We start from the raw sequence: 110,078 nt of genomic DNA on the forward strand, positions 1-110,078 counted from the left end.
AGATGATGCCCGCTCTCACCCGCGACCTCAAGCGCGTGGCCCGCACCGAACATGACGTCGCCATCTACATCGCCAACGGCCATGGCACGTGGGAGGCCGCGCTGTCCAACGTGATCGCCCCCGGCGAAACCGTGCTCGCCCCGGCTTCGGGCCGTTTCACCCATGGCTGGGCCGAGATGGCCGAAGGTATCGGTGCAACGGTTGAGGTGATCGATTTCGGCATGTCCTCAGCCTGGGATATCAACCGCATCGCCGAAGCTCTGCGTGCTGATACCGGCCACAAAATCAAAGCCGTGCTCGCGGTCCATGTCGACACCTCAACGTCGATCCGCAACAACATTCCGGCCTTGCGCGCCTTGCTCGACGACCTCGATCACCCGGCGTTGCTGATGGCGGATTGTATCGCCTCAATGGGTTGCGACCGGTTCGAGATGGATGCCTGGGGGATCGACGTCACCGTCACCGCTTGCCAGAAGGGTCTGATGACCCCGCCCGGCATGGGCTTCGTCTTCTTTAACGAAAAGGCACAGGCCAAACGCGCCCAAATGCCCCGGGTCTCGCAATATTGGGACTGGCAGCCGCGCGCCAATCCCGAGCTGTTCTACCAGTATTTCAACGGCACCGCGCCAACGCACCACCTCTACGGCCTGCGCGCCGCGCTCGACCTGATCCACGCCGAAGGGATCGAGGCCGTCTGGGCCCGGCACGCTCACCTTGCCAAAGCAATTTGGACCGCGTGCGAAGTCTGGGCGCAGGGTGGCGCATTGCATCTGAACGTCACCGATCCGGTCCACCGCAGCCACGCGGTTACCGCCCTCCGCCTGACCGAAGGGCGCGGCACGCCGTTACGCAGCTATACCGAAAACCAACTCGGCCTGACCCTGGGCATCGGTCTGGGGATGGAGGACTGGGACGGTTGCTTCCGCCTCGGCCACATGGGGCACGTAAATGCCCAGATGGTCATGGCCACACTGGGCAGCATGGAAACCGCTATGGCCGCGTTCGACATCCCGCGCGGTCAGGGCGCGCTCGAGGCTGCCGCCGCCACTTTGGCCGCCTAAGCCCTGATCCGCCTCTTCATCTGGCCAAAAATATCCTCGGGGGGAATCGCGCCCCGGCGCGATGGGGGGCAGACAGCCCCCCTTCACCGCTCACCCAAGCGCCTCCGCTGCGGCAAGGGCCTTCGGCAACGCCGCCGCAAACGCCTCCATGTCCGACGCCGCGCCGCAACTCACCCGAATACACCTGTTCTGAGGCGCCGCGAACGGCATCCGCACAAATATGCCCTGCGCAACCAGCGTCTCCAATACAGCCTTGGCAAACGCCCCATCACGCCCGCAATCGATCGCCACGAAATTAGTGGCCGAGGGCAGGGGCTCCAGCCCACACGCGCGGGCAATCTGCCCGATCTGGTCGCGTGCTGCGGCGATTTTGGCCTGAACCTCTGTCAGCCACGCCTGATCCCGCAGCGCCGCCAACGCCCCGGCCTGCGCGGCTCGGTTCATGCCGAAATGGTTGCGCACCTTGTTGAATGCCGCAATCAGATCGGGCGCACCGATGGCATAGCCCACCCGCGCGCCGGCCATGCCATAGACCTTGGAAAACGTCCGCATCCGGATCACACGCGGATCATCCGCCGCAACCGGTGCTGCCGTGCCCTCGGGCGCGCATTCCACATAAGCCTCATCCAGAACCAGCAGACAGCCCTCTGGCAAAGCCTCCATCGCCGCGACGATATCCGCCCCGGAATGCCAACTGCCCATCGGATTGTCGGGATTGGCCAGATAAACCAGCTTCGCATCCACCTCTGCCGCTTTGGCGAACAAAGCGACCGGGTCCTCATGATCATTGCGATAGGGAACTTTGTGCAGAACCCCGCCAAACCCGGCCACATGATAGTTGAAGGTCGGATAGGCCCCGTCCGAGGTCACCACCGCATCACCGGGTCCAACCAGCAGCCGCACCAGATAGCCCAGCAACCCGTCAATGCCTTCGCCCGCCACGATATTTGCAGGCGCAACCCCATGATGCGCCGCCAGCGCATGGCGCAGGTCGTGATTTTCGGGATCGCCATACATCCAGACCTCGCCCGCCGTCCGCTGCATCGCCTCGACGGCACGGGGCGAGGGGCCAAACACACTCTCATTCGCCCCCAGCCGTGCGACAAAAGGCGTGCCGCGCTGACGCTCCTGTGTCTCGGGGCCAACAAAGGGCACGGTTGCAGGCAGGGATTGCGCAAGCGGGGTGTAACGAGGACCAGTCATGGTCGCAGATAAACGCAACCTTCCAAGCGGGGCAAGCCTTGCACCCCGCCGCATTCATCGTCAGTTTGCGCGCAACTGAAATTCGGAGGTGTCATGCGTTATCTACTGGGCCTTGCCCTAATCGGTCTTGCCTATCTGCTGTTCTGGCCGGTCCCGGTTGATCCGGTCTCGCATGAAATGCCGGAACCCCCCGGTTTCACCGGAGATTTTGCCGAGAACAGGCATCTCGACAAGGCGCAGCTGACCTCCCTCCCGAAGGACGAGATCGGCCCCGAGGATATCGCCGTGCTGCCGGGCGGTGCGGTCTATACCACCAGCCTGTCGGGCTTTCTCTATCGCATCGACGGGGATCAGCCGGTTGAGGTCGACCAGCTTGGCGGACGCCCCCTCGGGCTGCGGGCGGGGCCGGATGGCGCGCTTTATATTGCCGACAGCTTTCGCGGGTTGATGCGCTGGACCGGGCCGGGGTCACTGGAAACGCTGGTCTCGGAAATCGACGGCGCACCGGTGATCTATGCCAACAATCTCGACGTGGCGCAGGACGGCACCGTCTATTTCTCGAACTCCTCGGATCGCTTCGACCCTGAGACGATGGGCGGTACCAAACCGACCTCGGTTCTGACCATCTGGGAGCAATCGCCGACAGGATATGTTGCGCGCTACGCACCCGATGGAACCGCGCAGAAGATCGCCGAGGGGGTCGTCTATACCAACGGCATCGCCCTTTCACCCGACGAAGACTTCCTGCTGATTGCCGAAACGGGGCGCGCGCGGGTGCACAAGCTCTGGCTGACCGGCCCCAAGGCAGGTGAGCAGGAGGTGCTGCTCGACAACCTGCCGGGCTATCCCGACAACATCAAGGCGCAGGGGGACGGTACCTATTGGATGGCCTTCGCCAGCCCGCGCGTGCCCGCGGAAAAGCTGATGCCCTATCCCTTCCTGCGCAAAGTGATCTGGCGATTGGGTCCAAAGATGCGCCCCGCGCCGATCCATCGCGGAATGCTGGTGCAGTTCGATGGCGACGGCACCATCCTGCGTACGTTGCAGGACCCCGACGGTCGGCTGGGCATCACCACAGCGGGCCAGATCGTTGGTGACCAGTTTTATGTGATGACGCTGGATTCGCCTTGGTTTGGCCGGATACCGGTTGCCGATCTGCCCTGACGTCGCGGTGGCGCTCCGGGCCGTGTGCTGGCAAGGTTGGCGCAACACTAAACGCTTCGGAGGTCCCATGTCCCGCGTATCCGTCGAATACAAAGACCACATCGCCCACGTCACTCTGACCCGTGGCGATAAGATGAACGCTTTGGACGACGCGATGATCAAGGCGATCCTGTCTGCGGGTCAGGAGGTCGCCGCCGCCGATATCCGCGCCGTGGTGCTGTCGGGTGAGGGCAAGAGCTTCTGCGCCGGGCTCGACATGGCCAGCTTCGCCAGCATGGTCCAAACAGACCCGACCGAATGGCTGATGACCCGCAGCCACGAGGACGCCAATGAGTTGCAGGAGATCGCCCTGATCTGGCGGCGCGTCCCGGTCCCGGTGATCTGCGCCATTCAGGGTGTGGCTTATGGCGGCGGTCTGCAGATCGCGTTGGGCGCGGATGTTCGCATCGCGCACCCCGACGCCAAACTGTCTGTGATGGAGATGAAATGGGGCCTAATCCCCGACATGGGCGGCATGGTTCTGCTGCCTGAACTGGTACGCTCGGACGTGCTGCGCCTGCTGACCTACACCGCCCGCCCCATCGGCGCACCGCAGGCGGCGGATTGGGGGCTGGTGACGAAACTGTCTGATGACCCCCTGACCGAAGCGCTGGCACTGGCCGAAGATATCGCCGGCAAAAGCCCCTCGGCTATCCGCGCCGCCAAACGCCTGATCGACGTGGCCGAAACCCGCGACCGTGCCGAAGTGTTGCAGGCCGAATCCTCGGAACAGGTCGACCTGATCGGCAAACCGGATCAGATGGAGATCGTCATGGCGCACATGCAGGGCCGTAAGCCCGAGTTCAAATGATCACCGCATGAAAGCCCGCCGCGCATCGCGGGCCATGTTGTACCGCATCTCCAGTTCGGCGATGCGGGCCATGGCGGCCTTACGCGCCTCGGGGTCGGTCAGCACGGCATAATCCTTGCGCGCCGTGTCCAGCTGTTTCTTGATATCGAATTCCTCGGGCAGCACTCCGGCCTGCGCCATGATCCGGTGACCGGCAGCAATGGCGGGGTCGCTTTGTGCCTCGCCCGAACGGTCGGGCAGGGGCGCGCCTTCGCCCTCAAGCCCTTGCAACTGGCCCTCGGCCTGCGCCTTTTTGATCTGGCGTTCCACCAGTTTTCCAAGCGATCCGAACATGAGTATATCATACCGTTTGTGAGCGGTAGGCGAAAGGAATTACCGCAGCATGTTGGTCACAAGATAGGCGATGCCACCGGCCAGAAGCCCCCAAACCGCCGCGCCCAGTCCAAAGACCGTGATGCCCGACGCAGTGATGGCCAGCGTCAGAATCGCCGCCTCTCGCTCGGCCGGGACGTCCAGCGCGGCATGCATGGAATTGGCCAGGACCCCGATCAGGGCAACCCCGGCCAATGTGCCCATCAGCAACGGGTCGGCATGGGCTGCGAAACCGGTGATCGCCACGGCGAAGATACCGAACAGGCAATAGAACACGCCGCCCATGATGGCGGACCAGTAGCGTTGTGCCGGGTCGGGGTGGCTGTCTTCGTTCGAACACATCGCGGCGGTGATGGCGGCCAGACAGGTGGCGGGCGCCCCGAACGGGGCCGAGAGCAGGCTCGCGCCGCCGACAGATGAAAACAACCGGCCCGGAACCGGCGCGAACCCAAAGCTGCGCATCACCGCGACGCCGGGGATGTTCTGCGTCGCCATGGTGACGATGAACAGCGGCACGCCGATACCGATGGCCGAGGCGACCGAAAAGCTGGGCATGGTCCAGACCGGGGCCGCGATCACGCGATCCGGCATCAATGGCGCATCGCCAGCGTTCAGGGACACCACGATGGCTGCCGCGATGACCGCTGCCGGAACGGCGAACAGCCGGTTAAAACGCCCGGCAATGAACCATGTCAGGATCACCGGCAGCGCCTGCCACGGAATCTCGACCACCGCCGTGAAGGGCACTAGGCAGAGCGGCAGCAGCACCCCCGCCAGCATCGCCTGCGCCAATGTCGTGGGGATCGCCGCCGCCAATCGCCCCAGCGGCTTCCACAGCCCGGCCAGAACGGTCAGCGCCCCGGCGCACAGGAAGGCTCCGACTGCGCCCGAAAACCCCTCGGTCGGGGTCGCGGACACTGCCAGCAACGCGGCCCCCGGGGTAGACCAGGCGACGCTGATCGGCAGTTTGTAGCGCAGGCTGAGAATGATCGCGGCAAGCCCCATGGCAATCGCCGCGCTCATCAGCCCCGAGGCCGCCTGCGCCGGCGACGCCCCCATCGCACCCAGCCCTTGCAGGACGATGGGAAACGAGCTGAAGAACCCGACAATGGCCACCACCAACCCGGTTGAGACGGTCTGCATCGGAGGGAGAAGTCGTGCCATCAGGGCCTCGGCGGATTGCGTTGCCGAAGTGCTAACAAGCGCAGGGTGGCGCGAACAAGAGGGAAAGCTTTGCGGGCAAAGAAAAACCCCTCCGCCGGGTTTGGCGGAGGGGGCGGGATTTGAGTATTTGTGAAAAGGTGAAGATCAGGCGATTTCGGCCAGACGGGCGAGGGCCTCGTTCAGCTTGGCCTCTTCTTCCTCGCGGGCGGCGAGGTTGGCTTTGGCTTCCTCAACCACCTCTTCCGGGGCCGAAGCCACGAATTTAGGGTTGTTCAGACGCCCGCGCAGGCCGCCCAGTTCTTTGGCCAACTTGCCCTTGGCTTTTTCCAGCCGTTCCTTTTCCGCGCCGATGTCGATGATATCCGCCAGCGGCAGACCGAAGGACGCGCCGGGGGCGGCGATCGAGATGGTGCCCTTGGGCAGTTCATCCGCCTTGGTCAGGCTGTCGATCCGCGCCAGACGTTTGATCAGCGCCTCATTGCGGTCCCACGCGGCCTGGCCGTTGGCGTCGATCCCGGTCACCAGCATCGGCACATAGAGGCCAGCCGGGACCCGCATCTGCGCGCGCGCCGAACGGGTGTTTTCGATCACCGAGATCACCCAGTTCATCTCACGATCCGCATCGGCGTCGATCAGGTCGGCGGCGGCGTAGGTCGGCCAGTCGGCGTGGACGACCATATTCGCGCGGTCGCCGGTCAGGCCCCACAGCTCTTCGGTGATGAATGGCATGATCGGGTGCAGCAGGACCATGCACTGATCCAGAACCCAGCGCATGGTGGCGCGGGTCTCGGCCTGTGCCTCGGCGTCATCGCCTTGTAGCAGCGGTTTCGACAACTCCACGTACCAATCGCAGACCTTGCCCCAGACAAAGGCGTAAAGCCCGTTAGCCGCATCGTTAAAGCGATAACTTTCCAGCGCCGCGTCGACCTCTTCCCGCACGCGGGCAGTTTCGCCGATGATCCAGCGGTTTACAGCCGCTTTGGGCTTCAGGTCGGCGATGTCCAGTTGCGGCACGGCGTCGGTGAAGACCTCGTTCATCTCGGCAAAGCGGACGGCGTTCCACAGCTTGGTACCGAAGTTGCGATAACCGGTGATGCGTTCACGGGACAGTTTCAACACGCCGCCGATTGCCGCCATCGAAGCGTTGGTGAAGCGCAGCGCGTCGGCACCGAATTCGTCCACGATCTCCAGCGGGTCGATGACGTTGCCGGTGGTTTTGGACATCTTCTTGCCCTTCTCGTCGCGGACGAGCTGGTGCAGGTAGACAGTGTGGAACGGGATCTGATCGACCACGGCCAGTTGCATCATCATCATCCGGGCGACCCAGAAGAACAGGATGTCGAAGCCGGTGATCAGAACGTCCGTGGGGAAGTAGCGTTCCAGTTCCTCGGTCCGCTCGGGCCAGCCCAGCGTGCCGATGGGCCAGAGGCCGGACGAGAACCAGGTGTCGAGGACGTCGGGGTCGCGCCAGACCGGATAAACCAGCTTGGTCGGGTCCTGTTCGACCGCATACTGAGCAAGGCTTTCGGCGAATTGATGGATCGCTTCCTGCTTGTCGGCGACTTCGATGACCGTCGCGTGGCTCAGCGGACTGGGAATGTTTGCGTTGTCGTCCAGGAATTTTTCCGTGACGGCCTCAAGGTTCGCGGCGCATTCCATGACATTGCCACGATGCAGCATGCCGCCTTCGTTGAGCAAACGACCCAATTCGACCAGATCAAGGTCACCGTCGTTTTCGTCATCCTTGAAGTTCTCAGCCGATAGATCGAGACCATACCAAACCGGAATCTGATGTCCCCACCACAGCTGGCGCGAGATGCACCATGGCTCGATGTTTTCCAGCCAGTGGTAATAGGTTTTCTCGCCCGACTCGGGGATGATCTTGACCGTGCCGTCCTTGACCGCATCCAGCGCGGGGCCGACGACTTTGGCAGCGTCGACGAACCATTGGTCGGTGAACATCGGCTCGATGACCACTTTTGAGCGGTCGCCGAAGGGCTGCATGATCGGTTTGCTCTCGACCAGCGGGACCAGCTTGTCCGCGCCTTCGTGATCGGGTTTCAGAGCGGTCGAACCCAGACGCGGATCATCCGCGCGGGTCATCACGGCCAGACCGTCAGCAGTGATCTCCTCGACCACCTTCGCACGCGCCTCGAACCGGTCGAGGCCGCGCAGGTGGTCAGGGATCAAGTTGATCGCGTCGATCTCGTTCCCGGTGAACTCACGCCCGCGCGCATATTCCTGCGCCTTGTCGGCCTCTTCGGCGTAAGGCGCACCATCGGCCCGCATCGCGCCTTTGGTGTCCATCAGGCGGTACATCGGGATTCCGCCACGCTTGGCGACCATGTTGTCGTTGAAGTCATGCGCGCCGGTGATCTTCACCGCACCAGAGCCGAATTCGGGATCGGGGTAGTCATCGGTGATGATCGGAATCTGACGGCGATGCTCTTTCGGGCCAACCGGGATTTCGCAGAGTTTCCCGACGATTGGCGCATACCGTTCATCTGACGGATGAACCGCAACCGCGCCGTCGCCCAGCATGGTTTCGGGGCGGGTTGTGGCGATCGAGATATAATCGCGCTCTTCCTCCAGCACGATATTCCCATCCTCGTCCTTCTCGACGTAAGTATAGGTCTCGCCGCCCGCCAACGGGTATTTGAAGTGCCACATGTGGCCCGCGACTTCGATATTCTCGACCTCCAGATCCGAGATCGCGGTTTCGAAATGCGGGTCCCAATTGACCAGCCGCTTGCCGCGATAGATCAGGCCCTTTTCGTACATGTCGACAAAGACCTTGATCACCGCGTCGTGAAAATTCGCAGAATTTTCGTGGCCCGTGCGCGGGTCACGCGGCGCACCCGCCATGGTGAAGGCGTTGCGCGACCAATCACAGGACGAGCCCAGGCGCTTGAGCTGCTCGATGATCGTGCCGCCGTATTCGCCTTTCCACTCCCAGACCTTGTCCAGAAACGCCTCGCGCCCCAGCTCACGACGTCCCGGCTGCTGGGTGGCGGCCAGCATCTTTTCCACCTGCATCTGCGTGGCGATGCCGGCGTGGTCCTGACCGGGCTGCCACAACGTGTCGAAGCCGCGCATCCGGTGCCAGCGGGTCAGGATGTCTTGCAGCGTGTTGTTGAACGCATGGCCCACGTGCAAAGCGCCCGTCACGTTGGGCGGCGGGATCATGATGGTAAAGCTTTCGTCACGCGATTTGTTCGCGCCTGCCTTGAAGGCTCCGGCCTGTTCCCAGGCCTCGTAGATGCGGGCCTCGGCCTCGGCCGCGTTGAATGTCTTTTCCATCGCCATGGGGTGCGTCCTGCGTCATCAATCTTGGGTCAGGGCCTGCAATAACGAATGCGTGCAGGAAGGGGAAGGGTCTGCGCGCGGCACTGGACAACGAACCGCTGCAGCCTAATCTCGCCTCTGACGCAGCCCAAAGGATCGCCCCATGGAAAAGTTCGGCAAAAGCCAGCCTGTCAAACGGACCGAGGACCTGCGGTTTCTGACCGGGCATGGCCAATACATGGATGACCGCGTACCCGAAAACGCGCTGCACGTTGCGTTTTTTCGCAGCCCGGTGGCGCATGGCCGGATCACGGCGCTGGATCTCGATGCGGCGCGTGCCGCTGACGGCGTGCGGCTGGTGATGGCGCTGGAGGATTTGCAGGCGACGGGCATCGACACGGTGATGAACGGGGCCACTGTGCCCAACCGCGACGGGACGCAGGCGGCGGCCCCGGAACGGCACATGCTGGCCAACAAGCGGGTGCGCTTCGTGGGTGAGCCGGTGGCAATCGTGGTGGCCGAGACGCTGATGCAGGCACGCGACGCGGCTGAGTTGATCTGGATGGAGACCGAAGACCTGCCCGTAAAGATGGACGTGCGCGCGGGCGGTGAAACCCTGCACCCCGAGGCCCCCGACAACCGCGCCTTTGACTGGGGGCTGGGCGATGAGGCCGCGACCGAGGCCGCTTTTGCCAACGCCGCCCATACCGTCTCGCTGGACGTGCAGGATAACCGGGTCATCATCGCCTCGCTCGAGCCGCGCGGCTGTCAGGCCGACTGGGCCGATGGGCGCCTGCATTTTTCCTACGGCGGGCAGGGTGTCTGGGCGATGCGGGCGCAACTGGCGCAGAAGCTGAAGCTTGAGGCGGAAGATATCCGCGTCACCACCCCGGATGTGGGCGGCGGTTTCGGCATGAAAGTGATGCCTTACCCCGAATATTTCTGCACCGCTGTTGCCGCCATGAAACTGGGCCAGCCGGTCCACTGGATGTCGGACCGGTCCGAGGCGATGCTGTCCGATCACCATGGCCGCGATCTGACCTCGCTGGGGGAACTGGCCTTTGATGCCGATCACCGGATCACCGCCTATCGCGTCCACAGCAGGGTCAATCTGGGCGCCTATAACAGCCATTTCGGGCAGGCGATCCAGACCAGCCTGTTCAGCAAGGTGCTGATGGGGGTCTATGACGTGCAGACCACCTATCTGCGAGTCGAAGGGTTCTATACCAACACGACGCAGGTCGATGCCTATCGCGGCGCAGGACGGCCCGAGGCGATCTATGTGCTGGAGCGCGTCATGGACCGGGCGGCGCGGGAACTGGGCGTCGATCCGTGGGAGTTGCGGCGCAGGAACTTCATCCGGCCTGCACAGTTTCCCTATACCTCCGCCACGGGCGAGACCTATGACGTCGGCGATTTTGACAGGGTTCTCAGCCGCGCGGCAAGCCAGACCAGCGGCTTTGTGGCCCGCAAGGCAACAGACGCCGAACGGGGCCTGATCCGGGGGCAGGGGCTCTGTTACTATATCGAAAGTATTTTGGGTGATCCTTCCGAGAACTCGAAGGTCGAGTTTTGCGAGGATGGCACGGTGAACCTTTACGTCGGCACCCAATCGAACGGGCAGGGGCATGAGACGGTCTATGCCCATTTCCTGTCGGACCAGACCGGGATTCCGATGGACCGGATCACCGTCGTTCAGGGCGACACGGACAGGCTCGCCCATGGTGGCGGCACGGGTGGGTCACGCTCGGTCACGGTGCAAAGCACGGCGACGCTGGCCACCATCGACACCATGATTGCCGCATTCACGCCTTATCTCGCCGATAAGATGGGGGTCGAGGATACCGACGTGCATTTTGATCATGAGACTTTCCGGGCCCCCGGCTCGAACCTGACACCCACACTGACCGAGGCGGCAGAGTTGGCGCGCGCAGACGGGCGCATGGACCTGCTGCAGCACGAAGCCCGCGCCAATCTGGATGCCCGCAGTTATCCCAACGGCGCGCATGTTGCCGAGATCGTTATCGATTCTTACACCGGCGAGACATGGGTCGACCGCTATACGGTCGTCGATGATTTCGGCAATCTTATCAACCCGATGCTCGCCGAAGGGCAGGTGCATGGCGGGGTGGGTCAGGGCATCGGTCAGGCGCTGACCGAGCATGTCGTGCACGATGCACATGGGCAACTGCTCACGGCATCGTTGATGGATTACGCCTTGCCGCGCGCGGCTGAGATACCCATGATTAAGTTTACCTCGGTTCCGGTTCCGTCAACGTCCAACCCGATGGGGATGAAAGGATGTGGCGAGGCCGGCACGGTGGGCGCGCTGGCCGCAGTGGCAAACGCGGTTCAGGACGCGCTCTGGGATCATGGGGTGCGGCAGGCGGATATGCCTTTCACACCTCACAGAGTATGGGAATTGCTGAACGATGGTTCTGTCGCGGCTGAGTAGAAAGGTACTGGGATGGCTCGGACGGCCCTTACGGTCCGAGCACTCGGCTGAGACGCGCCACCGCGAACCGATCAGCCATGTCATCATTCTGGACGGCACCATGTCGACGCTGGAGCCGGGGCGGGAAACCCATGCGGGTCAGACCCTGCGCCTGTGTTGCGAGATGGGCAGCAAGGTCTCGGTCTTCTACGAATCCGGCGTGCAGTGGGAAAGCTGGAAATCCTCGCTGGACGTGATGATGGGGCGCGGCATCAACCGCCAGATCCGTCGCGCCTATGGCTACCTCGCCTCGCGCTACAAGCCCGGCGACAAGATCTTTTTCATCGGCTATTCACGCGGTGCCTACGGGGTGCGCAGTCTGGCCGGGGTGATCGACGCCATCGGTCTGCTCAAGGCCGAACACGCCACTGTCCGAAACATCAAGCAGGCCTATCGCCATTACGAATGCGCCGCCAACGGCAAGGCGGCGGCTGAATTCCGGCAGGCCTTCTGTCATGAGGATGTGGCGATCGAGATGGTGGGCGTCTGGGATACGGTCAAGGCGCTGGGCCTGCGCCTGCCGCTGCTCTGGCGCTGGGCCGAGGAACGCCACGCCTTCCACAGCCACCAGCTTGGCCCGGCTACCCGCCACGGCTATCACGCCATGGCGCTGGACGAGACCCGCGAAGTGTTCGAGCCGGTCTTGTGGAAATGTACCCCCGATTTCAAAGGCCACGTCGAACAGGTCTGGTTCCGCGGCACCCACGGCGATGTCGGCGGGCAACTCAACGGGTTCGAAGAGGCCCGCCCCCTCAGCAACATCTCCCTGATCTGGATGCTGGACAAGGCCGAGTTGCACGGCCTGCCATTGCCCGAGGGCTGGCGCGACCGCTTCCCCACCGACACCCACGCGCCATCGGTCGGCACATGGCGCGGCTGGGGCAAGATTTTCCTGCTGCGCAAGCATCGGAAAGTCGGGAAGGACCGGTCCGAGCGGCTGCATGTCTCGGTCTCACCAGACGAGTTGCCCGGCTGGGTGCCGATGCCGGATTTGCCGTCACATCCGGCGCAGTGAAAGGCTGATCATGTGCCAGCGGCTCCAAGATCACCGACACATCAATGTCAGGTTCGAGCCCATACCTCCCAAGTTTCTGCGTTGTGGCGAATGACCGCTTCAGAGAAAACGCCGAACGCGGGAGGCGTATTCCTCGAAGTCCGCGCCGTAGCGCGCGCGCAGCCATGGCTCTTCCGCGAATGGTGCAGCCAACAGCACGAGGACCGCGGCACTTCCGACCGGAAAGACCAGCGGTGCCGCCGTCAGCAGCATCCATCCGATGACCATGAAGATATCTGCGACATACTGGGGATTGCGGGAGTAGCGATAAAGACCGTCGGTTCGCAGATGCCCAACGGCACCGCCGGTTTGGGCGATGCCAAAGCGTACAACTTCAAACCAGACGGCTGCGTTTCCGGTGAGGATTAAAGGCACCCCGATCCAGAACCGCATCCAGTCTGGAAATGGCAGGGTCGCCCATCCAAGAATGCCAAGCAGAACAAGCACGCCGAACAAAGTGAATGTTGGAACCCAGACAAGGAAAGGCGTTCTGATCGTGTATTCTTCCGGGGGCCAGAGCCGCCGCGATGGACGCGCAAACGACCAAACGAGCGCGGCCAAGGTTCCTGCGGCAATCCCCAAGCCAAGAAGAGCAAGAAAGGCCTCCATCAGACTTCGGCATGATTGTGTGAATTGAACTCACGGCGTTCAGCGAGCGCCTGGCGCACGATCTGGAACGCTGAGGACAGAAACAAGCTGGCCATGATCGCAGCGACGATCAGGTCGGGCCAGCCGGTGGCCGTGCCCCATACGCCCAAAGCTGCTAACATCACGGCGACGTTGCCGATGGCGTCGTTTCGCGAGCAGAGCCAGACAGAGCGCACATTGGCATCCCCGTCCTTGTAGCTGACCAGCAGCAGGACGCTTGCAAGGTTTGTCGCCAGAGCCAGAGCGCCGACAACGCCCATGATTTCCGCTTCCGGTACGCCGACATAGAAAACCCGGTAGACTGTCGAGCCGAAGACCCACAGGCCCATCAGAAGAAGACTGATGCCCTTGGCGAGCGCTGCATTCGTCCGCGCGCGGATCGAAGCACCGATGACAGCAAGTGAGATGCCATAGGTCAGAGCATCGCCCAAGAAGTCGAGGGCGTCAGCCTTCAGAGCTTGCGACTGTGCGACCTGGCCTGCTGTCATCTCGACGGCAAACATCGTCGCGTTCAGCGCGATGACGATCCACAGCCGCCGTTTGTAGTCGTCCGATACGCCATCGAACTTAGCGTCATGTCCACAACACCCTGACATCACACGGCCTCCTTTAGAATGATTGGTGCCTGTTTAGGAAGAAGGTTCTCTGCGCCGCCGGGGATGATTGGCACATAGCCTTGCCTGATCCGCGCCACGCGCCGGTTCATCCAGTGCCGTATGACAAGACGATAGAGCAACCCGCGAAAACCGGACAGCTGGTGGTGGTCCTTGTAGAAATCATCCGGACTGTCAAAGACATCGAAGTCGTGGTTGATCCCGGTCTTCTGGATGTATGTGCTTTGGCCAGACCACTCGACGGGCGGGGCCTGAAGGCAATCTGTCCCCGCGCCATAGGCACAGAGCGACGTGCGATCCGGAAAGGTCTCCTGAAGCGCTCCCAGAACGCCTTGATCGAGGATAAACCCTTCGAGATTGATCCACTTGCCGTCGATCAGAACTTCCACCCAGGAATGGATGATGCTTCGGGGGGCCAGCGGGAAAACCAACTCTGGCACAACGCCACGCTGCAAGCCCTTGTCGATGGTGAAACCATGAAACCGGCAAGGGATATTCAACGCCCTGAGCAGTGCCATCAGAAGCGTGCCCTTGGTGTTGCACTGCCCATAGCCGTCCGCCAGCACTCGGGAGGCAGGCAGCGCATCGTCGCTGTTGTATCCGAACAGGATTTCGTTCCGCACGAAATCATAGGCCGTGCCGATGCGTGCGGTGGGGTCAAGAGAAGACCACCCGCGCTCGGCGATCAATGCCTGGATCGCATCGGATCGAAAATCGAGTATGGGGGTTTCGGCGAGGTATTTCTGGGACATGGTTCACTCTGGTTTCAGCGTCCCAACTGATATACGATCTCTAGTGACTAGAGGTTCAAGAGGTATTTTCATGTTTTCCATTGGCGAGCTATCGCGGCGCACGAACGTCAAGGTTCCAACAATCCGCTACTACGAAGAGTCTGGGCTTCTCGACGCACCGGAACGGACTGAAGGCAATCAGCGTCGGTATGATGCGGCGGGGCTGGAGCGCCTGAGCTTCATCAAGCACGCCCGCGACCTCGGCTTCTCGATTGAAGCTATTGCTGCCTTGATCGAGCTACAGGGCCACCCGGACCGGTCGTGTGCAGAGGCCAATGATATTGCGACGGCTCAGCTCTCGGACGTGCGCGCAAAGATCAAACGCCTCCGCGCGCTTGAGAAAGAACTGGTGCGGATTTCCAACGGCTGCGATGGCGGCGGAGTGACCGAAGACTGCTATGTCCTGGCTTCTTTGTCGGATCATGGCCTTTGCGAGCGCGATCACTGAAAAGGTAAAGCAGACTATCACATCGTATAGCCAAACGTCGGCAAAGTCCGCAAAGCTGACGCTCCGAACTAAAACACCCTCGCAGCATTCAGCGGGGGTGTTCTATTTGTAAGAGCTCGTTACGTCTTGCGCCGTTCTTGACTTTGCAACGCTTCCAGTAAGAGGCGTGGTGAAACGCCTGCGCCCTTTTCACGTTCTATATTAATGATTTAGGTTCTGGTGTTCCCAATTACCTGCGCCGATCCCTGCGCGAGCTCATCGGTTGGAACGCCACGCCCACATGCGCCTCGCAATAGGGTTTGCCTGCCTCAACTGGCAGGCCGCAGAACCAGAAATCCTCGGTCGCGGGGTCGCCGACGGGCCATTTGCAGGTTTTCTCGGTCAGTTCCATCAAGGTCAGCTTCTTGGCTTTCTTCTCAACCTCGTTGACCTTGGCCAGCGCCTCGGGGCTGATTTCGTTGGCCGAGGGCTGCGGCGGCAGCGGTTGACCGGCGGGGATGATCTGACGGCGGGCCGGGGCGGCCGGTTTTGCCTCGGGTGCAGGGGCCGGGCGGGCGGGTTCGGTTTTGGGCGCCGGTTTGGGCTTGGCTTCGGCCTTGGGCGCGGGTGCCGGTTTTTCCTTGGGCTCGGCCTTGGCCGGGCTTGCGCCGGTGGCGCGGTTCGACAGGCCCAGACGGTGCACCTTGCCGATCACCGCATTGCGGGTCACGCCGCCCAGTTCCTTGGCAATCTGGCTGGCCGACTGGCCTTCGCCCCACATCTTTTTCAGCAGCTCTACACGCTCGTCAGTCCAGGACATCATTTGCCTTTCAAAAGCGGAAAGCGGCCCCGGATTCGGGCCGCCTTGGGAAATCGTCTCAGCGCCCTATTCTAAACACTGCGGCCCGAGTTACAAGCGGTCTTCGAATCAGGTATGGGGCGGATCATGCAGAATCTCATGGATCAGGACGCGCGCCGCTTTGGTGCGGTGAATTGGATGGGCCTCTATACGCTGGCACAGCGCGAAACCCTGCGCTTTCTGGCCGTGTGGACGCAGACTCTGCTGGCCCCGTTGGTAACGGCGGGTTTATTCCTGCTGATCTTCAATATCGCCATCGGACCCAGCCGGTCGGACGTGATGGGCGTGCCGTTCCTGACCTTTCTGGCCCCCGGCATCATGATGATGACAGTGATCCAGAACGCCTTTGCCAACACCTCGTCTTCGATGGTGATCGCCAAGGTGCAGGGCAATATCGTCGACACGCTGATGCCGCCCTTGTCGCCGCTGGAAATCCTGTTGGGCTATCTTGCGGGGGGTATCGCCCGGGGCGTCCTGATTGCACTGGTTGTGGCCATAGCTCTGGCGCTGGTTCTGGGCATCGTCCCGCGGAACCCGGCTGTTGCACTGATCTTTGTGGTCCTGGGCGGCGCCTTCATGGGGGCGCTTGGCCTGTTTGCCGGGATTTTTGCCAACAAGTTTGACCAGATGGCGGCGATCACCAATTTCGTCGTCACCCCGCTGGCCTTCCTGTCGGGCACATTTTATTCGGTGCAGGCGCTGCCGCCGATGCTGAACCGGCTGAGCCATGTGAACCCGGTCTTTTATCTGATCGACGGCTTGCGTTTCGGGATGATCGGCGTTTCTGACAGCTCTCCGTGGCTGGGCATGGTGATCTGCTTGGGTGCGACGCTGCTGGTCGGCGCGCTGACCTGGCAGATGCTGCGCACCGGCTACCGGCTCAAGGCCTAAGTCGCCTCGGCCAGCGATCCGGGTTGCAGGGCCACGCGCGGGCGGCCGAGGCGCGGGTGCATCCGTCCCGCCACAGCCCAGGCACCAAACAGGGCCAGACCACCAGCCGCAAACACGCCCGCAACCGGCGTCAGCAACAGAACCAGCGACGCCACGCCGGGTGTCAGAATGCCCGACACGTCGCGATAGCTGGAATAGATTGCTGACATCTCGGTCCGTTCCGAAGGCTTCACTGCCATAAGAAAGGGCAGCCCCGCACAAATATCCAGCACGATCAGCCATACCGAACCCAGCACCAGCGCCGCAACCGATGCGACCGGCCAGCCAGCCATCGCTGCGGCGGCAACGAAACAGGCACCACCCGCAGCAAAACCTGTCCGTACAGCCGCCCGAAGCGACCGTCCCTGCACCCAGCGCAGGATCAATGGTGCGCCAAACAGCATGGCGTTGGTGCTCGACAGAAGGATACCGCCCAATTGGTCACCCAACCCGTTCTGAATGGCAAAGATCGGCAGATAAACGACATAGATCCACCATCCGCATGATCGGATCATGGCAAACAGATAGCCCGCCACCAGTCGCGGCTGCGAGAAAAAGCGCGGCAGAAAAGCCAGTGGATTGTTTGTCGGCCCTTGCGCCTTGGTGATCAGCTTGCCGTTGCCCAAACGCATACGCCAGAACAGAACCAGCATCGCAATCGCAGCCGCGGCGCTGATGACAAAGGGGGCGGGCCCCCAGTATTCCATCAACAGCACACCGATCACGGGACCTCCGGTCCAGCCCAGAGCGCTATAGAACATGCGGCTGGTCTCGCACCGGCCAAGTTCGATCTTGCTGATATAATCCAGCACATAGGCGTTGAAGCAGACAAATGTGATGACCGTGGCCACCGTGTTGAGGGCCAGTGCCGAGATGATGGCGCCGGGGCTTCCTTCGATCGCCAGGGCGGCGCTGATCACAAACAGGACGCACCCGGCCGTATAGGCCCAGCGCCGCGGGATGTACCGGATTACGAACGGAACCATCAGCCCGGAGACCAGCGAAGCGACTCCCACCAGAAAATACACGAACGACACCGAGGACGCATCGCCCAGCGCGCGATACATCACCAGTGGAAAAACTGATATCAGGATGCCCCGGACAATGGCTTCGAATCCTGCCAGGATGCCGAAATCGCGGACTGACGGAGCAGGGGCATGGCGCACCCATTCGGGAATTCGGCGTTCATGCATAGGGCAAACTCTCTAATCAACTGTGAACAGAATGCGCCCGTTGGATCCGATTTCATGAGGGTTTGCGACATGGGTGTCGCGCCCGGACACCGCTCCTGAGAAATTTACCGCCTAGACCCGGCGCAGCCGCGCCTCGCGCCAGACCAGGATCAGGCCGCCGGTCAGGATAATCGCTGATCCGATCAGGCTGATCCCATCCGGGATCGCGCCAAACACGACGAAATCGTAGAACGCGGCAAAGATCAGAGTGGCATAGCTGATCGGAGCCACAAAAGAGGCCTCCGCCCGTGCCATGCCGTTGACGAAACAGGCCTGCGCGCAGGCCATCAGCACGCCAATCCCCGCCAGTGCCGCCCATTGCTGCGGCGTCGGCATCTGGAACACGAAACTCACGGCGACCGAGGCGATGGTCAGGCCCATTGCATTGTTGATCAGCAAAATCTGAATCGGGATTTCGCGCCCCGAGAGTTTCTTGATGAAAATCAGCTCCATCCCGATGATCGCCGCCGCCGTCAGCGCCCGCAACGCGGCGGGTTGAAAGCTGGCGGGGGTCGGGCGCAACAGCACCAGCGCACCGATCAGCGCCACGATGGCGGCCAGCCAGCGCCACGGGCCGACGCCTTCCTTCAGCAATGGAATTGCCAGCACCATGGCAAAGACCGGGTTCAGGAAGGATATCGCCGTCGCATCCGCAATCGGTATGAACGCAACTGCGGAAAACATCAGGGTGACGCCCAGCCAGCCAAAGCTCGTCCGCCCGATATGCAGCCCCCAATGTGGTCGGCGCAATTGCGGGCGCAGAATGCCAACCGCGCTGACGATCACCAGAAAGGCAAACAGAAACCGCCCATGGCTGATCTGTATCGGATGCAGCGCCGGCCCCAGCGTATCTGTCCCCAGCGCCTTGGCCAGCAGCGTCGTCGCCGCGATAAAGGCGCTTGCCACGAGGATCAGCAGCGCCGCAAGGGCAGGGTTCTGACGGATCGGAGACATCGCCCACCCGTGCGCCAGCGCCGGACAAATGGCAAGCGGCAAATCCCGGTCTCAGAATGAAATGTACCAGTTCGACAAAAACAGGGTTTTCAGATCAGATACGCCCCGCTATACGGCCCGCATGATCAAAACCGCACATATCCTGCGCCTCCGACGCCGACGCCAAACCGCGTAACCGGCCCGTTTGATCTATTTGCGCTGTGCAAATCCGCGCAAACTCCACCAAATCAGTTGACGACCATGGCCCCGGTGTATCACTCACAGGGCTCAAGCTATTCGAAAAGGATGATCCGATGATCCCGTCCGTTCTGCCGACCTATAATCGCGCGCCCCTGACTTTCGTGAAGGGCGAAGGCGCCTGGCTGACCGAGGCGGATGGCCGACGTTTCCTTGACCTTGGCGCCGGTATCGCCGTGAACGCGCTGGGCCATGCCCATCCGGCGCTGGTGGCCGCGCTCACCGATCAGGCGCATGCGCTGTGGCATGTCTCGAACCTGTACAACATCCCGCAGCAACAGGCGCTGGCCGACAAGCTGGTCGAGCACACCTTCGCCGACACCGTGTTCTTCACCAACTCGGGCACCGAATCCTGCGAACTGGCCGTGAAAATGGCCCGCAAGTATTTCTATGACAAAGGTCAGCCTGAACGGGTCGAGATCATCACCTTCGACGGCTCTTTCCACGGCCGCTCGTCGGCTGGCATCGCCGCTGCCGGGTCCGAGAAAATGACCAAAGGCTTTGGCCCGTTGCTGCCCGGCTTCGTGCATCTGACCTTCGGCGACCTCGACGGCGTCACCAACGCCATCACAGACACCACGGCGGCGATCCTGATTGAGCCGGTGCAAGGCGAAGGCGGTATCCGTCCCGTCCCGGATGCCGAACTCAAAGCCCTGCGCCAGATCTGTGACGACAACGGCCTGCTTCTGATCTTGGACGAGGTTCAATGCGGCGTCGGGCGCACCGGCAAGCTGTTTGCCCATGAATGGGCGGGTATCAAGCCTGACATCATGATGGTCGCGAAAGGCATCGGTGGTGGCTTCCCGCTGGGCGCGGTTCTGGCCACGGAAGACGCGGCATCCGGCATGACCGCAGGCACCCACGGCTCGACCTATGGCGGCAATCCACTTGGCTGCGCGGTGGGCTGTGCGGTGATCGATCAGGTCGCTACCCCGGCCTTCCTTGAGGGCGTCAACCGCAAGGCAGGGCTGTTGCGCCAGAAACTCGAAGGTCTGATTGCCGACCACCCCGAAGTGTTTGAACAGGTGCGCGGCAGCGGCCTGATGCTGGGCCTGAAATGCAAGCCCACCAATATCGATGTGGTCAACGCAGGTTATGACAATCAGGTCATCACCGTCCCCGCTGCCGACAATGTGATCCGTTTGCTGCCGCCGCTGACCCTGACCGAGGATGATATCGCGCAGGCCCTCATCCGTCTCGACAAGGCTGCCACGCAAATTGAAAGCGCAATGGCTTCGGCCTGAATTTGCCTGATTGAAAAGTGAAATAAAATGAACCACTTCCTCGACATCCACAAAACCGACGCCACAGCCTTGCGGGGCATGATCGATCAGGCCAGCGCGATGAAGCAGGCCCGTCTGGGCCGCCCCAAAGCGGCGCCGGACGATGATCAGGCCCTCAAAGACCGCATGGTCGCGCTGATCTTCGAAAAACCCTCGACCCGGACCCGCGTGTCCTTTGACGTCGGCGTGCGCCAGATGGGCGGGCAGACCATGGTGCTGTCGGGCAAGGACATGCAGCTGGGCCACGGCGAAACCATCGCCGATACCGCCCGGGTACTGTCGCGCTATGTTGACATGATCATGATCCGCACCTTCGACGAAACCATCCTGACCGAGATGGCGGAATATTCGGACGTGCCGGTGATCAACGGCCTGACCGACCGCACCCATCCCTGCCAGATCATGGCCGACGTGCTGACCTTCGAGGAACATCGCGGCCCCATCGCGGGCAAAAAGGTGGTCTGGACCGGAGACGGCAACAATGTCTGCGCCTCGTTCCTGCACGCCGCCGGTCAGTTTGGCTTTGATCTAACCTTCACCGGCCCTGCGCAATTTGACCCAGAAGAAGAATTCATGGGCTTCGCCCGCCAGAAGGGTTCGAAAATCACGATCGAGCGGGACCCGTACAAAGCGGTCGAAGGCGCCGATCTGGTGGTCGCCGACACCTGGGTTTCGATGCATGACAGCCAATCCGCCAAGGAACGCCGCCACAACATGCTGCGCCCCTATCAGGTAAACACCGACCTCATGTCCCACGCCAAACCCGACGCGCTGTTCATGCACTGCCTGCCTGCGCATCGCGAGGAAGAGGCCACCTCCGAGGTCATGGACGGCCCCAACTCGGTCATCTTCGACGAGGCCGAGAACCGGTTGCACGCGCAAAAGGCGGTCATGCGCTGGTGTCTGGGCGTCTGAGACACACTGAAAATACCGAGAGAGCCAAATGGCTCTCTTGCATCTCGGAGCCTCCCATGCCGCACGTTACCCTTGAATTCTCTGCAGGTCTTGAGCAGTCTTATGATTTTCAAGACATCTGCGAACAGCTTTATACCGTTCTCGCCGGGCATGAAGAATTTGACCCGCCAACGCTCAAAATCCGCGCCGCCCCGGTTCCGTTTTCTCGCATCGGGACCGAACCGCAGACCTTCGTTCATGCCACGCTATTGCTGATGAAGGGCCGGGATGAGACGACACGCGCCGAGCTCAATACGATCATTCTGGACTTTCTGGCTAAGACAATGCCCGAGGTCGGCAGCATTACTGTGCGGGATGTTGAAATGACCCGCACAACCTATGCCAAACGTCTATCAGATTGATGTTGATCCGGTAGCGCGCATCGGGTGTCTAACGCCTGATCTCCCAAACCCTCATTTTGGCAAGCGTGGCGGCGCTCGCCAAAACCACCAGCGTGCAGAGCGCGGCTTTGGTCATGACCTCCATCGTGCCTTCGATCAGCAGCGCATGCACGACGCTGCCCAGAATGGTCACCACGGCCAAACTGGCATGACCCAACCGCCAGACCCGGAACCTCGGGTTCAGGCGTTGGCGCAATACCCCCATCAAAGCTGCGCCAAACCCCGCCCACATCGCGGTCACGCCCCACACCGAAAACGGTGTCGGAGAGCGGAACAACAGCGCATCCACCACATCCGGCGGGCTGGTGATCCACAATCCACCCACGTGGAGAACGATGGCGGCGGCAAGCGCCAGACCGCACCGCCTGTGCCATTGACGGCTGCGCATCGGCGACAGGCTGGGCAACCAGCGCCCGACCAGCAACGGCTGCATCAGCAGCAGGCACATCCCCACGATGCCCGCAAACCCGGCGAGGATATAAATCGGCGCGCGCCATGCCAGATAAGGGCTGAACGCCGCCGCGATGACCGGCACCAACAGGGCGGTGCTCAACGCCGCCCAGATCGCAACGCGCCTCAGCACCCGTCAGACAGGCTGTAAAACAAAATGCGCGGCAAGGGTCTTGTCACGCGCGCTCGACATCACCGGTCGCAGAAACACCGTCTCGAATTCGCCGCTGTCATAGGCCAGATGCCCATGCGGCTGACCAAAGGCGGGCACGATCTGTGGCATCTCCAGACGGAAGGCCCCATTGGAATCCGTCAGGGTCGCGCCATGACTCTGCGGGTCGCGCTCGTGCCCTTCGGTCGTATGCGCCCAGATCTGGATACGCTGGCCGGGCAGGGGGGCTCCGTCGCCCGCGCGCCGCACGGTGCCGGTCATCCAGAACCCGCCACGGCCGATGCGGTCGACGATCGGCGCGCCGGGGCGATAATTGTTCGATCCGCCGCGCATGGACGAGGTCGGCGCAAGTCCTGCTGCCCGCACGGGCATGTTCAGACCGGCTGCGCCGAGCGCAGCAAAACTGCCCGCCGTGATCAGCGCGTTGCGACGGGTAAGAAGAACGTGCGACATGGGCGGGTCTCCTTTCGATAACGGCTTGCTGTCAGTCTGATCTTCAACCTAGCACGTTTGTCGCAAAATCCGAGCTCGGGCGGCCTGAAGAACAGGTCATTCCATCACCGTCTCGTGAGCGCTGCCGCCGGTTACCCGTTGGTCTGCACCGTGTATGTGCACCTGTGCGCTATGTTCATCAGGAAATCGCCCTATACTCAACATTATCAAACACACAAATGCCTAAGCGAGATCCACGATGAGCTGGAACCCAACCCACACCCCCGATTGCCAGTCCGAGAACCCCGCGCTGGACGCGCTGATCATCCCCCGCGCCCGCGATCTGGGCGGGTTCGAGGTGCGCCGCGCACTGCCCTCCGTCAAACGGCAGCTGGTCGGCCCGTTCATCTTCTTCGATCAGATGGGCCCGGCTGAATTCATCACCGAAGGCGGCATCGACGTCCGCCCGCACCCTCATATCGGCCTCGGCACCGTGACTTACCTGTATCAGGGTGAATTCGAGCACCGCGACAGCCTTGGCACCCACCAGATGATCTATCCCGGCGAGGTCAACTGGATGGTCGCAGGCCGCGGCGTCACCCATTCCGAACGCACCAGCGATGCAACGCGCGGCAAGAAACACAGCCTGTTCGGCATCCAGACATGGATTGCCTTGCCCGAAGCGCATGAGGATATGACCCCTGATTTCGAGCACCACAAACAAGCCGCGCTGCCCCATATTCAGGACACCGGCGTCAGCGCCCGCCTGATCCTCGGCTCGGCCTATGGCGAATCCAGCCCGGTCACCATGCTGTCCGAGACCTTCTATCTCGACGTCCAACTCGATCCGGGTGCCTCCTTCCCGCTGCCCGACAACCATGAGGACCGGGGGGTTTATGTCACCGAAGGATCTGTCGAAATCGCAGGCGACAGTTTCGACACCGGCCGCATGATGGTGTTCCGCCCCGGCGACCCGCTCTCGGTCAAGGCCGGGCCATCGGGCGCGCGGTTGATGTTGCTGGGCGGCGCCACCCTGAACGAGGATCGCTATATCTGGTGGAATTTCGTTTCATCCTCGAAGGAAAAGATCGAAGCCGCCACCCGCGAATGGAAAACCGCCGACTGGGCCAACGGGGCATTCCAGCTGCCGTCCGGGGACGATCAGGACTTCATCGCGATATCAGAAGAACTCGAACGCACCCGCCCAAGACGGGCCCGTGTCTGACTTCACGCCGCATCACGCGACCCTGCAAACCATCCCTGAAACACCAATCGAGGGTTCAGGGGCGAAACGCCCTTGCTTCATCTGGCCATAAATATCCCGGAGCGCGAGGCAGAGCCTCGCAAAACCCCAGGGTTCAACCAAACGCCGTCAGTACCCAGAAAATCACCGCCGACATCAGCGCCGCCGCCGGAACGGTAATCACCCAGGCAGCCACGATGGTCATGAAGTGCGACCGCCGCACCAGCTTGCGCCGCCGATGCTCTTCCCGCGCCAGCCGCAGCTCGGCCGGACGCTGACGGTTCGAGTATTTCCACCGCCGGTCCGCATGCCATTCGCGATAGAAGCCCACACCAAACACCGCGCCCACTGCGATATGGGTCGAACTGACGGGCAGTCCCAGCCAGCTTGCCACGATCACGGTGATCGCCGCCGACAGCGCCACGCAGAAGGCGCGCATCGGATTCAGCTTGGTGATCTGGCTGCCGACCATGCGGATCAGCTTGGGCCCGAACAGGAACAGACCGAACGAGATGCCAAAGGCTCCGATCACCATGACCCAAGTCGGGATTGAAACTTTCGAGGCGAAATCACCGAACTCTGCCGCATGTACGATGGCGGCCAGCGGTCCCACCGCGTTGGCCACATCATTGGCCCCATGGGCAAAGCTCAAAAACGTGGCCGAGATCACCAGCGGCAGCCCGAACAGCGTTTTCAATGAACGGGTGCGGTTCTCCAACCCCTCGGATTTGCGCCGCACCCAGGGCACGGTTACGGCCCAGGCCAAACCGCCTGCGGCAAGACCGATCAGCAGCGCCATCTGCAGATCGATCTTGACGATCCGCTTCAGCCCCTTGACTGCAAGATAGGTTGCAAAGGCCCCGGCCATCACCGCGACCAGAATGGGCACCCAGCGGCGTGCCGCCGCGATCTTGTCTTCCTGATACTGGATTTTGGTCTTGATCAGCGCCAGAAACCCGGCCGCGATCACCCCGCCCAGAACCGGCGAGATCACCCAGCTGGCTGCAATCGCACCCATCGTGCCCCAGCTGACCGCGCTCAGCCCCGCTGCGGCGATGCCCGCGCCCATCACGCCGCCCACAACCGAATGCGTGGTCGATACCGGTGCGCCAACCCAGGTGGCCAGATTGACCCACAGCGCCGACGAAATCAGCGCCGCCATCATCGCCCAGATGAACACGTTGCTGTTCTGCACCGACATCGGGTCGATGATCCCCTTGGAGATGGTCGAGACCACATCGCCCCCCGCCAGCAGCGCGCCCGCGCTTTCGGCGATGGCGGCGATCAGGATCGCGCCGCCCATGGTCAGGGCATTTGCGCCCACTGCCGGGCCCATGTTGTTGGCCACGTCATTGGCGCCGATGTTGATCGCCATATAAGCCCCGAACGCGGCTGCCGCGGCAACGATCAGCCCGCCATCGGCTTGTCCGAACAGCACCGCCGCTGCCAACCCCGCCAAGGCGATGAAGGCCAGCGCGATGCCGGGGCCCAGCAATGGACGGGCCACATGGGCATTGGCGTGTTCAACGCGCGAGATACGGTGAAGATCGGTGTCCAGCGCGTGCCAGCGGGTTTCGGGAGTCGGATCAGACATCGGTTTGCAGTGCCTATGTGTTTCAGCACGTGCCGCTACCCCGTTCGTGACAGGTCAGCAACTGGAGTCATGAAGATTTTACAATATTGTTACATTCGGCGCAGCAAATCACGCAATTCGGGTTCCTGCACCCGCTCTGCCGCGACCTCAGGCGTTACCCAGCATCGTTTGCGCTGATCCGCTTCGGGATAGTCCTCGGCCAGTTCACTCACCTGAATGCGATAAACGCTGGTCAGCACCTGCTGCGCCGAACCATCTTTCAGAATCTTGTCATACGAGAACTGGCCAACCGGCTCTTTCCGCACGTCCGAGGCCCGGACACCGGCCTCTTCCCATGCTTCCTGCAGCGCGGTTTCGGCCCCGTCCAGCCCGTCAATGGGCCAGCCCTTGGGAATGATCCAGCGTCCGGTATCGCGGCTGGTGATCAGCAGAACATCCTCACCTGACCCCGCGTTTCGGGTGCACAGTGCCGCAACCTGTACCCGGCTGGGGCGCAGGAACAAGGGTCTAGCGACCTCTTCCCAGATATTACGCAACCATTTCGTCATCTATCGCCTGCTCGGACGTGTTTATTCTTATTTCGAGACCTTAAGTAATTATGTATAGCGCATTTATCAATAACACCGCCGAGATATGCGTGTTCATGACCGAATAGCCGGTTAATGTGATGAATTTGCGGCTATTTCATCGAATTTCCGGTGAAAACTGGTCAAATCCCGCAGCTACGAGAGCGATTATCAATCCTTGCGCCGTTTCGCCCGCAGGGTCGGGTCGGCCTGTGTCGGGTCCTCGGGCCAGGGGTGTTTGGGATATTGCGCCCGCATGTCCTTGCGCACATCCGCATAGGATCCCGCCCAGAAACCAGGCAGATCACGCGTGATCTGAATGGGGCGCTGCGCCGGGGACAGCAGGGTGATCTTCAACGGCTCGCGTCCCACCACCGGATGCTGCGTCACTCCGAACAGCTCCTGCAATCGGACCGAGATTTCCGGCACCGCGCCGCCATAGTCGATCGGCACCTTGCGGCCCAAAGGCGTCACGAATGATCCCGGCGCACGCCGGTCCAGTTCCTGCGTCTGTGTCCAATCAAGCCGGGCGCGCAGCGCGGGCAGCAGGTCAAAACGCTTCCAGTCTTCGGCGTTGCGCACGCCCGACAGCATCGGCAGCAGCCACTCCTCCACCCCGTCCAGCAATCCCTGTTCCGAGAAATCGGGCAGGTCGGCCCCGCCTGCGCGCACCAGCTCGACCCGCGCCGCCAACCGGGCCGAGGCGCCCTGCAGCCGTATCCCCAGATCGCGCACCCCGTCCAGCATCGCCTGTGCAATCCTGTCCTCGGGCACGTCCTTCCAGATGCGGTCGTCCAGCGTGATCGCCCCGAACCGCTCCTGCCGCCGGGCCACCACGCGGCGTTCGCGTTTGGACCAGTCACAGCTGTCGACCCATTCGATCTGATCGCCGAACAGATCGCGGATTTCACCCTCGGTGATCTGCGCCGCCATCCGCACCCGTGCCTCGCGCGGATTTCCATCCGTATCCGTCACCACCAGATAAGGCGCGGCTGCCAGCGTATCGTCGCCCTCCAGCACAACGCCCTTGCCGCCCGACAGCACATGGCGCGGAACATCGCCCTTGCGCCGCTGTCCGATCCGGTCGGGATATGCCAGCGCCGCCATCATGGCCGGGTTCAGATCGCCCCCAACTGTGGCCTGCGCCCGCAGCCGCTTGGCCTCGGCCTTGATCCGGTCCAATGCGCCCGGATTGACCTGCCAGACCCGGTTGCGCTGAAACGCCCGCAGGTCCCGCATCGCCTCCAGCCGCAGCGACAGATCGACCGGGGCCCCCCGGAGCGGGTCCCGTTCCGCCATCAGCGCCGCCAGCGGCGCGGCGTCCGGCCCGGCCTGCACCAGCATATGCCCCAAACGCGGATGCAGGGGCAGCGCCGCCAGCGCCCGTCCATGATCCGTGATCCGCCCGTTGCCATCCAAAGCGCCCAGCATCCGCAGCAAACCGCGTGCCTCGGCCATCGTTCCCTCGGGCGGCGACGTCAGGAACGCCAGATCCCCCGGCTCTGCGCCCCACAGCGCCAGTTCCAGCGCCAGCCCGGTCAGGTCGGCCGCCTCGATCTCGGCAGGCGGGTAGGTGGCCAATGCGCCTTCTTCGCCCTTGGCCCACAGGCGATAGCACACCCCTTCGGCCACACGGCCCGCACGACCCGCGCGCTGGGTGGCCTCGGCCCGCGTCACACGCTCGGTCACCAGCCGCGACATGCCCGAGCCCGGATCGAACCGCGCCCGCCGCGCCTGTCCCATATCCACCACCACGCGGATGTCGGGAATGGTCAGCGAGGTTTCGGCTATCGACGTGGCCAGCACCACCTTGCGCCCCCGTTCAACCGGCGCAATGGCTGCGCGCTGGGCGGCAAAGGGCAGGGCGCCGAACAGAGGCCGCAGGGCGCAGGTGTCGGGCAAGCGACGGCTCAGCGCCGCCTCGGCGCGGCGGATTTCACCCTCGCCGGGCAGAAAGACCAGCATCCCGCCGTCTGTTTCCCGTTCAGCCTGCACCACCAGATCGACCAGCGCATCCAGCCGCCGCGCCTGCACGCCCAAGGGCCGCTCCAGCCAGCGGGTCTCGACCGGATAGCTGCGCCCTTCGGACGTCACTAACGGCGCATCCATCAACCGGCCCACCGGTTCGGCGTCCAGCGTGGCGGACATGGCCAGCAGGATCAGGTCATCGCGCAGCGCGCCGGTCACCTCAAGACATAGCGCAAGCCCCAGATCGGCGTTCAGGGAGCGTTCGTGGAATTCATCGAAAATCACCGCGCCGACGCCGGGCAGATCGGGCTCGGACTGCAGCATCCGGGTCAGAATGCCCTCGGTCACCACCTCGATCCGCGTCGCCTTCGACAGCTTTACTTCACCGCGCACACGATAGCCGACGGTCCGTCCCACCGGCTCACCCAACGTCTCGGCCATGCGCTCGGCGGCGGCGCGTGCGGCCAGCCGCCGGGGTTCCAGCATCACGATCCGGCCTTCGCACAGCCCCGCCTGCAATATCTCCAGCGGCACCCGCGTGGTCTTGCCCGCACCCGGGGGCGCCTGCAGCACTGCGCGCCCATGGCCGCGCAGAGCGTTCAGAAGGTCAGGAATGGCGTCATCGATGGGCAAGCGGGTCATATCGCCTTATCGCCAAAGCCCCCGCCAAGGTCCAGCACCCCGGGATGCGTCAGAGTTGGGGCTGGACAAACCGGTGCATCGCCCCTCATCTAAGGCAAATTCCAGCCGGGGGCTTACCCATGAACACTGCCGAGCTTGGCGACAGGATCTTGAACGGAGACCGCAGGGCACTGGCCCGCGCGATCACCCTGGTCGAAAGCGGACGCGCCGACCATCGCGCGCAGGCCACCGCGCTGCTCGATCAATTGGCCAAGGCCGGGCGTCAGTCGCTGCGCATTGGCCTGTCGGGTACGCCTGGCGTGGGCAAATCCACCTTCATCGAAAGCTTCGGCATGATGCTGACGGGGCAGGGGCTGCGCGTTGCGGTGCTGGCGGTCGACCCCAGTTCGGCCCGGTCGGGCGGCTCGATCCTGGGCGACAAAACCCGGATGGAGCGTCTGAGCCGTGAGAGAAACGCCTTTATCCGTCCCTCTCCCAGTCAAAGCCACCTTGGCGGGGTCGCCCGCCGCACGCGCGAGGCCATCGCGCTGTGCGAAGCGGCGGGGTTCGATGTGGTGCTGATCGAGACCGTCGGTGTTGGACAGTCGGAAACCGTGGTGGCCGAGATGTCTGACCTGTTCCTGCTGCTGCTTGCGCCTGCGGGCGGGGATGAGTTGCAGGGCGTCAAGCGCGGGATCATGGAGATGGCGGATATCATCCTGATCAACAAGGCCGATGGCGACCTCAAGGCCACGGCCACCCGCACCTGCGCCGATTACGCAGGCGCGCTGCGCCTGCTGCGCAAACGTCCGCAAGACCCCGAAGGGTTTCCCAAGGCCATGACCGTCTCGGCGGTTGAAGAACACGGGCTGGATCAGGCATGGGCCGAGATGCAGGAGCTGACCGCATGGCGGCGCGAGGCCGGGCACTGGACCGGCAACCGCGCCGCACAGGCCCAGTATTGGTTCGAGCAGGAAGTCCGCACCGCCCTGCTGGCCCGCCTGTCGACCGCGCAATCCCGTGCCGAGATGCAGCGCCTCGGGGCCGAGGTCAGCGACGGGCATCTCAGCCCCTCAGCCGCCGCTGAACAGATGCTCAGCACGCTGATGCCGGAACGGGCCTGACCGGTCATCCGACGCGTTTTGTTGGGCGGGCTTTATTCCCAGGATGCGTATGGAATGTGCGTGCCTCGTTTGAAGAGCGGCAAACCTCTGTCGCTAGGCCCGGTGATGTAGGCGAAAAGGAAATCCATGCGCAGGTAAAGATTTCGCTGCAGCCGTCTTGACCCTAGTCGCGATTCCCACTACACGCATCCAACCAGTTTTCGGGCGCGACCACGGGTTGCGCCCCTTGTGATTTGGCCGCGGGTCTTGTACCCGGCCTCCAGAAACAAAGGAAGAAACCATGTCGCGCCGTTGCGAACTGACCGGAAAAGGCCCGATGACTGGCAACAATGTCAGCCACGCCAAAAACAGAACTCGTCGTCGTTTTCTGCCCAACCTGAACGACGTCACCCTGCAGTCGGAAACCCTGGGCCGTGGCGTCAAGCTGCGCATCTCGGCGGCTGCCCTGCGCTCGGTTGACCACCGCGGTGGTCTGGACGCGTTCCTGGCCAAAGCCAAGGACGATGAGCTGTCGGCGAACGCTCTGAAAGTGAAGAAAGAAATCGCCAAGGCACAAGCTACGGCCTAAGCGCTTTCTCACGCAAGAATTCAGCCCTGCACCCTGCGGTGCGGGGCTTTTCTTTTTGCGGTCGATACTTGCGCAGGCGATTGTTCCTGGGATAGCGATAAAATGACCTGTTTCGTGACGTTGTTCACAGAACGCCCGCTGAATATCGCATATGTTTATGCTTATTCATGTTGAGGGGGTCATCATGTCAATTAAAGCAAAGAAATTACTGTTGTTGTTGCCAAGGTCGCTTGCCAAGGCCGTAATCCGCTGCACCCGCATGCAGCGCCGAGTGAATCGTCTGCATACGGGGATGAATGCCGAGGCGATCAGGTCGCCGAAAGGCTAAGCCGGGCCATACTGTCTCAGCCATTGCTTTCCGCTTGAAGCGGGTTCAGCGCGAGGCGTATATATCAGGCTGACATGACAGGCTTTTTTCGCACATTTCTGCCTTATGCCTTGTCCCTGCTGGTGATCTTCACCGGACAGGGGCTGGCTGCGTCGCGCGGCATGGATCGCGCGGTGGGGCAGATGGTGCTGTGCACCGGGTCTGGGCCTGTCGTCGTCTATATGGATGACAAGGGTCAGCCGACCCGCGCACCGCATTACTGCCCGGACTATGCGCTGAACCTTCTGGGTGCGATCCACCAAGCTTCGGTCGCCATACCTCCGGCCCCGACGCGGGTGCTGCCGACACCATCTCCGCTGTCGCAGGACCTGATTGCAGCGCCGCTGCCGCGACACCCGGCCCGCGCGCCGCCGGTCTCTGCCTGATTCCAGTTTCCAAACTCTATCAGACAGTTACCAAGGAGAGGCACAATGACCCTCAAATCCACCCTGCTTGCCACCCTGACCACTCTGGCCTTTGCCACCGGCGCCATGGCTGCCGACCTGATTGTGGTTGACGATTCCTATGCCCGGTCGTCGGGCAAAACCGCGAAGGCGGGCGCGGCCTTCATGATGATCCAGAACCAGAGCGACGCAGACGACCGCCTGATCGGGGTGGAATCGGATGTGGCTGCCCGTGTGGAACTGCACACCCACAAGGTTGACGAAAACGGCGTCGCCAAGATGGTGCATGTCAAGGAAGGCTTTGCCATTCCGGCGGGCGAGACCCACATGCTGAAACGCGGCGGCGATCACGTCATGTTCATGGGTCTGAAAGCGCCTTTCGAACAGGGCGGAACCGTTCCCGTCACTCTGATCTTCGAAAATGCCGGAGAGGTCGAGGTCGAGATTCCTGTCGATCTGGAGCGTCAGGACAAAGGCGCCCACTCGAACTAACACCTGTCTTCAGGTTGTTCTACAGCCATCATCCATGTGTCAGGCCGGGCATTGCCCGGCCTGTTGCGTCAGCGGTTGACGGTTTTCATTCCCAACCGGTCGCCTGCCTTTTTGAACCGTGCGGCCAGAAAGAACATCACCACCGCCGAGGCCAGCGCGAAGAAGGCAATTGCCCAGCCCAGCGCCACCATGCCGCTGCCGGGCCAGAAGATCAGCACCAGCCCGATGATCAGCGCAAAGATGCCCGAATTGCGCACCGTCGCCCGCTCGGGGTCTTGCGGGTGCATCTGCGGCAGCGCCATCAGCGCGCCGATGGCCACGAACAGCGCCATCGCCCCCATCAGCGTAAAGGCCAGCCACGCCACCCCCTGCGGCCAGATCAGCAGCACCAGCCCGATCAGCGCGGCACCGATGCCGACACCGCCGACCAGCCCGCGCCGTCCGAATCCCAGCCAGGTCAGCGCGCCATCCAGAATCAGCAACGCCCCCACCAGTCGCAGCAGCAATGAGATGCTGCCGGTCGGCCAGAACAGCGCCGCAATCCCGATCAGACCGGCCAGAATACCGCGCAGCAGAAAGGTCCACCACAGGTTGGCCAGATTGGAACTCAGCGTATCGCGGGCGTCGATGCTGCTGTCGTCCAGGATTTCTCCGTCTTTTGGCGGTAGATCGGTCATGTCACTCACTCGGTTTTCGTTTTCGGCACCATAGACGCGAACGCGCGCTGCTGTCTGCCCTTATTACGTGCCCAGCAACCCGTCGACCCAGCGCGGTACCATCTCGGATGCAGGCCCCAGATGGACCTCATCAAAAATCCCGGCGGATGGCTCAAGGTTCAACTCGACCGTTCGCGCGCCCACGGCCCGCGCCTCCTGCACAAAGCCTGCCGCCGGATAGACCTGCCCCGAGGTTCCGATCGAGGCGAACAGAGTGGTCTCGGTCAGATGGTGGTAAATCTCATCCATGAAATAGGGCATCTCGCCGAACCAGACCACGTCGGGCCGGGCCGAGGGCTGGTGACAGGACGGGCAGGTTTCGCCGACCTCCATTTCGGGCGGCGAAGCCCAGCGATGCCCGCACGCCGCGCACAAAGCCCCGGCCAAGGTGCCATGCATATGGATCACGCGCGCGGCCCCTCCGGCCTCATGCAGGTTGTCGACATTTTGGGTGACGAGGATCACCTCTCCGGGCCAGCCGCCTTGCAGCCGGGCCAGCGCCCGATGCGCCGCATTGGGCTGCGCCTTGGCGGCCTGCACCCGGCGGGCGTTATAGAACTGATGCACCAGCGCCGGATTGCGGGCAAAGCCCTCGGGTGTGGCCACATCCTCGATCCGGTGCTGCGCCCACAGGCCACCTTCGTCGCGGAACGTGCCCAGCCCGCTTTCGGCGGAAATCCCGGCCCCGGTCAGAATGACAATCTTTTCCATACCCGCCCCACGCGCTAAACCATTCTTATGACACAGCGTATCCTATTCGTCTGCCTGGGCAATATCTGCCGGTCCCCCGCCGCCGAAGGCGCCTTTCGCGCCCGTGCCCCGCAGCACCGCACCGACAGCGCCGGAACCTCGGGCTGGCATATCGGCGATCCGCCTTACGGCCCGATGCAAAAGGCCGCCCGTGCCCGCGATATCGACCTCAGCGACCTGCGCGCCCGACAATTCGTGACCGAGGATTTCCACCGCTTCGATCTGATCATCGGCATGGACGCGGACAATATCGCCAATATCGAATCCCTGCGCCCCGACGGCAACGCCACCCCGGTCCGCCTGTTGACCGATTTCGCACCTGACAGCGGCGCGGACCACGTGCCCGACCCCTATTACACGCGCGATTTCGATGGTGCGCTGGATCTGATCGAGGTGGCGGTGAAGGGGCTTGAGACACATTTGCGGTCTTGGCGCTAGAAACTCGGGCAGGCTTGGATTGTCCAGGTTCTGTAAACACAGCGTTGCGTGAAATTTCATGTTTTTTTGCGTAATCCGCGAATTCAGACATCAATTCGCCACAATATTTCTAAAAATTGAATATGTAATGAGTAAGCAACGTCGTGTGTCTGGCGTTGGATAAGTAAACGGGTGTTGTGTCGTGAGTATTGAGTTTTTTGTGCCTACCAGTTTGGTGGCAAGTGCGTCGTACCAGCAGGGTCTGGACCGAGGGCACACCGGATTGAGTTCAGCTCTGAATCTCGTGCTGAAAAGTCTACCTTCCGATGTTCTGAAGCAACTGTCGCAAGAACTGGACGCTTGCGAACAAGCCGACGCTCCATCGTTGTTGGCCGAGAAAATATTCAAACGTGCAATCTGTGTCTATCAGGCCGGACAGCTTTTAGAGGCACGGCAGGACGCTGACGCATCGCAAGCCGGGTCGGAAATGGCCGACACATTTGCAACGTGCGCGTCAGACAATCTTACAAGACTGGTGAGTTGACCGGTTTGGCCCATCTGCACGCGCGCGTGCAGAGACTCGGTGTCCAGGTTTATAGGTATGAATGGTGTAACGATCATGAAAAATCTTCTTGTTTTGGCACTGACGGCTGTACCTGGAATGTGCTTTTCGATGACGGAAGATCAGGCTCTTGAAAACTGGAAAACAGCTTGCACCGAAGCTGGCGGCGCACACTCGGTAGACTTTGTTCGCGCGGTCGATGAGGAAAGAACGCCGCATGTGATTTACGTTTGCGAGCATGAAGGCGGGGCTCAGGTCAGGGTCGTCCCTGCAGTGCCTTTGCTGACAGCGTCGAACGACTAGATCACTCCGCCCGTTGGATTGTGGTGCGCAGTAAGCGTCTGTGCGGGCAATCAGGGTCCACATCAATACTGACCTTGCCTGCATTGCTTCAGCAGAAGTTTTGGATCGCACCGCTGGCCGAGGAACGGTCATGTTTGAAGGTCCATCCGAATTGCCCGATGTGCTGACGATTGGGATTGTCGAATACCGCAGATGCTCGCGCTAGCTCATCACCTTCAACTGCCCGCTTAGCCAGGGCAGCTGCGCAATCGCCGGGTCGATGATCTGGCTCTGCATCAGTCGCCGGATCATATCCGCCACCTCCTGCGGCACCTGATCCGACCAGTCGGCGCGGGTAAACAGCGAGATCGTGCGGGCAAACTCGCCGAACGGGGCCGGGTGCGCCTCAAGCCCGTCATGGAACCGGGCGGCGCGCATATAGCCCAGCGGCGTGGTGATCGCCCAGCCCAGCCCCCGCGCCACCATCGCCATCAGCGCCTGATGCGAGCCGATCTCGAACCGTTCCTCGAACTCCATCTGCTGCCGCGCCAGATGGCCTTCGATCTGGCGGCTGATCAACTGGTCGCGGGCATAGCGTAGGAAGGGCAGCGCCTGCATCGGCTGCTCGGCACCTTTGGGGGCCACCAGAATGAACGGGTCCTCGACCAGCGGGTATTCGATCACCCCTTCCAGCACCTCGCCGGAATGGGCCGACACGGCCATATGCAGGCGCTGCGCCTCCAACGCCTCGAACAGATCGAGGCTCGACAAGGTGATCAGCTTGAATTTCGACCGGGTCAGACTGTCGGCCAGCGAGGTCGCCAGCCGTGGCGTCAGATCGTTGTCGAAATCGTCGATCAGCCCGATGGAGAGCGTCGTCAGATGGCCCAGATCCATCACCGCCAGCTCGCTCTGGGCCACCTGCAGCTCGGACAACACCGCCTGCGCGCGCGCCAGAAAGCTGCGCCCGGCCTGTGTCAGCCGCATCGGCCGCCGCCCGTGATCGACCAGATCGGTGCCCAGGGCCTTTTCCAGGTTGCGCAACTGCTGAGAAACCGAGGGCTGGCTGAGCCCCGTGATCTCGGCCGCCTGCGCCACCGATCCGGTCCGTGCCAGCGCCTCGAACACCTCGAGGCCCCGCAGGGTCAGCCCTTTCATTACCATGCAATACACCTTTCGCTGCGCCATTTCTGAGGCGCAGCGGGCATCAGGTCAAGGATTGAGACAGGCTTAGCTGCAGATCGCCTGCGCCATCTGGCCAAAGTTCTGATACCGATCCCACAGCGCATCATCGCGCGCGGTCTGCGACATTTTCAACTCCTGTGCCTGATGGGGGTCTTCGAACCATTTCGCCACGGTCTTCTGATCGCCACGCGTCAACGCCTGATCCGCCACGCGCTGAATGCAACTGCACCGCGCCCGCGTCGCCGCCTCACGGTCTGATGCCAAACACGCCCGCTTGATCTGCGCTGCGTCCGCGACCGGAGCCACCGATGTCAGCGATGCCGCACAAAATGCGATTAGGAGGAACTGTTTCATACTCGAGCCTCGTTTTTGCCTGCCCGGACGGGTCTTATGCCCCTCTCGGTCTGCGGCGGAGTATGAATCAAAGTGGAGTTTGGATCAATTGGGTGGTTCGAAAAAGTGAATACATGAGTCAGAAACACGCCACCCCGTAGGCCGGGCTTCAGCCCGGCATCCGTCAGCGCAAGAATGGCAGAAACCGCTCGAGCACTTCGATCAGCGTTTGGATTTTCTCAGGGTGTTTTGCAATATAGGCATCCACGACAGCAGTCGTCACTTGCTTTGAGCCTATGACGACTACGGTACCAACCGCCAACTTGGTCGACAAAGCGCTCCATTTGAGCAGGCCCGCCAATCCCGATTTGAGTTTGTTCAAGATCGCTTTAATCCACTCTGAAGACGGTTCTTCGTCTTCAAGAGCGGTCGAAAGTTCTTGGGTAGCCTCCCAAATCAAAGTGATGGAACCAGACAAAAGCTCATCGTGAATATCCTCAGGAGGGTTGTTTCCTCCGATGCCATCACGAGGGGACGTCACAACTTCAAAGCTGTCTGTTAGTTCAGAAAGGGCGACTTCAACCTGCCAATGCGTTCGAATTCGCTCAATTTCGTCTGCAACCGCTTTAAGCCCGTTTTCCCAGATGGTGTCGTGAATCCCTGCTATTCGGCGTTGAAGTTCCATGTCAATTGGCGAGCCATCTACAAACCCTTGATACCAAGTCTGCCAAAACTCCCATTCAGCTTCATCATAGCTCCAGTAATTAATAAGAGGCAGTGTCCTTGGTTGGTTCGATAGAATCCAACCATTTGGTTCGTCTGCATCGGCATCATCATTGGCCCAGAGCGGGATATTGTAGTCGAGGTCTGCTGGCGGCACGAAATGGATAAGTGCATCATCGGCATAGCGGAGCGATCTCCATCCATCTGAACCAGGTAAAACTGAGGAGATTCCATCCGCGAGCACTGAAACAGCATCAGCTTGGTCGGAGGTGACGCTGAAGCTTGGTGCACATATGCCAACAAGGACTTCCTCAGCTACAGAGGCGATCGACTTCAAGTCATTTATTGCCTGAGTTTCCGATTTATGGTCGGTAGCTTTCCTATGTCTCCTCAAGTGTTCCAAAGCGAAGAACGCTGAATCTTCTTCTCCTGCGACGCAGGCTAAGAGTGTACGCAACACAATGAGAAGCCATTCATCAAGTTCAGGTTCGCCAAGTTCTGGTTTGCGAAGTAGACCGGAAACAACAGGAGCACTGAATAGCCCGAGCGCGCGTAGGGTTTCTCTGCTTGCGACAGTTCTAGCCTCGTGAAAGCTCAGATCATCAAATGCAATCATCGGACACTTTTTCTACGAATTCCTTGTCAGGTTGCCGCCAACATGACGCCTTGACCAACCCACGATTCCGCTACATATCCCCAACCCATGACAGACCTCGCTCATATCCGCAATTTCTCCATCGTCGCGCATATCGACCATGGCAAATCCACCCTTGCTGACCGGCTCATCCAAGAGACCGGAACGGTCAAGGATCGCGACATGAAGGAACAGCTGCTCGACAGCATGGATATCGAGCGCGAGCGCGGCATCACCATCAAGGCCAACACGGTTCGCATCGACTATACCGCCGACAATGGCGAGGCATACGTGCTGAACCTGATCGACACCCCCGGCCACGTGGACTTTGCCTATGAGGTCAGCCGGTCCATGCGCGCGGTCGAAGGCTCGCTGCTGGTGGTGGACTCGACCCAAGGGGTCGAGGCGCAGACGCTGGCGAACGTGTATCAGGCCATCGACGCCGACCACGAAATCGTGCCGGTGCTGAACAAGATCGACCTGCCGGCCTCCGATTGTGACCGCGTGGCCGAACAGATCGAGGATGTGATCGGCATCGACGCGACCGACGCCATTCAGGTCAGCGCCAAGACGGGGCAGGGCATCCACGAGACGCTGGAAGCCATCGTAAACCAACTGCCCGCCCCGCAGGGCAATCTGGATGCGCCGCTCAAGGCGATGCTGGTGGATTCGTGGTACGACGCCTATCTCGGCGTCATCGTTCTGGTCCGCATCATGGACGGCACGCTGAAAAAGGGGATGCGGGTCAAGTTCATGTCGAACAACACCCTGCATCATGTCGACCGCGTCGGCGTCTTCCGGCCAGAGATGGAGATGGTCGACAGCCTCGGCCCCGGTGAGATCGGCTTTCTCACCGCATCCATCAAACAGGTCCGCGACACCCGCGTCGGTGACACCATCACCAATGACCGCAACGGCACCGAAGAGGCGCTGACTGGCTTCAAACCCGCGCAGCCGGTGGTGTTCTGTGGCCTCTTCCCCGTCGACAGTTCCGAATTCGAAGACCTGCGCGATGCGATCGACAAACTGGCGCTGAACGACGCCAGCTTTAGCTTTGAAATGGAAACCTCGGCAGCGCTGGGCTTTGGCTTCCGTTGCGGCTTCCTGGGCCTTCTACACCTTGAGGTCATCCGCGACCGCATCGAACGCGAATATGATATCGAGCTCATCACCACCGCGCCGTCGGTGATCTATCACGTCTACATGAAAGACGGTGAGATGATCGAGCTGCACAACCCCGCCGACATGCCCGACCCCTCCAAGGTCGACCATATCGAAGAACCGCGCATCAAGGCGACAATCTTAGTTCCGGATGAATACCTCGGCGACGTGCTGAAACTCTGCCAGGACCGCCGCGGCATCCAGCTGGACCTGACCTATGCGGGCACCCGCGCCATGGTCGTCTATGACCTGCCGCTGAACGAGGTCGTCTTTGACTTCTACGACCGACTGAAATCGGTGACCAAGGGCTATGCCTCGTTCGACTACCAGATGACAGGCTATACCGAGGACAATCTGGTCAAGATGTCGGTGCTGGTGAACGATGAACCCGTTGACGCGCTGTCAACCATGGTTCACCGCGACCGCGCCGAGATGCGGGGCCGGGCGATGTGCGAAAAGCTCAAAGACCTGATCCCGCGCCACATGTTCAAAATCCCGATCCAGGCCGCCATCGGAGGCAAGGTCATCGCCCGCGAGACCCTCTCGGCGCTGCGCAAGGACGTGACCGCCAAATGCTACGGAGGCGACGCCACGCGGAAACGCAAACTGCTGGACAAGCAGAAGGCGGGTAAAAAGAAGATGCGCCAGTTCGGGAAGGTCGATATCCCGCAGGAAGCGTTTATTTCAGCGCTGAAGATGGACAGCTAACAGCTGGCCATTTTTACGGCGGGTGGGCGAAAGCAGTTGGCGCAGCCAACTGCGTGCCCACATGGTATGCGATAGCGCCGCGAGCGCTAAGCAGTCGTGAGTTGATCGCTAGATTTACTTCTTTTTTCTTCCAAAAAACTGTATTTTGGCATTCTTATAGGACATTGGAGCGCCGAGAACTTTCACATGCTGACGCCTAACGTATTCGGGTAGATCGTTGAAGTGCGCATACTTGGCAAAATGATTAGGCGCGGCTTTAAGCTCTTCAATGTCTATGAATATTTCGGTGTCATTGTTTTCCACGATCTTCCTGATGTAAGTTGATGGGAGACTGGCAGTAAAACCGAAGTAAACTTCAGGTGAAAGACTTAATGAAAACTTGCAGTCTTTAATCGGAATAATATTTCCGTCGCTGCCATTCAGCCATAGAGGTTCACCAAACGAAGTCGCTGTAATTTTCTCATGCAAGTTTTCTTCTTCGAAGAATTTCTCGAATGAGAATTGCGAAACTAGCTCTGCCAACCCCTTCCCGCACAATATGCTGTTCAGCGAAATTCTAGCGCCGGTTTGTCTCTCTCCGAGAATTGGGGAGAACTCCAGGACAAACTGCTCGATAGCAATGAGTTTTACTACGAATGGTAAGCTGGCAAGTGGGTCACAAACTTGGTTTTCCAACCGATCAACTGTGCACAGTGAAATGCCTAATCGCTCAGCCTTTTGTTTTGCGTTCCGGCTGAAACCTGATCTCGAGGCAATTATACCTTTGTTTGCTTTGACATCCTGCAATACGGAAAAGAACGCATCGACGACGGGGAGGTCAATTTTCCGTTTTTTGTCTTTGCATTCAACAACTGTGAGAATTTCATTTCCCGCGACGTTCGAACGGATGAGCAAGTCGATCTGCCTCTTGCCATCGGGCGACTCAAGAAAGACGTTCCGCTCGACCGAAGAAACCCCATCTCGAGATGCAATTGTCTTGAATACCAATTCGACTTCATCTTCGAATTTGCTTCCGTCGTTTGTGAGGTCGCTCAAGGACATCCTCCTGAACTGGTAACAATTTCCGTTGTATCTGGTTTGTCTAGCGATTGAACGAAGAAAGCTCTGGTACAATTACGTGCTAGTTTTGGCTGCTATCAACTTAAAAATGATCACTTTAGTCAACCCACCCGCCTGGCGGCACCGCCGGGCCGCGCAGACTCACCCCCGTCAAACTGAAGGTTTGCCTCCGGCAAAACGTGCGGCGCATTTGCGCCCCGGGGCTCCGCCCGTTCGGCCCTGAAACGGTCCACTGGACCGTTTCCGAGACGGGCCTCACCCCCTCAGGCCGGCGCTGCCCTCAGTTCTTTTGATCGAACGGGATTCATAAACCGTAGGGCGGGCTTCAGCCCGCCATTCGCCTGACCAATTCAACGCGCAAGGATTAGAGGGGGGCGGCGGGCTGAAGCCCTCCTTGCGGGTGTATTGGTGGGTTAAAACCCACCCTACGTAGGATGGGTTTTTAACCCATCACCCCCACTGTGACCCACCTCACAGCCCCAGCCCCTCACACCTGCTACACTTGACCCAACGGAACCCTCGGCAGGAGGCCCAGATGTCCACATCCATGATCCCCATCATCGCCCTCGGGTCGGCGGGTCTCTATTCCGTGGCCATGATCGCGATGAAGTTCTGGTGGAAAATCCCCGGCATCGGCCTCAGCCTGCTGATCGTCGCCACCCTGCTAGCCGCTGCAACGCTGGAACTCGCCGCGCTGCGCGAAGAGCGGCTGGGCATCATCTATACTGGCATTCTGGGGGCCGAGGTCATCCTGATCGCCATCGCCTCTTATTTTCTGTTCGGCGAGAACTTTACGCATCGCGAAGTCGCCGGGATCGGTCTGGTTCTGATCGGCACCGCGCTGGCATGGGCCTGAGGCGAACATTAAACGATTATGAACTTTCCCTTAGGTAAGTTGTAACCGGCCCACACCCTCCCAATCTGTAGCCCACAGCGGATGTTCGCTTTTGAACTCCAAAGGGTCGCATTCAGGAGGAAAGCCCATGACCAGATTTATGACTGCCGGAGCAGCCGCTCTGGCCACGAGCCTAACCCTTGCCACCTCTGCCATGGCCGACACGCCGGATCTGCGCGGCACATGGGTGGGCAGCTATACCACCGTCGGTCCGAACCGGACCACAACCGGTGATGCGCCGCGGTTCAACAACGCCGAATGGGTGCTGGACATCCAGAAACAACAGGACAACGTGTTCTGGGGGCCCAGCAAGTGGCGTCCGAACGCCGCCCAAGACTGGCGCGTCATGGATGCCGCCGGGACCATCAGCCTCGATGATCCGAACCGCATCAGCATCGTCGAAAGCTCGGCCAACCCCGAGATCGGCGTCAACGCCCTGATCGATGCCCGGTATCAGGACGGCAAGATATACGCTGATTTCCGTAGCCTGCGTCGAGGAACGACCTACAGCACCGTTCTGGAACGTCAGGTGAACTGAAGCGTCTTCGGCCTGACCGGATGTTAAAGGGGCTATATGCCGCTGCGTATTGTGAGTGCGGCAGGAGTAGTAGGTACCCCGGTCAGGTCGGAGCGCTTCTCAGGAACATGCGCCTCCACAGGGAGGAGCAGGGCCGGGCGGCGATTTCGCCGCCCGTGACAGGATCCAGCCCCCCCGCGTTTGAGGATGCGGCGTTCCTCGGCTCGGGTCATCTGGATCTCGCGGACCTTCAGCGCGGCGTCGCGCGCGGTGAGGTAAGAACCGTCCGGCCCAGGTTCCATCCCCGGAATACCGCGCCCTTTCGACCACCACCCGCGCAGTCCGCTGAGCGGGTGTTTGCGTCCGATCCGGCCATCATCCTGCAGCTGCCAGATCCGCTCGGCCTCGGCCATCGAGATCAGCGCGGCGAGCGGTTTGCCATAGCGGGTCAGCACGATCACCTGTCGGGGGTCTTGCGAGAGGGTCGCGAGTTCTCCCAGTCGGGCGCGGGCTTCTGAGATGGTCAGGCGCATGGGCGAATCTCCGGTTGTACGATTCGAAAGATTGGGGGTCTGAGTGTTGTACAACTCGGACAATTCGCCCCTAACGAGCCGCGCGGGGCCTTTGCAGGTGCAGAAAGTGGTGAAATTCGGGGTGGCTTTTAAAGTCTGGACTTATCCCCTCACAACCCTGCCGCGCTGCGCGATATTCCGAGTTGTCCACATGGCTCTCCCGCCGGATATCAACAGTTTATCCCCGTCTAATTTTCATGCTGCAGTGCTATTTTCTTGCCGGATCAGGGCGCTGATGCAAAAGTCTGATCACTGCTTCAGTTCTTCGGAACAGGGGCGGGACGCAAAGGCCAAGGGGGCCGCCGCGACGAAGACGGATTTTAGGATTTGTTCTTGGTTGCAATGGCTTACCGGTGGTGGATCAGGTGATCCGGGCTTCGGTTCGGGTCAGGTGATCAGCCTCTCAGAAGGTCCAAGCGGACTGCGACGCGACATTGCGCGTGTGGCAGTGGCCAATGTCCTTTCGGGGATTGCGGCAACTGGATCGAGATGCCCCTCGGGCGGATCGAACCGGCAAGGCGTCAGGAGTGTCCGCAAGGATGCATGCAAAGACCGCGTCTGAGCACCTGACGCCTTTTCCTTTTTCCGAACCACAGGTTCCTACAGGCTACTACGCACCACCACCCTTCAAATGAGAACGGGGATTTTTCGCATGAGCGAAAAATCCCCGTTTGATCGTCAGAAATGCAATGCCGCGTCTATGCACCTGTGCGAGTATAATAATCGCATTTTGATGCTGCGGCAACAGCATATTGCGGCGTGTTGCATCAATGCCGCAATATATTGGAATGGGTCAGATGTTCTCCTGAACGTCCTCAGCTGCGTTTTGAATGGCGTCGCCGGCCTTTTCGATGTCTTTGCCGGCCCCTTTTGCAGTTTCGCAGGCGGTCAGAGTGAACAGGGCCAGGCCGATCATGAATGCACGGATCATCGAGAACTCCATAAGTGTTTATTTCGCTTTGCCTAGCAGCTTTTCAAACATACGGCCACAGGTTTTACCGGGCTGAGAACGGGCGGACTAACACAAACATATTTGCCCAGCAATTGACCGGGATTAAGAGGTAAGTTCATCCCTAGACAGGAGAAATTTTGTGGGCGGTCAGGGCTGATCAGAACTGCAGAAAAGCTCATAAACCACCTCAAGCATGCGGGCAGGGCGGTCATCCGCCAGACGGTAGTAAATCGCTTTACCCTCGCGCCGGGGCACAACCAGTCCTTCAAGCCGGAGACGTGACAACTGTTGTGAGACGGCGGCCTGCCGGGCTGACAGAAGCCTTTCCAACTCGGTCACCGATTTCTCGCCCGAGACCAGGTGGCAGAGGATCATCAGACGCCCTTCATGACTGATTGCCTTGAGGAAATTCGACGCCCGCGTCGCGTTTTCGACCATCTGGTCCATATCCTCGGGCGACATATCCGTCGACAGCTGAGAAAGAGCCATATTCGTAATCCTTGCCAGAGTTCCGCACCATCTGCAGGCAGCCTGGGGCAATCTGTATGGTAATGAATGTAAGTACAGAATTCAGGCATGTTTTTCCATATGCATGGATCAAAATAACGTGATGTATAGAACACGAATACGCGTGTGCGCCGTGAACGCGATCGGACTGGTAGCCCGCTCTTAAAGCCTCAGGCGTTGATGAACGCGCGGCCCCCCTTGCAGCCCTCCGGTGGCGGCACTAAGACTCGGGTAACTCTTCTTCGGGTAATGTCCCGATCAACACCAAAGCAGGCAGGTTCCCTATGTTCGATCCAGTTGACACATACATGAACACACTCGTCCCCATGGTCGTCGAGCAGACCAGCCGGGGCGAACGCGCATATGACATCTTCTCGCGCCTTCTGAAAGAGCGGATCATCTTCATCAACGGCCCGATCCATGACGGCATGAGCCATCTGGTCGTCGCCCAACTGCTGCATCTTGAGGCGGAAAACCCGAGCAAAGAGATCTCGATCTACATCAATTCTCCCGGCGGTGTGGTGACCAGCGGCCTGTCGATTTACGACACAATGCAGTATATTAAGCCGAAATGTTCCACATTGGTGATCGGTCAGGCGGCCTCGATGGGGTCGGTTCTGCTGGCAGGTGGTGAGAAGGGGATGCGCTTTTCGCTGCCCAACAGCCGCATCATGGTACACCAGCCCAGCGGCGGATATCAGGGTCAGGCCAGCGATATCATGATCCACGCGGCCGAGACGCAAAAACTGAAGGATCGCCTGTATGATATCTATGTGCGCCATACCGGGCAGACCAAAAAGGCGGTTGAAAAAGCGCTGGATCGTGACAATTTCATGAGCCCGGAAGAGGCCAAGGAATGGGGTCACATCGACGAGATCGTCGAAAATCGGGCCAAGATGGACGGTGACGAAGACTGAGTTCAAAACCGCGCGCTTCCGGCGTGAGGGATGATTTTGAGATTGTAGCTGCCAGACCGCTGGCCTAAGCTGCAGGCATTGACGGCAAGCGCGGCCCTGCACAGGGCCGCTGAGACGGAGCCCGAGGGGTAAATCATGGCGACCAATTCAGGTGGTGACGGCAAAAATACGCTCTACTGCAGCTTCTGCGGCAAAAGCCAGCATGAGGTGCGGAAGCTGATCGCGGGCCCGACCGTGTTCATCTGCGATGAGTGTGTCGAGCTCTGCATGGATATCATCCGTGAAGAGACCAAGGCCAGCGGCCTGAAATCCTCGGACGGCGTGCCGACGCCCAAGGATATCTGTGAGGTGTTGGACGATTACGTGATCGGTCAGGCCACCGCCAAGCGCGTTCTGTCGGTGGCGGTGCACAACCATTACAAACGTCTGAATCACGCCCAGAAGGCGGGCAGCGATATCGAATTGGCCAAGTCCAACATCCTGCTGATCGGCCCCACCGGCTGCGGTAAGACTCTGCTGGCGCAGACGCTGGCCCGTATTCTGGATGTGCCGTTTACCATGGCGGATGCGACCACGCTGACCGAAGCCGGTTATGTGGGTGAGGACGTCGAGAACATCATTCTCAAGCTGCTGCAGGCCAGCGAATACAACGTTGAACGCGCGCAGCGCGGTATCGTCTATATCGACGAGGTCGACAAGATCACGCGCAAGTCCGAGAACCCTTCGATCACCCGCGACGTTTCGGGCGAAGGCGTACAGCAGGCTTTGCTGAAACTGATGGAAGGCACAGTCGCCAGCGTTCCGCCGCAGGGCGGGCGCAAACATCCGCAGCAGGAATTCCTGCAGGTGGATACCACAAATATCCTGTTCATCTGCGGCGGTGCCTTTGCGGGGCTGGACAAAATCATCGCGCAGCGTGGCAAGGGCTCGGCCATGGGTTTTGGTGCCGATGTGCGCGACAATGATGAACGCGGCGTGGGTGAGATTTTCAAGGATCTGGAGCCGGAAGACCTGCTGAAATTCGGGCTGATCCCGGAATTTGTCGGCCGCTTGCCGGTTCTGGCGACGCTGGAAGATCTGGACGAGGATGCACTGGTTACCATTCTGACCAGCCCGAAGAACGCTCTGGTCAAGCAATACCAGCGCCTGTTCGAGCTGGAAGATGCAGAACTGGCCTTTACCGATGATGCGTTGAAGGCGATTGCCAAGAAGGCGATCGAGCGCAAGACCGGTGCGCGCGGCCTGCGTTCGATCCTCGAAGACATCCTGCTGGACACGATGTTTGAACTTCCGGGCATGAAGAACGTGACCGAAGTGGTGGTCAATGAAGAGGCCGTGACATCCGAGTCCCAGCCGTTGATCATCTATGCGGATACAGCTGAATCAGCGTCGGCTGGCTGATCGGTTGCAGCATCCCATTGGATAGCCTTGAATAGTGCGGGTAGGGGGCTCTGCCCCCGCCGCGGCAAGCCGCGACTCCCCCGAGATATTTGGGGCCAGATGAAGCTGGGGATTCGTTCTTCATCTGGCTAAAAGTATTCCGGAGCGCGAGGCAGAGCCTCGCAATTGCAGCGCGCTTTCCACAATCACATGCGTTTATTGAGAGGTGCATCATGACAATCAGGCGCATATCTTCCGGCGGCGAGTTTGAGGCCAAGGTAGGGTATTGCCGGGCCGTTGTGGCGGGCGGCTGGGTGCATGTGGCCGGCACCGTGGGGCAGGGCGATACGGTTGTCGAACAGTGCCGTTCGGCGCTGGCGACTATCCAAGGCGCACTGGCCGAAGCAGGGGCTTCGTTCGCGGATGTGGTGCGTGTGACCTACATGTTGCCGGATCGTGCCGAGTTTGCACCTTGCTGGCCTTTGCTGGCCGAGACATTCGGAGAAAACCCGCCCGCAGCGACGATGATTGAGTGCGGTCTGATCGACCCCAAGTACCGTATCGAAATTGAAGTGACCGCTATTCTGCCGGAATGACGCAGACCCGCCCCGAGGCACTGGACCTTGGCGTGCCTTTGGTCCATATCTGCGGGAACAGAAATGCCGGAGGCAGCCGATGGGTATCCTGAACAGTCTTTTGCGGGCCGTGACCTGGTGGAACGGAGCCACCCTGAATACGCAGATCTTCACTGCGCGCAAGGGCGTGAAGGTCGGCGAAGACAATGAAGGTAATGTGTTTTATCGCACTGCCGACGACAGCAAGCGCTGGGTGATCTTCAATGGTGAGGCCGAGGCCAGCCGGATTGATCCTGACTGGCATGGCTGGCTGCACCGCACCTGGGACGAGCCACCCACCGACAAGCCCTTGGCGCACAAGTCCTGGGAAAAGCCGCATCAGGAAAACCTGACCGGAACTGCGCTTGCCTATGCACCGGCGGGGTCGCTGCGTCGTCCCGACCCGGTTGAGCGCAGCGATTACGAGGCGTGGAGCCCGGAATAAGCGATGTCTGCTCATACCAAGACCGAAGTTGTTGTCGGCGGGGTCGTGCTGGCCTGCGCCGTCGCGTTTGGCGTCTATGCCAGCCAGTCCACCGGCCTGTCCCAATCCAGTGCCGGATACGAGCTTGGCGCGTCCTTCCGCTCGCTTGAGGGCGTGGGGGTCGGTACAGATGTGCGGCTTGCGGGTGTCAAGATCGGGACGGTGACTGGTGTTACACTGAACGCTGATACCTATCGCGCGGATACACGGTTTTCCGTGGCCGATGGTATTCTGATCCCCGATGACAGCGCGATCGTGATCTCGTCCGAGGGGCTGCTGGGTGGCAATTTTGTCGAGGTAATGCCGGGCGGCTCTCCGTTCTATTTCGAGGCAGGTGACGAGATTACGGACACGCAAGGTGCGGTGAGCCTGATCTCGTTGCTGGTGAAGTTCGTGGCCGGGGACGGCAGCGAATGATCCGCACGGCTCTGATGGCTGTACTACTGTCGGCTGGTGTGGCCTCGGCCCAGCAGAAGGTCGAATCCGGACCAGGCGCGATGTTGCGCGGACTGGACAAAGTCAGCGGCCAGACGGTCGATGTCGAGGTGTTGAACGGGCAGACAGCGACTGTGTTCGGTCTGGATGTCGCCTTGGGTGATTGCCGCTTTCCGGCAGAGAACCCCACCGGCGACGCCTTTGCCTATCTGACCATTTGGGAGCAGGGCAAGGCGCAGCAACTGTTCGATGGCTGGATGATCGCCACTTCTCCGGCGCTGAACGCGCTGGATCATGCGCGTTACGATGTCTGGGTGATCCGCTGTATGACGCCCTGAGGTGTTTGCCGTAGTTCGGCGGTGAAATCCGCATCGACCTCAAGCGCCCGCTTCAATTCGCGGTGATAGGCTGCGCGCGGGATCTCGATAGCGCCCAGTGAGGCGAGATGAGCGGTCAGAAACTGTGTGTCAAACAGGACAAACCCGGCCTGACGCAGTCGGTCTACCAGATATGCCAGTGCGATTTTTGATGCGTCCGTGCGGCGCGAGAACATGCTTTCGCCGAAAAAAGCAGCGCCCAGAACCACGCCATAAACCCCGCCGATCAGGACACCCTGGTCCCAGACCTCCAGTGAGTGGGCATGGCTGCTCTTGTGCAGTTCCTGATAAAGCCGACGCAGTTCGGGGTTGATCCAAGTGTCCGCACGGTCGGCGCAGCCATCCACCACGCCCGCAAAGTCGTGATTGATGCTGATCGTGAACCCACATGTCCGAATGCGCCGCGCCAGACTGCGCGAGATATGGAAACCGTCCAGTGGGAACACGCCGCGAAACTTGGGATCGACCCAGAACAGTTCGGGGTCGTCACGGTGTTCGGCCATCGGAAATATTCCGATGGAATAGCCATGCAGCAGAAGTTCGGGGGAAAGGCTCATGCCGGATGCCCGGGGGCCGGAAGGCGGTCGCCCTCCAACCCCGTGTTCTTATTGGGCCATGTTCTCCGCAAGCCACTTCTCCAGCCAGTGGATGTTATAGTTTCCGCTGTGGATATCAGGCTCTTGCAGTAGCGCGTGGAACAGGGGAACGGTGGTGTCGATGCCGTCGACGATCAGCTCTCCCAACGCGCGATCCAGACGCGCCAGCGCCTCGGCCCGGTCGCGGCCCTGAACGATCAGTTTGGCGATTAGCGAGTCATAGTAGGGCGGGATCGAGTAGCCGTCATAAAGCGCTGAATCCATGCGCACACCCAGACCGCCGGGCGCGTGATAGGCGCTGATCTTGCCCGGGCAGGGCGAGAAGTTGGGCAGTTTTTCAGCGTTGATCCGAACCTCGATGGCGTGGCCGTTGATCTCAAGATCATCCTGCCCAAACGACATGTCTTCGCCAGCGGCGACGAGAATTTGCTCGCGCACCAGATCGACGCCGAAGATGCCTTCGGTGACGGGGTGCTCCACCTGCAGGCGGGTGTTCATTTCGATGAAATAGAACTCGCCATTTTCATACAGAAACTCGATGGTGCCCGCGCCGATATAATTGATCTTGGCCACGGCGTCGGCACAGATTTTACCGATCCTGGCGCGTTCTTCCGGGGTGATGCAGGGGCCGGGGGCCTCTTCGAATACCTTCTGGTGGCGGCGCTGCAACGAACAGTCGCGTTCGCCCAGATGTACCGCCTTGCCCTTGCCATCGCCAAAGACCTGAATCTCGATATGGCGCGGTGTGGTCAGGTATTTCTCGATATAGACCTCGTCATTGCCAAAGGCGGCTTTGCCCTCGGCGCGTGCGGTCATGAAGGCGCTTTCCATCTCATAGGCGTTCATCGCGACTTTCATGCCGCGACCGCCGCCACCGGCAGTGGCCTTGATGATAACGGGATAGCCGAATTCCTCACCGATGCGCCTGGCCTCGGCCAGATTGGGAACGCCACCGTCCGAGCCCGGAACGCAGGGCACACCCAGCGCCTTCATCGTGTCTTTCGCGGTGATCTTGTCGCCCATCACGCGGATATGTTCGGCGGTGGGGCCGATGAAGGTGATGCCGTGGTCCTCGACGATCTGCACGAACTCGGCATTCTCGGACAGAAAGCCATAGCCGGGGTGGATCGCCTGTGCGCCGGTGATTTCGCAGGCCGAGATGATCGCGGGCACCGACAGATAGCTTTGCGGGCTGGGCGGCGGGCCGATGCAGACCGATTCGTCGGCCATGCGCACATGCATCGCGTCGCTGTCGGCGGTCGAATGCACGGCAACCGTCTTGATCCCCATCTCGCGCGCGGCGCGGATCACGCGCAGGGCAATCTCGCCTCGGTTGGCAATCAGGATTTTGTCGAACATGGGCCCGCCTTACTCAACGATGACCAGAGGCGTGCCGAACTCCACAGCGTCGCCATCGCCGACCAGAATGCGCTTGATGGTGCCCGATTTGGGCGCGTGGATGTGGTTCATGGTCTTCATCGCCTCGACGATCAGCAGCGTGTCGCCTTCCGAGACTGAGGCCCCGACACTGATAAACGCGGGCGCGCCCGGTTCGGGCTGCATGTAGACGGTGCCGACCATGGGCGAAGTGACCGCGCCGGGGTGGCTGGCGGGATCATCCACCGCTGCGGGCGCCTCGGCGGCGGCCGGTGCAGGTGCTGCGGCAGGTGCTGCAGCCGGAACCGCAACCTGAACCGGGGCAGCGACGGTCTGCGACATGCGGCTGACGCGGACATTCAGGCTGTCTTCCTCGCCATATTCGCGTTTGACCTGCAACTCGGTCAGATCGTTCTCGCGCAGCAATTCGGCCAGTGCCTTGATGAACGCCACATCCGCTTCGTGTTTGGTATCTGTCATGAGTGTCCTCGAAGGTTCCCCTATGCCCGTCTGTTTTCGCGGGCTTGGTTTGATTACGCTGGGTTATATGCTAAGCGGACCGCCATGAAAAGCGTCGTTTCGACCTGAAAATCCGGGGGTTTCGCGGTCGGTTTCGAACGCGCTGGCGCTTACAAAGGCGTCCCTGACAGTTTGGCCACCAGTTCGGGCAGTTTCCGGGCACCGAATTTTTCCAGCAACCGGGCACGGTAGGCTTCGATCGTGCGATAGCTCAGACCCAGCTCAACGCCGATCTCCTTGGCCGACAGGCCCCGGCAGGACAGGATCGCTACTTCGCGCTCGCGCGCCGTCAGTTCGACCAGCGGGCGTTCTTCGGAGATGTCAGAGAAGCTCCAGATTCCGTGGCGGAAAGGGTCATCGGGTGTCAGCGACCGCCCGCGCGCGCGGCACCAGAACAGATCTCCATCGCGGCGGCGCATGACCCGTTCGTCGGTGTAATAGCCGGTATCGCGCATCACCTGCAAGCTGCGCGCACCGATCCGCTCCCAGTCGGCGACCGATGGGTAAAGGTGCAGCAGGGGCATGTTGCGATAGTCGGCCTCATCCCCGCCGAAGGTCCGCGCGAATTGCAGATTGCAACGGCGTATAATCCGATTTTCCAACTCGACAAGGCCGATGGGGGCATATTCGAAGGCGGGATCGCTCATATACCTATGGTGACGCGTATTTTGCAGAAAGAGAAGGGGAGGGACGCAGGTTTGGTCACCTCCGTTCATCGGCATTTGTCAAAGTTGTAAATCTGCTTTGAAAATACCGGGACAACTGTTAAAAATCATAAGCTAATTCTGAAAAACTATATGACAGTTTCAAAGGTCCAGCGGCGATGCGAGACACTCTGACCGGCAGCCGGATACGCGAAAGGCGGCAGATTTCGGGGTTGCGTCAGGCCGAACTGGCGCGGCAGGTGGGGATTTCGGCCTCATATCTGAACCTGATCGAGCACAATCGCCGCCGCATCGGGGGCAAGCTGCTGGTCGATATCGCCTCGGCGCTGTCGGTCGAGCCGTCGCTACTGACGCAAGGGATCGAGGCGACGCTGATCGCCGCGCTGCGCGAGGCGGCGGCGGATGCGGTGGGCCAGCAGGCCGAATTGGATGGGCTTGAGGAGTTTGCCGGACGGTTTCCCGGCTGGTCCGGTGTTCTGGCGCAGATGCACCGCCGCGTGGTTTCATTGGAGCGGACCGTCGAAACCCTGTCGGACCGGTTGACCCACGACCCGCACCTGGCGGCATCCATGCACGAAGTGCTGTCGACCGCCGCCGCGATCCGCTCCACCGCCGCCATTCTGGCCGAGCCCGGCGAGATCGAGGCCGCGTGGCGGGACCGCTTTCACAGCAATCTGCATCAGGATGCGGAACGGCTGGCCGAAAGCTCCAAGGCGTTGGTGACCTATCTGGACGACAGCGAGGGGCAGGGTGACCTGCGAGGCGTCCCGCTGGACGCGGTCGAGGCGTTTTTTGCCGAACAAGGGTTTCACTTCCCGGAAATCGAAGCCGGGTCGCAAAGCGCTGACGTGTCTCTGGAGCAGTTGGATTCGACCGCAGCCCGGACGGTTGCCACCGAGCTGCTGGATCTCTACGCCGCGGATGCGCGGGCCATGCCGCTGGAGCAGGTCGAGGCCGCATTGGATGCGTCCAGAACTGACCCGCTGGCCCTTGCCACGGCGTTTTCCGTCGATCTGGCGACGGTGCTGCGACGGTTGGCGTTTCTGCCCGAGGGGACATTGGCGCGCCCGGCGGGTCTGGTCATTTGTGACGCATCGGGCAGCGTGTTGCTCTACAAGCCGACGCCGGGATTTGCGCTGCCACGTCATGGCGAAGCCTGCCCGCTGTGGCCGTTGTTCACGGCCCTGAACCGCCCTCTGGTGCCGATCCGCAAACGTATGGTTCAGCTGGGGAGGACGGCGGCTGAGTTCGAGTGCTTTGCCATCGCCACGCCCCAACCGGTCACTGTTTTCGGGCAGGAGCCGGCGTATCGTTCGACCATGCTGGTGCTGCCAATCGAAGATACGATGCAACCGTCCGAGTCTTCGGCGCAGGCGGGGGCGAGTTGCCGCATCTGTCCGAAACGTGACTGCAACGTCCGCCGCGAGCCTTCGATCCTGAGCGAAGGGTTTTGACAGTTTCCAGACAGAGCGCTTAATCTGGGCAAGACAGGTGGCCGCGTGTGCGATCGGTCATGGGGAGGAATTGCAAATATGAGCCGTAAGGTTCTGTTGATCGAGGATGAGCCCAACATCACCGAGGCGATCCGGTTTCTGCTGACGCGCGAGGGCTGGCAGGTTGAAACCCATGCCGAGGGTACGGATGCGGTTCAGGTGGTGCTGGCAGCCCGGCCCGATCTGGTCATTCTGGATGTGATGCTGCCGGGTAAAAGCGGGATGGATATTTTGCGGGATCTGCGCGAGCACGATGAGATGCGGGGCCTGCCGGTTCTGATGCTCACCGCGCGCGGCCAGTCCCGCGATCGCGAGATGGCGGAACAGGCCGGGGTCAGTCGCTTCATGACCAAACCGTTCTCGAATACCGAGGTTCTGACGGCGGTGCGCGACCTGCACGCTCAGGCCTCGCGGTCATGAGCCTGCCAGACGAGGGCAAGGAGTCCGCCGCGCCGGTTCGGCCGTCGCTGTTTCTGGAACGCCAAAGCTATCGCCGGCGCAGGCTGGCCGATGCGGCACGGCTGCTGCCGTTTCTGGGCGCGGCGATGCTGGCGCTGCCATTGCTGTGGCCGGATAGCAGTCAGGAGGCCGAGGCGCTGCCGCTGTCGGCGGCGATGTTCTATATCTTCGCGTGCTGGGGTGTTCTGATCCTGATCAGCCTGATCTTCGGATTTGCCGCCAGACGTATGGCGGCGCGTGAAAATGCCGAACCCGAGGCAGAGCCATGGCAACGCTGAACGTTCTGATTCTGGTTTGTCTGGGCTATGTCGTGCTGCTTTTCGGTGTAGCCTTTGCCGCTGACCGGCTTGCCGCGCGCGGCGGCGGGAAGTGGCTGCGTTCACCGCTGATCTATACCCTGTCGCTGTCGATCTACTGCACCGCCTGGACCTTCTACGGCGCTGTCGGAAACGCCGCACGGTCGGGGCTGGAATTCGTAACCATCTATCTGGGGCCAACACTGGTGATGGTCAGCTGGTGGTGGGGTCTGCGCAAGCTGGTGCGGATTGGACGCAGCCAGCGTGTGACCTCAATCGCTGACCTGATCTCATCTCGTTACGGCAAGTCCAATACGCTGGCGGTCTGCGTGACCATTCTGGCCGTTCTGGGCGGTACGCCTTACATCGCGCTGCAGTTGCAGTCGATCACGCTGTCCTTCTCGATCTTTGCCGAGGCAGACCCAACCGGTCTGTATCGCGAAGGGTCCAGCGTGTTCTGGGTGGCCACGGGGCTGGCGGTGTTTGCCATCCTGTTCGGCACCCGGAATCTGGACGCGAATGAGCGGCACCATGGTGTTGTCACGGCCATCGCGCTGGAATCGGTGGTCAAGCTGTTTGCCCTGCTGGCGGTTGGTATCTTCGTGGTCTGGGGCGTTGCCGGTGGGATCGGGCCGATGATGGACCGGATCGATGCCTCGGAAATCGGTCAGTGGCATGTGAATGCGGGGCGCTGGACCACGTTCATATTCCTTTCGGCAGCTGCCTTCGTCTGCCTGCCGCGAATGTTTCAGGTGATGGTCGTTGAAAACGACGACGAGAGCCATCTGCGCACCGCAGCCTGGGCTTTTCCGCTGTATCTGCTGTTGATGAGCCTGTTTGTGGTGCCGATTGCCGTGGTTGGGCTGGACCTGTTGCCGGAAGGGTCGAACCCGGATTTGTTCGTGCTGACGGTGCCGCTGTCTCAGGGCAATGACTGGCTGGCGATGCTGTCCTTCATTGGTGGCTTTTCGTCGGCCACGTCGATGGTCATCGTGACGGCGATGGCGCTGTCGACCATGGTGTCAAATCACGTGGTCATGCCGATCTGGCTGAATACCCAAGAGGGCACGGGCTCGATCTCGGGGGATGTGCGGACAATCGTGTTGATGGCGCGGCGGGTGTCGATTGCCGTCATCATGGCGCTGGGCTTTTTCTACTATCGGCTATCCGGTGGCGGTGCGGCGTTGGCGTCAATCGGGTTGGTGGCTTTTGCTGGGATTTCACAGATTTTGCCTGCGCTCGTGGGTGGTCTGTTCTGGCGCGGGGCGACCCGCACCGGCGCGCTGGTCGGGCTGAGCGTCGGGTTCTTCCTGTGGATATACACCCTGCTGCTGCCCGGCATGGGCGGTGGGCTGATCCCCTTGTCGGTGATCGAGAACGGCCCCTTCGGCTGGGGCTGGCTGCGCCCGCAGGCCCTGTTCGGGATCGAAGGAATCGATCCGATGGTGCACACGGTCATGTGGTCTTTGTCGTTGAATACCATTGCCTTCTGCGTTGCTTCGATGCTCAGCTTCCCCAGCCCCCTTGAGCGTCTGCAGGGCGCGCAATTCGTCAATGTTTTCGATCACTCTGTTGCCCCGCGAGGCTGGAGCGGATCGGTGGCGCAGAGCGAAGACCTGATGATCATGACCCAGCGGATTCTGGGCACGCTGCCCGCGCAGGAGTTCTTTCAGGCCGAGGCCGAACGCCAGAATGGCCGCCCCGGACGCCTGCCGGAACCCACGCCGCAGTTTCTGGAACGCCTCGAGCGTGAGTTGAGCGGCTCGGTCGGTGCGGCAACCGCGCATGCGATGATCGGTCAGATCGTTGGCGGTGCCTCGGTCTCGGTCGAGGACCTGCTGGCGGTGGCCGACGAATCCGCCCAATTGCTTGAATATTCCGGCCAGCTTGAGGCGAAATCGACCGAGCTCAGCCGCACCGCCCGGCAATTGCGTGAAGCGAATGCGAAACTGACTCAGGTTTCGATGCAGAAGGATGCCTTTCTCAGTCAGGTCAGTCACGAATTGCGAACTCCGATGACCTCGATCCGCGCGTTCTCGGAAATCATGCGCGACAGCGATGGTCTGAGCGATGCGGAGCAGACCCGCTATGCCGCGATTATTCATGACGAGGCGCTGCGTCTGACCCGCCTTCTGGATGACCTTCTGGATCTGAGCGTGCTGGAAAGTGGTCAGGTCAGTCTGAACATGGGCGATGCGACTTTGAGCCAGGTTCTGGATCGTGCAGTATCGAGCGCGCTGGCGGGTGGCGAGCGGAAACTGGCGGTCAAACGCGTGCGACCGACCGAACGCATTCAGCTGCACACCGATCTGGATCGGCTGGGGCAGGTGTTCATCAATCTGATCTCGAACGCGCAGAAATACTGCAATGCGGCTGAACCGGTGCTGACCATTTCCGCGCATGATGTGGGCGGGCAGGTGGTGATCGATTTCATCGACAATGGCAGCGGCATCCCGCTTGAGGCGCAATCGATGGTGTTCGAGAAATTCGCCCGCGTCGGATCGGACAAGGCGGGCGGTGCAGGGCTGGGTCTGGCGATCTGTCGCGAGATCATGCAGCGCCTCGGGGGTGAGGTTACTTATCTGCCGGGGCAGGGCGGTGCGGGTTTCCGGGTCAGCCTGCCGCTGGCCTATCGGCAGGCAGCGCAATAACGACCGTATAAAGATATTCGTAACGCTCGGCGGTCTACACCTAGGGTGGAAGATCGACAGATGGCGGAATCGAACGATGACAGGTCAGGCCAACACAGCTTTGGCGCGGAAGCTTTCGGCAGGGCAGGAAGGTGTGGCCGAGCCGCCCCGATCGATTCTGCGTGCCCTGCGGCTGGGTCTGGCACGGGCTGCGGGTGAGGGGTTTGGGCTGCCCCTGTCGGTAATTGGTGCGAAGCAGTCCAGCCGTGCACAGGCGGATTTGGCCGATAAGGTGCCGGACGGCTGGTTGTTGTTGGTTTTTTCAACCACACAGGCGGGGCCGGCGGCGATATGTCTGGATCCGGGATGCGTTTCGGCAATCGTTCAGCAGCAGACTATTGGGATGGTGACTTCTGGTGCGCCCTCAGATCGCGCCTTTACCGATACGGATGCGGCGATGGCGGCACCGCTATTCGAAGATATGATGGGCCGTGCCTGCGCGCTTGTTGAGGCCCCGGTGGATGCGGAAATACTGACGGGTTTTGAATATAGTACCCGGGCTGAGACTGTACGTGCGTTGACGCTTGCCATGGCGGATGATCGATATCGCGTGGCGGAACTGACGGTTGAACTGGCCGGTGGGGCGCAGCAAGGCGAGATCTGCTTTGTGCTGCCTGACCCACCGCCATCTGACGACGGGCAGGCCGCGCAGGCGGATTCCGCTGGGCGAAATCTGGAGCAGGCGTCAGGGGTTATGCGGGCCGAATTGACGGCTGTGCTGTCCCGTATCTCTCTGCCATTGACCGACTTGTCCGCGCTGGCGGTTGGAGACGTTCTGCCGCTGACCGGCTCAAAGCTGGACAAGGTTCAGGTTCTGACCATCGAACGGGGCCGGCTGGCGGTTGGGCGGCTGGGGCAATGCGGCGGTATGCGGGCCGTTCGGATCAACGAACATCAGGCTGCGGCTCTGACCCATGTTGAGCCGCAGCCATTTATGGCCAGCCAGACCGGCGCGTTGCATGATACCGGAAGTGCGCAATCCGCATTGAACAGCGTCGAGACGGTGGATGGTCTGGATATTGCCCATCCATCCGATGCAGGGGACATGTTGGCGATGGGCTCAGATCAGTTGATTTCGGAGATTTCGCAACTCGCCCGTATTTCAGGCGAGGAAGGGGAGGGCTGAGGACCTCAGCCCTGACCTCTCATCTGATCCAGCGCCGGGCGCAGGCCATCCAGCGCGTAGCCCGCCTTGCTGGTCGCATCCAGGATATCGTCAGTGCTCAGCCGGTCGCATTGTCCCAATGCCCAGACCACCGAACACCTTGTGCCCGAGGCGCAATAGGCCAGCACAGGCCCGCTGCAATTCTCGGCCATGTCACGCTGCAGGGCGACGTTTTCCGGTGTCATCGTCTGGTGTGTCAGTTCCAGCACCTCATATTCCATCCCGGCGTCACGCACGGCCTGACCGATCGCATCGGATTGCTGATCTGGTGGTACCTCGACATTGGGACGGTTGCAGATCACCTTGACAAATCCTGCCTCGGCAATGGCTGGCACGTCCTCGACCGTGATCTGAGGCGAGACGGCATAGCGGGGGGTAATCGGTCGAATCTCCATGACAGTTGCTTAGGCCGCGTTTGCCATCCTGTCCAGTTGCGCCCCCACTTTCGGAGCAGCAAACATGCCCGCAATCATCGCACTCAGGAACACAATCCCGCCAACTCCGCCATAGCTGAGCGAGGCCATCGCCGGGCCGGGGCACAGACCGGCCAATCCCCAGCCGACGCCGAACAGCACCGAGCCGACGATCAACCGCCGATCAAGTTCGACCCGGGGCGGCGTTGGAAAGGCACCGCCCACCACTGGCGCACCCTTGCGGGTCAGGCGCCAGGCCACCAGCATCGGCAATATCGCACCGCCCATGACGAAGGCCAGGGTCGGGTCCCAGTTGCCGAAGACGTCCAGCCAGCCCTGAACTTTGGTGGTGTCGGTCATGCCCGAAATCAAAAGCCCGGTGCCGAACAGAGATCCGGCGAGAAATGCAAACAGACCGCGCATCAGATCACCCCCAAAGTATGGCGAAACAGAACGACCGTCAGCCCGCCTGCAAGAATATAGAACACGGTGGCGACAATACCCCGCAACGAGAACCGGGATATGCCGCAGACCCCATGCCCGGACGTGCAGCCATTGGCGATACGGGTCCCCACGCCCACCAGCAGCCCGGCCATGATCACAATGGCCAGATCGCCCGTCAGATGAGTCTGTGTCTGCGGTGCGATCAACGGACGCAGCAGAAACGGCATCCCGATCAGCCCGGCCAGAAACGCCAGTCGTTCGGCCATCACACTACGGTCGCTGCGTTCCAGCAGCCCGCCGAGAATGCCGCTGGCGCCCATGATGCGCCCATTACACAGCAGGTAGACGGCGGCACCCAGGCCGATCAGCAGCCCTCCTGCAACGCCCCAGAACCATTCGATCATCATAGTCGGTTCCTCTTTTCTTTGGGTCTTACAGCTTGTTGACCGGAATTTTCATGAAGACATCGCCCTTTTCATCAGCAGGCGGCATCTGACCGGCCCGCATATTGACCTGCAAGGAGGGCAGGATCAGGCGCGGCATCGACAGTGTGGCGTCGCGGGCATCGCGCATTTCAACGAATTCCTCGATGCTGCGGCCCTGACCGATATGGATGTTCAGCGCCTTTTGCTCGCCCACCGTTGTCTCCCACGCATATTCATCCCGACCGGGAGCTTTGTAATCGTGGCCGACATAGATGCGCGTCTCATCCGGCAGCGACAGGATCTTCTGGATCGAAGTATAGAGATCCGCAGACGACCCCCCGGGGAAGTCGCAGCGCGCGGTGCCGAAATCGGGCATGAACAGCGTGTCCCCCACAAATGCGGCATCGCCGATGACATAGGTCATACAGGCCGGAGTATGACCGGGCGTGTGCAGAACATCCCCACGCATCTGCCCGATGTGAAAGCTGGACCCTTCGGCAAACAGCGCGTCGAATTGGCTGCCATCGCGCTGGAACTCGGTCCCTTCGTTGAAGACTTTGCCGAACGTGTCCTGCACGACGACGATATTCTCGCCAATCCCGATTTTGCCGCCCAGCTTTTCCTGCAGATAGGGCGCGGCAGACAGGTGATCGGCGTGGACATGGCTTTCCAGTATCCACTCGACCTTGAGACCTTGCTCTTGCACATACTCAATGATCTGGTCCGCCGAATGCGTATCGGTGCGCCCAGAGGCATGATCGAAATCCAGAACGCTGTCGATAATGGCACAGGCCTGACCTTGGGGTTCTTGTACCACATATGACACGGTAAAAGTCTGTGGGTCGAAGAAGGCTTTCACAATGGGCGTCATGAGGATCTCCGTGGGGATGATTTCATATATTGATAGCCGAATGTGATGCGAGTTCCAAATCACGAATTGATGTCTGTCAAGGCAAACCGCTTTTTGTTTGCCTATCCTATAAGCGAGGCGCGATGCATCGCCGGTTTTCTGCCGTCTCTCAGCAAGAATTTGCGATGCTTCGATCGGGTCTCATGTTGATCTTATTTCTGTTACGTATATCAGTCAGAGTGGCATTAAGTGGGAGGACGCAAATGACTGCTCAAGATCTCTACACCGAAGCAAAGCAACTCGAACAAAAGCTGGACGGTGCATGTCTGGACACGCGGCTGGCACTGCAGCCCAGTGTCAGCAAGGTGCTGGACAAGATGCGGGCGCGGGGCGTTCAGATCCCGTCGCGGCTACGGCGGCTGGATGCTGCGCTGGCTGAGGATGCGCTGGAAGCGCGGTTCGACAATATGCCGGTTTGACCCGGTTGGTCATCCAAAGGAAATGCCAAGGATGACCAGCATCAATCCAATGACGGACAGGAACAAAGACGCAAGGTTCCAGGGCAGAACGGCCTGAACGGCGGCGCGTAATTCGTCATCGGACAGGCCGGATTTGCGCGCCTTCATCACGCGCAGAATGCACCAGACAAGACCAAGCAACCCGGCCAGAGACAGGGCGGCCCCGCCCCAGACGATCATGTCGAACATGGTTTCCATCACCATCTTTGTGAACTGTGACCGCGCTTAGCGGATCAGTGCGCGGCAGACAAGCCTGCCGTACCGAATGCACGCTTGCGGTCAGACGGGCAGCGATGTATCCGGCAAACTGCCCGGTGATCCGGCACCTCAATTTCAGCCCTTGGGAGAGACGTAGATGGAAGACATCACCGAAGATCAGGCCGCAGCCAACTACCGCGTGACAGCAGGCGAGCTGCGCCAGTTCATTGAGCGGTTCGAACGTCTGGAGGCTGAAAAGAAAGACATTGCCGATCAGCAAAAAGAGGTCATGGCCGAAGCCAAGGCGCGTGGCTACGACACCAAAGTGATGCGCAAAGTCATCGCGCTGCGCAAGCGAGACAAGGATGATATCGCCGAGGAAGAGGCGGTTCTGGAGATGTACAAAGAAGCGCTGGGCATGTAGCGCATCCCCTCAGGGCTTCAGAAAGCGAATGTCTGGCATGGTTTGCAGTCGTGCCAGATCCTGTTCGTAAAGCTCTGTGAAGGCGCTGACCACATCCTGATCCCAGCCGGGCAGGTCAACTTCTTCCTCAATTTCGTCCGGCAGCGCGTATTCCTGAAAGATCGCCGCCAGACCAGCCTTCATCTGAAGGTCATTCGGGGGCAGGTTCAGTTGTTCCAGCTGCCGGATTTCGTGCTGCCCCGCCTCGGAGACGAGCGACGACAACAGGCCGTGCTCTTGCGTCAAAAGCTCACTTTCCGGAAATCCGGCCAGAGCACGCGCGATATCGCCCCAGATCAGGGGTGAATCCTCGTTGCTCCACAATGTAATGTTCACTTCCGGCGCCAGATCGCGCAGGTCTTCGATCATGGTCAGCCAGCTCAGGCAGCTGAGATCCGTGGTCGTCATAACCCGTTTCCGCTCGGGCTCGGAGAGGGACATCAGGACTTTGGGGATATAGCTTCCGGGATTGCGCAGGCTTACAAACAGCTCGACAGATGCGTCCGCAAAAAGCTGATCCATCTGCGCGATCCGTTTGCCGGCATGCGGGTAATATTGCCCATCCATAATGGCAGTGGCGGGTTCACCGATATAATCGGCACAAGAGAGTATGCCGCGATCCAGTGACCGGCCTTTAGGGATCAGGTTTTGGAAACGTCCAATTGTGTCTTCCGCAGGAGGCCGGTCGCCAATTGGCCCCAGGGCGGGCCGGAAGGTATTCTTGTAGGCACGTGGCCCCCAGAAGGTTGCCCCGTTCTGGCCAATAGCCTGCGTGTTCGCTTTGAGCAGCCCGAGCACTCCGCCCTCGTCAGTGAAGTGCGCACCGGCGTGGATGGCCACCTGCATCGTTATATGTCCTTCCATCCGGCGGTCATGCTGATTGGGTTACAATCTGCGATCAATACAGTCAAATTGCTAATATGGCGAATATATAGGTCTAAAATTTGAATGCGGTCATGGCCTGATTCTTGGAGACAGGGACGGAAGAAGGCGCCCGGTGAAGCCTTTATGTCCGGGGGAGTGATCATCTAAGCCCTCAGACCATGTCTAAGGTCATGCGGCTCTGATCGAACCCAGTTGCTGGTGGTTTCCTGGCTACCTTCATACAAAGCGCAATTTGTTGATCGTGGGGATTGCCGCCCAAGGTTAACGCAGTCGTGCTTGTGTCCCTTCTGCATAGGCCAACAACGGATTTCTGGTTTTATATATAGGTTTGACGGGGATGATCCGCTTGCATCCCTGATGCCTGAAAGGTGGAAATCAGAGCTGGAGAACGGAGTTTCCGAGCCGGTGAATTAGCGGGTTGCGAGCTTGAAAATTTTGCCATATATGCCTGCTCATCCAGTCAGGCGCGGCCTAAGGTACATCAAGAATTGTATCCCGAGTTGCGCCTGAACTTCGTAACATAGCCGCGCGATTGGCTTGATCCGTAGACAAGAATGGATCTCGCCTGATCAGAAGGCAAAGTTATGAGTGCCCCTATAGCTCAGCTGGTAGAGCAACTGATTTGTAATCAGTAGGTCCGCGGTTCGAGTCCGTGTGGGGGCACCATTTTTCCCATTTAAAACAGAATCTTAAGTCCGCACAGGTAGAGCAACTTTTTTTAAGAATCTCAACTGTGCGAAAACTGTGCGAGATTTTGACCGATTGGTCAGCAATCCTTCATCTGAATCGTCTGTGAAATTGGCTGCAGACAACAAATATGCTCAATGATCGGTCATCTTTGTTCGATTTCCACACGTTCGGGTTGAATTTCGGTTAGATAAAGAAAGACATAATCAGTTGGACTAGAGACTATCAGCGAATTGTCGATCCCGTAGCGCTCGTGATGACGCTTTGTCGTTAAGATAAAGTTTTTAATTGATTTTCTTGACGATCCGGCTCGAAGAATCTGGTTGCCAACCGCTAAGTCAAGAGCCAGAGTGACCGTCGTATTTTGATGAATTACGCACAGTGTCCGAACAAAGATAAAAGAAGAGGTGAGCCATGTCGCTGGACGAAGAAATCAAACGGGCAAGAAAAATCGTGGTGACAGATGGCTACGACATGTCCATTGGCGAAGTTGTAAACCTTTATAAAAATGAAGAGCTTGTTATCGATCCGGTATTTCAACGACTCTTTAGATGGGGTGACGAGCGAAAAACTAGGTTTATTGAATCTCTCATCCTTGGAATCCCTATACCTCCGATTTTTGTCTACCAATCCGAGGATGGCGTTTGGGAGCTAGTTGATGGTTTGCAGAGAATTTCGACCGTTCTGCAGCTTACTGGCGATCTGAGAGGCGACCGGTTCGAAGAGTTGGGCCCGTTGGTTTTGAATGGAACCAGGTTTTTACCGAGCCTTGATGGACGGCGCTGGGAACCTTCAGAAGAAGGGGGCGAAGATGGACTGGGGCGGGCACTTCAGCTCGAAATCAAGCGCGCGCGTTTGCGTGTTGAGATTTTGAAATCTGACAGCGATGATACTGCCAAGTTTGAACTGTTCCAAAGGCTCAATACTGGGGGCGCAGGTCTGACCGAGCAAGAGGTGAGAAATAGCATGGCTGTTTCTCTTAACCGCGACTTCTACGACTGGCTCATAGCCAGATCAGAAGATCGTAATTTTATAACTTGCACAAACCAGACGGATAGAGCTTTGGAGAGTCAGCTTGGGGTTGAGCTAGCGCTACGCTTTTTTGCGTTTCGCGGTATCCCGTATCAATCTGGTTTGGATGTCCACGAGTACTTGGATGGGGCACTGCTCCAAATGGCAACAGGCGATGCGTTCGACTATGCATCTGAAGAGTCTGCCTTCAACAGGACGTTCCAATTTCTCGCGGAAGCTTTGGGCAGTGATGCTTTCAAAAGGTGGAACGGCAACGCGTTTTCTGGAAAGTTCCTTATGTCTGTATTCGAAGTCACCACGAAAGGCGTTTCTGAAAATATCGACGCAATAGAGGGACTTGGCGATCAGCGAAATGCGTTCATTGTCTCAAAGTGCCAGGCTCTTTGGGACAACGAGGTGTTCAGCCAAAACTCGGGCGGAGGCGTTCGGGGCACGACTAGGTTGTCAAGGCTGTTGCCAATGGCAGTCGATTTTTTCGCGCCCTGAGACCACGGCAATGGGTAAGATTCGAACCTTGGACCAGCTCCAAGAGGTTTTGGACGAAGAGATGGGGTGGCGTATCAAGGAAATTAGCGCATTCCGTGTGTCGTCCAAATCCGCCGGGGACAAAAGCAGGCACTTTGTGAGGGCCGGTATAGCGTTGCTGTACGCTCATTGGGAAGGTTTCATAAAAAACTCGTCCGAAAGATACCTTGAGTTCGTGGCCAGTCGTGGGCTGACCTATGGGCAACTGTCGAGCTGTTTTGCAGTTTTTGGATTGAAAGGGAAACTCAACAATCTGGTGGAATCGAAGAAATCACGTCTAAACGTTGAGGCATTCGAATTCATCACGCAAGAGCTTGGAAACAAAGCAAAACTTCAGTTGACTGACGCGATCAATACTGAATCCAATCTGACCTCTACAGTTTTCGCCAACATCGCTAGAAGCGTCGGCATACAGATCGACAAGTATGAAACCAAGTTTAACCTAATAGATGAGAGTTTGGTGAGCCGGCGAAACAAGGTTGCGCATGGCGAATTCCTAGACGTCAACAGTAGAGAATTTGAAGATTTGGTCGGCGAGATTTTGTTGTTGATGAGGTGGTACAAAACCGACATTGAAAACGCCGCGTCACTTGAGTCGTACAAGGTCCAAGAAGAGTAGCGTTGTTTTGATTAACCTAATGTAGCACCAGCTGAGACTTGGTTCATCCAGGTTTAGGGTTCGGGCCGGCAAGCAAAGCAATTTCAGCTTGCCGACCTAGGAACTTTATTATTTGCAGATAAGTTCGCCCAATTCGACGCCGCTGTAGGCAGCTATGTCCAGTAAATCTAGAAGTTCGAGTTCGCTAACGCCTTTCTCTACTTTTCTGAGTTTAAGCATTGACCATCCTATCTGCAATGAAGCCTCGTAGGGTTCGATTCCGCGATCAAACCGATAGTTGTAGAGGTGCATACCGATCCGCGCATGTTCGGCGCTCAACGGTTTTTTCTCAGTCAAACTGCGAGCGCGAAGTGTGACTCCTTGCTTCCGCAGAATCTGGGCGACACGACGTTCTGAGATGCCGTATGAACGAGCAAGCTCGTTAATGTCCTTTCCATCTCGGTAGTCCTGGCATAGGTATTTGTCGCGGTTTGTGTTAGGCATCTGTCCTCAACTTATAGATGTGCTTTGGATCCGTTGGCAGTTTCAATGTGCTCGCGCTTGGGCTGTGCGTCCGGAATGTCCGCAAAACCTCAGAACTGTGCGAAACTGTGCGGGATCAGTGTCCGTTTTGGCCCCAAAGGAACGTTCTGTCCGATATTTTTCTTGAGAAAAAACAGGGCCTTAACATAATGCGAGGCAGATTTCGGGAAATTTTGTAATCAGTAGGTCCGCGGTTCGAGTCCGTGTGGGGGCACCATTTCAAACGCTTTGAGATTAACCGGTTGTTTCTATTGTCCGTTTTTCGGAGCGGTTTTATTGCAATTCACGTCTGCGCCAAATGGAGGGGGATAACGCACGTTTCAGCCATGATTAACAGCCGCAGCACCCTGGGAGAGATTGGAAAGGTGCTACAGTTACATAGAGGCTCTGGTACGCAGATTGCGTCGTTTTGATATGAGGCTCAAAACACGTTTCCAAAAACATCCAAGAGTTTATCCGTATAAATTTCTATGCTGCACTTATTACGTATTTGCCGTCCGGCTTCGAAGGCAGTATCGGCATGATCAGCATATGAATCGATCACCTGAGACAAGGCTTCTACCAGTGCATCTGGCGCGAGTGCCTTTGGTTCCGCGATTGTCTGGCTTGATGGAAAATAAACGTATTTTGGCAGTTTCGCGTTAGTCGATCCCAGTTGAGCATATTCGCTGGCGGTCAATTCGGGCTCGATCAATGTTGCCGCACCTTCAAAGGGCAGAATTTCGGGATGACCGTCAATGTTTGACAGAACGGTCGGGATGCCCGAAGCCAGTGCCTCAAGAGGAGAAAGTCCAAAAGGTTCGCGGAGCGACGGCGCGACGAAAATATCGGTCTCATCGAACAATGCGCCCATGTCCTTAACCAGACCAAGAAACGACACCGCTTCTTCTGGTAAAAGTTGTTCCGCTTTCTCTTTGAGTATGCGTGCTTCTGGTCCATCCCCGGCGACAGATAGTTTGACGGGGTATCCTCGATCCAGCAGATGAGCAGTCGCGTGAATCACGCTGACGATCCCTTTAAAAGACACCAAGCGCGCTGCGCATGTGATCCGGATCTCGTTACACGGTGTTTTTTTCTTGTTCAGGGGACGATTGGCGATTGCCTGACGTAAAGGGTTACAAACGACATGAACCTCGCCTTTGTACTGCCACAAGTTCTCAAGTAAGTGTTTATTGGCTTCGGAAACGCTGATGATTCCGTTCATTCGGGCCAGCTGTTGCTGTCGCCACTTGTTCACTTTTCTTATGGACGAAAAACCGTGATCGTAGAATGCAAATTTACGATTTCTCGTTCGCATATATGAATCAGGTGGAGCGTTCCAGCACACGACGTGTTCAAGATTGGTGCGACCGATCAACTGGTTCAGCAGCGCTCGCTGAACGCGGCTGCGCGTCCTCGGCATCGAGTGAGGCAGCATGTTAGCGACGCGAAAGGTTTGGGGCGATTGTATGCCTCCGCCGATCTGCTCCAGCGAAGCTAAAAAATGTGGAAGAGGTCGCGTATTTGCTCTGTTAACGGTGTATAACTGGTGTCCTTTGGCCACGACCGCTTCGGCAAAACCAGCATATAGAGTTTGCAGGCCGCCAAAATCGTCGAGAGCAATATATTGAGCAGGTAGATCTAAGGTTTTCATCTTGTAAATTTCAGCTCTATCCACCGTGCCTGAATACGCGCCAAGTATCAATATCGGAGCGAAAATGATCCCTATGTCATTTGCCTCCCAGGGTCCATCGCAATCGTGATCGAGACTGCCGAATTTCAATTGTGATTTAGGGAGCTGTTGATTGTGGTTGGGCTTGATCCTGCCACCGGGGCCGGAGTGATCTATCATCGCGCTTGCCGGCTATTGCGACATAGCCTTTGTGGAAGAGCGATTCGTATACCGTTGGGCGCGTCCACAATGCGGATTTCGGGTTTGTCTCCGGCGACCATTGATATGCTGAAGCCCGAGAGACGTGAAACATTGTGCTTCAAAGAAATCAATAATCCCATGTTGAAGCGCAACTAAAGTCGCGGAAATCAAAATGCCCGTGCCGCGGCCGAACAGACGTAAAATAAGATAGCACAGAACAAGCACAAACGTTCAATCGGAACGCAATGCAAAACAAAGGCAATTTGCATTGGTATTGGAAAATGGGCACGTCCACATTTGAAGATGTCATGCTTCGAGGCGGATAGCCGCGCATGCCGCACCCACGTAGGCCCGGAAATTCTGTTTTCTCAAAACTCTTTCGGGTTTGTCAGTGACGCATTCATCCTGATGTTATTTCACCTGGCGTTAGACCTAGTTCTGAACTCGTGATCCAGCCCCCCCCAGAATTAGTGGAAAGACTAACAGCTCAGGATGTGATATACTCCCTTCACGCCCTGAACGGGCGTCCTAGGGGAGAAACCCACCGTCTCACAAATGATAGAGAGTGAAGGTGGTGTGAGGGGCTGGATGAGGGGGTCTTGGCCAGCCCCTCTCTCTTGGGGGATTACGGAACGGTGAAAGTGGTCCGTTGAAATCAAACTAACATCTGTGATTGATCTTTGAAATTGGGGCTTTCCCGTAGTGCTCTCTGCCGTGATCGGCGGGGGGCTGCCGGCGCTTTTTCTCTGGGGCAGTTTCTTGCCCAAGAAGCATCGCACCAGGCTGCAGGCCTCGACGAAACGTGCGCAGGATATACGGTCAAATCGCCAACTCACCGCCACAGTCGGGCCATAATCTTGATGAATCCTCTCAGATCAGAGCAACCAGACAATGCACATGAGCCGTCGGATCAGATGCTGTCAGACTACATAATCGTAGGCCCAAAACTGGAGCGGTGCTTTCGGACCGGCGATCCTTGGGTGACCGTCATCCAGGCCATGTTTCTTGCATCGTTCAGTCTGATCGCACTGGCGCTGGGTATCGTGGTCTACAGAGCCTTGGAGTTGCCCAGCCTGCCCTATCTTTGGCAATTGATCATGTCCTTGTGCGAATAATCCCGGTCCGTGCCGTCTGATTGCTGCGGCAGGCTCGTAAAAGCGCTCCACAGGATTTTTGGAAAATGTGTCGCTCATGTGAACTGCATCACTGATCGGTTGAATAAAATCGTTCAGAAAGGAGATGTTAACGAGTGAGCGTCTCTTTTGTTTCAGGCGTTGAGTTTTTCATAATCACCCTTTTTCATTGGGCGCGCTTTCAAAAGCGCGCCTTTCTTTTTGTCGGGGCAGGTTTGCCAGGCGTTTGCACAGGAGGCCGCAGTCAGACCGGAAAGCCAAGCTGCCCGATCAATTTCCAGATGTCTTTGTTCGCTGCCGAGAGTTGCGCGACCACGTCTTCGATCTCCTTCATTGCCTCATCGTCCACAGTATCTTCACGTCCGAGCTTGATGTCGGTCTTGCGATCAGCGATCCGCATCAGGATGGTTTTGGGGTTCCCGCTTTTCTGATCAAACGAATAGATGCAGTGATTGTACTTGTTCCGTATCGACGACAGCCGGGACAATCGTTGGGTGTGTTCGAGAATCGGATCACGGATTTCGGCCGGCCGGCCCTCCATCTTGGCCAGGCGCTCGACCAGATCGATGCGGGCGCGGGTGGTGTTCAGGGTCAGAAAGATAATGACCGCCACGTCCTTGTTCGCGCCGGTTAAACCGGCGATCAGATGGATCAGCAGGCTTTCGGTGTTCGTCCACATATAATTCAACCGGCCCACCAAAAGGATAAGCCGGTCAAACCGGGTTTCGAACGTTTCATCCAACAGAGGCACTTCGCGCTTCATTGGGCGCAACCTCGAAATAGAAATGAGCCGCTGCCGTTCGGTTGCTGACATCGATCTTGCCCGAGACATTGTGCATGTGCAGTTTCACAGTGTGCTCGGTTATACCCAGCTTGGCTGCGATTGCCTTGTTGCTCTTTCCGCGGGCGACCAGCCTCAGAACCTGTTTTTCACGCCGCGTCAGTTTGGCGTAGAGCAACAATTTTTCGGGCGACCGGGTCCGGGTGACGGGTTGCTTTTCAACCGGCGTTTCTGCTGCCGCCTGCCTGGCCGAGACGCTGTCGGCCAGAAAGCAGGGCAGGTGGAGTTCTTCGTGCATCAGCAATCGCAATATGGCGCGCCAGACGTCCGGGGCCACATTCATGGGCAGGTATCCGATATTGCCGAACTGCGCCCGATCCCAGTGTTCGAAAAGAAAACGGGGAGAGCTTTGCTTGCGATAGGCAAAAGCCAGACATCCATCTTCGGCCAGCCTGGCATAGTCGGCGGGTCGGTTTAGAAGATCCTCGATCAGCATCTGATCAACAACGACGATGCGCTCGGCTGGCACAGAGGGGTCGCTTACAGCCAAAAGCGCGTCCAGAGATTCATAGCGATATGCGTGCACGCCAAATTCGTTTTGCACGCTTCTGAGAGTTTGGTTGGAATAAAACAGTTCTTTGCCAATAAAGGCGATCGTCAGGTCTTCTGGGTATTCGATTTGACCACGGGAGTCATCTTGCAATGAAGTATTCATTGTCCTTCCCCCAACTAACAAAAATGCCACCCACTGAGTTTCAAATCGGGTACAGATTAAGGCGGCGCGAAACAGTAACTTAATCATTCAAATTATGACCTCATCATAACTGAAAGTACGAATTTTATCAATAGAACGCGGAAGATTGAGGATTTGTTCTAGAACTTTTGGTCAGGTTTCTCGTCCGGTTTTGCGCGATAAAGTGTTGATAATATTTGCATATATTATTCCCAAATCAGAAGCCGGTTGTTTCGCATCGAAAATACTCTGTCTAAAAGTGTTTTCTGAAAAAACCATTTTTTTAACAAAGAGTTGCCACATTTAATGCTTTCGGCCAGCTATGCACGCCCCGGCATCGCTGCAACCATGACCCTGCTTCAATTGGCGAAGTTTTACTGACCTGACATGCCCGCAGCACGCTTATTTCAGCGAAAACTCTGCGGCCATGGAATCGGCTAGGCCGAGAAAGGGGGGCTGACCAGACAGAAGATCAAACTGCCGCACAAGCGACCGTTTTATCGGCCTGTGCGTAAAATCTGTTTCAACCGCGCCTGTAACCGCTTTGTAGATGAATGGCGGTCCGGTGCTTCAGTAAAAGTGGAATTTATTATGGAACGCAGACTAGCTCCGATCGCAGACGTCCAGGAAGTTATCGATGACCAGGATCCTGTCGTAGACGAACCCTCATCGGAAGAAGAAATTGATCTGGTCGTTGATGACCTGAACGCACAGCAGCAGCAACAACAGCAGCAGCAAGGCGACGACAGCAACACCAATGGTGGTGATGACAGCAACACCAATGGTGGCGACGACAGCAACACCAATGGCGGCAATGACAGCAACACCAATGGTGGCAACGACAGCAACTCGCAGTCGAACGGTGGTGACGATAGTAACACCAACAACAACAACGCATCGGTTGATATTGATTTCTCAGGCGGCGAATGGATTCCGCGCGACGATGACAAGGTCGATGTCGATATCGAAGATGTTGAAGGTGATGTTGGTGACGTGATCACGGCCGGTGACGATCTGGATTACGATCCCGGCGATGACATCAACATTGACATCTCGCTGGACGGCCCCGGAAACGACTTCGCGTCCATCAACAGCCAGTATGCAAACCTGGAAGACAATGACACGCTTGAGAGTGCGTCAGTTTCGAACTCAGGCGAGTTCTCGCAAAATGGCGATGCCAATGGTGGTGAAGCCTATGCAGAGGACGGCATCGACGTAAATAACGATGGCGGCGACTCGGGTGATGGCGGCAGCAGCTATGGTGGTGAAGCCTATGGCGACACTAACGGTAGCCATTCGATGGCCGTCGGTGGTCATTCAGGAAGTGCCGACAGTGCTGCAACCGGTGGCGACGGTGCATCCTCGGGCGATGCCTACAACGCAAGCCTGGGTCTTGGCCATTCAAGCGCCAGCTCTGACGGTGACAGCACCGGCGGCGACGGCGGTGACGCAGACAGCGATTCCACCGCGGACAACTACGGTGAATCGAGCGCTGACAGCGACTCGACCGGCGGTGACGGCGGTGCAGCCGAGTCCTTCGGCCTTGGTCTTGGTCTGGGCCTGTCCGGATCGAACGCTGATGGCGATGCGGATGGTGGCGACAACACATCCGGCGCATTGGCTGCAGGTCTTGGTCTGGCAGGCACTGACGCCTCCAACGGAGATGCCGATGGGGGTGACGGTGACGCCGAAAACGATGGCTCGGCCGACAATTCCAGTGAAGGAACCAACGAAGCCAATGAGTCCTCATCGGGCGGCAATATTGGTCTGGGTCTGGCAGGTGCCGGTGCTCTGGGTGCCAATGACGCTGATGGTGGCAATGGTCCTGGCGGTGACGGAACTGGTGGTGACGGCCCAGGCGGCGACGGCCCCGGTGGTGACGGACCCGGCGGTGACGGCCCTGGCGGTGACGGACCCGGCGGCGATGGCCCTGGTGGTGACGGACCCGGCGGCGACGGCATCGGCGGTAACGCTGGCACGCAGGAAGGCGGATTCCCGTTCCTTGCCCGTCTGGTAGAGGAAGATCCCGGCGGCGGTGAAGGTGGTGAAGGCGACGAAGGCGATGATGATGCCGGCGGCGGCAACGCCAATGGTACTGGTGGCGACGGAAGCGGCGGTGCCGGTTCTGGCGGTACAGGTGCCGGTGGTGCAGGCTCTGGTGGTACGGGTGCCGGTGGCGCAGGCTCTGGCGGCGCGGGTACCGGTGGCGCGGGCGGCGGTGGTGCCGGTTCTGGCGGTGCCGGTGGTGGTTATGTCGATACCGATGCGGCAGCGCAGGGTGTCGGTGACCAGGATGCCGCGGGTCCGGTGATCACGCAGTCGCCCGGCGACATCGACGGGTCTGCCGATAACGATCAGGACGTTGATGGTTCTGGTGGTGACGGTGGTACCAACAACTCCAACGGCTCTGCGGACGCCAGCGGTGATGGTATGGCAACCTCCGAAGGCACCGGTGGTGCGGGCGGAACAGCCAACCCCGAGTCCAGCTCGGCTGCAAGTGGCGCAGGTTCGGCTGACGCAACCAACGAAGGCGGAAACGCTGGCGACGCAGATGCGTGGGCCCGCTCCGAGAACGATGGTTACGCTGACAGCCTGGCCGAAGCGATTGCCGGATATGGCGGACGGGCGTCGTCGGACAATGACGCCGACTCGATGGCCTCTGGTGACGCGACCGGTACTGCAACCTCAGGCGCCGGTGGCGCAGGTGGTGCAGCGGCCTCGAACGGCGGAACCAGCGGTGACGTCATGGGTTCGTCGACCGGCGGTGCAACCACAGGTGCGATGAACACCGGTGGCGAAGCGTCCGGTGCCAACTCTGGTGCAGGTGGTGCTGGCGGTGACGGCGGCATGTGGGGCTCGAACAACGGTGGCGACGGTATCGTCAACGGCGAGTCCTATGCTTCGGCAGCAGCCGTTGTCGACACAGCTGCGTTCAACCAGTCGATCGTCATGGGTGCCCACGTGCTTGGTAACTCGGTCGATACGACCATGGTTGGTGGCTCGATGACTTCGAGCTACTCGAGCGACGACAACGACGTGTAAGGCGCAAAAATCTCGGGGGCCGCATTACGGGCCCCCGTTTCAATGAAAATGCCGGGGCCGCATTCTGCGGCCTCGGTCCAGCAAATCCAGACCCGGAAATTTCCTGCCGGTGACGGAGTTAGAGGTCATCGAAATGTCATTCGATAGTGTTACCGAAAAGATTGCACACTTTATTGGAACTTTTGATCTCACGATTGAGCAAACCCGACTGAGGGATCAATACGAAGAGTTCTCGGCGATGCGCCGCAAGGCCGAGCTGGAAGAACTGGAAGACCCTATCAATTTCAAAGTCAAAGCGGATTTGGAGCTGGACCCCGGCAAATATGGACAGCTGTCCTATCTGTTCGAAACACCCCCGGCCACATCCGAACTGACACCCGCACCCGAGGGACCGGCACCGCTGAACGGGGCGACCCTTGCGCCACCGCTGGAGTCTGATCTGCCGTTGCCTGAGGCCGTCGCGGCAGGCGCAGCAACCCAGTTTGTGATTATTCTTGAACCTCAGATCGTGACCGAACTGATTGGCTCGGCCATTACCTACACGTTCCAGTCGATCTATATGCGCGACAACGACGTGGTCGGCGAAGGTGATTTTCGCGACACCGAACAACTGATGGCGATGGCTGAAGCGGCATTTGAGGTCGCGACCTCGCTGCATGTGTTCTCGGGCCTGTCATTCTCGATCTCAGATTATCTGTCGGTCGAATATGTCGAGGCGATGGCCGACGACATGCTGGACCCGGTCTATGCCGAGGTCGAAGGTGCGGTCGTTTATCAATTCCACGGCGAAGATGCGATGGGCGTGATCGTCAACGGTGAATACGTCGATGAGGCTCCGGTTTGGGAGGATCTTCTGCCCGCGTATCACCAGCCCGAGGATGAAGAGGAGGGCGAAGAGAGCTATTTCGATCCTTACCCGGTCGAGTGGGATCGGGACACGGATCCGGAATATTCAGACGGTCATGAGGTGATCGTGGGCGGCAATCTGGCCATCAACGCGGTGTCTGCCACGGTCGCCTGGGTTGATGCGCCCTATATCGCGGTCGGCGGCAAGTCGATCGAACTGACCATGGTCAGCCAGGTCGCTGTCGTCTCGGACATGGACGAGGGCACCAAGGGTGAGTCCGGTACAAAAGTCGTCCAGTCATCAACGATCGAAGTCGAAGGAAGCGCAGCAGACTGGATCAGTGAGGGTGGCGAGGATGCGCCGGGTCTGGTGCATGTCGACTGGATTCACGGCGATCTGATCGTGGCGAACTTTGTCAAACAGACGATCGACGCCACGGATATCGATCACATCGAAACCGAGATTTCCGCTTCGACCACGCTGTATGCGATGGGTGACAATGAGATGGTCGATGTGACCAACATCCTGCAGCTGGGCAGCTATTATGACCTTGTCATGATTGATGGTGACATGATCTCGGTCGATGCGTTTGTCCAGACACTGGTTCTGATGGACGATGACATCGTAACCGGTGGACTGCCTGAACCGGTCGACGGGAAGGATGAGAATCTCGTGATGAACGAGGTATCGCTGCTCACGGAAGGCGAAGACACGCATCAAGAGATGGAGGCGTCGATGGCCGACGCCATGGCGATGCAGCAATCGGACATGGAAGCGCTGGAAGATGCGCTGATGAACGATCCCATGTTTGCCGGGATGGAACAGATGCGGGTCCTCAAGGTCGATGGGTCACTGGTGCAATTGAATGTGGTGGAACAGTCGACCTTGCTCGCGGATCAGGATGACGTTCATCTGCATGGCCCGAAAGCCGATGAGACCGAGGTGATTGCAGGCAGCAACGCGCTGCTGAATGCGGCGAGTGTCACCAAGGCCGGTGTCGACTCGGTGGTGATGGCGCAGGACGGGTCTTATTCCGATCTGCTGCTGCATCAGGCCAGCCTGATCGATATGCCCACGAACGAGGATATCACCGAGATGACCAACGATGCGATTGCAGCGCTGATGGATGAGGTTGGTATGCCGGATCACGCGAATGGAATTGGCCCGGCTGGAAATGACCTGACGCCAAGCGAGATGGCGAATGCATCGGATGGCCTGCAAACCATGCTGGCCTGAGTTTTCTGTACATTGCGAGTGAACCGAAGGTTTATATATGTCGATCGTTTTTTCGTCACGCCGAACCCGTTTTGCCAGCCCGCTGGACAGACACGGAGGCGGCGGCCCGTTGGCGTCAGGTGACAGTGCGCGGATTGCGAAATCCTTAAAGGCCAAAGCGTCACAGGCAGAGGCCAGATTGCGTCTAACCGAGGAGATGCGTTTGTCCAAAGCCGAACCTGCCCCCGCGTTTGCAACTGAAGGGGATGTGGACGAAGTTGCCCCCCAACCAGATCGGGCGCCAGAAGATGCGGCGCCCCAAGAGACTTCTAAACCGGATGAAACCGGGCCGAGGCATGCGCAGCAGTCAGATATTACGTCACAAACGCGCGCCGGCTCTCCCCTTCGGCGTGCGTCATCGCAGCCCGCACAAGATCAGGATCCGACGGGCGGCGATACTGGGGTGGCCAAGCCGGAGGCCCCGGATCGTGAGACAGCCGATCAATCGACTGCGCGCATGACCCCCTCTGCGCCAGCGGACGGCAAAGACCGCATGGGCACCACGATCGAGGCGAAGGCGAACGAGCCGTTGATGCGCTCGGGGACGGGCGGCGGCGACGGCAAGGGGCCACCCCAAACCTTCCATAAACGCACCCCGCCCGAAGATTTCCAGAAAACGTTGCGTACCTCCTTGAAGGCGATCTGGCGCAATCTGTCCTTTGTGCTGGTGCTGACCTGCGCCACCAACCTTCTGATCCTGGCGATCCCGATCTATCTGTTCCAGATCAGTGACCGGGTGCTTACCAGCCGGTCATTGGATACGCTGGTTATGCTGACCGTGATTGTCGCTGGGGCCGTGGTGTTTCAGGCGGCATTCGATGCGGTACGTCGTTTCATGCTGATGCGCACCGCGGTTGAGGTCGCCGCCCGCCTTGGGGCCCCGGTCCTGAGCGCGGCAGCGCATGCCTCGCTGCATGGCAACGGGCGTGAGTATCAGACGCTGGGCGATTTGCAGCAGGTGCGGGGTTTTCTGGTTTCGGGCACGCTGATTTCCTTCCTTGATGTGCCATTTGCACCATTGTTCATCCTTATGATCTTTCTGGTGCACCCGCAGCTTGGCATGATCGTCGTGACCACTGCGGTGATCCTGATGGTGATTGCGCTGGTGAACCAGAAAATGACCGCCAAACCCTTTGCCAAAGCCAATCAGGCGCAGTCGCTGGCCAACCAGCATCTGGATTCAATGTCGCGCAACAGCCAGATCATCAACGCTTTGGCAATGATCCCCGAAGCCGTACGTATCTGGGGCCGGGACACCGCGCAATCGCTGACATGGCAGGTCAAGGCGCAGGATCGCAACGTGATCTTCGCGGCCATCTCGCGCGCTGTGCGTCTGCTGACGCAGATCGGCATTCTGGGCTGGGGCGCCTTTCTTGCGTTGCAGGGCGAGATTACCGGCGGCATGGTCATCGCGGCCTCGATCATCGCAGGCCGCGCCTTTGCCCCGATTGAAGGCTCGATCGAAGGCTGGAACACCTTCCTGCTGACCCGTGGCGCGTTTGCACGGATTAAGGCGCTACTGTCGAACTCGGCGCTGCAATACGAAAAACTGCGCCTGCCGCGCCCCGAGGGGCGGTTGGACGTGGAACGCCTGCTGTACGTGCCCGGCGGTACCAAGCGCGTTGTACTGAACGGGATCACTTTCGCTCTGAACCCCGGAGAGACGCTGGCGATCATCGGTAATTCCGGTGCCGGCAAAACCACGCTGGGTAAAACGCTGGTGGGTTCCATTCTGCCAACCTCGGGCAGCGTGCGGCTGGACCTAATGGATATCCGCAACTGGGACCCGCGCCAATTTGGCGAGAGCATCGGGTATTTGCCGCAGGATGTGCAACTGTTCCCGGGCACCATCAAGGACAATATCGGCCGGATGCGCGACGATGCGACCGACGAGCAAATCCACGACGCCGCCGTTCTGGCCGATGTCCACAACATGATTGCGACGCTGCCGCAGGGGTATGAGACCGTGGTGGCCGCAGATGGCTCACCACTGTCAGGTGGTCAGAAACAGCGCATCGCACTGGCGCGCGCGTTCTTCGGCAATCCGCGGCTGGTGGTACTGGACGAGCCGAATTCGAACCTCGACGTGGCGGGTGACAAGGCGCTGGCGCGTGCGATTGAGCAGGCCAAGGATAGCCAGATCACCGTTGTCGTCATCACGCAAAAGCCGACGCTGCTGAGCGTGGTCGATAAGATCATGCTGCTGACTGACGGGCGCGTGGCGCTGTTTGGCCAGCGCGAACAGGTCCTGCAGCAATTGAACAACTCGCGACAGCAGCCGCCTGAAATTCAGGGCAATGGGGGATAAGTCATGAACGAACTGGTAGTCCGCAAAGACGATCCCGGCCTGTGGTATGCCGAGGTTCCGCGCTCGATCACCAAGTTCATCGTGATCGGTCTGATCATGCTGATTGTCTGTTTCGGTGGCTTTGGCGTCTGGTCCTTCCGTGCCCCGCTTGCGGCGGCGGTCATTGCGCAGGGCAGCTTTGTCGCCACGGGCCGCAACAAGATCGTGCAACACCTTGAGGGCGGGATTATCGAAAACATCCTCGTTGCCGAAGGCGAGGCGGTCGAGGCCGGTCAGATCATGATGACGCTGGACCAGACTTCGGCGGCGGCCAATGAGCGGGAGTTGTTCATTCGTAAAATCCGACTGCAGGCCATGACAGAACGTCTGCTGGCCGAGCATAGTGAGCAGGAAAATCTGGTATTCTCCCCCGCACTGGTCAATGCCTCGGATGATGTCGAGGTCATGACCATCCTCGACAATCAAAAGCTCAGCTTCAATGTTTCGCGCAAGACGCTGCTGAACGACATCGCCCTGCTGCAACGGAATATGGAGGCGCTGAAGATCCGGGCCACCGGGTTTGAGGCGCAGTTGACCAGTATGCAGCGCCGCTCGGATATCCTTCAGGAAGAATACGACACGAAATATGCGCTGTTCGAGAAAGGGCTGGTGCGAAAAGGCGACCTGAACACAATCCGCCGTGTCCAGGCCGAGGCCGAGGGTCAGCTGGCCCGCCTGCAAGCCGAGACGGCCGAGGTAAATCAGATGCTGCTGAAATACGAAGAGCAGATCCTGCGGACACGCTCGGCCTATCGCGAGGCCGCGTTGGACGAGCTTGGCGTGATCGAGGCCGATCTGGAAAGTGTGCGCGAAAAGGCACGGCAGGCCCGCAGCGTTCTGGATCGCGCCGTTGTGCGTGCGCCGGTGACCGGCACCGTGGTGCGTCTGCATTACCACACGCCCGGGGGTGTGATCGAAACCGGCGAACAGATCGCCGAAATCCTGCCGGCCGATGCCCCGCTGATCATCGAGGCGCAAATCCCACGTACCGAAATCGACAGTGTCGTGACCGGTCAGATCGCGACCGTGCGTCTGGTGGCGCTCAACCAGCGGACAACCCCGGTGCTCAACGGTGAGGTCTTTTATGTCTCAGCCGACTCGCTGCTGGAAGATTCCGCCGGAATGCCGCAAGAAGTCTATCTGGCGCGCATTTCGCTGACCGCGGATGAGATGAGCCGTGTGCGGGGCTTTGTACCAACACCCGGCATGCCCGCCGAAATCATGATCCAGACCGAGGAACGCACCTTCGCGGCCTATATCGCCAAGCCCGTGGTCGACAGCATGTCGCGCGCTTTCCGGGAACACTGATGGCAGGGACTGCTTAGCGACTACATCTTCCAGATTTTGCATGTTAGCCTTCCGCAAATTGAGTCTGCAGGAGGGGCGCGAATGCCTTTGACGGTCAAAGAGATGATGGTGGCTGCAAATGCCGTGGTCGAACGTATCGACGCGGGCAGGGCGCAAGAATTGCTAGCGCAGGGCGCGCTACTGCTGGATATCCGCGATACGCCCGAGCTTGAAAAAGCGGGCCGCGCGATTGGATCGCATCACATCCCGCGCGGCATGCTGGAATTCCGCGCCGATCCTGACATGCCGTCTTACGACCCCGAATTGCGCAAGGATCGGGTGATCATCCTGCATTGCGCCTCGGGCGGTCGTGCGGCGCTGGCGGGGAAACTGCTGAAGGATATGGGGTATCAGCAAGTCTATAATCTGGGCGGCTTTGCAGACTGGGTGAATGGCGGCGGATCTACAGTCGAGCCGGTTGATCCGGGGATGTAGCCACCTGATCTGACACAGGTCAAAGCGGAATATATTCGCTTGCCTTAATGTGAGGGCGATGCTCACAGACAGGACGACAGGCCATGCTACGCCTCGCTACCACGCTTTATTCTCTGATCGCCACCGCGCTGGCTGGAAGCGCCGTGATCGCCGTGTTAGCGGCGGGAATGGTGACCGCGGTGGCTATTGTCTCGGCAGCAGCCACGGGTGCGGTTGTGGCGGCACCTGTGTCCTGGTTGGTTGCAAAACGCCTTTATTCGGGCGCATGATCAAGCGTTCAGAAAGGTCCTGACGGCGGCCTCGAATTCGCGGGGTTTCTCGGCGTGCAGCCAGTGGCCCGCGCCCGGAATCTTGGCGAACCGAGCCGCCGGGAACAGGTCGCGAATCCGGTCTCTATGCTCCGGCAGAACATAATCGGACGCCGCGCCGGACAGGAACAGGGCAGGGCCGGTCCAGCTGCCGGATTTCTCGGGAAAACCCATGATCTTCGGCATTTCGCTGGCCAAAACGTCCAGATTGAGCCGCCAGCGCCCACCCTCCACGTCCAGAGACTGGGTGAAAAAGCTCTGCAGTGCCTTTTCGACGCCCAGACCGGCCAGTTGTGTCTCGGCGTCCGAGCGGCGCTGGACGCGAGACATATCCACGGCCCGCATCGCCTCGATAAACGGCATCTGGCTGTGGCCGTAGGTGACAGGGGCGATGTCGGCAACGACCAGCTTGCGCACCAAATCGCCATGATCCAGCGCCAGCACCATTGACGCTTTGCCGCCCATGGAGTGCCCAAGCACGTCGGCGGTGCCTCCAATGCTCTCAATGACTTCGGCCAGATCCTGCGCAAGCTGCGGATAGCCATGCTGTGCATCCCAGAAACTGTAGGCATGGTTGCGCATATCCGCCGCGATGACCTGCCTTTCATCCGACAGCAGCCGCGCGATAACCCCCCAATTTCGCGCCGAGCCATAAAGGCCATGCGCAATCAGCAGGGGTGGTTGATCGGTGGGTTCGCCATGGATGATCGTATTCAGCATGCTCTTGTGATACGCGCGAGCGCACAGAACAACCAGCCCCATTGTGGCCCGCGCAGCACGAAGCTACATTGCCCCGTCAGGAGGCGCAGATGACGCAGGAAACCGATATCCAGACCCGCATCGCAGAGACCATTCGATTGCTGCGCAAAAAGCTTGGGGTAAAGGATAAAACCCTGATCGCCTCGGTCCGGCGTGCAAAACGGCGTTTGCCGCGCAAGATCTACAAACAAGCGATGGTGCTGGCTCAGGCCGAGCCGATGGCGGAACATCCGAAATTGCGGATGGTTCTGGATATGCCAAGGCTCGAGAAAGCCTCGGACGAGGTGCAGAAGCATTTGAATGCGATCAATCTGGCGGATCGGCGCTGGGGGTGGTTCTTAAGCTTTCTGGGTTCGCTGGCATTGGGCCTGATTGCCCTGTCGGCGCTGACGCTTGTCGTGCTGCGGTGGCGCGGATACATCTGAGCCGGTCTGGCCCGAAAAGAAAAACGGCGCCCGATGAGGCGCCGTTTTCTGTTTCTCGATCAGGCTTGGATCAGAGATTCGGGTAGAGCGGGAAGCGCGCGCAGAGCTCGGCAACCTCGGCCCGAACCTTCGCCTCGACGGCGGCGTTACCGTCTTCGCCATTGGCCGCCAGACCGTCGACAACTTCGATGATCCAGTCCGCGATCTGGCGGAACTCGGTCTCGCCGAAGCCGCGGGTGGTACCGGCGGGTGAGCCCAGACGGATGCCGCTGGTGATGGTCGGCTTCTCGGGGTCAAACGGCACGCCGTTCTTGTTGCAGGTGATATGCCCACGGCCCAGGGCCTTCTCGGTCGCGTTGCCCTTGACGCCTTTGGGACGCAGGTCGACCAGAACCACATGGGTGTCAGTGCCGTGGGTCACCGTGTCCAGACCGCCCTTGATCAGCTGATCCGACAGCGCCTGCGCGTTGGTGATCACCTGCTGAATGTAGCTTTTGAACTCGGGCCGCAGGGCCTCGCCAAAGGCCGCGGCCTTACCTGCGATCACATGCATCAGCGGGCCGCCCTGAATGCCGGGGAAGATGGCCGAATTCACTTTCTTGGCGATATCTTCATCATTGGTCAGGATCATGCCCCCACGCGGACCGCGCAGGGTCTTGTGCGTGGTGGTCGTCGCCACATGCGCGTGCGGGAACGGACTGGGATGTTCACCGGCTGCGACCAGACCGGCAAAGTGCGCCATGTCCACATGCAGATAGGCGCCGACCATATCGGCGATCTCGCGCATACGAGCAAAGTCGATCTGGCGCGGGATGGCGGAACCACCGGCGATGATCAGCTTGGGGTTATGCTCTTTCGCCAGCGCCTCGACCTGATCGTAGTCCAGCATGTTGTCCTGCTTGCGCACGCCGTATTGTACGGCATTGAACCACTTGCCCGACTGGTTCGGACGCGCGCCGTGGGTCAGGTGACCGCCGGCATCCAAGCTCATGCCCAGAATGGTGTCACCAGGCTGGATCAGCGCCTGAAACACACCCTGGTTGGCCTGGCTGCCCGAGTTCGGCTGAACGTTGGCGAATTCGCAGCCGAACAGCTGCTTGGCGCGATCGATGGCCAGATTCTCGGCGATATCGACATACTGGCAGCCGCCATAGTAGCGACGGCCGGGATAGCCCTCGGCGTATTTGTTGGTCAGAACCGAGCCCTGCGCCTCCATGACGGCGGCAGAGACGATGTTCTCGGACGCGATCAGCTCGATCTCGTCGCGCTGACGGCCCAGCTCGGACGTGATCGAGCCGAACAGCTCGGGGTCACGATCCGAAAGGGACTGGGTGAAAAAACCGGTATCACGGAGATTGGCGTTCATGGGCGCTCCACATGGCTGGGGGTGTGTCTTTCGCGGATTTCCTATCGGAAACGATCCTGTCGAAAAAGGCTATAAAGCGACGAATTGGCCCGCTGCGGCGTCAACTCTGGTGTAATGCGGAAAGGTATGTTTGTTTCGGAACCAAATGTGCAGCACTGGAAACCACAAATCATGACCAAGAGAATCGCCTTTCTGGCCAGCGATGCCAAAGTGGCGCAAACCGCGCGCGAGGCTTTGGTGGCACGTTATGGCAATGCCGCGCCACGGGATGCGGACGTTGTCGTGGCGCTGGGGGGGGACGGGTTCATGCTGCACACGCTGCAGGGGATTCAACATCTCGGCACCCCTGTCTACGGGATGAATCGTGGCACCATCGGGTTTCTGATGAATGAATACGCCGAAACCGATCTGATGGCGCGGCTGGCCGAGGCCGAGGAAGAGGTCATCAACCCCCTCAGCATGATCGCGATGGACCAGTCGGGCAAACGGCACGAGGCGCTGGCCATAAACGAGGTGTCGCTGCTGCGTGCAGGCCCGCAGGCTGCCCGCCTCAGGATCAGCGTCGATGGTCGGGTGCGCATGGCCGAGCTGGTGTGCGACGGCGCGCTTCTGTCCACACCTGCGGGATCGACCGCCTATAATTACTCGGCCCACGGACCGATCGTTCCAATCGGTGCGGATGTTCTGGCACTGACCCCGATTGCTGCGTTTCGCCCCCGCCGCTGGCGGGGTGCGCTGCTGCCCAAGATGGCCAGCGTCCGGTTCGAAGTGATCGAGGCGGACAAGCGTCCGGTCATCGTCGCGGCCGATTCGGTCGCATTTCCCGATATCGACTGGGTCGAGATCAGGTCCGAACCCAGCGTACAGCACCGCATCCTGTTCGACCCCGGCCATGGGCTGGAAGAACGCCTAATTTCCGAGCAATTCACATAAATCTGGCTTTACGGGCAAATTTCCTGATCCTTATGTGAACCAGTTCACAGGAACGTGCTTCATCCTTTGTTAACGTTAAGTCACCCGGAGATCACGCCAAGGTGGAAGTGAGTGGCCATCTAACGGTGTTTTCGAATGATTGCGCATTTTACGCGCTGGCGAGGGTGGGTGGTGCTACGCTCGTCATCAGATTTCTGGGCACATTTTAGCATGCGGACCCCGGGTACAATATCCCGGGGTCAATTTTTTGCGGGCGACCGCTATTGGTGTGACGCCATCTTTTCCCACAGAATCGGAGCCATTTGCCCAACACGCTCTTCAATCGCTGCGGCAGCACCGATTGCCATATCCTCGCGCCAGCGCTGGGCTGTGATCTGAATATTGATCGGCTGCGGCCCGCCCGGCAGCGCCGCCAGCCGTGCCGGAACACTTGCCGCAGGCAGGCCCAGGAAGTTCATCGCATAAGAATAAACCGCACAGCCCAGCACCTCATGCACCCCTTCGGCCCCTTCCGTATCCCGGTCGGGTCTGAAGAACGGCTGCGGCAGGAACGGCGACAGGATCAGCGGATAATCTTGCAGGAACAGCGACCATTCACGCGCGTGATGGCTGCGCTGCGCCAGCGCCCGTATCAACTCGGTGCCCACAATCGGCGGGAACTCCTGAAAATAGACCTCAAAAATGTCCCGGATGGTTTGTGAGCCGGCAGCTTCGATATCGCCTTTCATCAGCGTCAGTACTTCGCCCATAAGGGCGCGATACCCCAATCGACCGCATTCAAATACGTCAGGCGGACCAATCTCTGTGACCACATATCCCGCATCGCTCAAGGCGTCCCGAGCAGTGTCCAGCGCCGCCTCAACCTCGGGATGCAGGTCATAGCCAAACGTGTTCTTGGTGAATGCAACCTTAACCGGCCCGTCCAGCGGCGCGCCCAACCAGGGCATCGGAACGTGAAACGGATCACGCGGATCAGCGGCAATCAGTGAGGGCATCGACAACTGCAAATCCGCAGCCGACCGAGTGATCACCCCCTGAACCGACATGGATTGGGCCAGCAATCCCCGCTCCGCTGTCTGACTTGGGTTCCACGCAGGTACTCGTCCAAGGCCGGGTTTGACAGTGACGGCACCATTGGCCGCCGCAGGAAAACGCAGGCTGCCGCCGATGTCATTGCCATGGCCCAGCACTCCGATCCCGGCCATTACAGCAGCTCCGGCTCCACCCGACGATCCCCCCGGCGAAATATGCCTTCCCCAGGGATTGTGCGTACGCCCATAGAGAGGGTTGTCCGTGTCGGCGCGAAAGGAAAATTCGGGCGTGTTGGTCCGCCCGATGACAATGGCCCCCGCCTTTTGAAGATTGGCAACCACCGGCGCATCGTCCGGCGCAATCAAATCCTTCAACGCAACCACCCCGTTGGTGGTGGCGTGCCCCGCCTGATCGACATTGACCTTGATGGTAACCGGAACACCATGCAGCGGCCCGACCGGAGCCCCACCACTTCGCGCCCGATCAAGCGCGCAAGCCCGCTCCAGCGCGTCCGCGCCCAGATCCTCTACCACTGCATTCAGGGCAGGATTTACCTGATGCATCCGTTCCAACGCGTCCCGGATGACTTCTTCCGCGCTCAGATCACCCGCACGGGTCAAAGCAGTCAGTTCCGTCGCGCCAAGACGCCAGATGTCGCCGTTTGTCATGCTCGTCCTCCCGGCCTCAACCTGAGGCGGGCAGCGACGGATGACAAGACCCGCATCCAAAAAATGGGTCCGCCCTTCATCCGGCCAAAAATATCTCGGAGCGCGAGGCAGAGCCTCGCACCCGCGCGTCAGCGCAAATCGGGCGCGCCGAAAGGCGCACCATTGGATTTACCGGTGAGTTACGGCGCGTAGCCGATGGTCCTCAGGGCCGAGGCGATTTCATCCAGAATGGCCGGATCATCAATTGTGGCAGGCATCTTGTACTCTTTGCCATCGGCAATCGACACCATCGTCCCACGCAGAATCTTGCCCGAACGCGTTTTAGGCAAACGATCCACCACAACTGCTTTTTTGAAGGCGGCGACAGGGCCGATCTTGGCTCGGACCATTTTCACCACATCGGCAACCACATCCTCGTGGACCCGGTCAGAACCTGCATTGAGGCACAGGAACCCGACCGGCATCTGCCCTTTCAACTGATCCGAGACGCCGATCACCGCGCATTCGGCGACATCGGGGTGGGCGGCCAGAACCTCTTCCATACCGCCCGTCGACAGGCGGTGGCCCGCGACGTTGATCACGTCATCAGTGCGCGCCATGATGTACAGATACCCATCCTCATCAATCATCCCCGCGTCTCCGGTCTCATAATAACCGGGGAATTGCTCAAGATAGGATTTCTTGAACCGTCCTTCTGCATTCCACAGCGTCGGCAATGTGCCCGGAGGCAACGGCAACTTGACTGCGATCGCGCCCAACTCACCGGGTTTCATCGGATGGCCGCCTTCATCCAGGATTTGCACGTCATAGCCCGGCATCGGTTTTGCCGGTGATCCGAGCTTGATCGGCAGTTCTTCGATCCCCAGCGGGTTCCCGGCAATGGCCCAGCCGGTTTCGGTCTGCCACCAGTGATCGACCACCGGAACTTTCAGCGCATCCTGTGCCCAGATGATGGTATCCGGATCGGCGCGCTCGCCGGCAAGATACAATGCTTTCAGACACGACAGGTCGTATTGCGCCATCATTTCGGCTTTGGGGTCCTCGCGCTTGACGGCGCGGATCGCGGTCGGGGCGGTGAAGAAGCTCTTGACTTTATGTTCGGAAATCACCCGCCAGAAGGTGCCCGCATCGGGGGTACCAACGGGTTTGCCCTCGAACACGATGGTGGTGTTGCCGTGGATCAGCGGGGCATAGCAGATATAGGAATGCCCCACGACCCAACCGACATCCGAGGCGGCCCAGAAAACATCACCGGGATCGACATTGTAGATGTTCTTCATCGTCCAGTTCAGCGCCACCAGATGGCCCGCTGTCGGGCGCACCACACCTTTAGGCGCCCCGGTTGTGCCCGAGGTATACAGGATATACGCCGGATCATTGCCGCTGACAGGTACACATTCTGCGGGCTCGGTTCCGTATTGGAAGCCATGCCAGTTCACGTCGCGCCCCTCGATCAGTTGCGCAACTTCCTGTTCGCGCTGGAAGATCACGCAGAAGTCGGGCTTATGGCTGGCCAGATCGATGGCCCCGTCCAGCAGCGGTTTGTAATGCACGACGCGACCCGGTTCCATCCCGCATGAGGCGGCGATGATCGCCTTGGGTTTCGCGTCGTCGATGCGTACCGCCAGCTCGTTACTGGCAAATCCACCAAACACAACCGAATGCACCGCACCCAGCCGCGCGCAGGCCAGCATGGCCTCCAGCGCTTCGGGGATCATCGGCATATAGATGATAACCCGGTCGCCTTTCTCGATGCCCTTGGCGCGCAGCGCACCGGCCAGATTGGCGACGCGGTTGCGCAACTCGACATATGAGATTTCGCGCTTGGTGTGGGTGATCGGGCTGTCATAGATGATCGCTGTCTGCTCACCGCGGCCGTTTTCGACATGCCGGTCAACCGCGTTCCAGCAAGTATTGACCTTGGCGTCGCTGAACCATTCGTACAAAGGCGCGTTATCGCCGAACAGAGCCTTGCTGGGAGGTTGAACCCAGTCGATCCCGTTTGCAGCTTCCATCCAGAAAGCCTCGGGGTCGGTTTTCCAGCTTTCGTAAACGTCCTTATACGCCATGATGGCCTCCTCCTAATCTCCTTGGGCTGTGTGTAAGGTGTCCGGCGCGCGAGCGACAAGTGAGGCGAAGGATTGCGCGTCAGTTTATCGCAAAATCTTTGCAGAATCTTACAACTTGCTCTGCAAATTTTTGCAAATACCCTATTTTTTGTACGCTTTGCAGCATCTCGTAAGGAGTTTTGCAAATCAGCAAAATTTCGGGCGTAACTGCCACTCGGCTGACAGAATCAAATCGGGCGCCCGATCAGGCGCCCGGAATTGTCCGTCGCGATGGCAGTAATTGCCTAGCCGTAATGTGCCACCGGCGTACCGGCGATGGCCGCCATGTTCAACAATCCGCGCGCGGTGATCGACGGGGTCACGATATGGGCCTTGTTCCCCATCCCCATCAGGATCGGTCCGACCTCCAGCCCGTCGGCCTTCATCTTCAGGATATTGCGCACGCCACTTGCTGCGTCTGCGTGGGCGAAGATCAGTACATTGGCGGAGCCTTGCAGGCGCGAATTGGGGAAAATCCGCGACCGCAGTTCGGGGTCCAATGCCGCGTCCAGGTTCATCTCACCTTCATAAGTGAAATCGCGCGGTTCGGAATCGAGGATGTCCAGCGCCGCCCGCAGGCGTTTGCCGGAACCTTCGGCCTGATTGCCGAATTGTGATTGCGAACAGAACGCGATTTTGGGCTCCAGCCCGAACCGGCGTACGTGACGGGCCGCCCCGATAGTGGATTCCGCCAGTTCCTCGGGCGAGGGCAGTTGCCGGACATGGGTATCGGCGATGAACAGGGGACCATCTTCAAGGATCATCAGCGACAGAGCGCCATGCGGACGCAGGTCGTTATGACCCAGAACCTGTTCCACATAGTTCAGATGCCAGCGATATTCACCAAATGTGCCGCAGATCATACTGTCCGCCTCACCGCGTTGGACCATGATCGCTGCGATGGCCGTGTTGTTGGTGCGCATAATTGCCTTGGCCAGATCCGGCGTCACGCCACGGCGCTGCATGAGCTGATGATAGGAGTTCCAATAGTCATAATACCTTGGGTCATCCTGAGGGTTCACGATCTGGAAATCCTGCCCCGGACGTACCGTCAGACCCAGCTTCTCGCAGCGTGCGCTGATGACATCCGGGCGTCCGATCAGGATCGGGGTCTCGGTGGTCTCTTCCAGAATGGCCTGAGCCGCACGCAGAACGCGCTCGTCCTCGCCCTCGGCAAAGACGATCCGGCGCGAGGCGACGGCGGCGGCTTCGAAGACCGGACGCATCAGCAGGGCCGATTTGAACACGGTCTGGTTCAGGCGCTCTTTATAGGCTTCAAGGTCGTCGATGGGGCGCTTGGCCACGCCGCTTTCCATTGCCGCCTTGGCAACGGAAGAGGACACAACGCCCACGAGGCGCGGATCAAAGGGTTTGGGAATCAGATAATCCGGTCCAAAGGTCAGTTGTTCGCCTTTGTAGGCGGCTGCGGCCTCGGCACTGGTGGTGGCGCGGGCCATTTCGGCGATGCCATCGACGCAGGCGATCTGCATCTCGTCATTGATCTCGGTCGCGCCCACGTCGAGCGCACCGCGGAAGATGAAGGGGAAGCACAGGACGTTGTTGACCTGATTGGGAAAGTCGCTGCGACCGGTGGCAATGATTGCATCCGGGGCAACCTCGCGCGCGGCTTGCGGCAGAATCTCGGGCGTCGGATTGGCCAGCGCGAAGATGATCGGAGTCTTGGCCATCTTCTCGACCATTTCCGGTTTCAGCACATTTGGCCCGCTCAACCCCAGAAACAGATCGGCCCCGCCGATCACATCATCCAGTGTGCGCAGGTCGGTTTTCTGCGCGAACTGATCCTTGTGCGGGTTCATATCCTCGGCGCGGCCTTCATAGACCAGCCCGTGAATGTCGCACAGCCAGATATTCTCGCGCTTGACGCCCAGCTTGACCAGCATGCTGAGGCAGGCGATCCCCGCAGCACCGCCCCCGGTTGAGACGATCTTGATATCCTCGAATCTTTTGCCCGCCACATGCAGCGCGTTCTTGGCCGCCGCACCGACGACGATGGCCGTACCGTGTTGATCATCGTGGAAGACGGGGATATTCATCCGTTCGCGGCAGAGCTTTTCGACGATGAAGCAATCCGGCGCCTTGATGTCTTCCAGATTGATCGCGCCGAAGGTCGGCTCCAACGCGCAGACGATATCAGCCAGCTTTTCCGGGTCGGGCTGATCCACTTCGATGTCGAAACAATCGATTCCGGCGAACTTCTTGAACAGCACCGCCTTGCCTTCCATCACCGGTTTTGAGGCCAGCGCGCCGATATTGCCAAGCCCCAGCACCGCTGTCCCGTTCGAGACCACAGCAACAAGGTTTCCGCGCGCAGTGTACTTTTCCGCATTCGCGGCATCAGCTTTGATCTCGAGGCTGGCTTCGGCCACGCCGGGCGAATAGGCGCGCGCCAGATCACGGCCGTTGGCCATCGGTTTGGTGGCCTTGATCTCAAGCTTTCCGGGTTTTGGATGCGCGTGATAGTCAAGGGCGGCCTGCCGCAGGCTGGGTGTGTCAGACATCGACGTTTCAACTCCGTTCCAGAATTCGTTTGATGGTTAAACTATTTTTTCAGGCTTGGCTACGCTGCGTCAGTTCAAGGCCACACACACATGTTCATTGCTTTTTATTGCAGAACTTTTATGAACGAACAATTCGGCAAGACACCCTAAACTCGGCAGGCAACAAGACCCAGAGCATGACTTACGAGAAAGATCCCTACACCGTGCCGTCTGGTGCGGCCCCGGCAATGAGCTCTGGCGCAGATCGGTTGCTGCTCCGGGTGGTGTTGTCTGTGGCGGTTCTGTTCCTGTGTGCAATCGTAGTCTGGCCGCATGAAGCCGCAGTCTACAATCAGGAAGGCGGATTGATTGAAACGCTGTCGGCGCTTGCCTTGATTGCGGCAGGGTTGGTCGCGCTGGTTCGGTATCGCGGGCTCACGCGGGCCTATATCGGACTTGTTTGTCTGTTGCTGGCTGAACGCGAGTTGGACGCTGATGTCCATGCCCCGGGAAGCCTGCTGTATGAAATTCATAGCAGCCTTGATACGACTTTGGATGCGACGGCAGTCCGGATCGTATTGGCAGTGATCGTGTTCGGAGGAGTTGTCTGGCATGGAATCCCCAATGGATGGCGTGCCGTTAAGCAACGGGCGCCGTTCTTGTTGGTGTTTTTGCTGGCTGGCTTGATCGCTGTGATCGCGCAGGGGCTTGAGGAAGTGAGCGGTTTCTTCGACGACAGCCTTTCGTCCACCATGGAGACGCGGTTGTTTGTTTTGGAAGAAACGCTCGAGATGTACTTTTCGGTTGGCATTTTGGCCGCTGTTCTGATCGGATGGCCGAAATCCAAGACTGAAGAGATACCTGATGACCTCGACCGAAAGCCAGACGCGCGCTGAGATCCGTCTGTCGACGCAGGAACTGCGCGACGATATTCCTTTTTATACCAAGGTTCTGGGGATGCGGATGGATATGATCTATCCGGCGGATGACCCTCGGGTCGCGGTGTTTTCGGGCCACGGGCTGCGGTTGCGGATCGAAAAGGACGCGCCCGAGGCCGCAGGGACGCTGCGCATCCTGACGGACGATCCGGACGGGTTTGCCGATGGCCAGCGCAGCCTTGTTGCGCCGAACGGCACCCGCGTCGAAATCGAAGAGCTGAATCCGCCGCTGGTCATGCCTGACACCGTGCATTCCTTTGTGGTGCGCAGGCTCAAGGATCAGGCGCCGTGGATCATCGGGCGGGCAGGGATGCACTATCGCGATCTGGTGCCGGATCGGCTGGGCGGATCGATCATCGCCAGCCATATCCGAATTCCAGACGGCGGACCGGTGCCTGACATGGTGCATTTCCACAAGGTCGGGTTTCAGCTGATCTTCTGCATCCACGGCTGGGTGGATGTGGTTTACGAAGATCAGGGCGACAAGATGCGCCTGACGGCTGGCGACTGCTTTATCCAACCGCCAGAAATCCGCCACCGGGTTCTGGAAGCCTCGGATAATGTGCAGGTGATCGAGATTGGCGTGCCCGCCGAGCATGTCACCGAAATCGACCATCGGATGGAGTTGCCCACGCCGCACTATCGCCCGGATCGGGAATGGCAGGGGCAGCGGTTTGTTTACAATCTGGCCGAGGGCGCGCAATGGGTGCCGTTCCGTCTGCCGGGCTATACCTGCCGCGACACGACGATTGCCGAGAACACCAAAGGTGTGGCGGGCGTGCAGGTTGTGCGCCGAGGGCAAGGCGATCCTGCATGGGCCAGTCACGACACGGATATTCACTTCACCTTTGTTATGAACGGCGAAGTGACCTTGGAAGGGGAAGGGCGCGAACCCTACCGGTTGGAGCAGGGCGACGCCTTTGTCATCCCGCCCGGCATGCGCACCCGTCTGTCTGACCCGTCCGACGATGTCGAACTGCTTGAGGTTACGCTGCCCGGCACTTTCAATACGACGCTGGGCTAGAAGGCTGTGGATAAACCTGCCCGGGGGCTTCAAATCCCCGGGTGCTTTCATTTAGTGTACGGTATTCTGACCAAATGATCAAAAAACGGGAATCGCCCATGTCTTTGAAAGATGCCGCGCTCGCCGTCCGGGAAAATGCCCATGCGCCTTATTCCAACTTCAAGGTTGGGGCGGCGATCAGGTCGGGCTCGGGCACAGTGTATTCCGGGTGTAATGTCGAGAATGTCGCCTATCCCGAAGGCACCTGCGCCGAGGCCGGGGCGATTGCCGCCATGGTTGCTGCGGGTGAAAAGGAATTGACCGAGGTCTATGTGGTTGCCAGCAGCCCGCAACCGGTGCCGCCTTGTGGCGGCTGCCGCCAGAAGCTGGCCGAGTTCGGTAACGGAGACGTCGTAGTCACGATGGCAACGGTTGACGGGGTCGAGTCCCGCACCACCATCGCCGATCTGCTGCCGGGTGCCTTTGACGCTTCGCATATGGAAGACAGCTGAATGGACGCGCGTTCGATCATTGCCAAGCTGCGCCGCCACGAGGTGCCCTCGGGCGAGGAACTGCACTGGTTCGCGCAGGGATTGGCGGATGGTGGCGTCAGTGATGCACAGGCGGGGGCCTTTGCCATGGCCGTCTGTATGGGCGGGCTGGGCGCGCAGGGGCGGGCCGATCTGACGGTGGCCATGCGCGACAGTGGCGAGGTGCTGACTTGGGATCTGGATGGCCCGGTGATCGACAAGCATTCGACTGGCGGGGTGGGGGATTGCGTCAGCCTCGTGCTGGCCCCGGCGCTGGCGGAATGCGGGGCTTATATTCCGATGATCTCGGGCCGAGGCTTGGGTCATACCGGCGGCACTCTGGACAAGCTTGAGGCCATTCCCGGCGTGGCGACCCAGATCGGACAGTCCCGTCTGGCGCAGGTTCTGAAAGAAACCGGCGCCGCTATTGTCGGCGCGACCGGCCAGATCGCGCCTGCGGACAAGCGGCTTTATGCGATACGCGATGTGACGGCGACGGTGGAAAGCCTCGATCTGATCACGGCGTCGATCCTGTCCAAGAAACTGGCGGCCAGCCCCGATGCGCTGGTGCTGGACGTCAAGGTGGGCAGCGGTGCGTTCATGAAAACGCTCGACGACGCGCGCAGGCTGGCGCAGGCGCTGACCGAGACCGCGAATGCGGCTGGCTGCCGGACTTCGGCTGTGATCACCGACATGAACCAGCCGCTGGCCCCGGCGCTGGGCAATGCGCTGGAAGTGGCCGAGGTGATGCAGGTCATGACCAGCGGGCAGGACTCGCCCTTGGCCCATATCTCTGCCGAACTGGGCGGCGTGCTGATGGCGGACGCGGGGATGTGTGCCTCGGCTGAAGAGGGCCGGGCGCAGATCGCCGAAGTGATCCGCGATGGCCGCGCCGCCGAACGGTTTGGCCGCATGATGGCAGCCGTGGGCGGGCCGGTGCATTTCGTCGACACCTGGGCACGCTTCCTGCCCGAGGCCAATGTGATTCAGGAAGTGCCCGCACCGCGCGATGGCTATGTCTCGGCCATTGATGGCGAGGCGCTGGGCCTGACCGTGGTCGCGCTGGGCGGCGGACGCCAGGTTGAAAGTGACGAGATCGATCCGGCAGTTGGATTGTCGGGCATCTTGCGGCTGGGCGAGAAGGTCCAGAAAGGCGCACCATTGGCCGTGGTCCATGCCGCGCGCGAAGATGCGGCGCGACAGGCGTCTCAGGTGGTGCTGAACGCAATAACGCTTGGCGATACACCCGTGGAACAACCGCCCCACGTGCATGAAAGGATCAGCGCATGAGCCGCGCTTTTCTTGTGGTGATGGATTCGGTTGGTATCGGCGGCGCACCGGATGCCGATCAGTTTTTCAACGGAACCGCGCCGGATACGGGCGCGAATACCGTGGCCCATATCGCGCAGGCGTGCGCGGAGGGGCGTGCCGAAGATGGCCGCTCGGGCCCTTTGCACCTGCCCAACCTTGACGCGCTGGGGTTGGGGGCGGCAGTGCGGCTGGCCTCGGGCGATGCAACGCCGGGGTTGGAGGCCGCGCCAACGGGTCTATGGGGTCGCGCGCGTGAATATTCACCCGGCAAGGATACACCGTCGGGCCACTGGGAACTGGCGGGTTTGCCCGTCCCGTGGGACTGGCACTATTTCCCGGACACCAAGCCTGCATTTCCCGCCGATCTAAGCCGCGCCGCCGCCACGGCCGCAGGCACCGAGGGTATTCTTGGCGATTGCCATGCCTCGGGCACGGCCATCATCGCCGACCTCGGGGCCGAGCATATGCGTACCGGCTGGCCAATCTGCTATACCTCTGCCGACAGCGTGTTCCAGATTGCCGCGCATGAGGAGAGCTTTGGCCTCGACCGGTTGCTGGACATGTGCCGCGCACTTGCACCGCAATTGCATGAGATGAAAGTGGGCCGTGTGATCGCGCGGCCTTTCGTGGGGTCGCCTGAAAACGGTTTTTCCCGCACAACCAACCGTAAGGATTTTGCCATTCTGCCCCCCGCGCCCGTGTTGACGAACTGGGCGCAGGACGCAGGCCGTCGCGTTCATGCGGTGGGTAAGATTGGCGACATCTTCTCGATGCAAGGGATCGATACGCTGCGCAAAGGCTCGGATGCCGAACTGATGGTGCATCTCTCGGAACTGGTGGATGAGGCCGAAGAGGGAAGCCTGACATTCGCCAATTTCGTCGAGTTCGACAGCCTGTACGGTCATCGCCGCGATATCAGCGGTTACGCCCGCGCACTGGAATGGTTCGATCGGGAAATCGGGACGGTACTGCAAAAGCTGCGCCCCGGCGACCTGATGCTGCTGACAGCAGATCACGGCAATGACCCCAGCTGGACCGGCACCGATCACACGCGTGAACAGGTGCCGGTACTGGTGGCCGGGCAGGGTACGGGCGAGATTGGACAGATCAACTTCGCCGATGTCGCCGCCAGCATCGCACATCATCTGAACATCCCGGCGCAAGGACCGGGGCGGAGTTTTCTATGACCGTAGCCGACCTGCCAAAGATCGAACTGCACCTGCATCACGAAGGGGCGGCCCCACCCGCGTTCATCCGCCAGTTGGCGCATGAAAAGCGCGTGGACCTCAGCGGTATTTTCAAACCCGATGGTTCCTACGACTTCCGCGACTTCGCTCATTTCCTCAGCGTCTATGAGGCTGCTTGCGAGGTGCTGAAATCGCCCGAAGACTTCCGCCGTCTGACGCTGGCGATCCTTGAAGAAAGCGCTGCAAATGGTGTGGTCTATTCCGAGACCTTCCTCAGCCCGGATTTCTGCGGCGGTGGCGATCTGTACGCGTGGAAAGACTATCTGACCGCCATTCAGGACGCGGCGGACGAGGCCGAACGCAAGTTCAACATCACCTTGCGCGGTGTGGTGACCTGCGTCCGTCACTTCGGCCCGGAACAGGCCAGGCGCAGCGCCTTTTGCGCGGCGGAGACGGCAGGCGACTGGATCACCGGCTTTGGTATGGGCGGCAACGAATCTGTCGGCACTCAGGGCGACTTTGCATGGGCCTTCGATTGCGCCCGCGAGGCCGGTTTGCGTCTGACCACACATGCGGGTGAGTTTGGTGGCCCCGAAAGCGTGCGGGACGCCATTCGTGATCTGGGGGTCGAGCGGGTCGGCCATGGCGTACGCGCCATCGAAGACCCGGACCTGATCCGCGAATTGATCGACCGGGATGTGACGCTTGAGATCTGTCCGGGCTCGAACGTGGTCCTGGGCCTGTTTCCCGATTTCGCGGCCCACCCGATTGCCAAATTGCGCGATGCGGGCGTCAAGGTCACGGTTTCAACCGATGACCCGCCGTTTTTCCATACCACAATGCGGCGTGAATATGAGATGTTGGCTGCGGCCTTCGGCTGGCAAGCGGATGACTTCGCGGCGTTGAATGAAACCGCCCTGAATGCGGCCTTTTGTGACGAAGACACCCGCGCGCGGGTCAAGAAAAGACTGGAGAACTCATGAGCGAACACCTGACCGTCGTCGATCATCCACTGGTACAGCATAAGCTGACGCTCATGCGGGACAAGGGCACCTCGACCGCCAGTTTCCGGCAGTTGCTGCGCGAGATCACCTTGCTGCTGGCCTATGAGGTCACGCGCGAGATGCCGCTGACCACCCGCCACATCGAAACCCCGATGGAGGAGATGGACGCGCCCATTCTGGCGGGCAAGAAGCTGGCGCTGGTGTCGATCCTGCGGGCCGGGAACGGGATGCTGGACGGGGTGTTGGAGCTGGTTCCCTCAGCGCGTGTTGGCTTTGTCGGGCTCTATCGCGACGAAGAGACGTTGAAGCCGGTGCAGTATTATTTCAAGGCGCCGGAAGGGCTGAAGGACCGCCTGGTGATCGCCGTTGATCCAATGCTGGCCACCGGCAACAGTTCGGCCGCCGCGATTGACCTGCTGAAAGAGGCGGGTGCCACCGATATCCGCTTCCTTTGCCTGCTGGCTGCCCCGGAAGGTGTGGCGCGCATGAAAGAGGCGCATCCGGATGTGAAGATCGTCACGGCCGCGCTGGATCGCGAGTTGAACTCGAAAGGCTATATCATGCCGGGGCTGGGCGATGCCGGAGATCGGATGTTCGGCACAAAATAGGTGCTATTGCCCGCAGATATTCTGCAGCCGGACCCAATCGCGGTCCGGCAGCACCTGTTCCAATGCCCGGCCCGCCATCGGGTCGGCCTCGATCAGGCCCAGAACCGTCTCACCCGTAATGTCACGCGCATAGGCGTAAGGGGTCGAGGGCAGGGCGGCCTGTGCAAAAACGGCCAGCAAATCGTCATCAGTAATCGCGGGACGGGGTTCTGACAGGATTTCCTCGGTATAGGTATCCACGATCTCGGGCGTTAGCTCGCCCGTGGTCAGCAAGCGGAAGGCTGCAGCTGTGCCGGTCCGGTCCAGCAACTCGTCCAGCGGATCTTGCTGCGCGGCGCGCGCGCGCGCCGCGATCACATAGCCTGCGGCGACGGCGGGGTCTTCGTGATCCTCGACCAGAGCCCGGTTCAACAGCACTGTCCCCCCCGGCAGGCTGAGGCTGTCGGGCAGACCCGCAGGCAGGATCACGATCTGACGTACCCCGGTTCTGCTGGCCAGCCGATCCAGCGAATCCTGCGCGTCCGGCGACGTGCACGCCTTGCCGGATACACGCTCGATCCGGCGCAGGATGGTGTCGCCGATCTCCTGCCGCTTGATCTCGGGCACCACGGCGACCACGTGGCGCTGCAGCGCGCCGGGCAGCCAGAACAACAGCAACGCAACAACCGCCAGCACGACGCCTGTCACGCTGAGCCAGCGGAGCCGACCGGGATGCGGACGCGTCCGGTCGATGGCGCGTTGCAGCCGGTCGATGGCCTCGATCATGGTGGTTTCGGTTTCGGCCAGTTCCAGCGTTTCACCCGGATCACCATCAGGGTTGAAGATCGCCGGATAAGTACCGGGGTTTTGTCGCTCCAGCGCGGCCAGCGACCAATGGGTCAGCGCCCGGTCATTGAAATCCGAGATGGTCAGCGTGGCCTCGCCAATGGACACAACCACCTCGCGCCGTTGTTCGTCTGGCGTGGGGCGCCACAGACCGGTCGCTTCGATCCGCTGGTACTGTTTGAGTGCCGTCATCGGGTAATGCTGCTCGAGTATTATTTTGTTCCAAGTCTAGCATGTTGAAAACCGACGGCGCAAACCTGTTGCGCATGGTTCAGAAAATATGCTGACTGTGCCGAAGCAGAGGGTGCAGCGAGAGTGGGAGCACGGGTGGAACAAGACAGATCTTCGGTTCTGGCATCGCTGCTTATGGTCTGCTCGATGGCGATCATCGGCGTGATCGACAACTTCGTGATTCGTCTGGCCGAGTCCATCGGGCTCTGGCAGTTTCATCTGAGCCGCGCCTTGCTGATGCTGCCGCTGATCGGTTGCCTGTCTCTGCTGGGATTGGGCGGGCTCAGACCCCGGCGCTATGGTATCGTTGCATTGCGCAGCGTCCTGATCACTCTGGCGATGCTGTTTTACTTCAGCGCTTTGGCATTGATGCCGATTGCACAGGCGCTTGCGGGGTTGTTTACCTCTCCCATCTTTGTGCTGCTGATTTCGGCCCTGTTCCTCAAGCAACATATCGGCCCGTGGAGGATTGCCGCGGTGTTGCTGGGTTTTAGCGGAATCCTGTGTGTGTTGCAGCCCGATCCGCTGGCATTTGACGTCAAAACGCTGCTGCCGGTTGCCGGGGGGTTCTTCTATGCCCTCAGCGCGGTGGTGACGCGCACGCATTGTTCGGGCGAAAGCACCGTTGCGCTTTTGGCAGCGATGGTGGTAACGCTTGGCCTTGCCGGTGCGACAGGGTTGATCTGGCTGACCCTGATCCCGATCGAGGCGCCGCTTGGTCCGGATGGGTTTGTTCTGCGCGGCTGGGTCTGGCCGATGAATCAGGCACTGCCATGGGTCGTGCTGCAGGCCATAGGTTCAACAATTGCGGTATTCATGCTGATCAAGGCCTATCAACTGGGCGAGCCATCTTATGTGGCGGTGTTCGAATACTCGGTCATGATCTTCGGTCCCTTGTTCGCATGGGTGGCCTTTGGCCAGTCGGTTGGTCCGATGCAGATGGTGGGGATCGGTATGATCGCCACAGCGGGAGTTCTGCTGGGCTGGCGCGAGCGTCGTGTGTTGTCCAGACAGCGCGCAACATCCTGAGGTACCGGATAGATTCGGAACAAAGAACCAGCGTGGCTGTTGGCAGCGCGTTTCGTAAAGCTGGTCAAAGCAGGTCTTAATTGCAGCTTTGTTTATTGAATGCAGGCTAAATACGGCAAAGCTGACCCAAATTTGCCTTAAATATGGCAAAACTAAGTCCCCTTAAGGCACAAAGGCTTAACCCTTCGGAAATGTATGAAGGTGCCAAAAGGGGGGAAGGCACGTGTTAGAAGTAGTGAGTGTTTCGGGGTTATCGAAACAAGAAGATAGGGGCCTTGGGGCCTTTTCGGGGAAGGCCGTGTCAGTACGTCGTGGGGGCCTGCTGCACGGAACCAGAGTGGCAACAACCAGCGGTTGGAAGCCGGTCGAAAGACTGGTCGCGGGTGATCTGGTGAGGACGCTGGATCATGGATTTCGCGCACTCAGACGAGTCTGCGTAGACCGTATTGTTGTCCCCGGTGATGAGAGGCGGGCCGAGCATCTTCCGGTGCTCGTCCCGTCCCGCGCCGCCTATAACGGGCGGGCTGTCTGGTTGATGCCGGAACAGGGTATGGCGTTGGATCAGGGCAAGCTGGGGCTGGGGGTCGAAGGGATCTCGATCGTGCCCGCACGGATGCTCAGCGGGGTGGGGCGGCTGCAGTCGCAGACACCGGCCCAGACCTTTGATGTCACGTCGTTATTTTTCGATCACGATGAGGTTGTCTTCATCGAAGGCGGTTTTCAGGCCTATTGCCCGTCGGGCCGGATGGTCGCCTCGGCAGGAATATCGAACACCTATGAGGTTGCCGATGCCGAGGATGCCGAACTGCTGATCGAAGCGGTTGCAATCAAGGGCGACATTTCCGCCTTTGCAAACCCGTTGGGTGCGCTGCCTGCACCCATCCCGCAAGAACCGATATTCCCGATCCGGCCCCCTTCGGGGATACGCCGTCCAGGGCGACCAGGGCGGCCAAATGTGCCACCTTTGTTTCTGCGGCCTGAATGGCAGACCTAACTAAACACTTCAAAAGAAAGATGCAGGCGCATGGCCTCATGCGCCTGCATCACCTTGTTTACGCGGCCTGAGCCTCGGGGTTGAAGCGGCCATAGAAGCTCTGACCTTTCTCGGCCATCTCGCGCAGCAGCGGCGGGCAGGCGAAACGCTCGCCATAGGCTTCGGTCAACTGATCGCAACGCTCGGCTGCATAAGGCGTGCCGATGATGTCCAGCCAGCTGAGCGGGCCACCGGACCAAGGCGCAAAGCCCCAGCCAAGAATCGCGCCGACGTCGCCTTCGCGGATATCTTCCAGAACGCCTTCTTCCAGCGCGCGGACCGCTTCCAGAACCTGCGCGAACATCAGGCGTTCCTGCACTTCGATCAGGTCGGGCTGCTCAGCGGCCAGCGGGTATTTGTCTTGCAGACCCTTCCAGTATTCGACGCGCTTGCCTTTGTCGTCATAGTCGAAGAACCCGGCATTGGCCTTGCGGCCCAGACGACCCTGCTCCTCCATCCAGAAGATCAGATCGTCCGACGGGCTTTCGGGATAGGCATCGCCCATCGCCGCCTTTGTCGCGCGTGCGATCTTGGCGCCCAGATCAATCGAGGTCTCATCCGTCAACTGGACAGGCCCAACGGGGAAACCCAATTGCCGCGCGGCATTGTCGATCAGAATGGGGCTGACGCCCTCGGTGATCATGCGCGCACCTTCGTTGATGTAGGGGATGATGCAGCGGTTGGCGTAGAAAAAGCGCGCATCGTTAACCACGATCGGCGTCTTCCTGATCTGGCGCACATAGTCCAGAGCCTTGGCCACCGCGCGATCCCCGGTTTCGCGGCCCTTGATGATCTCGACCAGGAACATCTTTTCAACAGGTGAGAAGAAGTGGATGCCGATGAACTGATCCGGACGAACACTCGCCTTCGCCAAGTCAGTGATCGGCAGGGTCGAGGTATTCGAGGCAAAGATGCAATCCTCGGGGATGATCGCCTCGACCTTCTTGGTCATCTCGGCCTTGACGCCGGGGTCTTCGAACACAGCCTCGATGATCAGGTCGCAGCCTTTCAGATGCTCCAGATCGGGGGTGGCTGTGATGCGCGACAGCAGGGCTTCTTTCTTCTCAGCCGTCGCTTTGCCGCGTTTGATCCCCTTATCCATATAGCTTTCGCTATAGGCCTTGCCCTTGTCGGCGGCCTCCTGATCGCGGTCGATCAGAACAACCTCCATCCCGGCCTGAGCCGAGACGAGCGCAATGCCTGCCCCCATCATGCCCGCGCCCAGAACGCCGATCTTCTTGACCCGCTGATCGGGCACGTCCTTGGGCCGCACCGCGCCTTTCTCAAGCGCTTCTTTGTTCAGGAACAGCGACCGGATCATCGCCGACGAAGACGGGTTCATCAGCACATTGGTGAACCAGCGCGCCTCGATCTTCAGGGCGGTGTCGAAATCGACCAGCGCGCCTTCGTAGATCGAACTCAGCAGAGCCTTGGCTGCCGGGAAGGCGCCTTGGGTCTTGCCGTTCACCATCGCGCTTGCACCCACGAAAGTCATGAAACCGGCGGGGTGGTAGGGCGCGCCGCCGGGCATCTTATAGCCCTTGGCATCCCACGGTTTGACCAGATCGGCATCCGATGCATTCAGAACCCATTCTTTCGCTGCCGCCACCGGATCATCCGCTACGGCGTCGATCAGTTGCGCGCCTTTGGCCTTCTTCGGATCCATCATTTTGCCTTCCAGCAGCACCGGAGCCGCCGCCATCGCGCCGACCATACGGCTGTATCGCATGGTGCCGCCGCCGCCAGGGAAGATGCCGAGCAAAATCTCGGGCAGGCCGATCTTGGATTTCGGGTTGCTGGTCATCACGCGGTGGTGACAGGCCAAGGCGATCTCGGTCCCGATCCCTGCGCATGTTCCGTTGATGGCGCAGGCCACCGGCTTGCCGCCTTTCTTGGTCTTGGGGTCCATGCCCGCCAGCTCAAGTCGACGCAGGATGTTATGGCCGCTCATGACGAAATCGAACAGCGCCTGTGCGGGTTCGTCACCGGCCTCCTGACGGATCGTGGCCAGCGTGCTCAGGTCCATGCCGCCCGCGAACGAGCCTTCCTTGCCACTGGTAATAACGATGCCCTTGATCTCATCATCGGCCAGCGCCTGATCGATCAGGTCGCCGACCAGAGCGAACGCTTCGCGCGACAGGACGTTCATGGATTTGCCCGGTACGTCCCAGGTGATGAAGGCGACGCCGTCTGCGTCTTTGCTGAGGGTGAAATCAGTCATTGTCATCTCCAATCTGGTCAGCCGTCAGTGGGCTGCCATCCTTGCGGGTAAAGGCGAAACCATCGGGGTCAAACTTCACCATCATGTCTATGTCGCTGTAATAGCCTGTCTCGGTCGGGGTCCGTGTGCCCACCACCAGAAAGGTCGCAGGCGCATCGGTTTTGTTCACTAGGTGGTGGCCGTTGGCCTCACCTGCAGGCCAGGCGGCACAATCACCGGGCAGCATCTGGTGCTCGCCATCATCATCGATCAGCACGCATTCGCCGCTGAGCATGATTGCGAACTCGTCCTGCTCCATATGGTAATGGCGCAGCGAGGACAGGCCGTTCGGTTCCAGACGCACGATGTTGACCCCAAACTGTGTCAGACCGTTCGCATCGCCCAAGGGCTGGACGTAGCGGTCGTCACCTGCTCTCGCCAGTTTGCCGGGATAGCCCGAGCCGTTCCGAAACGGGATTTTGGAAAGATCGATTTTAGGCATCAGACACGCTCGATAATCGTTGCCGCACCCATGCCGGACGCGATGCAGAGCGTGGCCAGACCGGTTTCCTTGTCCTGACGCTCCAGCTCATCCAGCAGTGTGCCGATGATCATCGCGCCGGTTGCGCCCAGCGGGTGACCCATCGCGATAGAACCGCCGTTCACGTTGACCAGCGCTGGGTCCACATCAAACGCCTGTTGGAACCGCAACACAACCGATGCAAAGGCTTCGTTCACCTCAAACAGGTCCAAATCGCCGATCTTCATGCCGTTGTCGGCGAGGATTTTCTCGGTCACCGGAACCGGGCCGGTCAGCATGATGGTCGGGTCGGTGCCGATCTTGGCGGTCGCCTTGATGCGCGCGCGCGGCTTCAGGCCATACTTCTCACCGAATTCCTTGTTGCCGATCAGAACAGCTGCAGCCCCGTCCACGATGCCCGAGCTGTTGCCTGCGTGGTGGATGTGGTTGATCCGCTCAAGATGCGGGTATTTGATCATCGCTACTTTATCGAAGCCCGGCATCTGCTCGCCCATCATCTGGAAGGACGGGTTCAGCGCGCCAAGCGATTGCATATCGGTGCCGGGGCGCATGTATTCATCACGGTCCAGAATGGTCAGGCCGTTCTGATCCTTGATCGAAATCACCGATTTCTCGAACCGGTTGTCCTCCCATGCTGCTGCGGCGCGTTTCTGAGACTCAACGGCCAGCGCATCCGCGTCATCGCGGCTGAAGCCATATTCGGTTGCGATGATGTCAGCCGAAATGCCCTGCGGCACAAAATAGGTCTCCATCGCCAGCGATGGGTCAACGGCAATTGCTGCGCCGTCGCTGCCCATGGCGACGCGGCCCATCATCTCAACACCGCCCGCGATATAGGCTTCGCCCGCGCCGCCCTTGACCTGATTGGCTGCAAGGTTCACGGCCTCCATGCCCGAGGCACAAAACCGGTTGATTGCCAGTCCGGGAATCGACTGATCCAGATCCGAGGCCAGAACTGCCGAGCGCGCCAGACAACCGCCTTGCTCCATCACCTGCGTGACGTTGCCCCAGATCACGTCCTCGACGGCGTGGCCTTCCAGATTGTTGCGCTCTTTCATCGCGTTCAGGGTCAGGGCGGACAGGCGCACCGAGGTTACTTCGTGCAGGCTGCCATCCTTGCGGCCCTTGCCGCGCGGGGTGCGCAGGGCGTCATAGATATAGGCTTCGGTCATGGGGTCTTCTCCTCAAGCTCGATCCGACGGGTTGCCGGGCATCAGGTCATAGGGGTGTTTCCAGCCGGGCTGTTCGCTGAGGCGGGTCAGCCAGGCGTCGATATGGGGCCAGTCGGCGCGGTCAAAGCCGAAGGGTTCGGGGTAATAGAGATAGCCACAGCAGCTGAAATCGGCGTTGGTTACGCCGTCGCCGACAATCCAGTCGCGGCCTTCAAGGTGGGTGTTCAGAATATCGTAGGCCGCTTTCAGACGCCCTTGGTTGAACGCGATGACATCCGGGTTGCGGTGTTTCTCGGGCAGGAAATTGATCAGGAATCGGGTCATTCCGGCCATTGAGCTGAGCTTGTGGTTGTCCCACAGAACCCAGCGCAAGATCTCATAATTTTCATCGCGGCCACCGCCGCCAAATTTACCCGATCTCTCGGTTACATAGGCCTGAATCGCACCCGATTGGCTGGTGCGAAAATCGCCGTCAATCAGAACCGGCGCTTCGCCCATCTCGTTTACTTCTGTGCGGTATTCGGGCGTACGGGTGGCGCCGTTGAAGAAATCGACAAAGACCGGCTCCCACTCCAGGCCAGACATTTCCAGCGCCAACGCCGCTTTGTACGAGTTTCCGCTTTCTCCGAAGCAGTGCAGTTTGATGGTCATGCGAACGCCCCTCCCGTGGCGTGTGTGGTTAGGTCGGAATTTCCGTATTTGAAACGAGAAGAAGGGTGGGACAGTTCTCGTTTTCGTAACGGTTCGTTAACGTTAATGGGGGCTTGATGTGAGTGCGGTACAGGCTGCCGAGCCGATGACCGTACGAGGAGAAGCCCCGCCGTCCCGGCTGAGTGCCACCTAGTGAGATCAGTTCCCGGATGGCGGGGTGGACGCGCCTCCATGTCTTCTTCTTGTTCCAAATACGGCCGCCGGAGGCGGATTGTACAACTGCCGCGCGCGCAGCGTTTTTTGGGGGCGCGATGCTCATCGCTTGCGCGACTCAAGCTCGGAGTTGAAGATGCGCAACTTGTGCGTCAGGTTTTCCTCATCAATCACGCTGTTGAAGTTCTCGAACAGAAACGACAGGGCCTCACCTTCATCCAATCCCGCCTCGCGCGCGAAACCACGGAGTTTGCGATAGCCATCCTCGGTCATGGCGACGGGAAATCGACGGGTCAGGCGAAAGCGTTTAGGCATCGTGTCTCCTCCGGATGTGGGCTCGGGCCGTCAGGCCCGAACCCAGACTGAGATCAGAAATTCGCCGCGTCCAGTGCCATTACCGTGTCCGCGCCGGTCTGGATGCGCGCCAGATGCATGGCTGTGGCGGGCAGGCGGCGGGCCATGTAGAAACGACCGGTTGTAATCTTGGTCTCGTAGAACTCTTTGTCCGAGGCTCCACCGTCCAGCGCTTCCTGAGCCGCTTCCGCCATTTGCGCCCACATCAGGCCCAGGCAGACATGCCCGAACATGTGCATGAAGTCATATGACCCGGACAGGGCGTTGTTGGGATTCTTCATGCCTTCCTGCATGAAGTACATGCCTGCGGCCTGCAGGTCCTTGGACGCGGCTTTCAGCGGTTCGATAAAGGCTTTGTCATAGGCTTCATCTTTGCCGCCGTTCTCCTTGCAGAAGGTTTTCACCATCTCGAAGAAGGCCATGACATGCTTGCCGCCATCCTGTGCCAGTTTCCGGCCCACAAGGTCCAGCGCCTGAACGCCGTTTGCGCCTTCGTAGATCATCGCGATACGGGCGTCTCGGGTGTATTGCGACATGCCCCATTCTTCGATGTAGCCGTGGCCGCCATAGACCTGCTGCGCCTGAACAGTCATGTCGTAGCCTTCATCCGTCAGGAAGCCCTTGATGATCGGCGTCAACAGCGAGATCAGCCCGTCCGCATCCTTGTCACCTGACCGGTGCGCCTTGTCGATCATCGTGGCACCCCACAGGATGAACGCACGCGCGCCCTCGGTGAAGCTTTTCTGATCCATCAGGTTGCGGCGAATGTCGGGGTGTACGATCAGCGGATCGGCGGGGCCGTCCGGGTTTTTTACGCCTGTTACATCGCGGCCCTGCAGGCGATCTTTTGCGTATTTCAAGGCGTTTTGATAGGCCGCTTCGGCCTGAGACAGCCCCTGCATGCCCACACCCAGACGCGCCTCGTTCATCATGGTGAACATGGCGCGCATGCCTTTGTGTTCCTCGCCCAGCAGCCAGCCGGTGGCTTCGTCATAGTTCATGACGCAAGTCGAGTTCCCGTGGATGCCCATTTTATGTTCGATCTTGCCGACCGATACGCCGTTGCGTTCACCCGGCGAGCCGTCTTCGTTGACGATGAACTTGGGCACGATAAACAGCGACACACCTTTGATGCCTTCGGGGCCGCCGGGGATTTTCGCCAGCACCAGATGGATGATGTTGTTGGCCATGTCGTGATCGCCAGCCGAGATAAAGATCTTCTGGCCGGAAATCTTGTAGCTGCCGTCGCCCTGCGGTTCAGCCTTGGTGCGCATCAGGCCCAGATCGGTGCCGCAATGCGGTTCGGTCAGGTTCATGGTGCCGGTCCATTCGCAGCTGACCATGTTGGGTAGGTATTTATCTTTCTGCTCGTCGGTTCCGTGCGCCAGAATGGCCGAGGCCGCGCCGTGGGTCAGGCCCTGATACATGGTGAACGCCTGGTTTGAGCCCGAGAACATCTCGCCCACCGCAGTGCCGACGACATAGGGCATGTTCTGGCCGCCATACTCTTCCGGCATGTCGAGGCCCGTCCAGCCGCCTTCCTTCATCTGCTCGAAGGCATCTTTGAATCCTGTCGGGGTGTACACAATGCCGTTTTCCAACCGGCAGCCTTCGGTGTCGCCCACAACGTTCAGCGGGTGCAGAACATTGGTGGCAACCTTGCCTGCCTCTTCCAGAACCGCGCCGGTGAACTCGGCCTCCAATTCGTTGTAGCCGGGAATATCCGACTGCGAGACTTTCAGAACGTCGTGCAGGATGAACTGCATATCTTTGGTTGGCGCGGTGTAGACGGGCATGTGAAGCTCCCTTAATTCATATGTCCGAAAGGTCGGTCTTATTCAGCCGCCTTCTTTTCCTGTTTCATCGAGGCGAAAACCTTCTCGCCCCAGCGCAACTGCTCTTTCAACTCGTCGATGGCTTGCGTCAGCTCTTCGCGGCGCGATTCCATGTCTGCCAGACGCTCGCACGCGATTTCATAAGTGCGGGACATCTGGGTCAGCTGCTGGTCACCCACGTGATACAGGTCCAGAAGCTGGCGGATTTCCTCGAGGCTGAAGCCAAAGCGCTTGCCGCGCAGGATCAGTTTCAGGCGTGCGCGGTCCCGTTTGGTGAACAGGCGCTTCTGGCCCTCGCGGATCGGAAACAAAAGCTCTTTGGCCTCGTAGAACCGCAAGGTGCGGGGCGTGACATCATAGGTCTCGCACATCTCGCGGATGGTCAGCAGATCTTCGGTCATGGTTCAAACTCTCATCACTGGCGTCATGCAATCTGAGTTGCGCAGTCGATGAGCGTTTTACAACACACAAGTGACGTTTACGTAATGCGGACGCTGCGTCACAAATATGTTGACGTAACATCCGGTCGCGTAAAGCAGGGGTTTCGGCAATTTTCTTGCCGTAGGGGAAGGTCTATTTCAGCAGTTCAACGGTCTGGTTGCGCAGTTGCTGCAGCGCATCCATCGCCTCATCCAACTGCGCGCGTTGCTGGCGCAGCTCTTCCATCTGGCGATCCGCCATTTCGATAAAGGTCGCCATCTGCGCCTGATTGCCCTGATCTTCGTAGATCAGCAGCCACTGCCGGATCTCTTCCAGAGGAAACCCGAACTTTCGCCCCCGCAGGATCAGTTTCATGCGTGCACATTCACGGGGGCCGTAGAACCGCGACCGGCCTTCGCGGTCGGGCTGCAGCAATTCGATATATTCGTAGTAGCGCAAGGTGCGCGGAGTGACATCGAACTCGGCGCACATTTCTTTGAATGACAAACGGGTGTCGGACATTCCGGGTCTCCTTGGCAGCAACCTAGGGCGTCGTCGCGGCAAGCGCAACAGGCGGGCTTGCTCTTGGCGCAAACGCAGGCCCATAAAGGGGCAAGTACAAGGACAGGACCCAACCCCATGGTCGACAAGACAGTTTTAGCGCGGCAATTCATCGAGGCGATTCCGCACGCCAAGGCCCTGGGGCTTGATCTGACCCATATCGGAGAGGGCGAGGCCGAAATCTCAATGCCCTATAACGAACAACTGATCGGTGATCCCCGGACCGGCGTGATCCATGGCGGTGCGGTCTCGGCGATGCTGGATACCTGTTGCGGCGCAGCAGTGATGAGCCACCCCTCAGCGCCCGGTGGGACAGCCACCATCGATTTGCGCATCGACTACATGCGGGCCGCAACACCGGGGCAGAGCATCCGCACGCGCGCGACCTGCTATCACATCACGCGCAACGTGGCCTTTGTGCGGGCGACGGCGACGGATGACGACAGCGACCGGCCTGTTGCCACCGCCTCCGGCGCCTTTACGGTGGAGGGTCGCTGAGATGGCAAGGCCTCGACCCGAACCGATGCAGGTGGTCAAGCAACGCCGTGACGACGCGCTGAATGCGCTGGTCGAAGGTGTGCCTTATATCCGGTTCCTCAACATCAACTTCGACCGTCGCGGCGATGAATTGACCGGCGTTCTGAATTTTGATGAGAAACTGATCGGCAACCCGTTTCTGCCCGCCATCCACGGCGGCGTTACGGCGGCCTTTCTGGAAGTCACCGCCGTGATCACCTTGAGCTGGGAGCATATGTTCCCAAGGATTGAAAGCGGCGAGATCGGCGCTGAGGATATCCTGACGGGTGAGAATATCCGTTTTCCCAAGACCATCGACTTTACCGTCGACTATCTGCGCTCGGGCCTGCCGCGCGATGCTTATGCGCGCGCTTTCATCAACAGGGCAGGGCGGCGCTATGCCTCGGTGCGGGTTGAGGCGTGGCAGGACAATCACGCCAGATTGTTCGCGCAAGGTACGGGACATTTCCTGATGCCGCAGCCTCCGACATCGAAAGACTAGCGATGGAAGACGCAACCGCGCCCATCACGCATCGGCGCGTTCTGAAGATAGCTTTGCCGATCGTGTTGTCGAATGCGACCGTGCCGATCCTCGGGGCGGTTGATACCGGCGTTGTCGGCCAGATGGGGCAGGCGGCTCCGATTGGTGCGGTGGGCATGGGCGCGGTGATCCTGTCGGCGATTTACTGGATATTTGGTTTTCTGCGCATGGGCACCACCGGTCTGGCTGCGCAGGCCCGAGGCGCGGGAGACACTGCCGAAACCGGAGCGTTGCTGATGCGCGGGCTGCTGCTGGGTGGTACTGCCGGGCTGATCTTCATCGCAGTGCAGGTCTGGGTGTTCCTTGGGGCCTTTGCCCTGTCACCTGCCAGTCCCGAGGTCGAGGCGCTGACGCGATCCTATCTAGAGATTCGCATCTGGGGTGCGCCGGCCACCATTGCCTTATACGCGGTAACGGGTTGGCTGATCGCGGTCGAGCGGACGCGTGGTGTGTTCATCCTGCAGGTCTGGATGAACGGGCTGAACATCCTTCTCGACCTGTGGTTCGTACTGGGGCTGGGATGGGGCGTAGAAGGCGTCGCCATCGCTACTCTGATCGCTGAATGGACAGGTCTGGCGCTTGGCCTCTGGCTGTGCAGCGCGGCGTTTGGTGGCAATCAGTGGCGGGACTGGCCGCGCATCTTCGACCCCGTTCGCCTACGACGGATGATGCAGGTGAATGGCGATATCATGGTGCGCTCGGTGCTGCTGACCGGGGCATTCACCACCTTTCTGTTCGTGGGCTCCGATCTGGGCGACGTGAACCTTGCGGCCAATCAGGTGCTGCTGCAGTTTCTGGAAATCACAGCCTTTGCTTTGGACGGCTTTGCTTTCTCCGCCGAGGCGCTGGTCGGCGGAGCCGTCGGTGCGCGGGATCGCCTGCAGGTCAGGCGCGCATCGATTATGGCGTCGCAATGGGGCGTGGGCGGCGCGGTGGCGCTGGCGCTGGTGTTCTATCTGGCCGGGCCCGCGCTGATAGATCTGATGACCACCTCACCCGATGTGCGAAATGCTGCGCGCGAGTACCTGTTTTGGGCCGCGCTGGCGCCGGTCATCGGCGTGGCAAGCTGGATGTTCGACGGTATCTATATCGGTGCCACCTGGACCCGCGACATGCGCAACGCGATGATCCAGTCGGTTGCGATCTACGTGGTGGCGCTGTTCGTGCTTGTGCCCGCCATGGGCAATCACGGGCTCTGGGCTGCGCTGATGATCCTGAACACCGCGCGTGGTGTCACGATGGGCTGGCGCTATCCGCGGCTTGAGGCACAGATCGCCTAGAGAAGGCTCAACAGAGTCTCGGGCGGGCGTCCTATGGCCGCCTTATCGCCCGCGATGGCCAGCGGGCGTTCGATCAGGATCGGATGTTCGGCCATGGCCTGAATCAATGCCTCATCGGGCGAAGCTTTGGTCAGACCAAGCTCTTTGAACTGCTTTTCATCGGTCCGCATCATGCTGATCGCCGGAAGGCCCAGCTTGGCCAGAGCCGCGCGGATTTCATCTGCCGAGGGCGCGTCCTCAAGGTATTTGCGTATCTCGACCGGCGCGCCGTTTTCCTCAAGCAACGCCAATCCGGCGCGCGATTTGGAACAGCGCGGGTTGTGCCAGTATTCGATCATAACCAATCCTCTCGCTTGCTGCCGACCGCCTGCGCCACCGATGAGAACCCATCGCGGGCCAGCAGCTTGTCCAGCCCGTGGGCGATCTCGGCGGCCAGTGAAATGCCGCCATAGACCATGGCCGTATAGAACTGAACGGCAGAGGCCCCGGCGCAGATCTTGGCATAAGCCTGTTCTGCCGTGCCGATGCCGCCAACCCCAATCAGGGGGATGTCACCGCCGGTCAACTGGCTGAGCTTTGCCAGCACACGGGTCGATTTTTCAAACAGCGGCGCGCCGGACAGCCCGCCTGCCTCGGCCTTATGCGCACTGCGCAGCCCGTCGCGCGACAGGGTGGTATTGGTGGCGATGACGGCATCCACGCCGGTCTCATAGGCGACTTCGGCGATGTCCTGCAGTTCGGCCTCGGCCAGGTCCGGGGCGATCTTCAGGAAGATCGGGATCGGGCGTGGCAGGCCGTTGCGTGTGTCGATCACGCCGCTCAGCAGCGCGCTCAGCGCCGCCTTGCCCTGCAGGTCGCGCAGCTTTTCGGTGTTGGGGGATGAAACGTTGACGGTGGCAAAATCCAGATGCGCCGCGCAGTGGGCCAACACCTTGGCGAAATCTCTGGGCCGGTCGTCGCTGTCTTTATTGGCGCCGAGGTTCAGGCCGATCACCGCGTCCTTGGGACGATGGGCCAGACGCCCTGCCATGACTTCCATCCCTTCGTTGTTGAACCCGAAGCGGTTGATGGCCGCGCGATCTTCCGACAGGCGGAACAGGCGTGGTTTTGGGTTGCCGGGTTGCGGGCGGGGGGTGACCGCGCCCACTTCGACAAAGCCGAAACCTGCCTGTGACAGAGGGGTCAGGGCCTCTCCGTTCTTGTCGAA

The 110,078-nt window shown here is 59.8% G+C and carries 111 protein-coding genes and 1 tRNA gene (2 of these 112 cut by a window edge); 58 read left to right on the forward strand and 54 right to left on the reverse strand.

The window, feature by feature from the left end:
- Window positions 1–1,061, forward strand: the 3' portion of a protein-coding gene (locus ACR0K9_RS01095; RefSeq protein ID WP_480820081.1) for a pyridoxal-phosphate-dependent aminotransferase family protein. 130 nt of this gene lie to the left of the window's left edge; only the last 1,061 of its 1,191 coding nucleotides appear in the window; its start codon lies off the left edge, out of view; its stop codon occupies window positions 1,059–1,061.
- 90 nt (window positions 1,062–1,151) lie between these two features.
- On the opposite strand, the gene ACR0K9_RS01100 is transcribed toward ACR0K9_RS01095, so the two are convergent.
- The gene (locus tag ACR0K9_RS01100; protein WP_480820083.1) at window positions 1,152–2,264 is read right to left on the reverse strand and encodes a pyridoxal phosphate-dependent aminotransferase; all 1,113 of its coding nucleotides are present in this window, start codon (window positions 2,262–2,264) and stop codon (window positions 1,152–1,154) included.
- A gap of 93 nt (window positions 2,265–2,357) precedes the next feature.
- Here ACR0K9_RS01100 and ACR0K9_RS01105 point away from each other — a divergent pair, with 93 nt between their 5' ends.
- Together ACR0K9_RS01105 and ACR0K9_RS01110 are read left to right on the forward strand one after the other, a co-directional pair.
- Window positions 2,358–3,428 (forward strand): SMP-30/gluconolactonase/LRE family protein, encoded by a 1,071-nt coding sequence (locus ACR0K9_RS01105; protein WP_480820085.1) that lies wholly within the window; start codon window positions 2,358–2,360, stop codon window positions 3,426–3,428.
- Window positions 3,429–3,495: 67 nt separating this feature from the next.
- On the forward strand, window positions 3,496–4,278 hold the full coding sequence (locus tag ACR0K9_RS01110) for a crotonase/enoyl-CoA hydratase family protein (protein ID WP_480820087.1): 783 nt from the start codon (window positions 3,496–3,498) through the stop codon (window positions 4,276–4,278).
- Here ACR0K9_RS01110 and ACR0K9_RS01115 read toward each other — a convergent pair whose 3' ends face one another.
- The 3 genes from ACR0K9_RS01115 to ACR0K9_RS01125 form a co-directional block, all read right to left on the reverse strand.
- The gene (locus ACR0K9_RS01115; RefSeq protein ID WP_480820089.1) at window positions 4,279–4,611 is read right to left on the reverse strand and encodes a DnaJ family domain-containing protein; all 333 of its coding nucleotides are present in this window, start codon (window positions 4,609–4,611) and stop codon (window positions 4,279–4,281) included.
- A gap of 39 nt (window positions 4,612–4,650) precedes the next feature.
- A complete protein-coding gene (locus ACR0K9_RS01120) occupies window positions 4,651–5,814 on the reverse strand; it encodes a benzoate/H(+) symporter BenE family transporter (RefSeq protein ID WP_480820090.1) in 1,164 nt (387 codons plus the stop codon).
- 144 nt (window positions 5,815–5,958) lie between these two features.
- Window positions 5,959–9,120 (reverse strand): valine--tRNA ligase, encoded by a 3,162-nt coding sequence (locus ACR0K9_RS01125; protein WP_480820091.1) that lies wholly within the window; start codon window positions 9,118–9,120, stop codon window positions 5,959–5,961.
- Window positions 9,121–9,262: 142 nt separating this feature from the next.
- On the opposite strand from ACR0K9_RS01125, the gene ACR0K9_RS01130 reads away from it, so the two are divergent.
- Window positions 9,263–11,554, forward strand: a complete 2,292-nt coding sequence (locus tag ACR0K9_RS01130) for a xanthine dehydrogenase family protein molybdopterin-binding subunit (RefSeq protein ID WP_480820092.1) — start codon at window positions 9,263–9,265, stop codon at window positions 11,552–11,554.
- Window positions 11,532–12,608, forward strand: a complete 1,077-nt coding sequence (locus ACR0K9_RS01135) for a DUF2235 domain-containing protein (protein ID WP_480820093.1) — start codon at window positions 11,532–11,534, stop codon at window positions 12,606–12,608. The genes ACR0K9_RS01130 and ACR0K9_RS01135 overlap by 23 nt, the downstream gene beginning before the upstream one ends.
- A gap of 99 nt (window positions 12,609–12,707) precedes the next feature.
- Here the strand turns inward: ACR0K9_RS01135 and ACR0K9_RS01140 are convergent, their stop codons facing one another.
- The 3 genes from ACR0K9_RS01140 to ACR0K9_RS01150 are packed head-to-tail and all read right to left on the reverse strand — an operon-like array spanning window position 12,708 to window position 14,661.
- Window positions 12,708–13,256: a methyltransferase family protein gene (locus ACR0K9_RS01140; RefSeq protein ID WP_170574509.1), complete on the reverse strand. Its 549-nt coding sequence runs from the start codon at window positions 13,254–13,256 to the stop codon at window positions 12,708–12,710.
- Complete coding sequence (locus tag ACR0K9_RS01145; RefSeq protein WP_209599655.1) at window positions 13,256–13,891, reverse strand: cation efflux transmembrane domain-containing protein; 636 nt, start codon at window positions 13,889–13,891, stop codon at window positions 13,256–13,258. Before ACR0K9_RS01145 ends, ACR0K9_RS01140 begins: the two co-directional genes overlap by 1 nt.
- A complete protein-coding gene (locus ACR0K9_RS01150) occupies window positions 13,891–14,661 on the reverse strand; it encodes a transglutaminase-like domain-containing protein (protein WP_209599654.1) in 771 nt (256 codons plus the stop codon). The genes ACR0K9_RS01145 and ACR0K9_RS01150 overlap by 1 nt, the downstream gene beginning before the upstream one ends.
- Window positions 14,662–14,731: 70 nt before the next feature.
- Between ACR0K9_RS01150 and ACR0K9_RS01155 the strand changes: the two genes are divergently transcribed.
- Window positions 14,732–15,148: a MerR family transcriptional regulator gene (locus tag ACR0K9_RS01155; protein ID WP_170574518.1), complete on the forward strand. Its 417-nt coding sequence runs from the start codon at window positions 14,732–14,734 to the stop codon at window positions 15,146–15,148.
- Window positions 15,149–15,377: 229 nt separating this feature from the next.
- Here ACR0K9_RS01155 and ACR0K9_RS01160 read toward each other — a convergent pair whose 3' ends face one another.
- On the reverse strand, window positions 15,378–15,947 hold the full coding sequence (locus ACR0K9_RS01160; RefSeq protein ID WP_480535966.1) for a GcrA family cell cycle regulator: 570 nt from the start codon (window positions 15,945–15,947) through the stop codon (window positions 15,378–15,380).
- A gap of 126 nt (window positions 15,948–16,073) precedes the next feature.
- Between ACR0K9_RS01160 and ACR0K9_RS01165 the strand changes: the two genes are divergently transcribed.
- The gene (locus ACR0K9_RS01165) at window positions 16,074–16,877 is read left to right on the forward strand and encodes an ABC transporter permease (protein WP_480820094.1); all 804 of its coding nucleotides are present in this window, start codon (window positions 16,074–16,076) and stop codon (window positions 16,875–16,877) included.
- On the opposite strand, the gene ACR0K9_RS01170 is transcribed toward ACR0K9_RS01165, so the two are convergent.
- Complete coding sequence (locus ACR0K9_RS01170) at window positions 16,874–18,109, reverse strand: MFS transporter (protein WP_480535882.1); 1,236 nt, start codon at window positions 18,107–18,109, stop codon at window positions 16,874–16,876. The genes ACR0K9_RS01165 and ACR0K9_RS01170 overlap by 4 nt on opposite strands.
- 111 nt (window positions 18,110–18,220) lie before the next feature.
- The gene (locus tag ACR0K9_RS01175; protein WP_480820619.1) at window positions 18,221–19,102 is read right to left on the reverse strand and encodes a DMT family transporter; all 882 of its coding nucleotides are present in this window, start codon (window positions 19,100–19,102) and stop codon (window positions 18,221–18,223) included.
- 293 nt (window positions 19,103–19,395) lie between these two features.
- Here ACR0K9_RS01175 and ACR0K9_RS01180 point away from each other — a divergent pair, with 293 nt between their 5' ends.
- The 3 genes from ACR0K9_RS01180 to ACR0K9_RS01190 are packed head-to-tail and all read left to right on the forward strand — an operon-like array spanning window position 19,396 to window position 21,938.
- Window positions 19,396–20,583: an acetylornithine transaminase gene (locus tag ACR0K9_RS01180; RefSeq protein WP_480820095.1), complete on the forward strand. Its 1,188-nt coding sequence runs from the start codon at window positions 19,396–19,398 to the stop codon at window positions 20,581–20,583.
- Window positions 20,584–20,610: 27 nt separating this feature from the next.
- Window positions 20,611–21,537, forward strand: coding sequence for an ornithine carbamoyltransferase (gene argF, locus ACR0K9_RS01185; RefSeq protein ID WP_480535886.1), 927 nt, complete (start codon window positions 20,611–20,613; stop codon window positions 21,535–21,537).
- A gap of 56 nt (window positions 21,538–21,593) precedes the next feature.
- Window positions 21,594–21,938 carry a 5-carboxymethyl-2-hydroxymuconate Delta-isomerase gene (locus ACR0K9_RS01190; protein WP_480820096.1) on the forward strand — a complete coding sequence of 115 codons (345 nt, stop codon included), beginning with the start codon at window positions 21,594–21,596 and terminating at the stop codon, window positions 21,936–21,938.
- A gap of 28 nt (window positions 21,939–21,966) precedes the next feature.
- Here ACR0K9_RS01190 and ACR0K9_RS01195 read toward each other — a convergent pair whose 3' ends face one another.
- Window positions 21,967–22,530: a ferric reductase-like transmembrane domain-containing protein gene (locus ACR0K9_RS01195; RefSeq protein WP_480820097.1), complete on the reverse strand. Its 564-nt coding sequence runs from the start codon at window positions 22,528–22,530 to the stop codon at window positions 21,967–21,969.
- 33 nt (window positions 22,531–22,563) lie between these two features.
- Window positions 22,564–23,052, reverse strand: coding sequence for a twin-arginine translocation pathway signal (locus tag ACR0K9_RS01200; RefSeq protein WP_480820099.1), 489 nt, complete (start codon window positions 23,050–23,052; stop codon window positions 22,564–22,566).
- A gap of 238 nt (window positions 23,053–23,290) precedes the next feature.
- On the opposite strand from ACR0K9_RS01200, the gene ACR0K9_RS01205 reads away from it, so the two are divergent.
- Complete coding sequence (locus ACR0K9_RS01205; protein ID WP_480820101.1) at window positions 23,291–24,256, forward strand: pirin family protein; 966 nt, start codon at window positions 23,291–23,293, stop codon at window positions 24,254–24,256.
- A 133-nt stretch (window positions 24,257–24,389) separates the two neighbouring features.
- Here ACR0K9_RS01205 and ACR0K9_RS01210 read toward each other — a convergent pair whose 3' ends face one another.
- The 3 genes from ACR0K9_RS01210 to hrpB form a co-directional block, all read right to left on the reverse strand.
- Window positions 24,390–25,868 (reverse strand): inorganic phosphate transporter, encoded by a 1,479-nt coding sequence (locus ACR0K9_RS01210; RefSeq protein WP_480535893.1) that lies wholly within the window; start codon window positions 25,866–25,868, stop codon window positions 24,390–24,392.
- Window positions 25,869–25,957: 89 nt separating this feature from the next.
- Window positions 25,958–26,416, reverse strand: coding sequence for an NUDIX hydrolase (locus ACR0K9_RS01215; RefSeq protein WP_480535895.1), 459 nt, complete (start codon window positions 26,414–26,416; stop codon window positions 25,958–25,960).
- Between the two features lie 189 nt (window positions 26,417–26,605).
- Window positions 26,606–29,044, reverse strand: a complete 2,439-nt coding sequence (hrpB, locus tag ACR0K9_RS01220) for an ATP-dependent helicase HrpB (RefSeq protein ID WP_480820103.1) — start codon at window positions 29,042–29,044, stop codon at window positions 26,606–26,608.
- A gap of 119 nt (window positions 29,045–29,163) precedes the next feature.
- Here hrpB and meaB point away from each other — a divergent pair, with 119 nt between their 5' ends.
- The 4 genes from meaB (at window position 29,164) to ACR0K9_RS01240 (ending at window position 31,978) form a co-directional block, all read left to right on the forward strand.
- Window positions 29,164–30,147, forward strand: coding sequence for a methylmalonyl Co-A mutase-associated GTPase MeaB (meaB, locus tag ACR0K9_RS01225; RefSeq protein ID WP_480820105.1), 984 nt, complete (start codon window positions 29,164–29,166; stop codon window positions 30,145–30,147).
- 280 nt (window positions 30,148–30,427) lie between these two features.
- Window positions 30,428–30,715 (forward strand): 50S ribosomal protein L28, encoded by a 288-nt coding sequence (rpmB, locus tag ACR0K9_RS01230; protein WP_170362546.1) that lies wholly within the window; start codon window positions 30,428–30,430, stop codon window positions 30,713–30,715.
- Between the two features lie 402 nt (window positions 30,716–31,117).
- Window positions 31,118–31,468, forward strand: a complete 351-nt coding sequence (locus tag ACR0K9_RS01235; protein ID WP_480820107.1) for a hypothetical protein — start codon at window positions 31,118–31,120, stop codon at window positions 31,466–31,468.
- Window positions 31,469–31,513: 45 nt separating this feature from the next.
- On the forward strand, window positions 31,514–31,978 hold the full coding sequence (locus ACR0K9_RS01240; RefSeq protein ID WP_480820109.1) for a copper chaperone PCu(A)C: 465 nt from the start codon (window positions 31,514–31,516) through the stop codon (window positions 31,976–31,978).
- 68 nt (window positions 31,979–32,046) lie between these two features.
- Here the strand turns inward: ACR0K9_RS01240 and ACR0K9_RS01245 are convergent, their stop codons facing one another.
- Window positions 32,047–32,655 (reverse strand): HdeD family acid-resistance protein, encoded by a 609-nt coding sequence (locus ACR0K9_RS01245; protein WP_480820111.1) that lies wholly within the window; start codon window positions 32,653–32,655, stop codon window positions 32,047–32,049.
- Window positions 32,656–32,718: 63 nt separating this feature from the next.
- Complete coding sequence (locus tag ACR0K9_RS01250; RefSeq protein WP_480820113.1) at window positions 32,719–33,405, reverse strand: NAD-dependent deacylase; 687 nt, start codon at window positions 33,403–33,405, stop codon at window positions 32,719–32,721.
- A gap of 27 nt (window positions 33,406–33,432) precedes the next feature.
- On the opposite strand from ACR0K9_RS01250, the gene ACR0K9_RS01255 reads away from it, so the two are divergent.
- The 3 genes from ACR0K9_RS01255 to ACR0K9_RS01265 all read left to right on the forward strand — a co-directional run bounded on the left by ACR0K9_RS01255 (window position 33,433) and on the right by ACR0K9_RS01265 (window position 34,726).
- Entirely contained in the window at window positions 33,433–33,882 is a 450-nt protein-coding gene (locus ACR0K9_RS01255) for a low molecular weight protein-tyrosine-phosphatase (RefSeq protein ID WP_480820115.1), read from the forward strand.
- A 181-nt stretch (window positions 33,883–34,063) separates the two neighbouring features.
- A complete protein-coding gene (locus ACR0K9_RS01260; protein ID WP_480820117.1) occupies window positions 34,064–34,405 on the forward strand; it encodes a hypothetical protein in 342 nt (113 codons plus the stop codon).
- 75 nt (window positions 34,406–34,480) lie between these two features.
- The gene (locus tag ACR0K9_RS01265; RefSeq protein WP_480535910.1) at window positions 34,481–34,726 is read left to right on the forward strand and encodes a hypothetical protein; all 246 of its coding nucleotides are present in this window, start codon (window positions 34,481–34,483) and stop codon (window positions 34,724–34,726) included.
- A gap of 201 nt (window positions 34,727–34,927) precedes the next feature.
- On the opposite strand, the gene ACR0K9_RS01270 is transcribed toward ACR0K9_RS01265, so the two are convergent.
- From ACR0K9_RS01270 to ACR0K9_RS01280, 3 genes are all read right to left on the reverse strand, one after another.
- Window positions 34,928–35,869, reverse strand: coding sequence for a LysR family transcriptional regulator (locus ACR0K9_RS01270; RefSeq protein ID WP_480820119.1), 942 nt, complete (start codon window positions 35,867–35,869; stop codon window positions 34,928–34,930).
- Between the two features lie 66 nt (window positions 35,870–35,935).
- Window positions 35,936–36,244 (reverse strand): hypothetical protein, encoded by a 309-nt coding sequence (locus ACR0K9_RS01275; RefSeq protein ID WP_480820121.1) that lies wholly within the window; start codon window positions 36,242–36,244, stop codon window positions 35,936–35,938.
- A gap of 163 nt (window positions 36,245–36,407) precedes the next feature.
- The gene (locus ACR0K9_RS01280) at window positions 36,408–37,562 is read right to left on the reverse strand and encodes a hypothetical protein (protein ID WP_480820123.1); all 1,155 of its coding nucleotides are present in this window, start codon (window positions 37,560–37,562) and stop codon (window positions 36,408–36,410) included.
- An 87-nt stretch (window positions 37,563–37,649) separates the two neighbouring features.
- Here ACR0K9_RS01280 and lepA point away from each other — a divergent pair, with 87 nt between their 5' ends.
- Complete coding sequence (gene lepA, locus ACR0K9_RS01285) at window positions 37,650–39,449, forward strand: translation elongation factor 4 (RefSeq protein WP_480820125.1); 1,800 nt, start codon at window positions 37,650–37,652, stop codon at window positions 39,447–39,449.
- Window positions 39,450–39,563: 114 nt separating this feature from the next.
- Here lepA and ACR0K9_RS01290 read toward each other — a convergent pair whose 3' ends face one another.
- Window positions 39,564–40,484: a restriction endonuclease gene (locus ACR0K9_RS01290; RefSeq protein ID WP_480820127.1), complete on the reverse strand. Its 921-nt coding sequence runs from the start codon at window positions 40,482–40,484 to the stop codon at window positions 39,564–39,566.
- Window positions 40,485–41,043: 559 nt separating this feature from the next.
- Here ACR0K9_RS01290 and ACR0K9_RS01295 point away from each other — a divergent pair.
- Together ACR0K9_RS01295 and ACR0K9_RS01300 are read left to right on the forward strand one after the other, a co-directional pair.
- Window positions 41,044–41,364 carry a hypothetical protein gene (locus ACR0K9_RS01295; RefSeq protein WP_480820129.1) on the forward strand — a complete coding sequence of 107 codons (321 nt, stop codon included), beginning with the start codon at window positions 41,044–41,046 and terminating at the stop codon, window positions 41,362–41,364.
- A 127-nt stretch (window positions 41,365–41,491) separates the two neighbouring features.
- Window positions 41,492–41,941, forward strand: a complete 450-nt coding sequence (locus ACR0K9_RS01300; RefSeq protein ID WP_480820131.1) for a hypothetical protein — start codon at window positions 41,492–41,494, stop codon at window positions 41,939–41,941.
- A gap of 32 nt (window positions 41,942–41,973) precedes the next feature.
- On the opposite strand, the gene ACR0K9_RS01305 is transcribed toward ACR0K9_RS01300, so the two are convergent.
- The 3 genes from ACR0K9_RS01305 to ACR0K9_RS01315 all read right to left on the reverse strand — a co-directional run bounded on the left by ACR0K9_RS01305 (window position 41,974) and on the right by ACR0K9_RS01315 (window position 43,933).
- The gene (locus ACR0K9_RS01305) at window positions 41,974–42,516 is read right to left on the reverse strand and encodes a type II toxin-antitoxin system prevent-host-death family antitoxin (RefSeq protein ID WP_480820133.1); all 543 of its coding nucleotides are present in this window, start codon (window positions 42,514–42,516) and stop codon (window positions 41,974–41,976) included.
- Window positions 42,517–43,285: 769 nt separating this feature from the next.
- Entirely contained in the window at window positions 43,286–43,423 is a 138-nt protein-coding gene (locus tag ACR0K9_RS01310; RefSeq protein ID WP_480469242.1) for an entericidin A/B family lipoprotein, read from the reverse strand.
- A gap of 168 nt (window positions 43,424–43,591) precedes the next feature.
- Window positions 43,592–43,933, reverse strand: a complete 342-nt coding sequence (locus ACR0K9_RS01315) for an ArsR/SmtB family transcription factor (protein WP_480820134.1) — start codon at window positions 43,931–43,933, stop codon at window positions 43,592–43,594.
- Window positions 43,934–44,235: 302 nt separating this feature from the next.
- On the opposite strand from ACR0K9_RS01315, the gene ACR0K9_RS01320 reads away from it, so the two are divergent.
- The 6 genes from ACR0K9_RS01320 (at window position 44,236) to ACR0K9_RS01345 (ending at window position 48,119) form a co-directional block, all read left to right on the forward strand.
- Window positions 44,236–44,868: an ATP-dependent Clp protease proteolytic subunit gene (locus tag ACR0K9_RS01320; RefSeq protein WP_480535922.1), complete on the forward strand. Its 633-nt coding sequence runs from the start codon at window positions 44,236–44,238 to the stop codon at window positions 44,866–44,868.
- 135 nt (window positions 44,869–45,003) lie between these two features.
- Window positions 45,004–46,269, forward strand: a complete 1,266-nt coding sequence (gene clpX, locus ACR0K9_RS01325; RefSeq protein WP_480535923.1) for an ATP-dependent Clp protease ATP-binding subunit ClpX — start codon at window positions 45,004–45,006, stop codon at window positions 46,267–46,269.
- A gap of 212 nt (window positions 46,270–46,481) precedes the next feature.
- Window positions 46,482–46,844, forward strand: coding sequence for a RidA family protein (locus tag ACR0K9_RS01330; protein ID WP_480535924.1), 363 nt, complete (start codon window positions 46,482–46,484; stop codon window positions 46,842–46,844).
- A 79-nt stretch (window positions 46,845–46,923) separates the two neighbouring features.
- On the forward strand, window positions 46,924–47,307 hold the full coding sequence (locus tag ACR0K9_RS01335; protein WP_480820136.1) for an NADH:ubiquinone oxidoreductase subunit NDUFA12: 384 nt from the start codon (window positions 46,924–46,926) through the stop codon (window positions 47,305–47,307).
- 3 nt (window positions 47,308–47,310) lie between these two features.
- Window positions 47,311–47,763: an outer membrane lipid asymmetry maintenance protein MlaD gene (mlaD, locus tag ACR0K9_RS01340; protein WP_480820138.1), complete on the forward strand. Its 453-nt coding sequence runs from the start codon at window positions 47,311–47,313 to the stop codon at window positions 47,761–47,763.
- Window positions 47,760–48,119 (forward strand): DUF2155 domain-containing protein, encoded by a 360-nt coding sequence (locus tag ACR0K9_RS01345; protein ID WP_480820140.1) that lies wholly within the window; start codon window positions 47,760–47,762, stop codon window positions 48,117–48,119. Before mlaD ends, ACR0K9_RS01345 begins: the two co-directional genes overlap by 4 nt.
- Here the strand turns inward: ACR0K9_RS01345 and aat are convergent.
- From aat to ACR0K9_RS01365, 4 genes are all read right to left on the reverse strand, one after another.
- Window positions 48,083–48,715 (reverse strand): leucyl/phenylalanyl-tRNA--protein transferase, encoded by a 633-nt coding sequence (aat, locus tag ACR0K9_RS01350; protein ID WP_480820142.1) that lies wholly within the window; start codon window positions 48,713–48,715, stop codon window positions 48,083–48,085. The two genes, ACR0K9_RS01345 and aat, sit on opposite strands and share 37 nt — an antisense overlap.
- Window positions 48,716–48,763: 48 nt before the next feature.
- The gene (accC, locus tag ACR0K9_RS01355) at window positions 48,764–50,113 is read right to left on the reverse strand and encodes an acetyl-CoA carboxylase biotin carboxylase subunit (protein WP_480820144.1); all 1,350 of its coding nucleotides are present in this window, start codon (window positions 50,111–50,113) and stop codon (window positions 48,764–48,766) included.
- Between the two features lie 9 nt (window positions 50,114–50,122).
- The gene (gene accB, locus ACR0K9_RS01360) at window positions 50,123–50,611 is read right to left on the reverse strand and encodes an acetyl-CoA carboxylase biotin carboxyl carrier protein (RefSeq protein WP_480820146.1); all 489 of its coding nucleotides are present in this window, start codon (window positions 50,609–50,611) and stop codon (window positions 50,123–50,125) included.
- 149 nt (window positions 50,612–50,760) lie between these two features.
- Entirely contained in the window at window positions 50,761–51,297 is a 537-nt protein-coding gene (locus ACR0K9_RS01365; RefSeq protein ID WP_480820148.1) for a helix-turn-helix transcriptional regulator, read from the reverse strand.
- Between the two features lie 176 nt (window positions 51,298–51,473).
- Between ACR0K9_RS01365 and ACR0K9_RS01370 the strand changes: the two genes are divergently transcribed.
- The 5 genes from ACR0K9_RS01370 (at window position 51,474) to ACR0K9_RS01390 (ending at window position 57,379) form a co-directional block, all read left to right on the forward strand.
- On the forward strand, window positions 51,474–52,769 hold the full coding sequence (locus ACR0K9_RS01370) for a helix-turn-helix domain-containing protein (RefSeq protein ID WP_480820150.1): 1,296 nt from the start codon (window positions 51,474–51,476) through the stop codon (window positions 52,767–52,769).
- 78 nt (window positions 52,770–52,847) lie between these two features.
- A complete protein-coding gene (locus tag ACR0K9_RS01375; RefSeq protein ID WP_480535935.1) occupies window positions 52,848–53,228 on the forward strand; it encodes a response regulator transcription factor in 381 nt (126 codons plus the stop codon).
- Window positions 53,225–53,545 carry a hypothetical protein gene (locus ACR0K9_RS01380; protein WP_480535936.1) on the forward strand — a complete coding sequence of 107 codons (321 nt, stop codon included), beginning with the start codon at window positions 53,225–53,227 and terminating at the stop codon, window positions 53,543–53,545. Before ACR0K9_RS01375 ends, ACR0K9_RS01380 begins: the two co-directional genes overlap by 4 nt.
- Entirely contained in the window at window positions 53,533–56,214 is a 2,682-nt protein-coding gene (locus ACR0K9_RS01385; RefSeq protein ID WP_480820152.1) for an ATP-binding protein, read from the forward strand. The genes ACR0K9_RS01380 and ACR0K9_RS01385 overlap by 13 nt, the downstream gene beginning before the upstream one ends.
- A 76-nt stretch (window positions 56,215–56,290) precedes the next feature.
- Entirely contained in the window at window positions 56,291–57,379 is a 1,089-nt protein-coding gene (locus ACR0K9_RS01390; protein WP_480820154.1) for a FliM/FliN family flagellar motor switch protein, read from the forward strand.
- A 5-nt stretch (window positions 57,380–57,384) separates the two neighbouring features.
- Here ACR0K9_RS01390 and ACR0K9_RS01395 read toward each other — a convergent pair whose 3' ends face one another.
- Genes ACR0K9_RS01395 through ACR0K9_RS01410 form a run of 4 tightly spaced genes read right to left on the reverse strand, consistent with a single transcriptional unit; the run spans window position 57,385 to window position 59,571 of the window.
- Window positions 57,385–57,813 (reverse strand): protein tyrosine phosphatase family protein, encoded by a 429-nt coding sequence (locus tag ACR0K9_RS01395; RefSeq protein ID WP_480820156.1) that lies wholly within the window; start codon window positions 57,811–57,813, stop codon window positions 57,385–57,387.
- Between the two features lie 9 nt (window positions 57,814–57,822).
- The gene (locus tag ACR0K9_RS01400; protein ID WP_480535941.1) at window positions 57,823–58,254 is read right to left on the reverse strand and encodes a DUF6691 family protein; all 432 of its coding nucleotides are present in this window, start codon (window positions 58,252–58,254) and stop codon (window positions 57,823–57,825) included.
- Window positions 58,254–58,682 (reverse strand): YeeE/YedE family protein, encoded by a 429-nt coding sequence (locus ACR0K9_RS01405; RefSeq protein WP_480820158.1) that lies wholly within the window; start codon window positions 58,680–58,682, stop codon window positions 58,254–58,256. Before ACR0K9_RS01405 ends, ACR0K9_RS01400 begins: the two co-directional genes overlap by 1 nt.
- 25 nt (window positions 58,683–58,707) lie before the next feature.
- On the reverse strand, window positions 58,708–59,571 hold the full coding sequence (locus ACR0K9_RS01410) for an MBL fold metallo-hydrolase (protein WP_480820160.1): 864 nt from the start codon (window positions 59,569–59,571) through the stop codon (window positions 58,708–58,710).
- A gap of 242 nt (window positions 59,572–59,813) precedes the next feature.
- Between ACR0K9_RS01410 and ACR0K9_RS01415 the strand changes: the two genes are divergently transcribed.
- A complete protein-coding gene (locus ACR0K9_RS01415) occupies window positions 59,814–60,029 on the forward strand; it encodes a hypothetical protein (RefSeq protein ID WP_480820162.1) in 216 nt (71 codons plus the stop codon).
- A gap of 9 nt (window positions 60,030–60,038) precedes the next feature.
- Here ACR0K9_RS01415 and ACR0K9_RS01420 read toward each other — a convergent pair whose 3' ends face one another.
- Window positions 60,039–60,257 (reverse strand): hypothetical protein, encoded by a 219-nt coding sequence (locus ACR0K9_RS01420; protein ID WP_480535967.1) that lies wholly within the window; start codon window positions 60,255–60,257, stop codon window positions 60,039–60,041.
- A 166-nt stretch (window positions 60,258–60,423) separates the two neighbouring features.
- Here ACR0K9_RS01420 and ACR0K9_RS01425 point away from each other — a divergent pair, with 166 nt between their 5' ends.
- A complete protein-coding gene (locus ACR0K9_RS01425; RefSeq protein ID WP_480728654.1) occupies window positions 60,424–60,690 on the forward strand; it encodes a DUF2312 domain-containing protein in 267 nt (88 codons plus the stop codon).
- A gap of 9 nt (window positions 60,691–60,699) precedes the next feature.
- Here ACR0K9_RS01425 and ACR0K9_RS01430 read toward each other — a convergent pair whose 3' ends face one another.
- The gene (locus ACR0K9_RS01430) at window positions 60,700–61,593 is read right to left on the reverse strand and encodes a hypothetical protein (RefSeq protein WP_480820164.1); all 894 of its coding nucleotides are present in this window, start codon (window positions 61,591–61,593) and stop codon (window positions 60,700–60,702) included.
- 611 nt (window positions 61,594–62,204) lie between these two features.
- Between ACR0K9_RS01430 and ACR0K9_RS01435 the strand changes: the two genes are divergently transcribed.
- The 3 genes from ACR0K9_RS01435 to ACR0K9_RS01445 all read left to right on the forward strand — a co-directional run bounded on the left by ACR0K9_RS01435 (window position 62,205) and on the right by ACR0K9_RS01445 (window position 64,477).
- A tRNA-Thr gene (locus ACR0K9_RS01435) sits at window positions 62,205–62,280 on the forward strand.
- 435 nt (window positions 62,281–62,715) lie between these two features.
- Complete coding sequence (locus tag ACR0K9_RS01440) at window positions 62,716–63,819, forward strand: GmrSD restriction endonuclease domain-containing protein (RefSeq protein WP_480820166.1); 1,104 nt, start codon at window positions 62,716–62,718, stop codon at window positions 63,817–63,819.
- 10 nt (window positions 63,820–63,829) lie between these two features.
- Window positions 63,830–64,477, forward strand: a complete 648-nt coding sequence (locus ACR0K9_RS01445) for an MAE_28990/MAE_18760 family HEPN-like nuclease (RefSeq protein ID WP_480820168.1) — start codon at window positions 63,830–63,832, stop codon at window positions 64,475–64,477.
- 108 nt (window positions 64,478–64,585) lie between these two features.
- Here ACR0K9_RS01445 and ACR0K9_RS01450 read toward each other — a convergent pair whose 3' ends face one another.
- Complete coding sequence (locus tag ACR0K9_RS01450) at window positions 64,586–64,960, reverse strand: hypothetical protein (protein WP_480820170.1); 375 nt, start codon at window positions 64,958–64,960, stop codon at window positions 64,586–64,588.
- 460 nt (window positions 64,961–65,420) lie between these two features.
- Window positions 65,421–66,830, reverse strand: coding sequence for a glycosyltransferase family 4 protein (locus ACR0K9_RS01455; RefSeq protein WP_480820172.1), 1,410 nt, complete (start codon window positions 66,828–66,830; stop codon window positions 65,421–65,423).
- 935 nt (window positions 66,831–67,765) lie between these two features.
- Between ACR0K9_RS01455 and ACR0K9_RS01460 the strand changes: the two genes are divergently transcribed.
- Window positions 67,766–67,966, forward strand: coding sequence for a hypothetical protein (locus ACR0K9_RS01460; RefSeq protein ID WP_480820174.1), 201 nt, complete (start codon window positions 67,766–67,768; stop codon window positions 67,964–67,966).
- Window positions 67,967–68,228: 262 nt separating this feature from the next.
- On the opposite strand, the gene ACR0K9_RS01465 is transcribed toward ACR0K9_RS01460, so the two are convergent.
- Both ACR0K9_RS01465 and ACR0K9_RS01470 read right to left on the reverse strand, forming a co-directional pair.
- Complete coding sequence (locus ACR0K9_RS01465; protein ID WP_480536045.1) at window positions 68,229–68,747, reverse strand: hypothetical protein; 519 nt, start codon at window positions 68,745–68,747, stop codon at window positions 68,229–68,231.
- Window positions 68,719–69,480: a helix-turn-helix transcriptional regulator gene (locus ACR0K9_RS01470; protein ID WP_480820176.1), complete on the reverse strand. Its 762-nt coding sequence runs from the start codon at window positions 69,478–69,480 to the stop codon at window positions 68,719–68,721. Before ACR0K9_RS01470 ends, ACR0K9_RS01465 begins: the two co-directional genes overlap by 29 nt.
- A 609-nt stretch (window positions 69,481–70,089) precedes the next feature.
- Between ACR0K9_RS01470 and ACR0K9_RS01475 the strand changes: the two genes are divergently transcribed.
- The 6 genes from ACR0K9_RS01475 to ACR0K9_RS01500 all read left to right on the forward strand — a co-directional run bounded on the left by ACR0K9_RS01475 (window position 70,090) and on the right by ACR0K9_RS01500 (window position 79,060).
- Window positions 70,090–72,540 carry a hypothetical protein gene (locus tag ACR0K9_RS01475; protein WP_480820178.1) on the forward strand — a complete coding sequence of 817 codons (2,451 nt, stop codon included), beginning with the start codon at window positions 70,090–70,092 and terminating at the stop codon, window positions 72,538–72,540.
- Between the two features lie 133 nt (window positions 72,541–72,673).
- On the forward strand, window positions 72,674–74,623 hold the full coding sequence (locus ACR0K9_RS01480; protein WP_480820180.1) for a type I secretion protein: 1,950 nt from the start codon (window positions 72,674–72,676) through the stop codon (window positions 74,621–74,623).
- A gap of 37 nt (window positions 74,624–74,660) precedes the next feature.
- Window positions 74,661–76,970: a type I secretion system permease/ATPase gene (locus tag ACR0K9_RS01485; protein WP_480820182.1), complete on the forward strand. Its 2,310-nt coding sequence runs from the start codon at window positions 74,661–74,663 to the stop codon at window positions 76,968–76,970.
- 3 nt (window positions 76,971–76,973) lie between these two features.
- Window positions 76,974–78,317 (forward strand): HlyD family type I secretion periplasmic adaptor subunit, encoded by a 1,344-nt coding sequence (locus ACR0K9_RS01490; protein ID WP_480536039.1) that lies wholly within the window; start codon window positions 76,974–76,976, stop codon window positions 78,315–78,317.
- Between the two features lie 81 nt (window positions 78,318–78,398).
- A complete protein-coding gene (locus ACR0K9_RS01495; protein ID WP_480820184.1) occupies window positions 78,399–78,791 on the forward strand; it encodes a rhodanese-like domain-containing protein in 393 nt (130 codons plus the stop codon).
- Between the two features lie 83 nt (window positions 78,792–78,874).
- Complete coding sequence (locus tag ACR0K9_RS01500; protein ID WP_480820186.1) at window positions 78,875–79,060, forward strand: hypothetical protein; 186 nt, start codon at window positions 78,875–78,877, stop codon at window positions 79,058–79,060.
- Here ACR0K9_RS01500 and ACR0K9_RS01505 read toward each other — a convergent pair whose 3' ends face one another.
- A complete protein-coding gene (locus ACR0K9_RS01505) occupies window positions 79,061–79,819 on the reverse strand; it encodes an alpha/beta fold hydrolase (protein ID WP_480820188.1) in 759 nt (252 codons plus the stop codon).
- An 89-nt stretch (window positions 79,820–79,908) separates the two neighbouring features.
- On the opposite strand from ACR0K9_RS01505, the gene ACR0K9_RS01510 reads away from it, so the two are divergent.
- The gene (locus ACR0K9_RS01510) at window positions 79,909–80,283 is read left to right on the forward strand and encodes a hypothetical protein (RefSeq protein WP_480820190.1); all 375 of its coding nucleotides are present in this window, start codon (window positions 79,909–79,911) and stop codon (window positions 80,281–80,283) included.
- 70 nt (window positions 80,284–80,353) lie between these two features.
- Here ACR0K9_RS01510 and glyA read toward each other — a convergent pair whose 3' ends face one another.
- Entirely contained in the window at window positions 80,354–81,649 is a 1,296-nt protein-coding gene (gene glyA / locus ACR0K9_RS01515; protein WP_480820192.1) for a serine hydroxymethyltransferase, read from the reverse strand.
- A gap of 171 nt (window positions 81,650–81,820) precedes the next feature.
- Here glyA and ACR0K9_RS01520 point away from each other — a divergent pair, with 171 nt between their 5' ends.
- Window positions 81,821–82,582, forward strand: coding sequence for an NAD kinase (locus ACR0K9_RS01520; RefSeq protein ID WP_480531427.1), 762 nt, complete (start codon window positions 81,821–81,823; stop codon window positions 82,580–82,582).
- A gap of 260 nt (window positions 82,583–82,842) precedes the next feature.
- Here the strand turns inward: ACR0K9_RS01520 and ACR0K9_RS01525 are convergent, their stop codons facing one another.
- From ACR0K9_RS01525 to ACR0K9_RS01535, 3 genes are all read right to left on the reverse strand, one after another.
- On the reverse strand, window positions 82,843–84,282 hold the full coding sequence (locus ACR0K9_RS01525; RefSeq protein ID WP_480820194.1) for an amidase family protein: 1,440 nt from the start codon (window positions 84,280–84,282) through the stop codon (window positions 82,843–82,845).
- A 179-nt stretch (window positions 84,283–84,461) separates the two neighbouring features.
- Window positions 84,462–86,351, reverse strand: coding sequence for a propionate-CoA ligase PrpE (gene prpE / locus ACR0K9_RS01530; protein ID WP_480820196.1), 1,890 nt, complete (start codon window positions 86,349–86,351; stop codon window positions 84,462–84,464).
- Between the two features lie 284 nt (window positions 86,352–86,635).
- The gene (locus ACR0K9_RS01535) at window positions 86,636–88,909 is read right to left on the reverse strand and encodes an NADP-dependent malic enzyme (RefSeq protein ID WP_480820198.1); all 2,274 of its coding nucleotides are present in this window, start codon (window positions 88,907–88,909) and stop codon (window positions 86,636–86,638) included.
- Window positions 88,910–89,085: 176 nt separating this feature from the next.
- Between ACR0K9_RS01535 and ACR0K9_RS01540 the strand changes: the two genes are divergently transcribed.
- From ACR0K9_RS01540 to upp, 7 genes are all read left to right on the forward strand, one after another.
- Window positions 89,086–89,784 (forward strand): hypothetical protein, encoded by a 699-nt coding sequence (locus tag ACR0K9_RS01540; RefSeq protein ID WP_480820200.1) that lies wholly within the window; start codon window positions 89,086–89,088, stop codon window positions 89,782–89,784.
- Window positions 89,753–90,850, forward strand: coding sequence for a cupin domain-containing protein (locus ACR0K9_RS01545; protein ID WP_480820202.1), 1,098 nt, complete (start codon window positions 89,753–89,755; stop codon window positions 90,848–90,850). The genes ACR0K9_RS01540 and ACR0K9_RS01545 overlap by 32 nt, the downstream gene beginning before the upstream one ends.
- A 74-nt stretch (window positions 90,851–90,924) precedes the next feature.
- Window positions 90,925–91,341, forward strand: coding sequence for a cytidine deaminase (locus ACR0K9_RS01550; RefSeq protein WP_480820204.1), 417 nt, complete (start codon window positions 90,925–90,927; stop codon window positions 91,339–91,341).
- Window positions 91,342–92,649, forward strand: a complete 1,308-nt coding sequence (locus ACR0K9_RS01555; RefSeq protein WP_480820206.1) for a thymidine phosphorylase — start codon at window positions 91,342–91,344, stop codon at window positions 92,647–92,649.
- A complete protein-coding gene (locus tag ACR0K9_RS01560; RefSeq protein ID WP_480820208.1) occupies window positions 92,646–93,857 on the forward strand; it encodes a phosphopentomutase in 1,212 nt (403 codons plus the stop codon). Before ACR0K9_RS01555 ends, ACR0K9_RS01560 begins: the two co-directional genes overlap by 4 nt.
- On the forward strand, window positions 93,854–94,840 hold the full coding sequence (locus ACR0K9_RS01565; protein ID WP_480820210.1) for an adenosine deaminase: 987 nt from the start codon (window positions 93,854–93,856) through the stop codon (window positions 94,838–94,840). Before ACR0K9_RS01560 ends, ACR0K9_RS01565 begins: the two co-directional genes overlap by 4 nt.
- Window positions 94,837–95,469, forward strand: coding sequence for a uracil phosphoribosyltransferase (upp, locus tag ACR0K9_RS01570; protein WP_480531446.1), 633 nt, complete (start codon window positions 94,837–94,839; stop codon window positions 95,467–95,469). The genes ACR0K9_RS01565 and upp overlap by 4 nt, the downstream gene beginning before the upstream one ends.
- Before the next feature lie 3 nt (window positions 95,470–95,472).
- Here upp and ACR0K9_RS01575 read toward each other — a convergent pair whose 3' ends face one another.
- Entirely contained in the window at window positions 95,473–96,486 is a 1,014-nt protein-coding gene (locus tag ACR0K9_RS01575) for a hypothetical protein (protein WP_480531448.1), read from the reverse strand.
- Between the two features lie 135 nt (window positions 96,487–96,621).
- On the opposite strand from ACR0K9_RS01575, the gene ACR0K9_RS01580 reads away from it, so the two are divergent.
- On the forward strand, window positions 96,622–97,554 hold the full coding sequence (locus ACR0K9_RS01580) for a DMT family transporter (RefSeq protein ID WP_480820212.1): 933 nt from the start codon (window positions 96,622–96,624) through the stop codon (window positions 97,552–97,554).
- A gap of 298 nt (window positions 97,555–97,852) precedes the next feature.
- Window positions 97,853–98,548, forward strand: a complete 696-nt coding sequence (locus ACR0K9_RS01585; RefSeq protein ID WP_480820214.1) for a Hint domain-containing protein — start codon at window positions 97,853–97,855, stop codon at window positions 98,546–98,548.
- A 58-nt stretch (window positions 98,549–98,606) separates the two neighbouring features.
- Here the strand turns inward: ACR0K9_RS01585 and ACR0K9_RS01590 are convergent, their stop codons facing one another.
- The 8 genes from ACR0K9_RS01590 to ACR0K9_RS01625 all read right to left on the reverse strand — a co-directional run bounded on the left by ACR0K9_RS01590 (window position 98,607) and on the right by ACR0K9_RS01625 (window position 106,495).
- Window positions 98,607–100,808: a 3-hydroxyacyl-CoA dehydrogenase NAD-binding domain-containing protein gene (locus ACR0K9_RS01590; RefSeq protein ID WP_480820216.1), complete on the reverse strand. Its 2,202-nt coding sequence runs from the start codon at window positions 100,806–100,808 to the stop codon at window positions 98,607–98,609.
- Entirely contained in the window at window positions 100,801–101,289 is a 489-nt protein-coding gene (locus ACR0K9_RS01595) for a cupin domain-containing protein (protein ID WP_170669797.1), read from the reverse strand. Before ACR0K9_RS01595 ends, ACR0K9_RS01590 begins: the two co-directional genes overlap by 8 nt.
- Entirely contained in the window at window positions 101,289–102,500 is a 1,212-nt protein-coding gene (locus ACR0K9_RS01600; protein WP_480820218.1) for an acetyl-CoA C-acetyltransferase, read from the reverse strand. Before ACR0K9_RS01600 ends, ACR0K9_RS01595 begins: the two co-directional genes overlap by 1 nt.
- 12 nt (window positions 102,501–102,512) lie before the next feature.
- Complete coding sequence (locus ACR0K9_RS01605; protein ID WP_480820220.1) at window positions 102,513–103,151, reverse strand: glutathione S-transferase family protein; 639 nt, start codon at window positions 103,149–103,151, stop codon at window positions 102,513–102,515.
- Between the two features lie 315 nt (window positions 103,152–103,466).
- Window positions 103,467–103,679: a hypothetical protein gene (locus ACR0K9_RS01610; protein ID WP_480820222.1), complete on the reverse strand. Its 213-nt coding sequence runs from the start codon at window positions 103,677–103,679 to the stop codon at window positions 103,467–103,469.
- 53 nt (window positions 103,680–103,732) lie between these two features.
- A complete protein-coding gene (locus ACR0K9_RS01615; RefSeq protein WP_480820224.1) occupies window positions 103,733–105,514 on the reverse strand; it encodes an acyl-CoA dehydrogenase C-terminal domain-containing protein in 1,782 nt (593 codons plus the stop codon).
- 38 nt (window positions 105,515–105,552) lie between these two features.
- The gene (locus tag ACR0K9_RS01620) at window positions 105,553–105,954 is read right to left on the reverse strand and encodes a MerR family transcriptional regulator (RefSeq protein ID WP_480820226.1); all 402 of its coding nucleotides are present in this window, start codon (window positions 105,952–105,954) and stop codon (window positions 105,553–105,555) included.
- A 172-nt stretch (window positions 105,955–106,126) separates the two neighbouring features.
- Entirely contained in the window at window positions 106,127–106,495 is a 369-nt protein-coding gene (locus ACR0K9_RS01625) for a MerR family transcriptional regulator (RefSeq protein WP_480531464.1), read from the reverse strand.
- Window positions 106,496–106,612: 117 nt separating this feature from the next.
- Here ACR0K9_RS01625 and ACR0K9_RS01630 point away from each other — a divergent pair, with 117 nt between their 5' ends.
- Genes ACR0K9_RS01630 through ACR0K9_RS01640 form a run of 3 tightly spaced genes read left to right on the forward strand, consistent with a single transcriptional unit; the run spans window position 106,613 to window position 108,871 of the window.
- Window positions 106,613–107,032, forward strand: coding sequence for a PaaI family thioesterase (locus ACR0K9_RS01630; protein ID WP_010438901.1), 420 nt, complete (start codon window positions 106,613–106,615; stop codon window positions 107,030–107,032).
- 1 nt (window position 107,033) lies between these two features.
- Complete coding sequence (locus tag ACR0K9_RS01635) at window positions 107,034–107,552, forward strand: PaaI family thioesterase (RefSeq protein WP_480820228.1); 519 nt, start codon at window positions 107,034–107,036, stop codon at window positions 107,550–107,552.
- 2 nt (window positions 107,553–107,554) lie between these two features.
- A complete protein-coding gene (locus ACR0K9_RS01640; RefSeq protein ID WP_480820230.1) occupies window positions 107,555–108,871 on the forward strand; it encodes an MATE family efflux transporter in 1,317 nt (438 codons plus the stop codon).
- Here the strand turns inward: ACR0K9_RS01640 and arsC are convergent.
- Window positions 108,868–109,209: an arsenate reductase (glutaredoxin) gene (gene arsC, locus ACR0K9_RS01645; RefSeq protein ID WP_480820232.1), complete on the reverse strand. Its 342-nt coding sequence runs from the start codon at window positions 109,207–109,209 to the stop codon at window positions 108,868–108,870. The two genes, ACR0K9_RS01640 and arsC, sit on opposite strands and share 4 nt — an antisense overlap.
- A protein-coding gene (locus ACR0K9_RS01650) for a quinone-dependent dihydroorotate dehydrogenase (RefSeq protein ID WP_480820234.1) crosses the window boundary here: on the reverse strand, window positions 109,206–110,078 show its 3' portion. The gene runs 186 nt beyond the window's last position; 873 of the gene's 1,059 nt are visible here — the last part of the coding sequence; its start codon lies beyond the right edge, outside the window; its stop codon occupies window positions 109,206–109,208. The genes arsC and ACR0K9_RS01650 overlap by 4 nt, the downstream gene beginning before the upstream one ends.

This window comes from Ruegeria sp. L12 (genome assembly GCF_056531745.1).

What these genes read in the sequence shown, in the direction of transcription:
- argF (WP_480535886.1), top strand. Translation starts at nt 20,611, where the DNA reads ATGAACCACTTCCTCGACATCCACAAAACCGACGCCACAGCCTTGCGG.
- ACR0K9_RS01510 (WP_480820190.1), top strand. Translation starts at nt 79,909, where the DNA reads ATGACGCAGGAAACCGATATCCAGACCCGCATCGCAGAGACCATTCGA.
- hrpB (WP_480820103.1), bottom strand. Translation starts at nt 29,044, where the DNA reads ATGACCCGCTTGCCCATCGATGACGCCATTCCTGACCTTCTGAACGCT.
- ACR0K9_RS01395 (WP_480820156.1), bottom strand. Translation starts at nt 57,813, where the DNA reads ATGGAGATTCGACCGATTACCCCCCGCTATGCCGTCTCGCCTCAGATC.
- ACR0K9_RS01520 (WP_480531427.1), top strand. Translation starts at nt 81,821, where the DNA reads ATGACCAAGAGAATCGCCTTTCTGGCCAGCGATGCCAAAGTGGCGCAA.
- aat (WP_480820142.1), bottom strand. Translation starts at nt 48,715, where the DNA reads ATGAGCCTTTCCCCCGAACTTCTGCTGCATGGCTATTCCATCGGAATA.
- meaB (WP_480820105.1), top strand. Translation starts at nt 29,164, where the DNA reads ATGAACACTGCCGAGCTTGGCGACAGGATCTTGAACGGAGACCGCAGG.
- ACR0K9_RS01455 (WP_480820172.1), bottom strand. Translation starts at nt 66,830, where the DNA reads ATGATAGATCACTCCGGCCCCGGTGGCAGGATCAAGCCCAACCACAAT.
- ACR0K9_RS01215 (WP_480535895.1), bottom strand. Translation starts at nt 26,416, where the DNA reads ATGACGAAATGGTTGCGTAATATCTGGGAAGAGGTCGCTAGACCCTTG.
- ACR0K9_RS01460 (WP_480820174.1), top strand. Translation starts at nt 67,766, where the DNA reads ATGCTGTCAGACTACATAATCGTAGGCCCAAAACTGGAGCGGTGCTTT.
- ACR0K9_RS01635 (WP_480820228.1), top strand. Translation starts at nt 107,034, where the DNA reads ATGGCAAGGCCTCGACCCGAACCGATGCAGGTGGTCAAGCAACGCCGT.
- ACR0K9_RS01160 (WP_480535966.1), bottom strand. Translation starts at nt 15,947, where the DNA reads ATGTCCTGGACTGACGAGCGTGTAGAGCTGCTGAAAAAGATGTGGGGC.
- ACR0K9_RS01265 (WP_480535910.1), top strand. Translation starts at nt 34,481, where the DNA reads ATGAAAAATCTTCTTGTTTTGGCACTGACGGCTGTACCTGGAATGTGC.
- ACR0K9_RS01595 (WP_170669797.1), bottom strand. Translation starts at nt 101,289, where the DNA reads ATGCCTAAAATCGATCTTTCCAAAATCCCGTTTCGGAACGGCTCGGGC.
- ACR0K9_RS01205 (WP_480820101.1), top strand. Translation starts at nt 23,291, where the DNA reads ATGAGCTGGAACCCAACCCACACCCCCGATTGCCAGTCCGAGAACCCC.
- mlaD (WP_480820138.1), top strand. Translation starts at nt 47,311, where the DNA reads ATGTCTGCTCATACCAAGACCGAAGTTGTTGTCGGCGGGGTCGTGCTG.
- ACR0K9_RS01145 (WP_209599655.1), bottom strand. Translation starts at nt 13,891, where the DNA reads ATGTCAGGGTGTTGTGGACATGACGCTAAGTTCGATGGCGTATCGGAC.
- accB (WP_480820146.1), bottom strand. Translation starts at nt 50,611, where the DNA reads ATGACAGATACCAAACACGAAGCGGATGTGGCGTTCATCAAGGCACTG.
- ACR0K9_RS01180 (WP_480820095.1), top strand. Translation starts at nt 19,396, where the DNA reads ATGATCCCGTCCGTTCTGCCGACCTATAATCGCGCGCCCCTGACTTTC.
- rpmB (WP_170362546.1), top strand. Translation starts at nt 30,428, where the DNA reads ATGTCGCGCCGTTGCGAACTGACCGGAAAAGGCCCGATGACTGGCAAC.
- ACR0K9_RS01315 (WP_480820134.1), bottom strand. Translation starts at nt 43,933, where the DNA reads ATGGCTCTTTCTCAGCTGTCGACGGATATGTCGCCCGAGGATATGGAC.
- arsC (WP_480820232.1), bottom strand. Translation starts at nt 109,209, where the DNA reads ATGATCGAATACTGGCACAACCCGCGCTGTTCCAAATCGCGCGCCGGA.
- ACR0K9_RS01615 (WP_480820224.1), bottom strand. Translation starts at nt 105,514, where the DNA reads ATGCCCGTCTACACCGCGCCAACCAAAGATATGCAGTTCATCCTGCAC.
- ACR0K9_RS01600 (WP_480820218.1), bottom strand. Translation starts at nt 102,500, where the DNA reads ATGACCGAAGCCTATATCTATGACGCCCTGCGCACCCCGCGCGGCAAG.
- clpX (WP_480535923.1), top strand. Translation starts at nt 45,004, where the DNA reads ATGGCGACCAATTCAGGTGGTGACGGCAAAAATACGCTCTACTGCAGC.
- ACR0K9_RS01375 (WP_480535935.1), top strand. Translation starts at nt 52,848, where the DNA reads ATGAGCCGTAAGGTTCTGTTGATCGAGGATGAGCCCAACATCACCGAG.
- ACR0K9_RS01440 (WP_480820166.1), top strand. Translation starts at nt 62,716, where the DNA reads ATGTCGCTGGACGAAGAAATCAAACGGGCAAGAAAAATCGTGGTGACA.
- ACR0K9_RS01345 (WP_480820140.1), top strand. Translation starts at nt 47,760, where the DNA reads ATGATCCGCACGGCTCTGATGGCTGTACTACTGTCGGCTGGTGTGGCC.
- ACR0K9_RS01430 (WP_480820164.1), bottom strand. Translation starts at nt 61,593, where the DNA reads ATGGAAGGACATATAACGATGCAGGTGGCCATCCACGCCGGTGCGCAC.
- ACR0K9_RS01100 (WP_480820083.1), bottom strand. Translation starts at nt 2,264, where the DNA reads ATGACTGGTCCTCGTTACACCCCGCTTGCGCAATCCCTGCCTGCAACC.
- ACR0K9_RS01135 (WP_480820093.1), top strand. Translation starts at nt 11,532, where the DNA reads ATGGTTCTGTCGCGGCTGAGTAGAAAGGTACTGGGATGGCTCGGACGG.
- ACR0K9_RS01545 (WP_480820202.1), top strand. Translation starts at nt 89,753, where the DNA reads ATGACCTCGACCGAAAGCCAGACGCGCGCTGAGATCCGTCTGTCGACG.
- ACR0K9_RS01150 (WP_209599654.1), bottom strand. Translation starts at nt 14,661, where the DNA reads ATGTCCCAGAAATACCTCGCCGAAACCCCCATACTCGATTTTCGATCC.
- upp (WP_480531446.1), top strand. Translation starts at nt 94,837, where the DNA reads ATGAGCGAACACCTGACCGTCGTCGATCATCCACTGGTACAGCATAAG.
- ACR0K9_RS01170 (WP_480535882.1), bottom strand. Translation starts at nt 18,109, where the DNA reads ATGCATGAACGCCGAATTCCCGAATGGGTGCGCCATGCCCCTGCTCCG.
- ACR0K9_RS01540 (WP_480820200.1), top strand. Translation starts at nt 89,086, where the DNA reads ATGACTTACGAGAAAGATCCCTACACCGTGCCGTCTGGTGCGGCCCCG.
- ACR0K9_RS01140 (WP_170574509.1), bottom strand. Translation starts at nt 13,256, where the DNA reads ATGGAGGCCTTTCTTGCTCTTCTTGGCTTGGGGATTGCCGCAGGAACC.
- ACR0K9_RS01335 (WP_480820136.1), top strand. Translation starts at nt 46,924, where the DNA reads ATGGGTATCCTGAACAGTCTTTTGCGGGCCGTGACCTGGTGGAACGGA.
- ACR0K9_RS01365 (WP_480820148.1), bottom strand. Translation starts at nt 51,297, where the DNA reads ATGAGCGATCCCGCCTTCGAATATGCCCCCATCGGCCTTGTCGAGTTG.
- ACR0K9_RS01575 (WP_480531448.1), bottom strand. Translation starts at nt 96,486, where the DNA reads ATGACGGCACTCAAACAGTACCAGCGGATCGAAGCGACCGGTCTGTGG.
- ACR0K9_RS01505 (WP_480820188.1), bottom strand. Translation starts at nt 79,819, where the DNA reads ATGCTGAATACGATCATCCATGGCGAACCCACCGATCAACCACCCCTG.
- ACR0K9_RS01550 (WP_480820204.1), top strand. Translation starts at nt 90,925, where the DNA reads ATGATCAAAAAACGGGAATCGCCCATGTCTTTGAAAGATGCCGCGCTC.
- ACR0K9_RS01420 (WP_480535967.1), bottom strand. Translation starts at nt 60,257, where the DNA reads ATGTTCGACATGATCGTCTGGGGCGGGGCCGCCCTGTCTCTGGCCGGG.
- ACR0K9_RS01130 (WP_480820092.1), top strand. Translation starts at nt 9,263, where the DNA reads ATGGAAAAGTTCGGCAAAAGCCAGCCTGTCAAACGGACCGAGGACCTG.
- ACR0K9_RS01495 (WP_480820184.1), top strand. Translation starts at nt 78,399, where the DNA reads ATGCCTTTGACGGTCAAAGAGATGATGGTGGCTGCAAATGCCGTGGTC.
- ACR0K9_RS01485 (WP_480820182.1), top strand. Translation starts at nt 74,661, where the DNA reads ATGTCGATCGTTTTTTCGTCACGCCGAACCCGTTTTGCCAGCCCGCTG.
- ACR0K9_RS01630 (WP_010438901.1), top strand. Translation starts at nt 106,613, where the DNA reads ATGGTCGACAAGACAGTTTTAGCGCGGCAATTCATCGAGGCGATTCCG.
- ACR0K9_RS01280 (WP_480820123.1), bottom strand. Translation starts at nt 37,562, where the DNA reads ATGATTGCATTTGATGATCTGAGCTTTCACGAGGCTAGAACTGTCGCA.
- ACR0K9_RS01605 (WP_480820220.1), bottom strand. Translation starts at nt 103,151, where the DNA reads ATGACCATCAAACTGCACTGCTTCGGAGAAAGCGGAAACTCGTACAAA.
- ACR0K9_RS01480 (WP_480820180.1), top strand. Translation starts at nt 72,674, where the DNA reads ATGTCATTCGATAGTGTTACCGAAAAGATTGCACACTTTATTGGAACT.
- ACR0K9_RS01295 (WP_480820129.1), top strand. Translation starts at nt 41,044, where the DNA reads ATGTCCACATCCATGATCCCCATCATCGCCCTCGGGTCGGCGGGTCTC.
- ACR0K9_RS01405 (WP_480820158.1), bottom strand. Translation starts at nt 58,682, where the DNA reads ATGATGATCGAATGGTTCTGGGGCGTTGCAGGAGGGCTGCTGATCGGC.
- ACR0K9_RS01560 (WP_480820208.1), top strand. Translation starts at nt 92,646, where the DNA reads ATGAGCCGCGCTTTTCTTGTGGTGATGGATTCGGTTGGTATCGGCGGC.
- ACR0K9_RS01240 (WP_480820109.1), top strand. Translation starts at nt 31,514, where the DNA reads ATGACCCTCAAATCCACCCTGCTTGCCACCCTGACCACTCTGGCCTTT.
- ACR0K9_RS01245 (WP_480820111.1), bottom strand. Translation starts at nt 32,655, where the DNA reads ATGACCGATCTACCGCCAAAAGACGGAGAAATCCTGGACGACAGCAGC.
- ACR0K9_RS01620 (WP_480820226.1), bottom strand. Translation starts at nt 105,954, where the DNA reads ATGACCGAAGATCTGCTGACCATCCGCGAGATGTGCGAGACCTATGAT.
- ACR0K9_RS01275 (WP_480820121.1), bottom strand. Translation starts at nt 36,244, where the DNA reads ATGAAACAGTTCCTCCTAATCGCATTTTGTGCGGCATCGCTGACATCG.
- accC (WP_480820144.1), bottom strand. Translation starts at nt 50,113, where the DNA reads ATGTTCGACAAAATCCTGATTGCCAACCGAGGCGAGATTGCCCTGCGC.
- ACR0K9_RS01110 (WP_480820087.1), top strand. Translation starts at nt 3,496, where the DNA reads ATGTCCCGCGTATCCGTCGAATACAAAGACCACATCGCCCACGTCACT.
- ACR0K9_RS01155 (WP_170574518.1), top strand. Translation starts at nt 14,732, where the DNA reads ATGTTTTCCATTGGCGAGCTATCGCGGCGCACGAACGTCAAGGTTCCA.
- ACR0K9_RS01385 (WP_480820152.1), top strand. Translation starts at nt 53,533, where the DNA reads ATGGCAACGCTGAACGTTCTGATTCTGGTTTGTCTGGGCTATGTCGTG.
- ACR0K9_RS01525 (WP_480820194.1), bottom strand. Translation starts at nt 84,282, where the DNA reads ATGACAAACGGCGACATCTGGCGTCTTGGCGCGACGGAACTGACTGCT.
- ACR0K9_RS01380 (WP_480535936.1), top strand. Translation starts at nt 53,225, where the DNA reads ATGAGCCTGCCAGACGAGGGCAAGGAGTCCGCCGCGCCGGTTCGGCCG.
- ACR0K9_RS01625 (WP_480531464.1), bottom strand. Translation starts at nt 106,495, where the DNA reads ATGTCCGACACCCGTTTGTCATTCAAAGAAATGTGCGCCGAGTTCGAT.
- ACR0K9_RS01120 (WP_480820090.1), bottom strand. Translation starts at nt 5,814, where the DNA reads ATGGCACGACTTCTCCCTCCGATGCAGACCGTCTCAACCGGGTTGGTG.
- ACR0K9_RS01310 (WP_480469242.1), bottom strand. Translation starts at nt 43,423, where the DNA reads ATGATCCGTGCATTCATGATCGGCCTGGCCCTGTTCACTCTGACCGCC.
- ACR0K9_RS01255 (WP_480820115.1), top strand. Translation starts at nt 33,433, where the DNA reads ATGACACAGCGTATCCTATTCGTCTGCCTGGGCAATATCTGCCGGTCC.
- ACR0K9_RS01450 (WP_480820170.1), bottom strand. Translation starts at nt 64,960, where the DNA reads ATGCCTAACACAAACCGCGACAAATACCTATGCCAGGACTACCGAGAT.
- ACR0K9_RS01115 (WP_480820089.1), bottom strand. Translation starts at nt 4,611, where the DNA reads ATGTTCGGATCGCTTGGAAAACTGGTGGAACGCCAGATCAAAAAGGCG.
- ACR0K9_RS01470 (WP_480820176.1), bottom strand. Translation starts at nt 69,480, where the DNA reads ATGAATACTTCATTGCAAGATGACTCCCGTGGTCAAATCGAATACCCA.
- ACR0K9_RS01535 (WP_480820198.1), bottom strand. Translation starts at nt 88,909, where the DNA reads ATGTCTGACACACCCAGCCTGCGGCAGGCCGCCCTTGACTATCACGCG.
- prpE (WP_480820196.1), bottom strand. Translation starts at nt 86,351, where the DNA reads ATGGCGTATAAGGACGTTTACGAAAGCTGGAAAACCGACCCCGAGGCT.
- ACR0K9_RS01330 (WP_480535924.1), top strand. Translation starts at nt 46,482, where the DNA reads ATGACAATCAGGCGCATATCTTCCGGCGGCGAGTTTGAGGCCAAGGTA.
- ACR0K9_RS01400 (WP_480535941.1), bottom strand. Translation starts at nt 58,254, where the DNA reads ATGCGCGGTCTGTTTGCATTTCTCGCCGGATCTCTGTTCGGCACCGGG.
- ACR0K9_RS01640 (WP_480820230.1), top strand. Translation starts at nt 107,555, where the DNA reads ATGGAAGACGCAACCGCGCCCATCACGCATCGGCGCGTTCTGAAGATA.
- ACR0K9_RS01320 (WP_480535922.1), top strand. Translation starts at nt 44,236, where the DNA reads ATGTTCGATCCAGTTGACACATACATGAACACACTCGTCCCCATGGTC.
- glyA (WP_480820192.1), bottom strand. Translation starts at nt 81,649, where the DNA reads ATGAACGCCAATCTCCGTGATACCGGTTTTTTCACCCAGTCCCTTTCG.
- ACR0K9_RS01410 (WP_480820160.1), bottom strand. Translation starts at nt 59,571, where the DNA reads ATGACGCCCATTGTGAAAGCCTTCTTCGACCCACAGACTTTTACCGTG.
- ACR0K9_RS01165 (WP_480820094.1), top strand. Translation starts at nt 16,074, where the DNA reads ATGCAGAATCTCATGGATCAGGACGCGCGCCGCTTTGGTGCGGTGAAT.
- ACR0K9_RS01590 (WP_480820216.1), bottom strand. Translation starts at nt 100,808, where the DNA reads ATGACTGATTTCACCCTCAGCAAAGACGCAGACGGCGTCGCCTTCATC.
- ACR0K9_RS01210 (WP_480535893.1), bottom strand. Translation starts at nt 25,868, where the DNA reads ATGTCTGATCCGACTCCCGAAACCCGCTGGCACGCGCTGGACACCGAT.
- ACR0K9_RS01370 (WP_480820150.1), top strand. Translation starts at nt 51,474, where the DNA reads ATGCGAGACACTCTGACCGGCAGCCGGATACGCGAAAGGCGGCAGATT.
- ACR0K9_RS01610 (WP_480820222.1), bottom strand. Translation starts at nt 103,679, where the DNA reads ATGCCTAAACGCTTTCGCCTGACCCGTCGATTTCCCGTCGCCATGACC.
- ACR0K9_RS01105 (WP_480820085.1), top strand. Translation starts at nt 2,358, where the DNA reads ATGCGTTATCTACTGGGCCTTGCCCTAATCGGTCTTGCCTATCTGCTG.
- lepA (WP_480820125.1), top strand. Translation starts at nt 37,650, where the DNA reads ATGACAGACCTCGCTCATATCCGCAATTTCTCCATCGTCGCGCATATC.
- ACR0K9_RS01190 (WP_480820096.1), top strand. Translation starts at nt 21,594, where the DNA reads ATGCCGCACGTTACCCTTGAATTCTCTGCAGGTCTTGAGCAGTCTTAT.
- ACR0K9_RS01235 (WP_480820107.1), top strand. Translation starts at nt 31,118, where the DNA reads ATGACAGGCTTTTTTCGCACATTTCTGCCTTATGCCTTGTCCCTGCTG.
- ACR0K9_RS01555 (WP_480820206.1), top strand. Translation starts at nt 91,342, where the DNA reads ATGGACGCGCGTTCGATCATTGCCAAGCTGCGCCGCCACGAGGTGCCC.
- ACR0K9_RS01175 (WP_480820619.1), bottom strand. Translation starts at nt 19,102, where the DNA reads ATGTCTCCGATCCGTCAGAACCCTGCCCTTGCGGCGCTGCTGATCCTC.
- ACR0K9_RS01390 (WP_480820154.1), top strand. Translation starts at nt 56,291, where the DNA reads ATGACAGGTCAGGCCAACACAGCTTTGGCGCGGAAGCTTTCGGCAGGG.
- ACR0K9_RS01475 (WP_480820178.1), top strand. Translation starts at nt 70,090, where the DNA reads ATGGAACGCAGACTAGCTCCGATCGCAGACGTCCAGGAAGTTATCGAT.
- ACR0K9_RS01125 (WP_480820091.1), bottom strand. Translation starts at nt 9,120, where the DNA reads ATGGCGATGGAAAAGACATTCAACGCGGCCGAGGCCGAGGCCCGCATC.
- ACR0K9_RS01465 (WP_480536045.1), bottom strand. Translation starts at nt 68,747, where the DNA reads ATGAAGCGCGAAGTGCCTCTGTTGGATGAAACGTTCGAAACCCGGTTT.
- ACR0K9_RS01415 (WP_480820162.1), top strand. Translation starts at nt 59,814, where the DNA reads ATGACTGCTCAAGATCTCTACACCGAAGCAAAGCAACTCGAACAAAAG.
- ACR0K9_RS01200 (WP_480820099.1), bottom strand. Translation starts at nt 23,052, where the DNA reads ATGTCGCACGTTCTTCTTACCCGTCGCAACGCGCTGATCACGGCGGGC.
- ACR0K9_RS01250 (WP_480820113.1), bottom strand. Translation starts at nt 33,405, where the DNA reads ATGGAAAAGATTGTCATTCTGACCGGGGCCGGGATTTCCGCCGAAAGC.
- ACR0K9_RS01300 (WP_480820131.1), top strand. Translation starts at nt 41,492, where the DNA reads ATGACCAGATTTATGACTGCCGGAGCAGCCGCTCTGGCCACGAGCCTA.
- ACR0K9_RS01270 (WP_480820119.1), bottom strand. Translation starts at nt 35,869, where the DNA reads ATGGTAATGAAAGGGCTGACCCTGCGGGGCCTCGAGGTGTTCGAGGCG.
- ACR0K9_RS01490 (WP_480536039.1), top strand. Translation starts at nt 76,974, where the DNA reads ATGAACGAACTGGTAGTCCGCAAAGACGATCCCGGCCTGTGGTATGCC.
- ACR0K9_RS01500 (WP_480820186.1), top strand. Translation starts at nt 78,875, where the DNA reads ATGCTACGCCTCGCTACCACGCTTTATTCTCTGATCGCCACCGCGCTG.
- ACR0K9_RS01425 (WP_480728654.1), top strand. Translation starts at nt 60,424, where the DNA reads ATGGAAGACATCACCGAAGATCAGGCCGCAGCCAACTACCGCGTGACA.
- ACR0K9_RS01445 (WP_480820168.1), top strand. Translation starts at nt 63,830, where the DNA reads ATGGGTAAGATTCGAACCTTGGACCAGCTCCAAGAGGTTTTGGACGAA.
- ACR0K9_RS01565 (WP_480820210.1), top strand. Translation starts at nt 93,854, where the DNA reads ATGACCGTAGCCGACCTGCCAAAGATCGAACTGCACCTGCATCACGAA.